This window comes from Acinetobacter sp. NIPH 542, assembly GCF_000369825.1.
Taxonomy (GTDB): Bacteria; Pseudomonadota; Gammaproteobacteria; order Pseudomonadales; family Moraxellaceae; genus Acinetobacter; species Acinetobacter oleivorans.
In genome coordinates, this window is the sequence record NZ_KB850206.1 from 856,260 (window position 1) to 971,602 (window position 115,343).

The 115,343-nt window shown below is 39.4% G+C and carries 114 protein-coding genes and 1 pseudogene (1 of these 115 only partly in view); 59 read left to right on the top strand and 56 right to left on the bottom strand.

The window, feature by feature from the left end:
* Positions 1 to 485 (top strand): annotated as a pseudogene (locus F886_RS19505) (stress-induced protein); the annotation flags it as partial.
* A gap of 58 nt (positions 486 to 543) precedes the next feature.
* Here the strand turns inward: F886_RS19505 and F886_RS09545 are convergent.
* Positions 544 to 777 carry a hypothetical protein gene (locus F886_RS09545; RefSeq protein WP_004793031.1) on the bottom strand — a complete coding sequence of 78 codons (234 nt, stop codon included), beginning with the start codon at positions 775 to 777 and terminating at the stop codon, positions 544 to 546.
* A gap of 288 nt (positions 778 to 1,065) precedes the next feature.
* Between F886_RS09545 and F886_RS09550 the strand changes: the two genes are divergently transcribed.
* A complete protein-coding gene (locus tag F886_RS09550) occupies positions 1,066 to 1,677 on the top strand; it encodes a LexA family protein (protein ID WP_005304277.1) in 612 nt (203 codons plus the stop codon).
* Positions 1,678 to 1,748: 71 nt separating this feature from the next.
* Here the strand turns inward: F886_RS09550 and F886_RS09555 are convergent, their stop codons facing one another.
* Positions 1,749 to 2,360 carry a LysE family translocator gene (locus F886_RS09555; RefSeq protein WP_005304280.1) on the bottom strand — a complete coding sequence of 204 codons (612 nt, stop codon included), beginning with the start codon at positions 2,358 to 2,360 and terminating at the stop codon, positions 1,749 to 1,751.
* Between the two features lie 156 nt (positions 2,361 to 2,516).
* Between F886_RS09555 and F886_RS09560 the strand changes: the two genes are divergently transcribed.
* The gene (locus F886_RS09560; protein ID WP_000376211.1) at positions 2,517 to 2,972 is read left to right on the top strand and encodes an Lrp/AsnC family transcriptional regulator; all 456 of its coding nucleotides are present in this window, start codon (positions 2,517 to 2,519) and stop codon (positions 2,970 to 2,972) included.
* Positions 2,973 to 3,028: 56 nt separating this feature from the next.
* On the opposite strand, the gene F886_RS09565 is transcribed toward F886_RS09560, so the two are convergent.
* Positions 3,029 to 4,645: a purine-cytosine permease family protein gene (locus tag F886_RS09565; protein ID WP_005304282.1), complete on the bottom strand. Its 1,617-nt coding sequence runs from the start codon at positions 4,643 to 4,645 to the stop codon at positions 3,029 to 3,031.
* 195 nt (positions 4,646 to 4,840) lie between these two features.
* Between F886_RS09565 and F886_RS09570 the strand changes: the two genes are divergently transcribed.
* The gene (locus F886_RS09570) at positions 4,841 to 8,305 is read left to right on the top strand and encodes a hybrid sensor histidine kinase/response regulator (protein WP_005304286.1); all 3,465 of its coding nucleotides are present in this window, start codon (positions 4,841 to 4,843) and stop codon (positions 8,303 to 8,305) included.
* Positions 8,302 to 9,261 carry a response regulator transcription factor gene (locus F886_RS09575; protein ID WP_005304288.1) on the top strand — a complete coding sequence of 320 codons (960 nt, stop codon included), beginning with the start codon at positions 8,302 to 8,304 and terminating at the stop codon, positions 9,259 to 9,261. The genes F886_RS09570 and F886_RS09575 overlap by 4 nt, the downstream gene beginning before the upstream one ends.
* Positions 9,262 to 9,308: 47 nt before the next feature.
* Here the strand turns inward: F886_RS09575 and F886_RS09580 are convergent, their stop codons facing one another.
* Positions 9,309 to 10,379 carry an alpha/beta hydrolase gene (locus F886_RS09580; protein WP_005304291.1) on the bottom strand — a complete coding sequence of 357 codons (1,071 nt, stop codon included), beginning with the start codon at positions 10,377 to 10,379 and terminating at the stop codon, positions 9,309 to 9,311.
* A gap of 45 nt (positions 10,380 to 10,424) precedes the next feature.
* Positions 10,425 to 10,901, bottom strand: coding sequence for a cyclophilin-like fold protein (locus F886_RS09585; protein WP_005304294.1), 477 nt, complete (start codon positions 10,899 to 10,901; stop codon positions 10,425 to 10,427).
* A gap of 285 nt (positions 10,902 to 11,186) precedes the next feature.
* Between F886_RS09585 and F886_RS09590 the strand changes: the two genes are divergently transcribed.
* Positions 11,187 to 12,077, top strand: coding sequence for a LysR family transcriptional regulator (locus F886_RS09590; RefSeq protein ID WP_005304296.1), 891 nt, complete (start codon positions 11,187 to 11,189; stop codon positions 12,075 to 12,077).
* Here F886_RS09590 and F886_RS09595 read toward each other — a convergent pair.
* Positions 12,055 to 13,260 carry an MFS transporter gene (locus F886_RS09595; protein WP_005304299.1) on the bottom strand — a complete coding sequence of 402 codons (1,206 nt, stop codon included), beginning with the start codon at positions 13,258 to 13,260 and terminating at the stop codon, positions 12,055 to 12,057. The genes F886_RS09590 and F886_RS09595 overlap by 23 nt on opposite strands.
* Positions 13,261 to 13,521: 261 nt before the next feature.
* On the opposite strand from F886_RS09595, the gene F886_RS09600 reads away from it, so the two are divergent.
* Entirely contained in the window at positions 13,522 to 13,806 is a 285-nt protein-coding gene (locus F886_RS09600) for a GNAT family N-acetyltransferase (protein ID WP_005304302.1), read from the top strand.
* A 106-nt stretch (positions 13,807 to 13,912) separates the two neighbouring features.
* On the opposite strand, the gene F886_RS19815 is transcribed toward F886_RS09600, so the two are convergent.
* A complete protein-coding gene (locus tag F886_RS19815) occupies positions 13,913 to 14,026 on the bottom strand; it encodes a hypothetical protein (RefSeq protein ID WP_080592420.1) in 114 nt (37 codons plus the stop codon).
* Between the two features lie 64 nt (positions 14,027 to 14,090).
* Between F886_RS19815 and F886_RS09605 the strand changes: the two genes are divergently transcribed.
* The 5 genes from F886_RS09605 to F886_RS09625 all read left to right on the top strand — a co-directional run bounded on the left by F886_RS09605 (position 14,091) and on the right by F886_RS09625 (position 17,979).
* Positions 14,091 to 14,750, top strand: coding sequence for an amino acid ABC transporter permease (locus F886_RS09605; RefSeq protein ID WP_002114214.1), 660 nt, complete (start codon positions 14,091 to 14,093; stop codon positions 14,748 to 14,750).
* Positions 14,740 to 15,405, top strand: a complete 666-nt coding sequence (locus tag F886_RS09610) for an amino acid ABC transporter permease (protein WP_000418066.1) — start codon at positions 14,740 to 14,742, stop codon at positions 15,403 to 15,405. Before F886_RS09605 ends, F886_RS09610 begins: the two co-directional genes overlap by 11 nt.
* Positions 15,406 to 15,407: 2 nt before the next feature.
* Entirely contained in the window at positions 15,408 to 16,139 is a 732-nt protein-coding gene (locus tag F886_RS09615; RefSeq protein ID WP_001130360.1) for an amino acid ABC transporter ATP-binding protein, read from the top strand.
* Positions 16,140 to 16,169: 30 nt separating this feature from the next.
* On the top strand, positions 16,170 to 17,030 hold the full coding sequence (locus F886_RS09620; protein WP_005304306.1) for a transporter substrate-binding domain-containing protein: 861 nt from the start codon (positions 16,170 to 16,172) through the stop codon (positions 17,028 to 17,030).
* An 82-nt stretch (positions 17,031 to 17,112) separates the two neighbouring features.
* On the top strand, positions 17,113 to 17,979 hold the full coding sequence (locus F886_RS09625) for a cysteine ABC transporter substrate-binding protein (protein ID WP_000209984.1): 867 nt from the start codon (positions 17,113 to 17,115) through the stop codon (positions 17,977 to 17,979).
* A gap of 30 nt (positions 17,980 to 18,009) precedes the next feature.
* Here F886_RS09625 and F886_RS19820 read toward each other — a convergent pair whose 3' ends face one another.
* On the bottom strand, positions 18,010 to 18,138 hold the full coding sequence (locus F886_RS19820; protein ID WP_081402143.1) for a hypothetical protein: 129 nt from the start codon (positions 18,136 to 18,138) through the stop codon (positions 18,010 to 18,012).
* Between the two features lie 76 nt (positions 18,139 to 18,214).
* Positions 18,215 to 19,150 (bottom strand): LysR family transcriptional regulator, encoded by a 936-nt coding sequence (locus F886_RS09630; RefSeq protein ID WP_005304311.1) that lies wholly within the window; start codon positions 19,148 to 19,150, stop codon positions 18,215 to 18,217.
* 90 nt (positions 19,151 to 19,240) lie between these two features.
* Here F886_RS09630 and F886_RS09635 point away from each other — a divergent pair, with 90 nt between their 5' ends.
* The gene (locus F886_RS09635; RefSeq protein WP_005304313.1) at positions 19,241 to 19,882 is read left to right on the top strand and encodes an alanyl-tRNA editing protein; all 642 of its coding nucleotides are present in this window, start codon (positions 19,241 to 19,243) and stop codon (positions 19,880 to 19,882) included.
* Positions 19,883 to 20,521, top strand: a complete 639-nt coding sequence (locus tag F886_RS09640) for a LysE family translocator (protein WP_005304315.1) — start codon at positions 19,883 to 19,885, stop codon at positions 20,519 to 20,521.
* A 444-nt stretch (positions 20,522 to 20,965) separates the two neighbouring features.
* On the opposite strand, the gene F886_RS09645 is transcribed toward F886_RS09640, so the two are convergent.
* The 5 genes from F886_RS09645 to F886_RS09665 form a co-directional block, all read right to left on the bottom strand.
* Entirely contained in the window at positions 20,966 to 22,927 is a 1,962-nt protein-coding gene (locus F886_RS09645; protein ID WP_005304319.1) for a family 2A encapsulin nanocompartment cargo protein cysteine desulfurase, read from the bottom strand.
* On the bottom strand, positions 22,902 to 23,834 hold the full coding sequence (locus F886_RS09650; protein WP_005304322.1) for a family 2A encapsulin nanocompartment shell protein: 933 nt from the start codon (positions 23,832 to 23,834) through the stop codon (positions 22,902 to 22,904). The genes F886_RS09645 and F886_RS09650 overlap by 26 nt, the downstream gene beginning before the upstream one ends.
* Positions 23,835 to 24,091: 257 nt before the next feature.
* Entirely contained in the window at positions 24,092 to 25,033 is a 942-nt protein-coding gene (gene epsC / locus F886_RS09655; protein WP_075382795.1) for a serine O-acetyltransferase EpsC, read from the bottom strand.
* A gap of 18 nt (positions 25,034 to 25,051) precedes the next feature.
* Positions 25,052 to 25,561, bottom strand: a complete 510-nt coding sequence (locus tag F886_RS09660; protein WP_005304325.1) for a rhodanese-like domain-containing protein — start codon at positions 25,559 to 25,561, stop codon at positions 25,052 to 25,054.
* A gap of 236 nt (positions 25,562 to 25,797) precedes the next feature.
* Positions 25,798 to 26,535 (bottom strand): SDR family oxidoreductase, encoded by a 738-nt coding sequence (locus F886_RS09665; RefSeq protein WP_005304329.1) that lies wholly within the window; start codon positions 26,533 to 26,535, stop codon positions 25,798 to 25,800.
* A gap of 125 nt (positions 26,536 to 26,660) precedes the next feature.
* On the opposite strand from F886_RS09665, the gene F886_RS09670 reads away from it, so the two are divergent.
* Together F886_RS09670 and F886_RS09675 are read left to right on the top strand one after the other, a co-directional pair.
* Positions 26,661 to 27,563, top strand: a complete 903-nt coding sequence (locus tag F886_RS09670; protein WP_005304332.1) for a LysR family transcriptional regulator — start codon at positions 26,661 to 26,663, stop codon at positions 27,561 to 27,563.
* Positions 27,564 to 27,623: 60 nt separating this feature from the next.
* Positions 27,624 to 28,442 carry an AraC family transcriptional regulator gene (locus F886_RS09675; protein ID WP_004793004.1) on the top strand — a complete coding sequence of 273 codons (819 nt, stop codon included), beginning with the start codon at positions 27,624 to 27,626 and terminating at the stop codon, positions 28,440 to 28,442.
* 47 nt (positions 28,443 to 28,489) lie between these two features.
* On the opposite strand, the gene F886_RS09680 is transcribed toward F886_RS09675, so the two are convergent.
* The gene (locus F886_RS09680; protein ID WP_034591051.1) at positions 28,490 to 29,092 is read right to left on the bottom strand and encodes a LysE family translocator; all 603 of its coding nucleotides are present in this window, start codon (positions 29,090 to 29,092) and stop codon (positions 28,490 to 28,492) included.
* Between the two features lie 154 nt (positions 29,093 to 29,246).
* Between F886_RS09680 and F886_RS09685 the strand changes: the two genes are divergently transcribed.
* A complete protein-coding gene (locus tag F886_RS09685; protein ID WP_005304339.1) occupies positions 29,247 to 29,654 on the top strand; it encodes a DUF2000 domain-containing protein in 408 nt (135 codons plus the stop codon).
* Positions 29,655 to 29,721: 67 nt separating this feature from the next.
* Here F886_RS09685 and yghU read toward each other — a convergent pair whose 3' ends face one another.
* The 3 genes from yghU to F886_RS09700 all read right to left on the bottom strand — a co-directional run bounded on the left by yghU (position 29,722) and on the right by F886_RS09700 (position 32,249).
* Positions 29,722 to 30,570, bottom strand: a complete 849-nt coding sequence (gene yghU / locus F886_RS09690; RefSeq protein ID WP_005304341.1) for a glutathione-dependent disulfide-bond oxidoreductase — start codon at positions 30,568 to 30,570, stop codon at positions 29,722 to 29,724.
* 33 nt (positions 30,571 to 30,603) lie between these two features.
* Positions 30,604 to 31,230 carry a glutathione transferase gene (gene yfcF / locus F886_RS09695; protein WP_005304343.1) on the bottom strand — a complete coding sequence of 209 codons (627 nt, stop codon included), beginning with the start codon at positions 31,228 to 31,230 and terminating at the stop codon, positions 30,604 to 30,606.
* Positions 31,231 to 31,343: 113 nt separating this feature from the next.
* Positions 31,344 to 32,249: a LysR family transcriptional regulator gene (locus F886_RS09700; protein ID WP_005304346.1), complete on the bottom strand. Its 906-nt coding sequence runs from the start codon at positions 32,247 to 32,249 to the stop codon at positions 31,344 to 31,346.
* Between the two features lie 110 nt (positions 32,250 to 32,359).
* Between F886_RS09700 and F886_RS09705 the strand changes: the two genes are divergently transcribed.
* Entirely contained in the window at positions 32,360 to 32,791 is a 432-nt protein-coding gene (locus F886_RS09705) for a CidA/LrgA family protein (RefSeq protein ID WP_005304349.1), read from the top strand.
* Between the two features lie 12 nt (positions 32,792 to 32,803).
* Positions 32,804 to 33,493, top strand: a complete 690-nt coding sequence (locus F886_RS09710) for an LrgB family protein (RefSeq protein WP_005304352.1) — start codon at positions 32,804 to 32,806, stop codon at positions 33,491 to 33,493.
* Positions 33,494 to 33,500: 7 nt separating this feature from the next.
* On the opposite strand, the gene F886_RS09715 is transcribed toward F886_RS09710, so the two are convergent.
* Complete coding sequence (locus F886_RS09715; protein WP_005304354.1) at positions 33,501 to 34,991, bottom strand: MocR-like pyridoxine biosynthesis transcription factor PdxR; 1,491 nt, start codon at positions 34,989 to 34,991, stop codon at positions 33,501 to 33,503.
* Between the two features lie 115 nt (positions 34,992 to 35,106).
* Between F886_RS09715 and F886_RS09720 the strand changes: the two genes are divergently transcribed.
* Both F886_RS09720 and F886_RS09725 read left to right on the top strand, forming a co-directional pair.
* Positions 35,107 to 35,742 (top strand): FMN-binding negative transcriptional regulator, encoded by a 636-nt coding sequence (locus F886_RS09720; RefSeq protein ID WP_005304357.1) that lies wholly within the window; start codon positions 35,107 to 35,109, stop codon positions 35,740 to 35,742.
* A 42-nt stretch (positions 35,743 to 35,784) separates the two neighbouring features.
* Positions 35,785 to 36,378, top strand: a complete 594-nt coding sequence (locus tag F886_RS09725) for a GNAT family N-acetyltransferase (protein WP_005304360.1) — start codon at positions 35,785 to 35,787, stop codon at positions 36,376 to 36,378.
* 7 nt (positions 36,379 to 36,385) lie between these two features.
* Here F886_RS09725 and F886_RS09730 read toward each other — a convergent pair whose 3' ends face one another.
* A complete protein-coding gene (locus F886_RS09730; RefSeq protein WP_005304361.1) occupies positions 36,386 to 37,573 on the bottom strand; it encodes an MFS transporter in 1,188 nt (395 codons plus the stop codon).
* Positions 37,574 to 37,981: 408 nt separating this feature from the next.
* Between F886_RS09730 and mdcA the strand changes: the two genes are divergently transcribed.
* Genes mdcA through madM form a run of 9 tightly spaced genes read left to right on the top strand, consistent with a single transcriptional unit; the run spans position 37,982 to position 45,287 of the window.
* Positions 37,982 to 39,661: a malonate decarboxylase subunit alpha gene (gene mdcA, locus F886_RS09735; RefSeq protein WP_005304364.1), complete on the top strand. Its 1,680-nt coding sequence runs from the start codon at positions 37,982 to 37,984 to the stop codon at positions 39,659 to 39,661.
* On the top strand, positions 39,661 to 40,545 hold the full coding sequence (locus F886_RS09740; RefSeq protein WP_005304368.1) for a triphosphoribosyl-dephospho-CoA synthase: 885 nt from the start codon (positions 39,661 to 39,663) through the stop codon (positions 40,543 to 40,545). The genes mdcA and F886_RS09740 overlap by 1 nt, the downstream gene beginning before the upstream one ends.
* A 2-nt stretch (positions 40,546 to 40,547) precedes the next feature.
* Positions 40,548 to 40,847, top strand: a complete 300-nt coding sequence (locus tag F886_RS09745; protein WP_005304371.1) for a malonate decarboxylase subunit delta — start codon at positions 40,548 to 40,550, stop codon at positions 40,845 to 40,847.
* A complete protein-coding gene (locus tag F886_RS09750) occupies positions 40,840 to 41,691 on the top strand; it encodes a biotin-independent malonate decarboxylase subunit beta (protein WP_005304374.1) in 852 nt (283 codons plus the stop codon). The genes F886_RS09745 and F886_RS09750 overlap by 8 nt, the downstream gene beginning before the upstream one ends.
* Positions 41,688 to 42,515: a biotin-independent malonate decarboxylase subunit gamma gene (gene mdcE / locus F886_RS09755; protein ID WP_005304377.1), complete on the top strand. Its 828-nt coding sequence runs from the start codon at positions 41,688 to 41,690 to the stop codon at positions 42,513 to 42,515. The genes F886_RS09750 and mdcE overlap by 4 nt, the downstream gene beginning before the upstream one ends.
* Positions 42,506 to 43,114: a malonate decarboxylase holo-ACP synthase gene (locus F886_RS09760; RefSeq protein ID WP_081402144.1), complete on the top strand. Its 609-nt coding sequence runs from the start codon at positions 42,506 to 42,508 to the stop codon at positions 43,112 to 43,114. The genes mdcE and F886_RS09760 overlap by 10 nt, the downstream gene beginning before the upstream one ends.
* Before the next feature lie 12 nt (positions 43,115 to 43,126).
* On the top strand, positions 43,127 to 44,065 hold the full coding sequence (gene mdcH, locus F886_RS09765) for a malonate decarboxylase subunit epsilon (protein WP_005304382.1): 939 nt from the start codon (positions 43,127 to 43,129) through the stop codon (positions 44,063 to 44,065).
* Between the two features lie 48 nt (positions 44,066 to 44,113).
* The gene (gene madL / locus F886_RS09770; protein ID WP_005304385.1) at positions 44,114 to 44,530 is read left to right on the top strand and encodes a malonate transporter subunit MadL; all 417 of its coding nucleotides are present in this window, start codon (positions 44,114 to 44,116) and stop codon (positions 44,528 to 44,530) included.
* The gene (gene madM / locus F886_RS09775) at positions 44,523 to 45,287 is read left to right on the top strand and encodes a malonate transporter subunit MadM (protein ID WP_005132241.1); all 765 of its coding nucleotides are present in this window, start codon (positions 44,523 to 44,525) and stop codon (positions 45,285 to 45,287) included. Before madL ends, madM begins: the two co-directional genes overlap by 8 nt.
* Before the next feature lie 36 nt (positions 45,288 to 45,323).
* Here the strand turns inward: madM and F886_RS09780 are convergent, their stop codons facing one another.
* The 5 genes from F886_RS09780 to F886_RS09795 form a co-directional block, all read right to left on the bottom strand.
* Positions 45,324 to 46,256 (bottom strand): LysR family transcriptional regulator, encoded by a 933-nt coding sequence (locus F886_RS09780; protein WP_005132240.1) that lies wholly within the window; start codon positions 46,254 to 46,256, stop codon positions 45,324 to 45,326.
* A gap of 100 nt (positions 46,257 to 46,356) precedes the next feature.
* Entirely contained in the window at positions 46,357 to 47,775 is a 1,419-nt protein-coding gene (locus F886_RS09785) for an aminotransferase-like domain-containing protein (protein WP_005304388.1), read from the bottom strand.
* A gap of 93 nt (positions 47,776 to 47,868) precedes the next feature.
* Positions 47,869 to 48,003 (bottom strand): hypothetical protein, encoded by a 135-nt coding sequence (locus F886_RS19825; protein WP_005304392.1) that lies wholly within the window; start codon positions 48,001 to 48,003, stop codon positions 47,869 to 47,871.
* Between the two features lie 14 nt (positions 48,004 to 48,017).
* Positions 48,018 to 49,025 (bottom strand): cytochrome d ubiquinol oxidase subunit II, encoded by a 1,008-nt coding sequence (cydB, locus tag F886_RS09790; RefSeq protein ID WP_004702253.1) that lies wholly within the window; start codon positions 49,023 to 49,025, stop codon positions 48,018 to 48,020.
* Positions 49,018 to 50,463 carry a cytochrome ubiquinol oxidase subunit I gene (locus F886_RS09795; RefSeq protein WP_005304395.1) on the bottom strand — a complete coding sequence of 482 codons (1,446 nt, stop codon included), beginning with the start codon at positions 50,461 to 50,463 and terminating at the stop codon, positions 49,018 to 49,020. Before F886_RS09795 ends, cydB begins: the two co-directional genes overlap by 8 nt.
* A gap of 643 nt (positions 50,464 to 51,106) precedes the next feature.
* Between F886_RS09795 and F886_RS09800 the strand changes: the two genes are divergently transcribed.
* The 4 genes from F886_RS09800 to F886_RS09815 all read left to right on the top strand — a co-directional run bounded on the left by F886_RS09800 (position 51,107) and on the right by F886_RS09815 (position 56,585).
* Positions 51,107 to 51,925: a hypothetical protein gene (locus F886_RS09800; RefSeq protein ID WP_005304398.1), complete on the top strand. Its 819-nt coding sequence runs from the start codon at positions 51,107 to 51,109 to the stop codon at positions 51,923 to 51,925.
* A gap of 134 nt (positions 51,926 to 52,059) precedes the next feature.
* Positions 52,060 to 53,355: an acyl-CoA dehydrogenase family protein gene (locus F886_RS09805; protein WP_005304401.1), complete on the top strand. Its 1,296-nt coding sequence runs from the start codon at positions 52,060 to 52,062 to the stop codon at positions 53,353 to 53,355.
* Positions 53,356 to 53,532: 177 nt separating this feature from the next.
* Positions 53,533 to 54,924 carry an LLM class flavin-dependent oxidoreductase gene (locus F886_RS09810; RefSeq protein ID WP_005304403.1) on the top strand — a complete coding sequence of 464 codons (1,392 nt, stop codon included), beginning with the start codon at positions 53,533 to 53,535 and terminating at the stop codon, positions 54,922 to 54,924.
* A gap of 194 nt (positions 54,925 to 55,118) precedes the next feature.
* Entirely contained in the window at positions 55,119 to 56,585 is a 1,467-nt protein-coding gene (locus F886_RS09815; protein WP_005304407.1) for an MFS transporter, read from the top strand.
* Between the two features lie 61 nt (positions 56,586 to 56,646).
* Here the strand turns inward: F886_RS09815 and F886_RS09820 are convergent, their stop codons facing one another.
* Positions 56,647 to 57,831, bottom strand: a complete 1,185-nt coding sequence (locus F886_RS09820) for a hypothetical protein (protein ID WP_005304411.1) — start codon at positions 57,829 to 57,831, stop codon at positions 56,647 to 56,649.
* Positions 57,832 to 58,272: 441 nt separating this feature from the next.
* Between F886_RS09820 and tauA the strand changes: the two genes are divergently transcribed.
* The 4 genes from tauA to tauD are packed head-to-tail and all read left to right on the top strand — an operon-like array spanning position 58,273 to position 61,873.
* The gene (tauA, locus tag F886_RS09825; protein ID WP_005304413.1) at positions 58,273 to 59,313 is read left to right on the top strand and encodes a taurine ABC transporter substrate-binding protein; all 1,041 of its coding nucleotides are present in this window, start codon (positions 58,273 to 58,275) and stop codon (positions 59,311 to 59,313) included.
* 9 nt (positions 59,314 to 59,322) lie between these two features.
* Positions 59,323 to 60,117, top strand: coding sequence for a taurine ABC transporter ATP-binding protein (locus tag F886_RS09830; protein WP_005304415.1), 795 nt, complete (start codon positions 59,323 to 59,325; stop codon positions 60,115 to 60,117).
* Complete coding sequence (gene tauC, locus F886_RS09835; RefSeq protein ID WP_005304418.1) at positions 60,114 to 60,983, top strand: taurine ABC transporter permease TauC; 870 nt, start codon at positions 60,114 to 60,116, stop codon at positions 60,981 to 60,983. Before F886_RS09830 ends, tauC begins: the two co-directional genes overlap by 4 nt.
* 8 nt (positions 60,984 to 60,991) lie before the next feature.
* Positions 60,992 to 61,873: a taurine dioxygenase gene (gene tauD, locus F886_RS09840; protein WP_005304421.1), complete on the top strand. Its 882-nt coding sequence runs from the start codon at positions 60,992 to 60,994 to the stop codon at positions 61,871 to 61,873.
* Positions 61,874 to 61,942: 69 nt separating this feature from the next.
* Here tauD and F886_RS09845 read toward each other — a convergent pair whose 3' ends face one another.
* Both F886_RS09845 and F886_RS09850 read right to left on the bottom strand, forming a co-directional pair.
* A complete protein-coding gene (locus F886_RS09845; protein WP_005304424.1) occupies positions 61,943 to 62,677 on the bottom strand; it encodes an aspartate/glutamate racemase family protein in 735 nt (244 codons plus the stop codon).
* Complete coding sequence (locus tag F886_RS09850) at positions 62,674 to 64,143, bottom strand: NCS1 family nucleobase:cation symporter-1 (protein WP_005304428.1); 1,470 nt, start codon at positions 64,141 to 64,143, stop codon at positions 62,674 to 62,676. The genes F886_RS09845 and F886_RS09850 overlap by 4 nt, the downstream gene beginning before the upstream one ends.
* Before the next feature lie 398 nt (positions 64,144 to 64,541).
* On the opposite strand from F886_RS09850, the gene F886_RS09855 reads away from it, so the two are divergent.
* Positions 64,542 to 65,291: a GntR family transcriptional regulator gene (locus F886_RS09855; RefSeq protein ID WP_034591058.1), complete on the top strand. Its 750-nt coding sequence runs from the start codon at positions 64,542 to 64,544 to the stop codon at positions 65,289 to 65,291.
* A gap of 40 nt (positions 65,292 to 65,331) precedes the next feature.
* On the opposite strand, the gene F886_RS09860 is transcribed toward F886_RS09855, so the two are convergent.
* Positions 65,332 to 66,222, bottom strand: a complete 891-nt coding sequence (locus F886_RS09860; RefSeq protein WP_005304435.1) for a LysR family transcriptional regulator — start codon at positions 66,220 to 66,222, stop codon at positions 65,332 to 65,334.
* Positions 66,223 to 66,419: 197 nt separating this feature from the next.
* Here F886_RS09860 and F886_RS09865 point away from each other — a divergent pair, with 197 nt between their 5' ends.
* The 3 genes from F886_RS09865 to F886_RS19835 all read left to right on the top strand — a co-directional run bounded on the left by F886_RS09865 (position 66,420) and on the right by F886_RS19835 (position 69,309).
* Positions 66,420 to 67,106: a hydrolase gene (locus F886_RS09865; RefSeq protein WP_003651277.1), complete on the top strand. Its 687-nt coding sequence runs from the start codon at positions 66,420 to 66,422 to the stop codon at positions 67,104 to 67,106.
* 109 nt (positions 67,107 to 67,215) lie between these two features.
* Positions 67,216 to 69,090, top strand: coding sequence for an amidohydrolase (locus F886_RS09870; protein WP_005304439.1), 1,875 nt, complete (start codon positions 67,216 to 67,218; stop codon positions 69,088 to 69,090).
* A 57-nt stretch (positions 69,091 to 69,147) separates the two neighbouring features.
* Positions 69,148 to 69,309 carry a DUF1427 family protein gene (locus F886_RS19835; RefSeq protein WP_005304442.1) on the top strand — a complete coding sequence of 54 codons (162 nt, stop codon included), beginning with the start codon at positions 69,148 to 69,150 and terminating at the stop codon, positions 69,307 to 69,309.
* Between the two features lie 68 nt (positions 69,310 to 69,377).
* Here the strand turns inward: F886_RS19835 and arsC are convergent, their stop codons facing one another.
* Complete coding sequence (gene arsC, locus F886_RS09875) at positions 69,378 to 69,806, bottom strand: arsenate reductase (glutaredoxin) (RefSeq protein WP_005304445.1); 429 nt, start codon at positions 69,804 to 69,806, stop codon at positions 69,378 to 69,380.
* 84 nt (positions 69,807 to 69,890) lie between these two features.
* Between arsC and F886_RS09880 the strand changes: the two genes are divergently transcribed.
* The 3 genes from F886_RS09880 to arsH all read left to right on the top strand — a co-directional run bounded on the left by F886_RS09880 (position 69,891) and on the right by arsH (position 72,069).
* Complete coding sequence (locus F886_RS09880) at positions 69,891 to 70,220, top strand: ArsR/SmtB family transcription factor (RefSeq protein ID WP_005304448.1); 330 nt, start codon at positions 69,891 to 69,893, stop codon at positions 70,218 to 70,220.
* Positions 70,221 to 70,322: 102 nt separating this feature from the next.
* Positions 70,323 to 71,369 (top strand): ACR3 family arsenite efflux transporter, encoded by a 1,047-nt coding sequence (gene arsB / locus F886_RS09885; RefSeq protein WP_005304450.1) that lies wholly within the window; start codon positions 70,323 to 70,325, stop codon positions 71,367 to 71,369.
* Positions 71,356 to 72,069 (top strand): arsenical resistance protein ArsH, encoded by a 714-nt coding sequence (gene arsH, locus F886_RS09890; protein WP_005304453.1) that lies wholly within the window; start codon positions 71,356 to 71,358, stop codon positions 72,067 to 72,069. The genes arsB and arsH overlap by 14 nt, the downstream gene beginning before the upstream one ends.
* Before the next feature lie 61 nt (positions 72,070 to 72,130).
* Here arsH and F886_RS09895 read toward each other — a convergent pair whose 3' ends face one another.
* The gene (locus F886_RS09895; RefSeq protein WP_005304457.1) at positions 72,131 to 73,033 is read right to left on the bottom strand and encodes a LysR family transcriptional regulator; all 903 of its coding nucleotides are present in this window, start codon (positions 73,031 to 73,033) and stop codon (positions 72,131 to 72,133) included.
* Positions 73,034 to 73,134: 101 nt separating this feature from the next.
* On the opposite strand from F886_RS09895, the gene F886_RS09900 reads away from it, so the two are divergent.
* The 3 genes from F886_RS09900 (at position 73,135) to ahpF (ending at position 75,960) form a co-directional block, all read left to right on the top strand.
* Positions 73,135 to 73,695, top strand: coding sequence for a chromate transporter (locus F886_RS09900; RefSeq protein WP_005304460.1), 561 nt, complete (start codon positions 73,135 to 73,137; stop codon positions 73,693 to 73,695).
* Entirely contained in the window at positions 73,695 to 74,216 is a 522-nt protein-coding gene (locus F886_RS09905) for a chromate transporter (RefSeq protein ID WP_000501459.1), read from the top strand. The genes F886_RS09900 and F886_RS09905 overlap by 1 nt, the downstream gene beginning before the upstream one ends.
* A gap of 178 nt (positions 74,217 to 74,394) precedes the next feature.
* Positions 74,395 to 75,960, top strand: a complete 1,566-nt coding sequence (ahpF, locus tag F886_RS09910) for an alkyl hydroperoxide reductase subunit F (protein ID WP_005303584.1) — start codon at positions 74,395 to 74,397, stop codon at positions 75,958 to 75,960.
* A 52-nt stretch (positions 75,961 to 76,012) separates the two neighbouring features.
* Here ahpF and F886_RS09915 read toward each other — a convergent pair whose 3' ends face one another.
* The 8 genes from F886_RS09915 to F886_RS09950 form a co-directional block, all read right to left on the bottom strand.
* Positions 76,013 to 78,019: an esterase/lipase family protein gene (locus tag F886_RS09915; RefSeq protein WP_034591062.1), complete on the bottom strand. Its 2,007-nt coding sequence runs from the start codon at positions 78,017 to 78,019 to the stop codon at positions 76,013 to 76,015.
* A 116-nt stretch (positions 78,020 to 78,135) separates the two neighbouring features.
* A complete protein-coding gene (locus F886_RS09920) occupies positions 78,136 to 79,080 on the bottom strand; it encodes an ABUW_2363 family tetratricopeptide repeat lipoprotein (RefSeq protein WP_005304468.1) in 945 nt (314 codons plus the stop codon).
* Positions 79,081 to 79,185: 105 nt separating this feature from the next.
* Positions 79,186 to 80,001 (bottom strand): serine O-acetyltransferase, encoded by an 816-nt coding sequence (gene cysE / locus F886_RS09925; RefSeq protein ID WP_005304471.1) that lies wholly within the window; start codon positions 79,999 to 80,001, stop codon positions 79,186 to 79,188.
* Positions 79,994 to 80,833 (bottom strand): RNA methyltransferase, encoded by an 840-nt coding sequence (locus F886_RS09930; protein WP_005304474.1) that lies wholly within the window; start codon positions 80,831 to 80,833, stop codon positions 79,994 to 79,996. Before F886_RS09930 ends, cysE begins: the two co-directional genes overlap by 8 nt.
* A gap of 14 nt (positions 80,834 to 80,847) precedes the next feature.
* Entirely contained in the window at positions 80,848 to 84,411 is a 3,564-nt protein-coding gene (gene dnaE / locus F886_RS09935; RefSeq protein ID WP_005304477.1) for a DNA polymerase III subunit alpha, read from the bottom strand.
* A 199-nt stretch (positions 84,412 to 84,610) separates the two neighbouring features.
* A complete protein-coding gene (locus F886_RS09940) occupies positions 84,611 to 85,678 on the bottom strand; it encodes a type II asparaginase (RefSeq protein ID WP_005304480.1) in 1,068 nt (355 codons plus the stop codon).
* 684 nt (positions 85,679 to 86,362) lie between these two features.
* Entirely contained in the window at positions 86,363 to 87,670 is a 1,308-nt protein-coding gene (locus F886_RS09945; RefSeq protein WP_005304483.1) for a dicarboxylate/amino acid:cation symporter, read from the bottom strand.
* 475 nt (positions 87,671 to 88,145) lie between these two features.
* Positions 88,146 to 89,576, bottom strand: a complete 1,431-nt coding sequence (locus F886_RS09950; protein ID WP_004792890.1) for a pyridoxal phosphate-dependent aminotransferase — start codon at positions 89,574 to 89,576, stop codon at positions 88,146 to 88,148.
* A gap of 237 nt (positions 89,577 to 89,813) precedes the next feature.
* Between F886_RS09950 and msrB the strand changes: the two genes are divergently transcribed.
* The 4 genes from msrB (at position 89,814) to F886_RS09970 (ending at position 92,257) form a co-directional block, all read left to right on the top strand.
* Entirely contained in the window at positions 89,814 to 90,233 is a 420-nt protein-coding gene (msrB, locus tag F886_RS09955; RefSeq protein WP_004792889.1) for a peptide-methionine (R)-S-oxide reductase MsrB, read from the top strand.
* Positions 90,230 to 90,715, top strand: coding sequence for a glutathione peroxidase (locus tag F886_RS09960; RefSeq protein ID WP_005304488.1), 486 nt, complete (start codon positions 90,230 to 90,232; stop codon positions 90,713 to 90,715). The genes msrB and F886_RS09960 overlap by 4 nt, the downstream gene beginning before the upstream one ends.
* The gene (locus F886_RS09965; RefSeq protein WP_005304491.1) at positions 90,715 to 91,560 is read left to right on the top strand and encodes an AraC family transcriptional regulator; all 846 of its coding nucleotides are present in this window, start codon (positions 90,715 to 90,717) and stop codon (positions 91,558 to 91,560) included. Before F886_RS09960 ends, F886_RS09965 begins: the two co-directional genes overlap by 1 nt.
* Positions 91,561 to 91,624: 64 nt before the next feature.
* Positions 91,625 to 92,257: a LysE family translocator gene (locus tag F886_RS09970; protein ID WP_005304494.1), complete on the top strand. Its 633-nt coding sequence runs from the start codon at positions 91,625 to 91,627 to the stop codon at positions 92,255 to 92,257.
* Positions 92,258 to 92,315: 58 nt separating this feature from the next.
* Here the strand turns inward: F886_RS09970 and dapC are convergent, their stop codons facing one another.
* From dapC to F886_RS10000, 6 genes are all read right to left on the bottom strand, one after another.
* On the bottom strand, positions 92,316 to 93,485 hold the full coding sequence (gene dapC, locus F886_RS09975; protein WP_034591306.1) for a succinyldiaminopimelate transaminase: 1,170 nt from the start codon (positions 93,483 to 93,485) through the stop codon (positions 92,316 to 92,318).
* Between the two features lie 25 nt (positions 93,486 to 93,510).
* Positions 93,511 to 96,174: a [protein-PII] uridylyltransferase gene (glnD, locus tag F886_RS09980; RefSeq protein WP_005304499.1), complete on the bottom strand. Its 2,664-nt coding sequence runs from the start codon at positions 96,172 to 96,174 to the stop codon at positions 93,511 to 93,513.
* Positions 96,175 to 96,201: 27 nt separating this feature from the next.
* Positions 96,202 to 97,419, bottom strand: coding sequence for a formate-dependent phosphoribosylglycinamide formyltransferase (gene purT / locus F886_RS09985; RefSeq protein ID WP_081402145.1), 1,218 nt, complete (start codon positions 97,417 to 97,419; stop codon positions 96,202 to 96,204).
* 102 nt (positions 97,420 to 97,521) lie between these two features.
* Complete coding sequence (locus tag F886_RS09990; protein WP_005304505.1) at positions 97,522 to 97,911, bottom strand: tautomerase family protein; 390 nt, start codon at positions 97,909 to 97,911, stop codon at positions 97,522 to 97,524.
* A gap of 130 nt (positions 97,912 to 98,041) precedes the next feature.
* Positions 98,042 to 98,383 (bottom strand): L-valine transporter subunit YgaH, encoded by a 342-nt coding sequence (gene ygaH, locus F886_RS09995; protein WP_005304506.1) that lies wholly within the window; start codon positions 98,381 to 98,383, stop codon positions 98,042 to 98,044.
* Position 98,384: 1 nt separating this feature from the next.
* Positions 98,385 to 99,107, bottom strand: a complete 723-nt coding sequence (locus F886_RS10000; protein ID WP_081402146.1) for an AzlC family ABC transporter permease — start codon at positions 99,105 to 99,107, stop codon at positions 98,385 to 98,387.
* 121 nt (positions 99,108 to 99,228) lie between these two features.
* On the opposite strand from F886_RS10000, the gene F886_RS10005 reads away from it, so the two are divergent.
* On the top strand, positions 99,229 to 99,699 hold the full coding sequence (locus F886_RS10005; RefSeq protein WP_174764953.1) for a hypothetical protein: 471 nt from the start codon (positions 99,229 to 99,231) through the stop codon (positions 99,697 to 99,699).
* 76 nt (positions 99,700 to 99,775) lie between these two features.
* Here the strand turns inward: F886_RS10005 and F886_RS10010 are convergent, their stop codons facing one another.
* Together F886_RS10010 and F886_RS10015 are read right to left on the bottom strand one after the other, a co-directional pair.
* Positions 99,776 to 100,102, bottom strand: coding sequence for a hypothetical protein (locus tag F886_RS10010; protein ID WP_004792870.1), 327 nt, complete (start codon positions 100,100 to 100,102; stop codon positions 99,776 to 99,778).
* A gap of 171 nt (positions 100,103 to 100,273) precedes the next feature.
* Complete coding sequence (locus tag F886_RS10015; RefSeq protein ID WP_005304513.1) at positions 100,274 to 100,978, bottom strand: Crp/Fnr family transcriptional regulator; 705 nt, start codon at positions 100,976 to 100,978, stop codon at positions 100,274 to 100,276.
* Between the two features lie 96 nt (positions 100,979 to 101,074).
* Between F886_RS10015 and F886_RS10020 the strand changes: the two genes are divergently transcribed.
* Positions 101,075 to 101,596, top strand: coding sequence for an Mpo1 family 2-hydroxy fatty acid dioxygenase (locus F886_RS10020; protein WP_005304516.1), 522 nt, complete (start codon positions 101,075 to 101,077; stop codon positions 101,594 to 101,596).
* Between the two features lie 44 nt (positions 101,597 to 101,640).
* Here F886_RS10020 and ychF read toward each other — a convergent pair whose 3' ends face one another.
* The 8 genes from ychF to F886_RS10060 form a co-directional block, all read right to left on the bottom strand.
* Complete coding sequence (gene ychF / locus F886_RS10025) at positions 101,641 to 102,732, bottom strand: redox-regulated ATPase YchF (RefSeq protein WP_004642544.1); 1,092 nt, start codon at positions 102,730 to 102,732, stop codon at positions 101,641 to 101,643.
* Between the two features lie 93 nt (positions 102,733 to 102,825).
* On the bottom strand, positions 102,826 to 103,485 hold the full coding sequence (locus F886_RS10030) for a methionine ABC transporter permease (protein ID WP_005304519.1): 660 nt from the start codon (positions 103,483 to 103,485) through the stop codon (positions 102,826 to 102,828).
* On the bottom strand, positions 103,466 to 104,542 hold the full coding sequence (locus tag F886_RS10035; RefSeq protein ID WP_081402147.1) for a methionine ABC transporter ATP-binding protein: 1,077 nt from the start codon (positions 104,540 to 104,542) through the stop codon (positions 103,466 to 103,468). Before F886_RS10035 ends, F886_RS10030 begins: the two co-directional genes overlap by 20 nt.
* Before the next feature lie 5 nt (positions 104,543 to 104,547).
* The gene (locus F886_RS10040) at positions 104,548 to 105,381 is read right to left on the bottom strand and encodes a MetQ/NlpA family ABC transporter substrate-binding protein (protein ID WP_005304524.1); all 834 of its coding nucleotides are present in this window, start codon (positions 105,379 to 105,381) and stop codon (positions 104,548 to 104,550) included.
* Between the two features lie 13 nt (positions 105,382 to 105,394).
* Positions 105,395 to 106,225 (bottom strand): MetQ/NlpA family ABC transporter substrate-binding protein, encoded by an 831-nt coding sequence (locus F886_RS10045; protein ID WP_005304526.1) that lies wholly within the window; start codon positions 106,223 to 106,225, stop codon positions 105,395 to 105,397.
* Positions 106,226 to 106,239: 14 nt separating this feature from the next.
* Positions 106,240 to 107,652 (bottom strand): LLM class flavin-dependent oxidoreductase, encoded by a 1,413-nt coding sequence (locus F886_RS10050; protein WP_005304530.1) that lies wholly within the window; start codon positions 107,650 to 107,652, stop codon positions 106,240 to 106,242.
* Entirely contained in the window at positions 107,652 to 108,875 is a 1,224-nt protein-coding gene (locus F886_RS10055; protein WP_005304533.1) for an SfnB family sulfur acquisition oxidoreductase, read from the bottom strand. Before F886_RS10055 ends, F886_RS10050 begins: the two co-directional genes overlap by 1 nt.
* Before the next feature lie 12 nt (positions 108,876 to 108,887).
* Positions 108,888 to 110,099, bottom strand: a complete 1,212-nt coding sequence (locus tag F886_RS10060; protein WP_005304535.1) for an SfnB family sulfur acquisition oxidoreductase — start codon at positions 110,097 to 110,099, stop codon at positions 108,888 to 108,890.
* A gap of 415 nt (positions 110,100 to 110,514) precedes the next feature.
* Between F886_RS10060 and F886_RS10065 the strand changes: the two genes are divergently transcribed.
* The 5 genes from F886_RS10065 (at position 110,515) to F886_RS10085 (ending at position 115,083) form a co-directional block, all read left to right on the top strand.
* The gene (locus F886_RS10065; protein WP_005304538.1) at positions 110,515 to 111,279 is read left to right on the top strand and encodes a glutathione S-transferase family protein; all 765 of its coding nucleotides are present in this window, start codon (positions 110,515 to 110,517) and stop codon (positions 111,277 to 111,279) included.
* Positions 111,280 to 111,817: 538 nt separating this feature from the next.
* Positions 111,818 to 112,711, top strand: coding sequence for an amino acid ABC transporter substrate-binding protein (locus tag F886_RS10070; protein ID WP_005304540.1), 894 nt, complete (start codon positions 111,818 to 111,820; stop codon positions 112,709 to 112,711).
* Between the two features lie 92 nt (positions 112,712 to 112,803).
* On the top strand, positions 112,804 to 113,646 hold the full coding sequence (locus F886_RS10075) for an amino acid ABC transporter permease (RefSeq protein ID WP_005304542.1): 843 nt from the start codon (positions 112,804 to 112,806) through the stop codon (positions 113,644 to 113,646).
* Between the two features lie 2 nt (positions 113,647 to 113,648).
* Positions 113,649 to 114,326, top strand: a complete 678-nt coding sequence (locus F886_RS10080; RefSeq protein ID WP_005304545.1) for an amino acid ABC transporter permease — start codon at positions 113,649 to 113,651, stop codon at positions 114,324 to 114,326.
* A gap of 13 nt (positions 114,327 to 114,339) precedes the next feature.
* The gene (locus tag F886_RS10085; RefSeq protein WP_004792844.1) at positions 114,340 to 115,083 is read left to right on the top strand and encodes an amino acid ABC transporter ATP-binding protein; all 744 of its coding nucleotides are present in this window, start codon (positions 114,340 to 114,342) and stop codon (positions 115,081 to 115,083) included.
* A gap of 53 nt (positions 115,084 to 115,136) precedes the next feature.
* On the opposite strand, the gene F886_RS10090 is transcribed toward F886_RS10085, so the two are convergent.
* Positions 115,137 to 115,343, bottom strand: partial view of a DcaP family trimeric outer membrane transporter gene (locus F886_RS10090; protein ID WP_005304547.1) — the final stretch only. Its footprint extends 1,107 nt past the window's final position; only the last 207 of its 1,314 coding nucleotides appear in the window; its start codon lies off the right edge, out of view — the gene reads right to left on this strand; it ends in the stop codon at positions 115,137 to 115,139.

The following is a 115,343-nucleotide window of genomic DNA, read 5'->3' on the forward strand; positions in this document are numbered from 1 at the left end:
GTGGCCGTTCAGGTGGTCGAGGACGCGGTCGCAGCCGTGATGACGATGATGATGACGATCGTGGCCGTTCAGGTGGTCGAGGCCGTGGCCGCAGTCGTGATGACGACGATGACGATCGTGGCCGTTCAGGTGGCCGAGGACGTGGCCGCAGCCGTGATGACGACGATGATGATGACGATCGCGGTAGCCGCTCAGGTGGCCGAGGCCGTGGCCGCAGTCGTGATGACGACGATGATGACGATCGTGGCCGTTCAGGTGGCCGAGGACGCGGTCGCAGCCGTGACGACGATGATGATGACGATCGCGGTAGCCGCTCAGGTGGCCGAGGCCGAGGTCGTAGCCGTGATGACGATGATGATGACGATCGCGGTAGCCGCTCAGGTGGACGAGGTCGAGGTCGCAGTCGTGACGACGACGATTATGACGGTCGTGGACAAAACTCTCGTAATCAAAAACGTGATGCCTCTGGACGTTTTACGTCTTGAGCATAATGTTTTAAAAACGAAGGAGGCTTTTGCCTCCTTCGTTTTTAATTTATCTACTTTACTGTGGGAGCAGTTGTAGTCCTTTTACAATATCAATGTATTCAGAACCGTTTAACCAAAAAGATTTTTTTAAAAATAGCGTCGTCATAATACTTTCGGCTGCTTCGCTATCCGGATTTTCACAGAATAACCCGTAGCTTTCACCTAAAACCGCATCATTTTCAATTAGGCGGATATAGTAAGCATGTTGCTCATTTGCATAACCTAAAACCGCATCACGTTGATTTTTCATTTCGCATGTCTCCATACCAAAAAACTGAATTTAACCAGAATGTTAAGTGTTCAGAATCTCATTTGATAAAAATCAAAAAACAGTCAGCAATAACGACTATTTCGAAATAGGTTTTGATTTTCTTCAAATTGCCATTTTGATTAAAACATCCCTGTTAAAAGCAAAATGGATTAAAATCTGATCATGAGATTTATTGTTATGCAAAAAAAATATTTCGTCAACTTGAAAATGTAACTTTTTCAAGTTACATTGTTTGTGTAGGATTTGAACAGTGAAAAGGGAGGCAATATGCCAAAGAAAAAAGAGTTCGAGCATGGCGGTGTACGAGAAAATGCCGGACGTAAAGCACAGTTCAATGAACCCACCAAAGTCATTCGTGTTCCCGAGTCTCAAGTTAACTTTATCAAAAATTGGTTACTGAATAATGTCAAAACCAATAATTTAACCGACTTTAACTCAAAACTTAATGTTCAACAGGTTCACCCGAATAACGATAAAATTTACCACATTCCTTTAGCAACAGAACGTGTTGCTGCAGGTTTTCCTTCACCTGCACAAGATGATATTGAGCAAGCACTCGATTTAAATGAATATTTAATTAGAAATGAAAATGCCACGTTTATTGTCAAAGCCAATTCTTTATCCATGCTAGACGCTGGAATTGATATTAATGATCCGCTTATTGTGGACCGTAGTATTCCCGCTAAATCGGGTGATATTGTGATTGCACTCATCGACAATGATTTCACTGTTAAGCGCTTAATGATTGATAGTCAATTTCAGCCACCTAAAGTTTGGCTAAAAGCTGAAAACCCTGATTATCAAAATATTTACATTGAAGAAGGACAAGAACTGGTTATTTGGGGAGTGGTGACTTATAACCTCAAACGAATGAGATAAATTTTCTTATATTTTACTATTCAAGTTACTGACCCGAAATGATGGCCAGTAACTTTTTGTTGAATAACTTTTTAAATTTGCCCAATCAATAAACATGTTGCGATAACAACCATCAAACCACCTGAAAAACGACCGACTAATTGTGCTGCTTGTGGTCTGGTTTTCAAAATAGCTTCTGAACCATAACCCACCATTAAGTAAATAATCGCGCAGCTAATCATGTGAACAACACCAAAGGCAAGAATTTGTGTTGTCACAGACCACGAAGCAGTAGTGTCAATAAATTGAGGAAGCAGCGCTAAAAAGAGTAAAAAAACTTTCGGGTTTAATCCACTCACATAAACGCCTTTGGTTGCCCAGCTCAACCATGACTGAGCTTTTTCAGAACCAGACGGATTTGGAGTAGGAGGGGTAAGTAATAAGTTTATTCCCATCCATAACAAATAAGCAGAACCTGCAATTGTTAGGATCATGAGTGCAGTTGGATTATTTGCTACCAGTAGACCAACACCAGCTGCTACCAATAAAATCGTAATAAAGTGTCCAAATAGCATACCTGCGACAGCGGGTACGACGACTTTGCCTTTAATCCCTGCCGAAATGGCATAGGCCCAGTCTGCCCCTGGCGTAATAATAAAAAGAATGGAGACACTCCAAAATGCAATAAAAATGTTAAAAGCCATATGCTTATCTCGGCAAACTATTTTCCAAAGGTTTCGCTCGTGGTTTAGAAAAAATTCCTATTTATTCGAGCTTGTTGAAAATAATATGCTCATGTATTTAGAATGTGCTTTTAAATGTTTGCTCATATCACACTCATTTGGGGTAAATTTTTCTAAATGGATCGCACAGACAAAAAGATTCTTGCTGAATTGCAATTAAATGGCCGATTATCTATCACTGAGTTGGCAGAAAAAGTAGGCTTAAGCATTTCACCTTGTCATAGACGAGTGAAGGCTTTAGAAGAGTCGGGAGCCATCAAAGGCTATCGGGCAGAACTCGACCCAAACTTAGTGGGATTTGAATTTTCAGCGATTGTTTTTATTACGCTTAAAGAAGGTGATAAACAGGCCGTTGAGAAGTTTGAAAATGCCGTAATTGATATCCCGCAAATTATTCAGGCGCAGCGTTTGTTTGGTGAGCCAGATTACTTGTTGCATGTGGTGGCTAAAGATTTACCGGCTTTTCAGCGTTTGTATGATGAAAAATTATCTGCTATTCCAAGTGTGCAACGACTCATCTCAACCATTGTGATGAAAGATGTAGTGCCTGAACGTTTATTTCCGATTGGCTAAAAACATCAGGCGTAAAAAAAGAAGCTTTAAAGCTTCTTTTTTGGTTTCGAGAGTATTTAAGCGTCGAGTGTTTTACACAAAGAACAGATCGTGCCGTTATGTTTGTGAGAGAACATAATATCTGGACGCTCATAACCTTGCTCACATACGCGGCAGTGATAAACCGTTGCAACTGGTGTGCCTTCAGCATCGTAACGTGGTTCTTTAATGCCGTCATCGTGTGACTTGATGTAGTATTTTCCTTTGGTTAATAAGCCCATGACTGGAGTTAATACGAAGGCAAGCACAAGTGCGATAAGCGGTGAGTAAGGCGCCAAGAAACTACCAAGTAAACCGAAGAATGCTGCAATTGATAAGCCTGCTGATACAAGGAATGCAACCATACCGACAGGGTTCACGTTGTATAGCATGTCACGGCGATATTCTGGTTCTTTCGGTGAAAGTTTTAAAACATATTTGTTGATTGAAATGTCTGTTGCAACGACTACAACCCAAGCAATCGCAAAGTTTGAATAGAACCCTAAGATTTTACCCAATACCGCAAACATGTTGCCTTCCATTAAAGCAAGCGCAATTGCCAAGTTCACTATCACAAAGACAATACGACCCGGATAATGTTTGCTAATACGTGTGTAGGCACTTGTCCATGCAAGGGAACCAGAGTAAGCATTGGTCACATTAATTTTAATTTGAGAAATAACCACCAAAATCACTGCCAGTGTTAAAGCTGCCCAGCCAGGAAGCATATCATGAAACGCTGCATTAAACTGTTGAACAGGTTCAGTGCTGTTTACGCCCGGTATTTTAGTGAGTAAATAGAACCCTAAAAATGCCCCAATAATTTGTTTAATTGCCCCTAAAATCACCCAACCCGGACCTGCTGAAATAACCGCTGCCCACCATGCTTTGCTATTTTCTTTTGTTTTTGCAGGCATGAAGCGTAAGTAATCAATTTGCTCACCAATTTGCATGATTAACGATAAACAAATACCAGCACCTAACATGATCGCGGCCATGTCTACGGTTGCAAAACCTTCTTTACCTGTAAAAGTAGCAAATTGACTGACTAAAGTAGGTTCTTGATAAATCAGGTAGGCCACAGGACCAATCATCAGAATGAGCCAAAGTGGGGTAGTCCAAACTTGTAATTTACTTAAAGCTTTCATGCCGTAAATTACCAGCGGAATGACCATAATGGTTGAGATGAGGTAACCTGCCCAAAGCGGAATGCCTAAACCGAGCAATAACCCTTGCGCCATGATTGAACCTTCAAGGGCAAAGAAAATAAATGTGAAACTGGCGAAAATGATACTGGTAAGAACCGAGCCAATATAACCGAAACCTGCGCCGCGGGTAATCAAGTCAAGGTCGATGTTATAGCGCGCTGCGTAGTAAGCTAAAGGAATGCCGGTTAAGAAGATAATAATCGCTGCAAATAAAATGGAGAAAACAGCATTGGTTGTTCCGTAAGACATACCAATACTGGCGCCAATAGAAAAGTCAGCAAGATAGGCAATACCACCAAGAGCAGTAATAGCGACAACTTTGGGACTCCAGCGCCGAAAGCTGTGTGGAGCATAACGTAAAGTATAATCTTCTAAGGTTTCATTCACTGCTTTTTGTGAATCTGTACCTTGCACAGTGTCCAGATTTGGATGTTCAGATACACTCATAACATCAATCTCCCAATCATTTTCGGTCAATCAACATAAATATTGATCATTGTTTTTTGATGGTTTTGAGTGTGTGATTTTTGGGAAAAATTGAAAATACGTTATTTTGCGTATATGTGCGTATTCGATAAAATCGCCATGATAAATGACTTTTGGCATAAGGATTGCTGGGTTTAATGCAGCCTTATCCAAAACATGAGTGTTATGCCAGATTCTTCACGCCCCCAACAAGCGCCACAACGTGTGATCAAAACACGCCGTGAATATAATATTTGGGTGGCAGATGAAAGTATCGAAGACTATGCGCTCCGCTATGCACCTACCTCAGTACGTAAATGGTCACCTTGGACTGTTACCAATACCGCAATCTCGACAGTCAGCTTTTTGGCTATGGAAGCCATTGGGGCGACTATGCTTTGGCAGTATGGCTTTAGCAATGCAGTCTGGGCAGCAATTGTCGTATGTACCATCATATTTTTAACCAGTTGGCCGATTAGTTACTACGCCGCAAAATATAATGTAGACGTCGATTTGCTTACTCGTGGTGCAGGTTTTGGCTATATTGGCTCGACCATTACTTCTCTAATTTATGCCAGCTTTACCTTTATTTTGCTTGCGTTTGAAGCCGCAATTATGGCGATGGCACTTGAACTGGCTTTGGGTATTCCGCAAGTTATTGGTTACTTAATTTCTGCCTTAGTGATTTTGCCTTTAGTGGTCAAAGGTATTGGTTTTATTAATAAAGTTCAGGCAATCACACAGCCAATCTGGCTCTTATTGCTGTTATTACCGTGGTTTTTTGTACTTTGGAAACAGCCACAAATTTTAAGTAGTAGCCTGCATTTTGTTGGTGCGGTTTCAAACTCGACCGATTTCAATCTGTATTACTTTGGTGCGGCGTGCACTCTTATTTTTTCATTTGTGATCCAAATTGGTGAGCAGGCCGACTATTTACGTTTTTTACCCCAACAAGAAAAGAACAGAACTGCATGGCGTTTTGCCGTTTTTTTAGGTGGTCCATCTTGGATTATTTTTGGTTTTCTAAAAGTTTTGATGGGCATGCTGCTGATGGTATTGGCTTTTCAGCTGTTTATTCCTGTCTCTGAACTAGACAATCCGACTTATCTATATTGGGTTGCCTATCAACAGTTTATTCCAAACCCTCAGCTTGCTTTAATCTTGACTCTAGCACTGGTTTGCTTGGCACAAATTAAAATTAATATGACCAATGCCTACGCTGGCTCATTGGCATGGTCCAACTTTTTTGCACGCTTAACTCATAGCCATCCGGGGCGAATTGTCTGGCTTCTTTTTAACGTTTTTATTGCCATTGTTTTGATGGAAATGGGCATTAGCCATGCGGTTGAACGCATTTTGGGGCTATATAGCAATATCGCTTTGGCATGGATTGGCGCGGTTGTTGCCGATTTAATTATCTGTAAACCTTTAGGTTTAAGCCCGAAAGGAATTGAATTTCGCCGTGCTTATTTATATGACATTAACCCTGTAGGTGTGGGTGCTTTACTGATTGCCTCAGTGTTATCGATGCTGAGTTATTTGGGCTTTTTTGGACTCATGGCAAAAGGATTGGCGAGTTTCATTGCTCTAGGAAGTGCGGTGTTATGTGTTCCTATTATTGCTTACTTAACCAAAGGCAAATATTACATCGCACGCCAGCCTGAAAAAATTCAGGCGACTTCGGTTGCTAACTGTGTGGTATGTGAAAGGGACTATGAACTTGCCGATATGGCGGGCTGTCCAGCCTATAACGGTACGATTTGCTCTCTATGCTGTTCACTTGAAGCACGCTGCCACGATTTATGTAAACCCGATGCACGCTGGTCAGTTCAACTTAAAAAAGCCATCTGGCACTATTTACCAGAGCGTTGGGCTAGCCGTTTAAATAGTCGAGTCAGTTTATATTTATTACTGACTCTAGGATTGTCTATTGTTTTGGCAGTGAGTTTGAGTCTGGTTTATATCCAAGAAAAAACCTACTTAGAAACCATTAATGCCGCAGCTGTTCCTCAACTATTTACGCTGTTTGTCAAAATTTATACCATCTTATTTTTATTGATGAGTGTTGCTGCATGGTGGTTAGTGTTAAACGATGAAAGCCGTCGTAATGCCGAAATCGAAACACATCAACAAACAGCATTATTGATTGATGAAATTGCTGCCCATGAAGTCACTTCAAAAGATCTGCAAGATGCCAGAATTTCAGCAGAGCGAGCAAATGATGCAAAAAGCCGTTATGTCATTGGCATTAGTCACGAACTAAGAACACCTCTAAATAGTATTTTGGGCTATAGCCAATTGCTTCAAAAACAAGAGCAGCTTTCAGAACAAGGCAAAATGGCGCTCGGGGTGATTAGCCGTAGTGGACAGCATCTGACTTCACTCATTGATGGTTTACTAGATTTAGCACGAATTGAAACGGGTAAAATTTCTTTAAATGTAGTAGATGTTCATTTCCCTAATTTTATAGAACAGATTATTCAAATGTTTCAGCCACAGTTTGAACAGAAGAATTTGCAGTTTGTTTATGAAATTGGAGATAACCTACCGCACTATGTTCGTACCGACAAAAAACGCCTAGAGCAAGTGCTCATCAATTTACTGGGCAATGCTTTAAAGTTTACGACGAGCGGCACAATTACTTTAAAAATCGAGTACCGTTTTCAGACAGCTTATTTTGAAATTAGAGATACGGGCTGTGGTATTGCTGAGGCTGATTTAGAACGAATTTTTAACCCGTTTGAACGGGGCAGCAATGTCGTGCAAGGCGGATTTACCGGAACAGGACTCGGACTACCAATTGTAAAATTATTAGTCGATTTACTCGGTGGACAGCTATCTGTGACTAGTCAACTCAATCAGGGTTCTCAGTTTAAGATTAAGTTTTACTTACCTTCAAAAGAAGTAGTTCATCCAATTTCTAATGTTTACTCCAACCAAATTACGGGTTATCAGGGCGAGCGTAAACGAATTTTGGTTGTCGATAATGAAGCGGTGGACCGAGGCCTAGTCGCTAATTTTCTAAAACCTTTAGGATTTATGATTGAAGAAGCCGAGTCGGGCATTGACTGTTTAAGACGAGTACCTATTTTTCAACCTAACCTGATTCTGATGGATTTAAATATGCCTTTGATGGGCGGCTGGGAAACTGCGCGATTATTACGTCAGAATAATATTACCAATGTGCCGATCTTAATTATTTCAGCGAATGCAGGCGAGCGCGAAGTCAATCCACAAGATGCAGTCTTAAGCGAAGACTTTATGCTAAAACCAATTGATCTTAATTTGTTGCTGAGTAAAATTGGAGACAAATTGGGTTTGGTGTGGATTGATTCTAAATCAGAGACATCCATAGAAAATAATGAAGTTCAAACACTTGATCTAAAGATATATAAACAAGAGCAAACCACTGTTCATACGCCAATTAAACAGCCAGAAGATAATGAGCTGCTCGATTTACCGCAAAGCTTGCAGCAATTAAATGATTTGATTGGACAAGGTTATATCCGTGGAATTCAACAGACTTTAACGCAATGCCGTCAAAATTTTCCGGAGCATAACGAGTTATGGGAACAGCTTGAACAGGCTATTCGAAAGTTTGATTTAAAACACGCGCAACGATTAATTCAGGATAAGCAATGAGTACGCAACATGTTTCTTTTCAGCAAGCTTCGCCAAATGAGCAGGCTGTTATTCTGATTGTGGATGATGTGCCGGAAAATTTAGGCTTGCTACATGAAAGTCTGGATCAGGCCGGTTATCGCGTGCTTGTTACAACTGATGGGTTGAGTGCAATTGAAATTGCCCACCGATGCTTACCAGATATGATTTTACTCGATGGCAATATGCCACATATGGACGGTTTTGAAAGTTGTATACAACTTAAAGCAAGTCCAATTACGCAGTTTATTCCCGTCATTTTTATGACAGGTTTGTCGGAAACAGAGCATATTGTACGGGGTTTTCAGGTCGGTGGGGTGGACTATGTAACCAAGCCTCTGAATATTGAAGAAGTATTAGCAAGGGTAAAAACACATTTGGCACATGCCAAACTATTGCAGCAACAAAAACAGGTGATTGATGCAACGGAAACAGCCATTCTTGCGCTAGATGTTCACGGTAAAATTGTTTGGAAAACCCAAAAAGCCAGTGATTTACTGAATCAATATTTACCTGAGTTAGAGGGCTTTGAAGCAGGCTTAAAAGCTTGGTTTTCAGACTTAGAGCATGAAAAAGACCCTAAAAAATTAACAAGCTGTTCTTATTCAACGCCATCTCAGCAATTACAGCTTTTATTGCTTACGCCGTGGCAAACTGAACCAAGTGTGGCAAAAAATTATCTGATACAGATTAAGGCTTCTACGCCGGCTTTGGAAATGGCTGATATTTTAAAATATTGCCCACAGTTGACTCAACGTGAGGCCGAAGTCATGCACTGGTTGTTGTTAGGCAAAACCAATAAAGATATTGCAGAAATTTTGGAGCTGAGCCCACGGACGGTGAACAAGCATTTAGAGCATGTTTTTGAAAAACTTTGTGTTGAAAATCGAACTGCTGCTGTGGCGCACATTAATAGTCTGGTACAAGAGTTTCATTAAAGTTAATTAAAAAGCTAGAGGCCCGTGTTGAGCCTCTATCATCTGTATTACTTCAAGTTTTGTTTAAAGAAACTGGTTAATTTATTAAATGGAATGAGATCGACCCGATCATATAAATCAACATGTCCAGCGCCTTTAACGTAGTAAAGTTCTTTTGGTTGGCCTGCGAGTTTGTAAGCCTCTTCACTAAACTCTTTTGAGTGAGCCTGATCACCCGTAATAAATAGCATTGGACGTGGTGAAATCGTCTCAATGTCATTAAAAGGATAGAAGTTTAAAAATTTGACATTACTGGTGAGTGTTGGGTGGGTTGTAAGCTCTCTCGATGAGCCTTTAGGCGTATATTCTCCGCGTGGAGTACGATAAAAGTCGTAAAATTCACGTTGAATAAGGTGTGTATCTGCTGTTAGCTCATGCGTAGTTCCGCTGGTATATTTGGTTTCACCACCTTTAAACTCAACATAACGCTGTGCAGCGGCTTCTGCAATAATTTGCTTTCTCTGCTCTAGGGTTTGTGAGTGACGTAAGCCATTGCGGTTTGCTGCGCCCATATCATACATGCTGACAGTTGCTATCGCTTTCATACGCGGATCAATTTTTGCTGCGCTAATGACAAAACTCGCACTTCCACAAATACCTAATACACCAATGTTGTTACGGTCAATGAAGGATTGTGTTCCCAAATAATCTACAGCGGCACTAAACGCTTCTGCATAAATGTCTGGTGCTACAACATTTCTTGGTTGGCCCGCGCTTTCACCCCAAAATGATTGATCAATTGCTAAGGTCACAAAACCTTCTTCAGCCAGTTTTTGTGCATAAAGCATAGAGCTTTGCTCTTTTACAGCACCCATAGGGTGACCAATTACAATTGCAGAGGCTTTAGTCTTTTTATTCAGATTTTTGGGAATAACCAGATTGCCGACAATATCCATGTTGTATTGATTTTTAAAAGTCACTTTTTGAATAGTCACTTGCTGACTTTGATAAAAGTTATTCGCACCATTAGACATATCGGCCGCCATAGCTGAAGTTGAAGAAAATAGACCAATAGTTGCTGCACAAATTGCAGCCGCCGTATGGGTTTTAAGCTTTTTAAATAAGGGAGATGTACTCATAAATACCTCAATTTAAACAATGTGAATGGGTGAGTAGGTGCATGCTTATTTGATTTGTGAAATTGAAATTTTGATGGGTTGTTTTTGCTTGAATGCTTGGGGAATAGCATCTAGTTTTCCAAGAAAAATGAGGCCATTGGCATAACCAACATGAGAATCTTTATAGAAAAAAGCTAGATTACCCCAAGGAGCATAATAGGTAAGATCACCTGCTTTTCCGGCATATCCATGAGGCGCGTTTTGTGTAGTTAGCTTGGTGGGTAGATCAGCTATTTTTTCAGTAGAGTCATAATCTTTAAGGATTAATGTCAAAGGAAGCTGTTTGGCAAAATCTTCAACAGTAGGTGACATGGCTAATGTGGCAAATAGCGGTTGCTGTGTTCCATCAATATCAATACGGATTTTCATCATCGATCCCCTTTGTTGATTTTTACCTTGAGGCTTTATTGCATAAGAAGCGGAGGTCACTGAGAACAAAACACATAGGCTGACTAAGCCTTTAAAAAACTTATAACTAGCCATATCAATTCACCTCGCTTCTTTAAGAAAAAGCACATAAAAGCAATGAAGCTATTTATTCTTTAACGTAAAGATATGAGTGGAATTTATTAATTTTTTACAATAATAAAATGACTCATAATAATCGCCTCAGTTTAATTAAATCTTCATATTTACTGCTTGATAGGGATTTTAACGAATCTTCTTTTTAATAATTAGTCTAAAAAACAAACATGGACTTATGAGTAATATTCATGAATAGTTTTATCCTTTATAATGAGGTTGACTCCCCAATAAGAGATAAAGCAGATGATAAATAAAGAAAACTATAATGATCTTTATGCTTTTTTAATGGTGGCAAGAGAGGGTAGTTTTACTAAAGCCGCAGGGAAAATGGGAATTTCACAATCTGCGCTAAGCCATACGATTCGGGGTTTAGAAGAACGTTTGGGAATGTTGCTCCTGACCAGAACTACACGTAGTGTTTCACCTACAGCAGCAGGCGAAAGGTTGAAACAAACGATTAGTGCTAGTTTTGACCAAATCGATAATGAATTATCCCTTTTAACTTCATTTAGAGACCAACCCGCTGGTACGGTTCGGATTAATGCTAGCAGCCATGCGATACGGGAAGTGCTGATTCCAAAACTTAAAAAGATTGCTGGTGATTACCCAGATGTGCAAGTTGAACTAACTGCCAATAGTGGGATGGTCGATATTGTGGCAGAGCGCTTTGATGCAGGCGTTCGTTTCGGAAGCCGCGTAGCTGATGGCATGATTGCAGTACGTATTAGTCCAGATGTCAAAATGGCGGTAATAGCAACACCAGCATATTTTGAACAATATGGAATTCCTAATACTCCTAAAGATTTGGTAAATTATCAATGTATTGGCTATCGTTTAACCACCCAAGGCAGCGTGTATGCGTGGGAATTTGTGAAAGATGGTCAAGAGACAAAAATCAAAATTCAGGGGCAATGGATATTTAATGAAAGCTACGATATCGTCGAGGCGGTTAGAGCTGGATTTGGACTTGCTTATATTCCCGAAGATTTGATTCGAGAAGATTTAAAAGAGGGGAAGCTGATTCAAGTTTTGGAAGAGTACAGTATCCAGTTTCCTGGATACCATTTGTACTATCCACATCGAAGACAACTTTCACCTGCGTTACGGTTGGTTATTGATGTGCTACGTGAATAGCATTTCGCCATGTGAGAAATGCAGTAATTGCGCCTAATAGCAAAATAGTTGCGCTCATATAGAACGTGGCGCTATAGCCATGTGAGTCATATAATAATCCACCTATAGTTGCACCTAGAGTAATTGCAAATTGAATAATCGCAACCATCAAACCACCACCAATTTCGGCATCTTGATGTAGTGTTTGGGCAAGCCATGTATTCCATGCAACAGGTGCCGACGTTCCAATAAAGCCCCATAAACCCATCAATATGGCAACAAACCATAAATGCTCACCACCTAGCACAAAAGCTCCAGCAATCAATGTCATGATGAATGGAATAAGAATCAGATAACGATAAACATGTTGGTGGAGGATTAAACTAATTACAAATGTACCCACTAAACCTGCTAAACCCAATATTAATAATAAAATGGATAGCATTGTCGCATCGACATGAGTAACGGTTTCTAGAAATGGGCGTAGATAGGTAAATAGCGCAAATTGGCCCATAAAGAGTAATAAAATTCCGGTCATCCCATAAAGTACAATTGGGCGTTTTAGTAAACCAAATGGATTTTTAGATTTCTCAACTGACAATATTGCAGGAAGAGAAGGCATACTTTTAAATTGCCAAATAAGTGCAACAATCGCGATGGGGACAATACAGAAAAAAGCACCACGCCAGCCAATAATTGAACCCAAAAAACTTCCTAATGGTGCTGCAATTGTGGTGGCTAGAGCATTTCCGCCATTTAATAAACCGAGTGCTTTAGGTACTGAAAGCGGAGGAACGAGTCGCATGACAATTGATGTCGACATTGCCCAAAAACCACCAATAACTACGCCTAAGATTGCACGACCCAACATAAACAAGGCCGTAGAATGGGCAAATGTAATGACTATGCCAGAGACAATCATCAGTAGGGTGAGTAATAAAATGATATGACGTCGGTCCCATGCCTTAAATACACGGCTAATCGATAAGCTGGTCATCACAGCAAAAATACCAGAAATTGCGATTGCTTGGCCCACTTGGCCTTCACTCATATTTAAATCTATAGAGATGGGGGTGAGTAAACTTACGGGCATGAACTCAGATGCAATTAATACTGCGCAGCAGAGTGACATTACAAAGACGGCACCCCATGCTGGTGTGCTATTCTCATGTGTATCTTGCTCAATTTGATGGAAAGAAGACATAAAAGTTCCGACTTTAAAACCATTAAATGTTCATAAAAGAAATGAACAAATCTGATTGCAGAGCTTATCAGTAAGGGTTTGAAAGGATTAGACGTAGAATTACGAATAGAATTATGAGTTTTATGCATGAATTGTCTTTAAAAAGCATACAGACTCGCTGCTAAAAACAGGCTATTTTTTTACACTTAGATTTGTTCTTATAGTTCAAGATATACAAAGTCATTTTTAAATAAATATGAGTCGTAAGAAGAGGAATTTATTGTGAATATTCAACAAAAAGATGATGCAAAACACGGTAGCTTTAGTTTACTTGATGGTGAATCCGTTGCTGGTGAAATGACTTATACATGGGCAGGCGAAGGCATGCTGATTATTGATGCCACAGATGTGAATGAAAATTATCGGGGACAAGGCGTAGGTCGCCAATTACTTGATGCTTTAGTTGCTTTTGTTCGCGAAAAAGAAGTGAAAGTGATTCCGCTTTGCCCTTATGCAAAATCGGTATTTGATAAAGATCCAAGCATTGGCGATGTCCTTAGAAAATAAGCAATACACTGAAATTTTTTTCATGAAAATCGGGCGTTGGTGTCCGATTTTTTTGTTGGTTTTTATTATATATGGACTGTGATGAACATGTTTTAAGCGGTTGTATTTAACTGATTTGAATGCTTTCTATTGCCAAATCGAATTTATCAAACTTATAGAAAAGCTTATCTAATAAAAATGGTTTTAGACCAATTGGGAAAAAAATAAACTCGTTGCACAAATATTTAATAGCTGACGAAAGCTAAATATTTATAACGTTTTAATATTATTTTTTGGAATTTTCCTTGAACTGGCAGTATATCCATAGTGTGTTGCCGCAATTTTTCTCTGCAACTTTGACCACGCTGAAAATTTCAATTATCAGCATTATTTTGGCAATTATTGTTGGGCTGATTTGCAGCATTTTAATCACATATCGCGTGCGGGTGCTAAATAGAATTGCCCAGTTCTATATTGAGTTATCTCGAAATACCCCTTTATTAATTCAACTGTTCTTTTTGTATTACGGTTTGCCAAAACTCGGTATAAAAATCGATGGTTTCGCTTGTGGTGTGATCGGACTGACCTTTTTAGGCGGAAGCTATATGGCCGAAGCTTTCCGAGCAGGCTTGCAGTCTGTTGCAAAAGGGCAGATTGACTCTGCAAAAAGTATTGGTCTACAACCAATTCAAATTTTTAGATATGTCATTTTTCCTCAAGCACTGGCTATTTCAATTCCGGCAATAGGGGCAAACTGCCTATTTCTGATTAAAGAAAGTTCTGTGGTTAGTGCCATTGCTGTCGTTGAACTGCTTTTTGTCACTAAAGACTTAATTGGCATGGACTATAAAACCACCGAAGCTTTGTTCTTACTCATCATGGCTTATCTGATTATTTTATTGCCCGTGTCTATTTTAACCAGCTATCTGGAACACAGAAGTCGGAAGGTGAGCCATGGAACTTGATTATTTATTTCAAGCGAGTCACCTCGAACGTTTAATGTGGGGACTTTGGGCAACTGCAAAAATTGCATTTATTTCAGTGTTTTTCTCTGCAATTTTCGGCACAGTTTTCGGCGTCATTATGACTTCTAAAAATATAGTCGTTAAAGCATTGTGCCGCCTGTATTTAGAAGCCATTCGAATCATTCCAATTTTAGTTTTGCTGTTCGTGTTTTATTTCGGCTTTGCGACATGGTTTAACTGGCAGTTTTCCGCAATGTGGGTGTGCGTTGTTGTGTTTGTTTTATGGGGTACGGCTGAAATGGGCGATTTGGTCCGTGCAGCCATTACCTCAATTGATCAGCATCAACGCGATTCAGCCTATGCGCTCGGACTTACCCATGTTCAAGCTTTGATCTACGTCATTTTTCCGCAAAGTCTAAAACGAGTAACACCAGGCGCGATTAACTTATTTACCCGAATGGTGAAAACCAGCTCTTTGGCAGTCCTGATTGGTGTGGTTGAGGTTATTAAAGTTGGCCAGCAAATTATTGAAAATTCGCTGTTGACCGTGCCAAGCGCTTCTCTTTGGATTTATGGCTTTATTTTTATTTTGTATTTTCTGATTTGCTATCCCTTATCGCGTTTGGCGGCACATTTAGAAAAGGTCTGGGAGTAATTATGCCTTTGTTATCGATACAACAATTACAGAAATCATTTGCACAAAGTCATATTTTACAGGGCATTGATCTGGATGTAGAACAAGGAGAGGTGGTTGTTATTTTAGGCCCATCGGGTTGCGGTAAAAGTACCTTATTGCGCTGTATTAACGGCTTAGAACCGATTCAGGGTGGCGAAATTCGTTTAACTGGCTCAGGTGTACTCGGTAAAGATGTGGACTGGACTAATGCTCGTCAAAAAATTGGTATGGTTTTTCAGAACTATGAGTTATTTGGGCATATGAACGTCATTGACAATATTTTGCTTGGGCCACTTAAAGTACAAAAACGCCACCGTGATGAAGCAGAACAAGTAGCAGATGAATTGCTAAAGCGAGTGGGACTGTTTGAGCGAAAACTTGATTATCCACGACAACTTTCTGGTGGACAAAAACAACGTATCGCTATTGTTCGTTCACTGGTCATGCAACCTAAAGTCATTTTACTTGATGAAATTACCGCTGCGCTTGATCCGGAAATGGTCAGAGAAGTGCTTGATGTCGTACTCAAATTGGCGAATGAAGGAATGACCATGCTGATTGTGACACATGAGATGTCCTTTGCCCGTAAGGTTGCTGACCGCATTATTTTTATGGATAAGGGCAAGATTATTGAACAGGCTTCACCAGAAGAATTTTTTGAACAGCCGAAAACAGAACGAGCGAAAGCCTTTCTAAATATTTTGTCGTATTAAATTTTTATTATTTGAATCATGAGGAAGTGAATGTTTAAACGTAATTCAATAAAAATATTAAGCAGTCTTGCTGTTGCTGGGGTGTTGTTAACTGCATGTAGTAAAACGCCATCAACTGAACAGGCAAGTAATGCTCAAGAAGACCACTCTTTAGAACAAGTCAAAAAAAATGGGGTTCTACGAGTTGCCGTTTTTGCTGATGATCCGCCATTTGGTTATGTAGATAGTGCAGGTAATAATCAGGGCTTTGATGTGGCTTTAGCAAAACGGGTGACTAAAGATTTGCTCGGTGATGAAAAGAAAGTTGAGTTTATTGTGACTGAAGCTTCAAATCGGGTGGAGTTTTTAAAATCAAATCGAGCTGATGTTGTATTCGCGACATTTACGGTAACTCCTGAACGTAAAGAGGTTGTCGATTTTGCTGAGCCTTATTTAAAAGGTGCTTTTGGTATTGTCTCGCCTAAAGCCAAGCCGATTACTGACATTGCTCAATTAGAAGGTAAGACCTTAATTGTCAATAAAGGCACAAGTTCAGATACCTACTTTACCAAGCATTATCCAAAAGTAAATTTACTTAAGTTCGAAAGAAACTCAGATGCCTTTAAAGCCTTAACTGATGGTCGTGGTGACGCGATTTCACAAGATAGCACTTATGCTTTGGCGTGGGCCGCGAAGAACCCAAGTTATGTGGCGGGTATTCAATCTATTGGTGATCAAGAGTTTATTGCACCAGCAGTTAAAAAGGGCAATACCCAATTATTGAATTGGCTTAATACTGAAATTAAGCAGCTAAGAACAAGTGGTGAAATTAATAAAATTTATGATGAAACCTTGAAACCAATTTACGGCGACTCGGTCAATCCGAATGTGTTTTTAGATGTAGGCCAATAATTTTCGATATCGCTGAGGCAGTGTCTAGAAATAGGCGCTGCTGTTTTAAATAAGACTTTTACAAGAACGATAGGGTGAAATAATGACAACATTAACATTTCAAAACGTGAAGCATATTTTAGCTGCGTCTTTACTGAGTTTAGGTTTAGTTGCATGTGACAAAGGAACTCAGTCTACTGAAAAAACGGCAGATACCACACAAACTGTGTCGAGTATTGAACAGATCAAAAAGAATGGTGTGGTACGAATTGGTGTATTTAGTGATAAACCGCCGTTTGGATATTTAGATGCTCAAGGTAAAAATCAGGGTTTTGATGTAGAGATTGCTAAGCATGTTGCGAAAGATTTGCTGGGTGATGAAAACAAAGTTGAGTTTGTTTTAACTGAAGCGGCTAACCGTGTCGAATACTTAAAAGCCAATAAAGTGGATATTATTTTTGCCAACTTTACCGTTACACCAGAACGTAAAGAAGTTGTCGATTTTGCTAAACCTTATTTAAAAGTGGCACTAGGTGTGGTTTCTCCAAAAAGTCATCCGATTACCGATGTTGCTCAACTTAAAGATAAAACTTTGTTGGTAAACAAAGGTACAACGGCTGATTCATTCTTCACCAAGACTCATCCTGAAATTAAACTACAAAAGTATGAGCAAAATACTGAAACTTTTGATGCTTTAAAAGATGGTCGTGGTGCTGCGCTTGCACATGATAACTTGCTGGTTTTAGCTTGGGCTAAAGAAAATCCAAATTACACCGTTGGCATTACCAATTTAGGTGAGCAGGACTTAATTGCACCAGCAGTGAAAAAAGGCGATAAAGAGTTGCTGGACTGGTTGAACCAAGATTTAGAGAAACTGGCTAAAGACGGCGTGATTCATCAGGCTTATGAAAAAACGTTAAAACCAGTCTATGGCGATACGATTAATCCAAAAGATTTATTGGTTGAGTAGTTGTGCTCATAGCCTCTAATGATTAGAACTCTAGAATAGTATTTGCTTGAGATAGGATTCATCTACAGCCTGCCCATAATTTATAAAGATAATATTTTTATAAATGGAAACAGTGGTCAGGTTCTGTAGATGAGAAAGTTTTTTGGTTACTTTTTTCAAAAAAAGTAACAGAATTAGCTGCTTACTTTAGAGATTTAAAAGTAGGATTCCATCGTGCTAATTCCTTGACTTTGTATTACTTTAACTTAAATAAAGTCGGCTCTGCTGCTAATTTATCTGCCAAATATTGAATCAAGACACTCAATTTAGGCGGGACATGCCGTGTCGGTGGGTAGAGTAACCACAGCCCACCGCTATAATAGGTCTTAAAATACCAGTCGGGTAAAACCTGAACTAAGGTACCTTGTTGTAGAGCATGGCGTGCAACGAAGTATGGCAAGCTCGCAATACCTAAATGCTGTAATGCGGCACTCAAACGCACACCCGTATGGTTTGCTGCATAACGACCACGCACAGCAACACTTATCGATTTATTTCCTTGTTGAAATTTCCATTTTGAGTCACTGGCTTGTTCGCCCAAGTAAATACATTCATGCTGCTTTAAATCATGAGGGTGGTTCGGAGTATCATACTTTGCCAAATATTCAGGTGTAGCACAAACCAAGTGATCAATATCAATCAGCTTTCGACCCATAAGGCCACCCGGTGGTTGCTCTGTAATTCGAAGTGCTAAATCGACTCCATCATCAATCAGGTCGACATAACGATCTTCTAAAAGCATTTGAATATCAATTTTCGGGTAGCGTTCTAAAAATTCGGGTAAATGTGGATGGATCATAAAATGTCCCACAGCTTTCGGAACACTCATACGAATAATACCTTCTGGCTCGACATGAAATTGGCCCGAACTTTCCATGACCGCTTGCGCAGCATTCACCATATCTAAACAACGTTGATAGACCTGTTGTCCACTTTCACTTAAACGAAGTTTCCGTGTAGTCCGATAGAGTAAGCGGGTACCTAAAGCACGTTCTAAACGGGCAATTGCGCGGCTCACAGCAGAAGGTGTTGTACCAAGCTGGCGTGCAGTTTCAGAAAAGCTTTCCGACTCGACAACCTTAACGAAAGTCGCCATTTCATTTAATAGAACCAGACTTTGATTTGTGCTCATGAGGCAAAAGTTATTTGGATTTTGATTGGATTATCGCGTCTAAAAAATCGCAATACAATCTTTTTCATCTCAAGGTATGTGTAGAAAAGTATGACGCAAGCATTGTATTTAACAGGTGTTCTTGCCGCTGAAGTTGAAGTTTTAGAATGTACCTCATGTGAAGATGGGCGTTTTACCATACGTTTATCGGCAACACCATTTCACCCTCAAGGTGGTGGTCAACCTAGCGATAAGGGAAAAATTGCAGAAGTTGAAGTAGTGCATGTGGCAATTGAACAAGGGGAAATTATTCATTACAGCTCTCAACCTGTTGTGTTGGGAGCGGCATTAGCAAAGGTGGATTTAAATACGCGCAATTATCATAGCCGATTACATTCGGCTGGACATCTCATTGCAAATGTAATGCATCTATTTGGCTGGCAAGCTATAAAAGCTCAGCACTGGCCTAGCGATGCTCGTGTTCAGTTTATTCCTTTAGATACAGCCCAACAGTTAGATGGTGAAACTCTTCAGCAGCAATGTTCTCACTATATTCAAGCTAATTTACCAATCCATCTTCATCAACATGCTGATGGCTTTCGTGAAATTAGTTTTGGTGAGTTTCCTGCATTTCCTTGTGGCGGAACGCATGTCACGGCATTAGGAGATATTGGTTCTATAGAAATTCAGTCTTATCAGTTTAAGAAGGGAAAGCTCAGTATTAACTATAACGTTGCCGAGGAGGTTGCATAAATGTGGCAGTTGTATGGACATGAGTTTTTAACGCTAGCTCTTATTCACTTTATGGCGGTGATTTTACCGGGACCAGATTTTGTGATTACGGTAAGACAAAGTGTACGTTATGGCTACTTAATTGGATGTCTAACCGCAATTGGTATTGGAGTCGGGATTTCAGTGCATGTGTTTTATACACTGGTTGGTATTGGCTTTTTGATTCAACAAAGTGAATGGCTGATGTCACTTATCAGAACAGCAGGGGCAGCTTACTTAGTGTATTTAGGATGGCAGTGTTTACGTAGCCAGCCGAATACCAATATTGAGATTAATGGCCAAGCAGACAGTGACACGCCGAGTTTATTTAAAGCGTTTACCATGGGTTTTCTTACCAATGCGTTAAACCCAAAAGCCACTATCTTTTTTCTGGCAATTTTTACGACGATTGTAAGTACGACCACACCGATGAAAGTTCAGGTTTTTTATGGGGTATGGATGTGTATGGTCAATGCCATCTGGTTTATGGTAGTGAGTGTGCTGTTTGCTCAGCCTATTGTACGTAAAAGGTTTTTGGAGTTCGGGGTTTATTTTGAGCGGGTGATGGGAGTTTTATTAATTGGGATTGCATTGAGATTGATTTGGGGATTGTTTGTTTAAGTTGCTTTTATTTATAAGTGGATGGGATAGCACGGCGGAGTTCATACCTGTATTCGCTCGTGCTAAATTTCATCCACAGCCTGCCCATAATTTATAAAGATAATGTATTTGCATTATTTTTTGAAAAATGAAAGCAGAGAACAGGTTCTTTGGATGAGAAAGTTTTTGGTTACTTTTAAAAAAAGTAACAGAATTAGCTACTTTCTTTGGAGGCAAAACGGTAAGACTCCGCCATGATAATTACTTTAAATTGTCTAGAGTATTAATAACTCTTAGCTCGAGCCGAAGGCTAATCTAGGAATCGAAATTAAAATAATAAGACTCCGCCGTGATAACCGCTTTGACTTGTTACTTCTATATATAACTTTTGGGCTAAAGTAGCTTCAATAAATAATCCATAAAAAAGACCGCTCAAAAGCAGTCTCTTCTAGTCTAGAAATAGATTTAATTGCTACGCCTATTACGCGTCAGTTGATGTAACACTGACACCAATAAATCAATTTCTTCAGTCGTATTATAAAAAGCCAAAGACGGACGCACGGTTTGTTCTACACCAAAACGACGTAAAATTGGCTGTGCACAGTGGTGCCCAGAACGTACCGCAATGCCATGTTGATTTAAAGCTTTACCGACTTGTTCAGTTGAATAGCCTTGTAAGGTAAAGGACATAACACTGGCTTTGTGATGTGCTGTTCCGATCAAACGTAAACCGGACACACTGCTCAGCGCATTTTGACCATATTCGAGTAGATCATGTTCATAGCGAGCAATGTTATGAATGCCTAGACTCTCGATATATTCAAGCGCAGCGCCTAATCCCACAGCATCGGCAATGTTTCCAGTTCCAGCTTCAAACTTGTTTGGTGCAGGTTGGTAAACTACTTGTTCGAAGGTAACATCCTGAATCATGTTACCACCGCCTTCCCAAACAGGCATGCTTTCTAGCAACTCTGGTTTTGCATAGACTGCGCCAATACCCGTCGGCCCAAACACTTTATGTCCAGAAAACACAAAAAAGTCTGCATCGAGAGCTTGTACATCGGTAGGGATGTGCGAAACGGATTGAGCACCATCAACTAAAACACGTACCCCTTTTGCATGCGCAATTTTAATGACTTCAGCAACAGGTGTGACTGTACCCAAAGCATTCGAAACTTGAGTAATTGACAGCAGTTTAGTGCGTTCATTAATCAGTTTTGGCAACTCTTCTAAAATAATCTGGCCCGTGTCATCCACAGGAATGACTCTTAATTTCGCTCCAGTTTTTTTAGTGAGTTGATACCAAGGCACAATATTGGCATGGTGTTCTAAGTGAGAAACGATAATTTCATCACCTTCACCAATATTTTGCTCACCCCATGTTTTTGCAATCAAGTTAATGCCTTCGGTTGTTCCTCGAACAAAGATAATTTCTTTAGAAGAGGGTGCACCAATAAATCGGGCAACTACATTTCTTGCATGCTCATAGGCATCGGTTGCACGAGCCGCTAACTCATGTGCAGCACGGTGAATATTTGAGTTTTCATGCTGATAAAAATAAGCAATCCGGTCAATCACGCGCTGCGGTTTTTGTGTGGTCGCAGCATTATCCAACCAGACCAGAGGACGACCATTTACGCGTTCCTGTAAAATTGGGAAATCGCGACGTATGGCATGCACATCGAGTGGTTGAGCACTACTTGCTACAAAAGTGGGTTGCGATGGTTGATAGTGACTATAACTTTGTCCACTTTGAGGCAAGTCTAAAAAATAAAATGCAGAGCTTGCCGAACTTTGGGGCGGTGTGTTCGTTGCAAAACGATCTTCAGTTAGCAATGATTTCAGCTGGTCACCATGTGGCAATTGAAAAGACTGTGCAACCGAATAATTATCTTCAACACCTTTAACAGACGGTTCTGCTGTATTGGGAGCAGAAAAATCATTTAAAAAATAATAAGGTGATTCACCTGCACCAGTGGGTAAGTTTGGTTCAATGCGCGGCACATTGGGTTCACTATGAGTAGCTTGTGGCAAATGTGGTTCAAATGGTGGGCGTGGCAAATTAGCTCCACCAACCACAGGCGCAGACGCTACAATTCGGCGTTCAGGGTAGTCTGGCAAATTTGGAATATGTTCAGGATATTCCGGATTGAGACTTTTCTGAAAGGCGATATTGGGCGCACGACCACTCAGTGCAGAAAATGGTTCACCTGGTTGTGGAGGGTGCGGTGGCGCTCCGACAGGTAAGTCCAAGTTAAGGCCCGATGGAGAAGCTGAACTGCTTGAGCTTGGTAATGCTGAAAAAAACTCATTAGCAAGTTGAGCAATGGTGGACTCATCAGGGAAGTTGGCTGGTGGATTAACACCAGTCACTTCAGGCCCCGTTGGACTACCTTGCAGATTACTTGTAGTTAACTGGGTAGTCATGATATTTGTCCACCTCCACATCATCTAATACTGCCAACGCATCATCAGTGAGTACTGCAAGTGAGCAATATAACGAGATTAGATACGACGCAATCGCGTTACGGTTAATTCCCATAAAGCGTACTGAAAGCCCTGGTGACTGTTCACCAGCAAGACCTGGTTGGAACAAACCAACAATCCCTTGACGCTTTTCACCAACACGAAGCAGCAAGATTTTAGTTTTGCCATCTTCTACAGGAATTTTATTTGATGGAATGAGTGGAATACCGCGCCATGTAATGAATTGCGAACCAAATAAGCTAACCGTTGGAGGTGGCACACCACGGCGTGTACATTCACGGCCAAATGCTGCAATCGCATCAGGGTGTGCTAGGAAAAATCCCGGTTCTTTCCAAACTTTACGTAGCAAATCATCAAGATCATCTGGAGTAGGTGGGCCATTTAAAGTCGAAATACGTTGGTCATCTGTCACACTTGCCAGTAAACCGTATTCAGGGTTATTGATAAGCTCACTTTCTTGACGTTCTTTAATGGTTTCAATGGTTAAACGGAGCTGTTCTTTAATTTGGTCGTGTGGGCTGCTGTAAAGGTCAGCAACACGTGTATGTACATCTAAAACAGTAGATACACCATTTAAAAAGTATTCGCGTGGCTCTGGGTCATAATCAACAAAAGTTTGAGGTAAAGTTGCTTCATCGCGTTGTGTGCAAGCGACTTGAATATCATCGGTATTACTTACACGGTTTAAGCGGTAGATACCTGCTTCAACAGGAAGCCATTGAAGTAAGTGAGTCAGCCATCTGGGAGTAATTGTAGAAAGTTGGGGAGCAGTTTTGGTTGCATTGGCCAGTTGACGGGCTGCGTGGTCCCCCAGCGCAAGTTGGGCTTTGTCAGTATTTTTCGCCATGAATCATTTTTCCTTATTACAGTGGCTTGGTTATAAAATGTTAAATTTTTAAATTATCGTGTTAACAGATTAGAATTAAATATTCGATTTTCAAAATATGAATAAGGTATAAATAAATGAACACAGTTCACTTATTATGAATAAGCATATGTTTATGAAAATTTAATATAAATAAGTAATAAACTGATTTATATATACCAAATTCATATTTTTAATATATTGGTTAAAACTCTTATATATAAAATTGTGAATACGATTTATTTAAATTCTGGATTTTTTTGATAAGCCTCCAGTGGTGACTGTAAAATCTGGCTTCCTGCAGGAATACTATGTGTAAGCCAGACATTTCCCCCAATAATGGACCCTCGACCAATCGTAATACGACCTAAAATAGTGGCACCTGCATAGATCACCACGTCATCTTCAACAATTGGATGGCGTGTATAGTCTTTTTTCAAACCACCATCATCATTGGTTTCAAATCGTTTTGCTCCAAGGGTCACTGCCTGATAAATACGAACACGTTCCCCAATAACGCTAGTTTCACCAATCACTACACCTGTACCATGATCGATGAAGAATCCTTTACCGATTTTTGCACCCGGATGAATATCAATACCAGTTGCAGAATGCGCCAACTCGGAAATAATGCGAGACAATAAAGGCACTTGGGCATACAGTTGATGCGCTATTCGATGATGAATAATCGCAAATATGCCCGGATAGCAAAGTAATACCTCATCCACACTATGCGCCGCCGGATCGCCTTCATAAGCAGCACGCACATCGCCGTCTAAAAGACGTCGTATAGAGGGCAAGGTGTTGGCAAAATCCTGCACAATATTTTGAGCAAGTTCGTCTGGTTGTTGGACTGTGTTCGAATGACTCAAATGACGTTTTGCTTCATAGTTTAAAGCCAGTTGTACTTGAGCATGTAAGGCTGTGAGTACCCGATTTAAAGTATAGGCAATATAAGAATCTTCAGTTTCTTGACGTAAGTCAGCAGGGCCTAAACGCATTGGAAATAAAATTCCGCACAGGTCATCTAAAATGGCTTTTAACGCTTCTTTAGATGGAAGTTCACGGCCCCCAAATTCTTTGGTTCTGTGTTGCTGCTGACGCCAGTCATGCCTTGCTTGTTGTAAACCTTGTACAACAGCATTAATGTTCCATTGAGTCACAAGCTTTCCTTGATTCACTGAAAATTGATTAAAATATTAGTCTTGTTGCCAAGGAAGTTGATGGATGCGCCAGCCATTTTTTTGATTACGCTGTTGCTGATCATTTAGATCGCCTTCGAAGCCTTCAAGAACGTTATAAATATGCTCAAAACCAGCATTAAATGCGGCCTCGGCAGCTTGTGCTGAACGGTTGCCACTACGGCATAACAAAAGAATGGTTTTGTCTTTGCCAACTTTTGATTCGAGTTCTTTTAAAAAGCGTGGATTACGGTTAAACGATGTGCCTGTTGCCCAAGCGACATGAACACTTTCAGGAACATAACCTACAAATTTACGTTCTTCATTGGTACGCACATCAACTAAAACAGCTTCGCCTTGCTGTACGAGCTGCCATGCATCAGTAGGTGATAAACTGCCACTAAAATTAAGTTCATGGTCTTGTGCGTATTGCTGTGCTTTACTAAGAATAGTGTCTTTTGACAAAGATGTATTAGAACTCGAAGAGATAAAACCAGATGGGTTTTCTGTATTTAATTTGGCATTCATTTAAATAATTCCTTATCTTCGATTCAGATTGTTATTGTTCAATTTACGCGTTTTTAAATATAAGCAAAAATAAGTAATATCTATTTATATATATTTTTTTAATAAATAAGCAAGCTAAATATTTTATATAAAACAGTATTAATTAATCTTATAAAGTTCTTCTAATAATATGTTTAATGGATTTTAACATTTGGTAAAAACCATATGGATTATAATAATCCATATGGTTTTAAAAATTAAGCAAATCCACCATTTACTCGAATGACTTGTGAATTTACCCACCGTCCATCTGGGCCAGCTAGCATTGCAACTACACTGGCAATTTCTTCAGGTGTTCCGATTCTTTCCAAGGGAGCGAGTTTTGCAATTGCTGCCACTTGCTCATCACTTTTTCCATTATAAAAAAGGTCTGTTCCTGTCGGGCCAGGCGCAACAGCATTTACAGTAATATTTCGGCCGCGTAACTCATTTGCTAATACATGTACTAAGCCTTCTACACCCGCTTTCGAGGCAATATAGGGACCATATAAAGGAAAAGATTTGGCAATTACACTCGTTGAAAGCGTAATAATTCGGCCACCATCTGGAACTGTTTCGGCCGCATGCGCCAAAATTAAAAACGCGCCACGTAAATTGGTATGAATTACTTTATCGAAGTCTGGCAGACCTTCAGGTGTAATTTTTGCCATAGGCATAATGCCTGCGCTATGAACCACAACTTCTAATTGACCGTTAATGGCTTTTGCTTCTTGAAACAAACGACTCACCTCATGTTCATTTGCAACGTCTGCTTGAATAGCAGAGGCTTGACCACCTTGCTCAATAATATGATCTACAGTTGCTTGGGCATGCACCTTATTGCCCGCATAGTTAACAATGACATAAAAACCATCTTGAGCTAAGCGTTCAGCAATAGCACGACCAATACCGCGTGATGCACCAGTAACAAGAGCTGTCTTTTTTGAAATATTCATTTTTAGATTGCCTGTTTGAGTAGGTATGGCTTATTTTAATAATATAGAAATATGGGATAAATCTTCATAATTGGATAAGATAATTCCATATTTATTAATAATAGATAGGGTTAAAAGCGAGCACCATGGATAAATTTGATACCTTGCAACTTTTTACCCGCATAGTAGAGCTGGGTAGTTTTAGTCAGGCAGCCGATCAGCTAAATATCCCACGCGCTACAGCAAGTAATGCCATTAAAGAGTTAGAGAATAATTTACATTGTCGTTTGCTAGAGCGGACGACTCGGCATGTAAGGCCATCACTAGATGGACAGGCATTTTATGAACGCTGCACACAAATATTATCGGAACTTGATGATGCCGAATCGTCTTTACGTAATGTAATTGCACAGCCCCGTGGGTTACTACGTGTTGATTTATCAGGCGCACATGCAACTAAAATTGTTTTACCCAATATCGACCAATTTCACGAGTTATATCCCGACATTGAACTTGTAATTAGTACGGGTGATCGTTTGGTTGATCTGATTCGGGAAGGGATAGACTGTGTGGTGAGAGCAGGACGTTTGGATGATTCCACTTTAATTGCTAGGCATTTGGTCGATATGCCACAAGTCATTTGTGCAAGTCCTGACTATTTAAATAAACATGGAACACCACAGCAACCAGAGGATTTGTTATCACATTCTTGTGTCAATTTTTTCTCGACATCAGGCGGGCGAAATTATCCATTTGAATTAATGGTGAATGGCAAGAAACAAGATTATTTTTTGAAAAGCTGGATCGCGGTAAATGATGCTGAAAACTATGTATTATCTGCTTTACGTGGGGCAGGTTTAATTCAGGTTCCTCTCTACCATGTGGCGAATGAGTTAAAAGACGGGCAGTTGGTTGAGGTTTTATCTGCGTGGCAAATCCCGAAGATGTCAGTTTCTGCTTTATATCCGCAGCATCGGCAGCTCTCGCCACGCGTACGAGTTTTTGTCGCTTGGCTGAGTGAGTTATATACAGGCTATTTTTCAAAATAACGATAGCGTATAACGTATAGGTGGAATGCTCTCTAGCATATATAAAATTTTGGTGAATATGTGATTGAATTACCCAATGCAAATGATTGGATTGTTAGAAATTCTGACCCTAATAGTCTCGAACGAATTGAAGCCTTTTTTACCGATCATGCTTATGAGTCACATCGCCACGATACTTTTGCCATTGGTCGAACATTAACAGGTGTTCAAAGCTTTCATTACCGTGGAGAGATGAAACATAGCCAGCCGGGTATGACGATGGTTTTACATCCTGATGAAAAACATGATGGAGAGTCAGGTAGTCGAGATGGTTTTAGATATCGGATGGTGTACGTAGAACCTGCAACCCTACAGGAAATTATGAAAGGTAAACCTTTACCATTTTTTGAAAATGGCTTGAGTCAGGATCCCCGTTTATTTAAAGCAACTGATGTTTTATTACAGGGAATGGATCAACATATTGATCCTTTAGAAAAACAAGATGCTTTATATGATCTGGCAACCACACTGTACGAAATTTCTGGTAATAATCAACGCACCTCACATTCTTATGACTATGTCGCAGCAGAGCGCGCTAGAGAATTTATACATGCCTCTTTATATGAAAATATCTCTTTAGATGATATTGAAAAAAATGTGGGACGAGACCGCTGGAGTCTTTCACGCGATTTTCGCCTGCTATTTGGTACAAGTCCACATCGATATATGACTATGCGTAGGTTGGAAGTTGTGAAGTCCTGTTTGATGTATGGAGAGTCCTTAACTCAAGCTTCATTGATTGCAGGATTTTTTGATCAAAGCCATATGACACGTCATTTTTTAAAAGCATTTGGATTGACTCCAGCCCGATGGCGAATGATTAATAAGCTCTCTTCTTAAACAAGTGATTTAAAAGCCAGCCTGTTTAGGCTGACATAGACTTTATCTTAAATTAGGCTCATGCCTTTCAAAAAATCATAAAGCATAAATATGCCAGAGATAATCAGCATCATTCCCATGACTTTGTTTATACGATTAAACCAGATTTTATTTTTAATTTTTTTACCTAACACTGCACCTGCCCAAGAATAAAGACAGGGCGCGCCAGCTGCACCCAGTGAAATGAGCAATGATACCAAGAATATTTGAACGCCAATGATATGTGCTGTCGGGTACATAATGGTTGTAACAGGCAGAATCACTAAAATTCCTTTTGGGTTTAAAGCTTGTATCCAGAAACCATTCCAGAATGAAAGTGCCTGAACTTCAGTGGCTTCATCACTAATATCAATATCTGACTTGAGCATTTGATATGAAAGGTAAAACGTATAAAGCGCACCGAACAACGCAATATAGTGCAAGGCATTTTGTGGAATGATTGCGGCACCGATATATCCAAAAATCATGAATAGCATCAGCATTGCACAGCCGACACCCATAAAAAAATAAATCGTTTTTTTGAATTGGCCGGTTAGCCCAGCGTTTAGTCCCATAAAATTTACTGGACCGGGGCTATACATCATACTCAAGGTATAAAAAAAGATTTCCATAACGTATCTGCTGAAACAAAAACAACCCAGCATAGTGCCTCGTAATTTTATGGTCTTGTACGTTTGTGATGGCTCCTGCACAAATGTACAAGACCAGAAAAATTTGAATGAGTCATGATGAGCGAGTTAAAGTTATGATTCAGGAAAGAGGTTTATGTTTGACACAAAAATTGCGCTGATTGTCCGTAATGATCTTGCGACGTGGCAGAGATTAAATGTGGTGGCTTTTTTGGCAACGGGGATTGCCTCTGCTGTACCTGAAATGTTGGGAAAACCTTATATCGATGCGAATGGCTATGAGTATGGCAACATGTTAGGGCAGCCGATGTTGGTATTTGAGGGGGAGTTATCTGGTCTACAAAAAGCACATCGCAAAGCAATTGAGCAAGATTTAACGATAATTCCCTATGTACATGCCATGTTTTCTACAGGCAATGATGAAGATAATCGGGCGGTTTTTTTGGCTGACGATGCGAATCAATTAAATTTGGTCGGAGTGGCGTTAAGAGGACCTAAAAAAGCAGTTGATAAAGCAATAAAGGGTCTTTCTTTGCATCAATAAGATTTTTATTGGAAGAAAGATAAAACCCACTTTTTGAGCAAAAGTGGGTTTTGTTTAAAAATGATGATTAAACTTTATCTTGAGTCTTGGTCTCAAAATCACTCGCATCATGGCGTTCATGCAACTGTGTAGCTAAATCACCAAAAGTACGGTTGACCATACGACCACGTTGAACCGCAGGGCGCGCTAAAATCGCATCTGCCCAACGTTGAACATTTTTATATTGGTCAACCCCTAAAAACTCCGCGCCGTTATACACCCAGTTTTTAACAAGACCACCATACCAAGGGAACGCCGCAATATCAGCGATGCTATATTCAGAACCAGCCAAATATTCATGCTTTGCTAAATGCTGATCTAATACATCAAGTAAGCGTTTTGTTTCCAAGGCAAAGCGGTTAATTGCATATTCAACTTTAACGGGTGCATAAGCATAAAAATGTCCAAAACCGCCACCTAAGTAAGGCGCGCTGCCCATTTGCCAGAATAACCAATTAAGGCATTCAGTACGTGCAGCAATATCAGTTGGAATGAAAGCTTTAAACTTTTCAGCCAAGTAAAGCAAAATTGAGCCAGATTCAAATACTCTTAATGGCGGGTTTTGGCTATGGTCAACCAATGCTGGAATTTTAGAGTTTGGATTAATTTCTACAAAGCCACTGCCAAATTGCTGTCCTTCTCCGATTTTAATCAGCCATGCATCATATTCAGCATCTTGATGACCTAGTGCTAAAAGCTCTTCTAACAAAATAGTGACTTTTTGGCCATTAGGTGTTGCTAAAGAATAGAGCTGGAGCGGATGTTTCCCTACTGGGAGTATGTGCTCGTAACGCGCACCTGAGGTAGGTTGGTTTAAATCGGTTTTCTCTCCAGTCCATTGCCAAACTTGTGGAGGAATATAGTTTGAATCACTCATTTTTTATCTCGTGTTTGGTGTAAATATAAGGATTTATTTATGTCGCAAGGCAAGCCATTTTTGTACGCTCGGGCGTTGCCATTGCTGTAATGCATAGTTTTTTAAACGTTCTGGTACAGCATCACCATTTTGAATAAGGCGTTGCAACATCAGGGCAAGTTCAGCATCTACAATGCTCCAGGAACCAAAAAGAAATTCGGCATCAGACGCAAGAAGTTTTTCTGCAACAAAGAAAAGTTTCTCGGCTGCTTTTTTGCCTTCTTCTGAAAGTGGAGTGGAGGTGGGCTGAATAAAAATAACATCGGTTGGACGCTCAGTTCTTAGTGCCACTAAGTCTGATCGGAGCCATGCCTGAATTTGTCTTGCTCTTGCGCGTGCTTGAATATCTTTTGGATAAATAGATGTGTTTGGATAAAGCTCTTCAAGATATTCCAAAATGGCAGAAGATTCTGATAAGGTAAAACCATTATGCTCAAGTACAGGCACTTTGGCAGTTAGTGACTTTGCTACATAAGATTTTTCAAACTGGCCTTGCTGGTTTAAGTTGATGGTCGCTATTTCAAATGGAATTTGTTTTTCATGTAGCCCTACAAAAACTGTAAACGCATAGGGGCTTAGAAATTTTGAATCTGTGTACAGCTTAAAATGTTCATTATTCATTGTTATTGTCCATGTCATAAAACAATCGGATCTAGTCTAAGTGAGCTGATCCAAGATTGGGTAGCTTTTTTGTGGAAAAGCTTTATCGGTTTTTGAATTAAGCCATTTCAACGTTAGGGCTTAATGTGCTGAAAATGCTGACGAACAATGCTAAGCCACGCCTGTACTGCTGGTGAGACAGGAAGATTCTTTTTCCAAGCCATGACTAAGTGCCACTGAATATTTGGTTTTTCAAGCGGTACCGCTGCAAATAAACTAGGATCAAGCATGTCGGTATAATATTGTGGCAAGAGAGCAATTCCCATGCGTTGTAACACCATATCTGCCAAAAGGTGCCATTGGCTGGTACGGCAAGCAATGGTTGGGTAAAAACCATGCTGCTTACAGGCATCGAGAATAATACTGTTTAAAGAGAAATTTTCTGGAAACATTAAAAATGATTGGTGTTGTAGCTCTTCTAGATTTATTTTTTTACGGGTTGCCCAAGTGGCATTACGACGTAAAAGTACCATTAAAGGGTAGTTACATAGCTCAATGCTATTGAAAATTTGCTCATCAAAAGGCTGTAATAAAACGCCAACGTCTAGTTCATTGTTAAGCAAAGCTTGCTCAATACCGCGTGAACCAACCTCCATAAAAGCCAATTCAATATCTGGTAATTGTTGATGATAATCAAATAGGGCAGTCGTTAAGAGCTGCGAGCCTAAAGGCGGAACGCCAAGTTTTAAAGTTCCTGTTTTTAATTGTTGATAGTTTTCAATTTCAAGAAAGATGTTCTGTTCTGCTTGAAGAAGCTCAATCGCATGTTGATAAATCCGCTCTCCAATTTCAGTTAATTCAATTTGTCTTTTACGGCCATGATCAGGTTTAACCAAAAGCTGTACCTGAAGTTGCTCTTCAAGCTGCTGTAATATTTTACTAATAGTCGGTTGAGTCAGATACAACTCTTCAGCAGTACGGGTAAAACTTTTAGTTTTTACCAATGTAACGAAGCACTGTAATGATTTTAGAGAAAGCATAATAAAGAATAGATTATTCCATTTTAGAATAATATTAACATGAATAATTCATATTTAGCAGCTTTAACCAAGCTAGCATAATGGTGTAGTTAACCATTTAATCTCGAAAAATGAGTACTGAATCTGCTTCTGGAACACCCACACAACCATCATTGTTCGTGTTAGTTAAACAAATTTTGATTTTGGCTGGTTTTTGGTGGGTCGGATATCTCTTACATCAAAAACTCGGTGTGCCTGTATCGGCAGGCATTTTAGGTATGTTTTTATTGCTTCTATGCCTGTTCTTTAAAATTATCAAAATGGATCAGGTGGCAATGGGAGCAACCGTTGTTTTAGGTGAACTGTTACTATTTTTCGTGCCCGTTGTAGTCGCCGTAGTTCAGTATAAAACTTTATTTATGACCGAAGGCTGGCAAATTGTCTTGAGCATTGCGGTTGGGACCATTTCGGTCATGCTCAGTACATGTCTGACGATTCATTATTACAATCGTTTGAAAGCTTATTTGCATGCTCGAAAACGTCTTCAACATAAGCATATCTAAAGAGCAAATGACATGAATATTTGGTCAATTCTTTGCCTGATCTGGACTTTGGTCGCCTATGTTGTGGCAAAGAAAATCTATCAGAAAAATCCAAAACTTTGGTTATCGCCTGCGATTAGCGTGCCTGTACTCACCATTATTTTGATGACGATTTTTGGAATTTCATATCAAACATATGCTGAAGATACGCAGTGGATTGTTAATTTATTAGGACCAGCAACGGTTGCTTTCGCTGTACCGATTTATCGTTATCGGGAAACGATTCGTAAAAACCTGGGGGTCCTTTCGATTGCGATTATTGTGGGGATGAGTGTAGGTGTGATGTCTGCCTATGAAATGGCACAGTGGTTCCACTTTAGCCCAGAAGTGACCAACAGTTTAATGGCACGTTCTATTTCAACACCATTTGCCATGATTTTAGCGGAAGATATTCACGGTTCGGCAGCATTGGTTTCACTATTTACCGTTATTACTGGTTTGGTTGGTATGATTTGCGGCGATGCAATTTTAGCGATTACTAAAATCCGTTCTAATGTAGCAAATGGGGCAGCTTTCGGAAATGCAGCCCACGGTTTTGGTACAGTTAGAGCACAGCAGCGCAATAGTGAAGAAGGTGTAATTGCCAGTTTGACCATGGTTATTGCTGGTATTTTAATGGTATTGATTGGGCCATTTGCCATTCATCTATGGTTGCTGTTGTAGGCTATATCTAAGTCGGCTTGTCATGTTGTTGAATAATCTTTGATAGTTTTTTGATGGCTTGTCTCATCAGTTCAGGTTCAAAGTCGCCTAAGCCAACAATTAACCCCGGACGTTGTTGTTCTTTTGAAAATGTCGGTGAAATTGCTTTAATCGCAATGCCTGCACCGACTGCCGAGCTTGCAACGACAATGTCATTAATATGATGAGCAAGCCATAACACCATATGCATGCCTTGATCGCCCGGCTGTAACCAAGCCAGTTCTTGAGGTATGTATTTTTCAATCAAGCCAATAATGTATTCTCGAACTTCTGCATAGACATTCCGAGTCCGTCGAATATGCCGCTCTAAATAACCTTCTTGAATAAAAGCAGCTAAAACATGCTGGTCGGCAGCAGGTGGGTGTCGATCAATTAATACTCTTAGCCCACAAAAAGGTGCCACCAATTCTTTAGGCAACACGGCATAGCCAAGTCTAAGTGATGGAAATAGGACTTTACTGAAAGTCCCAAGATAAATGACTTGGTCGGGTGCCATACCTTGTAACGATGGGAAGGGCTGACCGTTATAACGGAGTTCACTGTCATAGTCATCTTCAATGATCCATACATTTTGCTGTTTTGCCCAAGCCAATAAAGCCGTACGCCTTGCTAGACTCATCGGCATGCCAAGTGGATATTGGTGAGATGGTGTCACAAAAGCAGCACGCGCATGTTTAGAAAGCTTAATCCCAGTTTCAACCTGAATGCCTTCTTCATCGACAGGAACACGTACCATCCGAATGTTTTGTACAGCATGTTCAAAAATGGCTGTGGTGCCACGATAAGCTGGATCTTCAATCCAAACTTCATCCTTTACTTCAAATAAAATCTGGCTGCAAATATAAAGTGATTGCTGAATACCGGGAGTAATTACAATTTGTTCAGGTTCGCAGTGGACAGAGCGTGATCGGCGTACATAGTCTGCTATAGCAACTCTGAGTGATAGAACGCCTTGAGGCTCGCCATAACCCGAAGGAGCACCAGCACCTCGAGATCTAAATTTATTACCAAACTTACGCCAAATATCACTCGGTTGGGTACGGGCAATCGGGACAGATACTGCAAAAGGGGCATGAGGAAGTGGTTTAAACTCTTTAAGCACTTGGGCATAAGAACGTGCCGATTTCGTCAAAGGGATTGAGTTAGGTGTGGTCTCTTTTTGAGAATGTTGCGGCGTAGTTTTTTTAGTTAAAGCATGAGACACATAGGTGCCCGTTCGTGCTTGAGAGTCAAACACACCTTCGGCTAAAAGCTGATCGTAAGCTTCGATAATCGTTCCGCGAGCGACCCCAAGTGTTAGAGCCAATTCACGTGAAGAAGGCAACGGATCGCCGGGCTGTAAATCACCACTTTGTACAGCTTCACGCAAAGCTTGGGTCAGTTGAGCACTTATCTTTCCTTGGCTTTTATTAATCTTTGCAATCGACGGAAGTTCAACAACTTTTGCCATTCTTGCCATAATTCTGGTCTACTTAAAAAAATACAAAGTGGTTCTTTTTAATAAACCACATAAACCAGAAAATTTACAACACAAAATATAAATAATCCTGATATTTACAGCGAGGTTTTGAGCCATGTATATCCCCGATGATTATGCAGAAAACCGTTTGAACGTATTGCATTCTCTTATTACCGAATATCCATTTGGTGTGCTTTTTACTCATGGAGGTAATGGCTTAGATGCAAATCATCTTCCATTTGAATTACAGGCAAGCGAAGGGGAATTGGGTGTACTACGTGCGCATGTGTCTAGAGTTAATCCAGTCTGGCAGGACATTAAAAATGGAGATGAGGTGTTGGTCGTGTTTCAAGCGGGCGATGCTTATATTTCACCAAACTGGTACCCATCCAAACATGAACAGCACAGACAAGTACCGACATGGAACTATAGGGTTGTGCATGCTTATGGCAAAGTAACCATTCGAGATGATGAACGTTACGTCCGTGGTGTTGTGGCTCGTTTAACTCGTACCCATGAAACATCTCAACCTGAACCATGGAAAATGTCCGATGCACCAAAGGACTATCTTGAACCGATGTTAAAAGCCATTGTAGGTATTGAGATTGAAATTACCAGGCTGCAAGGCAAATCAAAACTTGGGCAAAACAAAGAACGTCGAGACATTTTGGGCGCGGCAGATGGCCTATCGAAATCTGGTCATCAAACCATAGCAGACGCTATGTATAGTGTGGCTGAGTTAAATAAATAATTTTGAAAATATAAAACTTTAATATCAATTGAGGAGACAAAGATGTCTTTTACTACACCTGTTGAGTTGGTAGGTGAGCACGTTATTTTAAAGCCCTTAGACTTAACTCAAGCTGAATTACTGGCGGAGGCTGTTTGTGATGGGGAACTCTATAATCTTTGGTATACCCGTGTGCCAAGACCTGAACATATGACTGCTGAAATTGAAAGACGTCTCGGTTTGCAAAATTCTGGTTCTATGTTGCCTTTTTATATTGAAGACCGAAAAACAGGTCGGGCGTTAGGTATGACAACTTTAATGCATATTGAAGAAGCCCATCGCCGTGTAGAAATTGGGTCGACGTGGTACCGTAAGTCTGCACAGCGTTCGCCTGTAAATACCGAGTGTAAAAAGCTATTGTTGGCTCATGCATTTGAGACTTTAAACTGTATTGCGGTTGAGTTACGCACATCTTCTTTAAATGTTCAAAGTCAAACTGCAATTCTGCGTTTGGGAGCAAAGCTTGATGGTGTGCTGAGAAGCCATCAAATTGTGAAAGATGATATTTTGCGAGACACCCATGTTTATAGCATTTTAAAACATGAATGGCCTGCGGTTCACCAAAATCTGGAATGGATGTTGAATAAACCGCGTTAGGAATGATTTAAATAAGCTGCTTTTCTCTTTTTTGGCTTAACCAAAAAAGAGAAACCCCTGCAATAACCAACCACGGTACTAAAGCAATATTCATTGCTTCCCAGCCAAATAAATCGAGTAAAGCACCTGCGCTAAAAGAACAAATTAAACCGACAACAAAAACAGTCATGTCGTTAATGGCTTGAGCCTTGGCTTTTTCAGCCGCTGTATACGTTCCGGTAAGCAAAGACGTGCTACCAATAAATAAAAAGTTCCAACCCACACCTAATAAAATGAGTGAGATTGCAAAAGATGCGAACTGAATACCCGAGAGGGAAAAACCAATATAGCAAGCAAATAATATAAGACCGGCAAACATGATTTTAAGCACACCAAATCGGGCGATTAAATGTCCAGTAAAGAATGAAGGTAGGAACATACCAAGCACATGAAGCTGAATGACGGTTGTAATCGTGCCTAGTTCATGATGTGAATGTCGCATGGCTATGGGTGTTGCGGTCATACCTAAAATCATGATGCCGTAGCCTGTTACGGCACCAAACAAAGCAACTAAATAGGTAGGCTGAAAAATAATCTTTTGCCATGGGCGACCAGCAGTAAAATCAGATTTTTGCTCAACTGTATTGGCAATATGTAGGCTAGATAAAATGCCCATTGCCACAAGTGAAATGATACTAATAATTAAAAATGAACCGATATATTCTAAATGTTGAAATAATGGGCCACCAAAGCGCGCCAAAGTCGGACCAATCAGTGCGGCAACAATTCCACCTGCCATAACCCAAGAGATAGCACGTGAACGGAATGCATCATCTGCTACTTCACTGGCAGCAAAACGATAAAACTGGGCAAAGGATTGATATGCGCCAATACATAACGTGCCTAAGGCTAAGAGAATAAGTGAACTATAAAAGATACCAATGGCGGCAATAATACCGCCAATTACACCTAAAAAAGCGCCGAAAAGAAAACCCTTACGCCGTCCCACATGTGCCATCAACATTGATGCAGGGAACATCATTAAGGCTGTACCCAAAAACATAGATGCGATGGGTAAAGTTGCAAGTATCGGTGTATTAGAAATATTTGCCCCAGCCAAACCACCAATCGTCATGACCATGATCGATACGGTTTGGTAAAGTGACTGAGAACTCGCCAAAATAAGAACTTGGCGATGCATCGTATTTTGAAGCATGAGAGCCTTTAATTATATGTGTTAATCGATGAGTTTGGGTGCTGAGTTTTTATATAAGAAGAAAGTATCAACAGCTCAGCTTGAAAATGTTGAGGTGTTCTTGGTGGTAGTTATAACAATATTTCTTTGGCATAAACTATTTTTTATCAAGTAATTGCAGCTGAATAATCAGACTTAATATTCTATCATCTGATAGTTTGATACAAAACAATTGAAGCCCCAATTTTTCTAAATAAGTCTATTTATTTAAGACATTTAATATGTCTATTCTCTCAAATTCTTTTTCAGCCACCTTAAAATAAATCATTAACCTGAAGTTAATAACTGCTCATGTAGGTTGATTGATCGAAACTCCATAAAGCGTTTTTATAGATACAGAACAAAACTGCGATCTATATAGGTAAGCACATGGAAGGATCAGTTCAGAATAAAGAACGGTTATGGACAAAGCGGCGTCATGCCAAACAATTAAAACTAGAGATGGCAAACCAATATACCGACGGTGTGGTGATTCCAACTCAAGACATTATTAAAGTTTTAGAAACCTTAATTACACCGGGTGACAGAGTTGTACTCGAAGGGAATAACCAAAAGCAGGCAGATTTCCTTTCGCGTTCTTTAGCACAAACCAATCCAGATGTTTTGCATGATTTACATATGATCATGCCAAGTGTTGGGCGTTCGGAACATCTTGATCTGTTTGAAAAAGGCATTGCGCGTAAGCTCGATTTTTCTTTTGCTGGCCCACAAAGTTTACGCATTAGCCAGTTAATTGAAGATGGACTGCTAGAGATTGGTGCCATACACACTTATATCGAATTGTATTCACGTTTGGTGGTTGACCTTATTCCAAATGTGGTGCTCTCGGCGGGCTTTATGGCAGACCGTCAAGGCAATATCTATACAGGTCCAAGTACCGAAGATTCTCCAGCACTTATTGAACCTGCGGCTTTTAGTGACGGTATTGTGATTGTTCAGGTGAATGAACTGGTGGATGACGTCTCAGAGTTACCACGTGTCGATATTCCTGCCTCTTGGGTGGATTATGTAGTGGTTGCAGACCAGCCATTTTATATCGAACCCTTGTTTACCCGTGACCCGAAACATATCAAGCCTGTGCATGTACTCATGGCAATGATGGCAATTCGCGGAATTTATGAGAAGCATAATGTGCAATCGTTAAACCATGGCATTGGTTTTAACACTGCGGCAATTGAACTGATTTTACCGACCTATGGTGAATCTTTAGGTTTAAAAGGAAAAATTTGCCAAAACTGGACACTGAATCCGCATCCAACCTTAATTCCAGCGATTGAAACAGGTTGGGTTGAAAGCGTGCATTGTTTTGGTACCGAACTCGGTATGGAAAAATATGTTGCAGCTCGTCCTGATGTGTTCTTTACAGGTCGTGATGGTGCTTTACGTTCTAACCGTATGATGTGTCAGCTTGCAGGTCAATACGCCGTTGACCTATTTATCGGTGCAACTTTGCAAGTTGATGGCATGGGCCATTCTTCGACTGTTACCAAAGGTCGTTTAGCTGGTTTCGGTGGTGCACCAAACATGGGGCATGATCCGCGTGGCCGTCGTCACGATACGCCAGCATGGTTAGATATGCGTTTGCAAGGTGCCAATGAAACTGAAACCTATTTGGCACGTGGTAAAAAACTCGTTGTACAAATGGTGGAAACCTTCCAAGAGGGTGGCAAGCCAACTTTTGTGGATCGTCTCGATGCCATTGATGTTGCTAAAACAGCAGGCCTACCTTTAGCACCAATCATGATTTATGGTGATGATGTCACCCATCTACTGACTGAAGAAGGCATTGCTTATCTATATAAAGCAAGCAGCCAAGAAGAGCGCCAAGCCATGATCGCTGCGGTGGCAGGCGTGACCAGTATTGGTTTAACTCAGGACCCTAAAACAACAGCACGTTTAAGAAGCGAAGGCTTGGTGGTATTCCCTGAAGATTTAGGTATTCGCCGCACCGATGCAACACGTGAGCTTTTAGCTGCAAAAAATATTGCTGACTTGGTGACATGGTCTGATGGTTTATATCAACCACCTGCAAAATTCAGGAGTTGGTAATGATGACACAAGTTCAATATCAAACACTTAGCGATAGTCAGCTTTTAGCAGATATGGCGGTCGAGGCTTTAATTGATGAAGTTAATCTAACACCTAAACCAGCATTGGTAGATCGCCGTGGCAGTGGTGCACATGATGACCTGACTTTGGAGTTAATGGAGCGCTCTGCAAAAAGTTTAGGACCCATGTTTGATGCGATGGCGCAAGCTGCAAAGCATCACGGAAAAGTCTGTTTAGCTTTACGTGAAGACATTGGCGAAATTGGTCGCCAAGGTGAAAAGACCATGATGTTGGCAACAGATGGTGTTAACACACACCGCGGTGCAATTTGGGCCTTGGGTTTAATGGTTACGGCAGCAGCATTGGCGCGCACCAATCAAAAATATTTATCAGCTGTTGAACTATGCCAGTTAGCAGGCCAGATTGCTCAGCTTGAAGATTGTTTTATTCCAAAGCAGGCTTTAAGTCATGGTCAACAAGTACAAAAGAAATTAGGCATCTTAGGTGCTAAAGAACAGGCTCAACAAGGTTTTCCAACTATTGTGAATTTTGGCTTAAAACAGCTTTACCAAACTCGTAGTAAACCAATGAAAGAAGAGTTCGCTCGTTTAGATGCCTTACTTGCCATGATGACTGATTTGACCGATACCTGTGTGCTTTATCGCTCGGGAACATCGGGCTTAAAGCATATGCAACAAGGTGCTCAGCAAGTACTTGATTTGGGCGGCAGCTCAAGCTTGGAAGGTCGACGTGCTTTGCATCTTTTAGAGATTGACCTGCTTCGGATGAAGGCTTCTGCTGGTGGTGCAGCAGATTTGTTGGCAGCAACATTGTTTATAGATCGTGTTGAGCAGTCATCTGTGAAAAATAAAAAGGGATTTTGATTATGGAAACACTTCATTTTGAATTTGTGGCCACAGAGCCACCTGTAAAAAAAGCGTTGGTAGGATGTGTCGGCTCGGGTGATTTAGAAATTTTGATGGAACCCGGTGAAAAAGGAAAAACCTCTATTCAGGTAGTGACTTCGGTAGATGGCAGTGCAGCACGTTGGCACAATCTTTTTGAACGGATTTTTACTGCGCAAATACCGCCAGCGGTCAATATTGATATTCATGACTTTGGTGCAACTCCCGGTGTCGTTCGCTTACGTCTGGAACAAGCATTGGAGGAGATAACTCATGACTGATATTCAGAGTTTGTTAAATAAAAAAGATTTTATTGAACTCAGCGCAAGAGAGCGTGCCAAAGCGCTATTAGATGAAGGGACTTTTCGAGAGTTGCTCGACCCATTTGCACGTGTTATGTCGCCTTGGCTCGTTAAGCAAAATATCGTGCCACAAGCCGATGATGGTGTGGTGATTGCAAAAGGATCTATTCAAAAATGCCCAGTGGTTTTAATTTCAATTGAAGGTTTATTTCAAGGTGGAAGTTTAGGCGAGGTGGGTGGTGCCAAAATTGCAGGTGCCTTAGAACTTGCAGTTGAAGACAATATGAAAGGGATTCCAACAGCGGCAATTTTACTACTAGAAACGGGCGGTGTTCGCTTACAAGAAGCAAATCTGGGTTTGGCAGCCATTGCTGAAATTCAGGCTGCAATTGTGAACTTACGGCAGTATCAACCCGTGATTGCTGTGGTCGCAGGCAGTGTAGGGTGCTTTGGTGGCATGTCAATTGCGGCTGGTCTATGTAGCTATATTGTAATGACACAAGAAGGACGTTTAGGCTTAAATGGCCCGCAAGTAATTGAACAGGAAGCTGGGGTACAAGAATACAACGCCAAAGATCGTCCATTTATATGGAGTATTACGGGTGGTAATCAGCGTTTCGCTAGTGGTTTGGCAGATGCTTATGTTGACGATGATCGCCAGAAAATTCGTGAGCAAGTCATCGATTATTTAACTCAAGGTGTGCCTCAGCAGCATCGTAGTTCAAACTACTCATTCTATTTAGCGAAGTTACAACAAGTCGATACTGCTGAGCAGATTACCCCAGCACAGGTTCAAGCTTTGTATCAAGGAGAGCAAGCATGAATATCGCCGTTGATACATTAAAAGCATCTACTCGTGGTGCACATTGGTTTAAAGCATTTACACAGGACTTTAAGACAGTTGAAGGTTTTCCAGCTTCTGTTTGGGTGGCTGATGGTCTGATCGATCAGCAAGCAGTACGTGTGATTACAGTTGTCCAAGACAGCAATAATCTGTTCCCACGCGCGAGACAAGGTGAAGTTGGACTGCTGGAAGGCTGGAATTTAGCAAAAGCAGTTGATGACGTGATTCAAGCCGATGCTCAGACTGAAACTAAACGGGGTATTTTATGTCTGGTTGATGTCCCGAGTCAGGCCTATGGGCGCCGTGAAGAATTATTAGGTATTCATCAAGCTTTAGCAGGTGCAGTAGATAGCTATGCTAGAGCCAGATTGGCAGGCCATCCTATTGTGAGTTTATTGGTAGGTAAGTCGATGTCGGGAGCTTTCTTGGCGCATGGATACCAAGCCAATCGTATTATTGCCTTAAAAGATTCAGGTGTTATGGTGCATGCGATGGGTAAGGAATCTGCTGCACGCGTTACCTTGCGATCGGTTGATGAGTTAGAGCAATTGGCATCAAGCATTCCTCCAATGGCTTATGACATTGAAAGTTATGCAACTCTAGGTTTGTTATGTGAACTGTTATCTGTTGAAAACCCTGAACAACCGACAACCGATGATCTTTTGTTAGCGAAACAGGTGATCGCTCAAGCATTTAAAGAAATTAATGCTGATCAATTGAGAGGATTGGAACAAAGGCTTCACGGCAAAAACCGTCAAATGTCTAAAAAGGTCCGTGAATTATTGCGCGAGCAATGGTCATGAAACTTAAGCTCGAAGCCCATGATTTACTGTGGGGTATGACGGTCGATTGCTTGGCCGATGATGCTCCGCATTGGGTAAAAGAGGTACTACTACGAGGTGATCCAGTTGTAGTTCGACGGGCAATTACTCCTGTAGATCAGGTGGCTGTGGGGGTAAGAGGGCAATTTCGTCATCAACGATATGCAGCTCAAATGCCACGATCAGCAATCAGCAAACAGCTTAAGCCAGAAGCACTGACTCGCGTAGATACGCAACAGTTTGAGCACTTGGCAGAACGTTTACAAACCATTTCCAGCATTATGAAAAACTTTTCAGGATGTTGGGGATATACAGGAAGTTTCGGGTTTGAGTTAGCAACGGGCATTGAAACAGTAACTGAGCAAAGTGACATTGATTTGTTGATTCGAGCTGAACAACCTTTTGCCAAAAAGGAGGCAGTTGAGCTACTCGAAAATTTTCAGCAAGCAGGGCTGAATGTGGATATACAGCTACAACTTTCACAAGGTGGGTTGGCGTTAAAAGAATTGGTTGGGAACAGTGGAAAAGTTCTATTGAAACGTCCTGACGGTGCTGTTTTAGTAGAAAACCCATGGAATTAGGGAATAGATATCATGGCTTCAATTTGGGTATATCCGGGACAAGGTGTGCAACGAAGCAATATGTTGCACGACTTACCTCAAACCGCTCTGGTTAAAGAACACCTTGAGCGTGCATCGAATGCGCTCAAAGAAGATGTCTTGATGTTGGATAGTTCGGCTGCATTGCAATCGACACGTGCAGTACAGCTTTGTTTACTTATTTCAGGTGTGGTGAGTTCTGCACTATTAACTGCGGAAAACTTAACGCCTGATTATGTTGCGGGTCTATCGATTGGTGCATGGTCGGCTGCGGTTGTAGCAGGGGTTTTAGCCTTTGAGGATGCCGTTCGCTTGGTTGCCTATCGAGGTGAACTCATGCAAAACGCCTATCCAACTGGTTATGGTATGACTGCCCTGATTGGTACAGACCGTGCAGCTGTTGAAACATGGGTCAAACAGATTTATGAAATAACGCCAGAGGTGTTTGTCGCAAATATTAATGCACATAACCAGATCGTTATTTCAGGAAGTTTTGAAGCCATGAACCAAGTTGCTGTTTTGGCAAAGCAACAAGGCGTGGTGACAAAAAAATTAGATGTATCGGTGCCATCGCACTGTGAGTTATTAAGTCAGCAAGCAAAGCAACTTGCAGCGTCTATGGAGGGAGTGACTTTAAAGCAGCCTAAAATACGTTATTTAAGTGGTACAACGGCTCGTACGCTTAGCAGGCCAGAACAGATTAGTGATGACTTGGCTTTTAATATGAGTCGAACTGTAGATTGGGAAAGTACCATCCAAGCTGCATGGGAGCGAGGTGTGAGGTTACAGATCGAAGCTTTGCCGGGAACGGTGCTTACTACACTTGCACGCCGAACATTTAAAGAAGGAACCGTGTTGTCATTTCAAGGGACACGCATAGACACTATTCAGATGGCAATGCAAAAAGAACAGGCAAATAGTTTTTCTTTTTGAGTCAGATTTTACAAAAGCATAAATGATCCAAGGATATGAGGGATTGTCATGATTATATATGGAGTTGGTTTACTCGCACTTTGCACCTTGGTGGGTGTTGTTATCGGCGATTTGTTGGGCGTTTTATTGGGTGTAAAGTCCAACGTTGGTGGCGTGGGTATCGCCATGATTTTACTCATTTGCATACGGTTATGGATGGAAAAACGTGGTGTTATGACAGTTGAAACCGAAAAAGGCGTTTCATTCTGGGGCACTATGTATATTCCTGTTGTTGTTGCCATGGCAGCACAACAAAATGTGGTTACAGCATTATCTAGTGGACATATGGCACTGTTTGCGGCGGTAGTTTCAGTTATTGTTTGTACACTTACTATTGCGGGCTTAAGCCGCTATAACAAGGCAAGCCCTTTACCGAAGGAAGAAGACACCACATTAAACCGCATTGGAGGCAAAGTTCATGGTTGAATTATTATTAAAGGACTTAACCCATTTAGGTTTAATTACAGCTTTTGCCTTAATTGCTTTAATTATGTGGTTGTCGACCAAGCTATCTAAATATTTAACCAAGGGACGAGTGCATGCTTCAGCAATTGCCATTGTGATTGGTTTAATCTTGGCATGGTTTGGCGGAAAAATGACAGGCGGTGAAAAAGGGATTACCGATCTTGCACTCTTTACCGGTGTCGGACTCATGGGCGGTGCAATGCTTCGTGACTTTACCATTGTCGCAACTGCATTTGAGGTACAAGCGACTGAAGCGAAAAAAGCCGGATTTATTGGTGCCTTTTCTTTATTTCTCGGAACCATTTTGCCATTTATTGTTGGTTGTATGTTTGCGTGGATTTTTGGCTATCGTGATGCGGTAAGTATTACCACAATTGGTGCGGGTGCAGTGACTTACATTGTGGGACCCGTGACAGGCGCTGCCATTGGTGCGAGTTCTGAGGTCATGGCGCTTTCAATTGCAACAGGGCTGGTGAAAGCAATTTGTGTAATGGTTTCAACACCGCTTACCGCAAAATTTATGGGATTAGACAATCCACGCTCTGCCATGATTTTTGGTGGCTTAGCTGGAACTGTAAGTGGTGTGTCGGCTGGTTTAGCAGCTACAGACCGTCGTTTAGTGCCTTACGGTGCGCTTACTGCAACGTTTCATACAGGGCTTGGCTGCTTAATGGGGCCGACTGTTTTGTTCTTCGCGGTTAAAGCTTTAGTCGGTTAATAAATATTTAATACTCAGTCAAAAAGGCCGTTGCTATTAACAACGGTCTTTTTTATTTTTGAAATTAGAGGCAAACATTCGACATTCAGCAATCAGAGCAAGTAAGTTTGGATCGCGCTCTTTACTTTTTAAAAAGACGAGACCGATTTCTTGTTGCATGTGATATTGCTGTTTTAGTGGAATAAGTTTTACTGAACTTTCATAAACTGCAGAAATACGGCCGGGTAATAGAGCAAAACCGACACCTGAGCTGACCATACTAATTAAGGTAAAGATATCATTGACCTGTAAAGCAACTTTTGGTGAAAAACCTGCTTTTTTAAAAATAATGTCGCTGTCGTTATGAGTTGCAAAACCCTTAGTTAAAGTTAAAAAAGTTTCTTCTTTTAAAAGGCTTAAATCAATATCTTTAAAATCGGCATATTTTGAATCTTTATTAACTGCCAGAAAGATATCGTCTGAAAACATCGGCAAAATTTCAAAGTCATCATCTTGAGTGGTTTCATTTAAAGCCACGATAATGGCATCAAGCTCAGTTGCTTTAAGCTTTTTCACCAAGTCCTGATTTGAACTCAGCAACAGTTGAATATCAAGCTCACTACGTCTGAGCTTAAGACCGCTAATCACATTTGGAATCGTATTTACCGTCAAAGAATAAAGAGATCCTAAATGTAAAACCTTAGCTGCAAAGCCAGCGGCTTCTCTAGTTTTATTTACGGTAATAAAAATGTCTTGTACGATTTTCTGTGCCCGTTCTTCAAAGACATAAGCACTTTTTAAAGGAATGAGGTTACGGCCTTCATTTTTAAAAAGAGGGCAACGTAAAGCACTTTCTAAAGAATGTAAGGCTTTATGAACACTGACATTGCTCAACTGCATTTCTGTGGCTGTTTTAGACAAATTTCCGCAGCGCATGAAAGCTAAAAAAATCTGTATTTTTTTAAGGGTGAGTTCTTCATCAATTTCCATATTAATCCTTTGAACCTGCTTCCCTAAAAACTATAGATTTGAGCTATAAAGTTACCACAAAATAAAGTCTATAAAATTGTGCTTAGGTCGAAGCATTTCTTTAGAGACTTGCTTCAACTCTTTGTTGAATGGTTTTGATAACCTGATCTAATGCGCTTTGAATTTTAGTGTTCCATTCAAAAGAACAGTTAATTCTCAAATAATGTTGTTGTGCGGGTAAAACACTAAACAGAGGGCTTGGTGCAACGCCAATATCTTGCTGAATCAATTCTTCATAAACTTGCATACTATCTAGCGTACTAGGAAGTTTGACCCATAGAAAATAGCCACTTGGGTAGTAATACACTTCGCAAGAGCTAGGTAAATGCTGCTTTAAGTAGTGATAAAACTGCTTTTTATAACGCTCAAGTGAAAGTCTAAGTGTACGCAAGTGCTTTTCATAATGATGATGAGATAAAAACTCAACCAATGCATTTTGAATGAGTGCATTTACTGAAATGGTACTCATGAGTTGCAAGTGTTGAATATGGTCTGAAAATTTACCCGCATAAACCCAACCAACCCGAAAACCTGCACCTAATGTTTTAGAAAAAGATGAGCAGTGAAGCACCAGATTTTGTTGGTCAAAATACTTCATTGAAAGTGGTTTTTGGCCACCATAGAAAAGCTCTTCATAGACATCATCTTCAATCAAATAAATTTGGTGTTCATGAAGCAACTTGGCAATTTTATATTTAATGTCATCACTCACTGTAAAACCAATCGGGTTATGGGCATTCAGCATGAGCCAACACACCTTGATAGGATATGTTTGAATGACTTGTTCAAAAGCTTCTAGGTCAAAACCATGTTGAGGATGTTCAGGAATGGTAATCACTTTAAGTCCTAAACGCTCTGCAGCTTGCCAAGCGCCATAAAACACGGTTTGCTGTAATAAAATATAATCGCCAGGTTGAGCAACAGCTTGCAGCGAAAGGTTTAATGCGTCCAAACCTCCAGATGTAATGACAATGTCATCTGGATCAGTCTGTATGCCTTGCATACAGTAGCGCTGAGCAATCAGTTTTCTTAAGGCTAAATTGCCTGGAGGTAGGCTTGTGGTCTGGTCATAACTTTGTCTTTGCCGCGCAAGTTGCCCCATAATTTGAATGAGTTTGGGAGCTGTTAAAAGCTGACTATCGGGAAAAGCTGAACCAAAAGGTACGACAGATTCATGTTGAATTGACTTAAGATATTTAAAAACTAAGGAATTAATTTCAATTTTAGAGTTCAGTGAAACAACTGAATATTGTTCGAGTGGCTTTAGTGCAATTTGCTCGGCAACAAAGTACCCAGATTTTTCTTTTGAATAGATCAGACCTTGTGATTCAAGCTCCTGATAAGCATTCATTACGGTCATTAAACTAAAGCCAGAGCGTTGTACCTGATCTCTTAATGAAGGTAATTTTTCATGCGCACTTAAAGTGCCACTTTCAATGAGTTGGCGAATGCTATGAGCGAGTTGTTCTGATTTATACATGTATGAGCTGCACGAAATAAAAAAAGATGCACTGAATCAATAATAAATGCCGTTTGCAGAATCTACAAACGGCATTTGTTTAGAAAATTGGAATTACTTTAAGTAAGGGGCTGCATAAATCAAGATAACTTTAAACAATCCTGCAATCACAGCTAAGGCTAAGAAACCACCGAGCCATAGCAGAATAAACCATTGGGTTTGATTGAGTTTAACTGATAACTTTTTCATAAAACCCTCCATACTTAATGATAGCCTTCATCACCTACACGGACTTTGTCTCTAAATACCCAGTAAGACACAATGGTGTAAGCAATAATGATTGGAATCAAAATAAGTGCACCGACCAAAGCAAACATTTGGCTTGAATGTGGTGCTGCGGCCTGCCAAATTGTGACTGATGGCGGAATAATATAAGGCCATAAACTAATCACGAATCCAGTAAATGCAAGGAAAACAAGGGCCAATGTATATGCAAATGGTTTGAGGTCATGATCCTGTTTTTTACACGCTGATAAAATCAGACCAACAAACAATAAGACCAAAATAGGTACAGGGCTAAAATAGAACAGATTTGGTAAAGAGAACCAGCGATCTGCAATTTCAGGATGAGTCAGAGGTGTATATAAACTTACGCCACCAAAAATAATGAGCAATGCAATAATCAGCTTTGGCATAAGCTCATACATACGTTGCTGTAAGCCTTTTTCAGTTTTTAAAATCAGCCAGCCACAACCCAAAGTTGCATACATCGCAACTACGCCAATACCTGTAAAGATCGTAAATGGAGATAACCAGTCAAATGGACCACCAGCATAAATACCATTTTCGGTTTTAATCCCTTGGATATAGGCACCTAAAATAATCCCTTGCAGGAAGCTGGTTAAAATTGAACCCCAAATAAAAGCCAAGTCCCAAAGGTGTTTGGTGCGATGAGCTTTAAAGCGGAATTCAAACGCCACGCCACGGAAAATCAGGGCAATCACCATGAAAATGATCGGTAAATATAGCGCTGATAAAACTGTTGAATAGACCAGTGGGAATGCAGCATATAGACCAGCGCCACCGAGCACCATCCACGTTTCATTACCATCCCAGACAGGGGCCACGGTATTCATCATCACGTCACGTTCTTGGCTGTTCTTAATGAAGGGGAACATAATCCCGATTCCTAAGTCGAAGCCATCCATGACCACATAAATCATGACACCTAAACCGATAATACCGACCCATATTAAAGAAAGATCAATCATGACGGTTCTCCCCAGAGTTTTGTTTGCTGTCAATATTTTCATCGACTGCACTAAGTGGACGCATTGGTGTTTTAAAGTGTCCGACACCACCAGTTTCAACATTTGGTGAATCAATGAATGATGGACCTTTATTAATTAGTTTTAAGGTGTAGTAAATACCGCTACCAAAAACGATGGTATAAACCACCACAAAAATAAACAGGCTCAGTCCGACTTGTTCTGCAGAAACCGTATGTGAAAGTCCATCTTTAGTTCGCATAATGCCGTACACCACCCATGGCTGACGGCCAACCTCAGTGGTTACCCAACCTGCAAGCATAGCGACATAACCAGATGGTCCCATCACTAAAGCAAATTTATGGAACCAAGAAGTTTCATAGAGTTTTCCACGCTTACGTAACCAAAGTGCAATGAGTGACAAAGTGACCATGAGTACACCAAGACCCACCATCACACGGAAGCTCCAGAAAACAATCGTTGAATTTGGACGATCTTCAGGTGCGAAATCTTTTAAGCCTGTCACTTGGCCATCTAAGCTATGCGTTAAAATTAAGCTACCCAAATAAGGAACACCCACTTCGAAGTGATTACGTTCTTCTTTCATATCTGGAATTGCAAATAGCAATAACGGCATAGGTTCATTGTGATTGGTTTCCCAGTGACCTTCCATTGCTGCAAGTTTAGCTGGTTGATGTTCACGGGTGTTTAAACCATGGTTATCACCAATTACCACTTGTAAACATGAAGTCACCAGCACCATCCAGAGACCCATCGAGAACGATTTTTTCACCAATTCATCACGACGGCCTTTTACTAAATGCCATGCAGATGTTCCGACGACCAATAATGATGAAACTAAGAAGGCGGCTGCACCCATGTGGGCAAAGCGGTAAGGGAAGGATGGGTTAAAGACAATTGCAAACCAGTCTTTTGGCACAATAATGCCATTTTCGATGGCAAAGCCTTGAGGTGTCTGCATCCAACTATTAGAAGATAGAATCCAGAACATGGAAATACATGTTCCGATGGCCACCATAAGTGTTGCGAAGAAATGGGCTCGAGGACCGACACGTCCCCAACCAAATAACATAATGCCTAAGAAACCTGCTTCTAAGAAGAAGGCACTCAAGACTTCATAGGTAAGTAAAGGACCAGTAATACTTCCGGCGACGCGTGAAAATTCACTCCAGTTAGTACCAAACTGGTAACTCATGACCACGCCCGAGACCACACCCATACCAAAGGCAACGGCAAAGATCTTAATCCAGTATTTAAATAGATCTTTATAAATCGGGTTTTGAGTTCTTAACCATTTCCACTCTAACACTGCTAAAAAGCAGGCAAGACCGATGGAAGTGGCCGGAAAAATAATATGGAAGGATACTGTAAAAGCAAATTGTATTCGCGCTAATTCTAGAGCGGTTAGACCGAGGCTCATAAACTTTCCCCCTGTGAACTAGCTGATGATGGTTAAATGAGTTAAATACTTATTTTCAGGCAACAAAGTATTCTGACGATTAAACTTGCTTCTGTGATAAATGTTCTTAGCAAGTAAAATGCCAACAGGGTTAAGCAATATAATTGCTTGATATTTCAAGAGAATAGACTGATTGATTGTTCTCAGTCTGTTAACAAAGTTTATGCTTGATGTTGCATTTGTAAAAATGCATGTTGCATTGAAACATTGATGAAATATCTGGCGATATGCAATAGATCGTCTCATGAAAACTACCTACCTTAAGAAGTTTCCTTAATCATGCACTTACTATTTTTGTATATGTAGATACAGAAATTTTTTATAAAACTATAACAGTCTGAAGCACTCATGCGGTGTGCTATAGTTTTTTTTCAAATATCTGTAGCTATGTATCCATTCTTCAAAAGTCCAAAATAAATGAACAAGATTTACGAATGGCCAAAATCACTTTCCAAAACAGAGTAAATGCGACTTTGGGTAATAAGCGCAGAATAGTTTCTTCTCTTTTATTCCTTTGTTGTTTTGCGTGAGGTCTGGTTGTTACGTAGGTTATTAAAGACCTGATTTAAGTGTAGCTCTTCTAAAATAGCTTGGATGTTAAAAAATGTTTATTACTTCTCAACTCAATGTCCTGCATAAAATTATTAAAAATCAGCCTATTCCTCTATCTATATTGGCTCAGTTAGAGCAAACCTACGTTAATTTTGAAGCTACTCTATTAAGAGCGAAAGTACTCAGAGACTTTTCTAAATCTGAAACTGTATATTTAATTCAATCTCATATTGAGGCACAGCAAAGTAATGTTGCCTATCTATTTTCACCATTTATTTTTGCTAACTTAAACAAGGCCGCTATTTATACAACGCCTGCAACTGCGCCTGTGCTTTCTATTCTTAATAAATATTACCAAGCTGAAAAGAAAGTACTCTTTAAAGTAGATGACGTTTTAGAAAGTCTAAAAATTTATATAGATTTGGAACTTGCAGAGCTTAATGAAGTTGAGTTTATTTATTTAAGCTTAATCAAGGCACTGTGCCGAAGTGATCTCTCAACAGTTTTTTTAATTACGAGTTTAGACGTAGATGTCGAGCATTTAAAAGCACTGGAGCAATTTTTAAAGGTCAAAATTTATTGGATTAAAACCACAAAAGATGATGACTTAAAAAACCTAAATGGCTTAGAAATGCGGAAATTATTATTCAAAAATAAAGATGAAACTTATGTCAAATTATGCGCGAAATTCGCTCAAATGAACGCAGCGTTGGTTGGTTTATGCGACACCTTTACTGCTGGTCAAATGACACATTTAATTGATGATATGTTCTATTCAGAACATATTTTCGAAAAATTATCTGTCTATTCAGAATATATACAAACACTTCTACAAAGCCAGCAGAGCATTAGACAAAAAGAGTTATCTTAGGGCTTGGGAGATGAGCTTTTTATGTTTGTGTTTGGGTTCTTATATAAAGAATGAATACAGTTATAAAAAAATAATCGTTTTCATGTGAAATAAATATTTTATGGTAAAAGCAAAGCAATATTGGTTTTACTTACATGACAAATTTAAATTTTGAGCATCATCTCGGTTCACTAACGCATGCAGCACTCAGTCAGGCTTCAATCATTTCTCGCGTGTGGGGTGAAGGGCCAACTGAGCGTTATGATGAATTGGCAAAAAATTTCAGACCAACTTTTGCCCGTATTAAAGAAGGGGCTTTAATCCGTGAGCAGCAGCATATTTTGCCCTATGAACAACTTCAGTGGCTCAAAGATGTTGGTTTTACGCGCTTAAGACTTCCCAAAGCTCATGGTGGCTTTGATGCAACCATTCCTGAATTATTTGCATTGCTCATTGAACTTGCAGAAGCAGACTCAAACTTACCGCAAGCTTTGCGTGTGCACTTTGGTTTCACTGAAGATGTGTTGGTAAGTAAAGACAAAGCGTTTCAACAGCGTTGGCTTAGCCGAATTGCAAATGGGGAAACAGTAGGCAGTGCCTGGTCTGAAGGCGGGAAAGAATCAATTGATCAGTTTGAAACACATTTGTATCGAGACAGTGAAGGAAAAATTCGCGTTAAAGGTAAAAAATATTACACCACAGGAAGTTTATATGCAGACTGGGTGGATGTTGGTGTAACAGATTTAAAGGGTGAATCTGGCTCGGTCGTTGTTCGCCGTGAAGATGAAGGCGTCGAAATTGTTGATGACTGGAATGGCTTTGGTCAGCAACTCACCGCAAGCGGTACAGCATATTTCCATGATGTATTGGTCGATGAAACTGAAATTTTACCTGACGATGACCGTTTTAAATATTCAGCGGCTTACTATCAACTGGTCCAACTGGCAATCATTACAGGTCTAGGACGTGCTGCAACCTATGATGTTTCTCAAGCTGTTGCTAAACGTACCCGAAACTACACGCATGCAAATGCTCAATTTGTAAAACAGGATCCGCAAATTTTACAAATCGTAGGCCAAATCCGTGGTGCAGCTTACAGTGCAGGAGCGATTGTTGAAAAAGTTGCACAAAGCTTGCAACGTGCTTATTTGGCTGCATTCCAAAATAATGAGCAGCTTGAAGAAGAGCAAAATGCACTTGCCGAGCTTGAAAGTGCACAGTCTCAAACGGTCATTACTGATCTAATTTTAAATGCTTCTACGATTTTATTTGACGCTTTAGGTGCTTCCGCAACAGATAAAGATTTAGGCTTAGATCGATACTGGCGTAATGTACGAACTTTATCTTCACATAACCCGAGAGTATTTAAAAATCGAATTGTCGGTGATTTTAGTGTAAATGGCACATTACCTCCGTATCAATGGCGAATAGGGAATGTTGCTAAACAATAAATTATAGTTTTAGATATTAAGCTGCTATTTTTAGTGGCTTAATATTATTTATGTTTTTTAGAAATAAATTATAAAAACCTATTAGAATAAAATCATATTTTGTTTGGGGTTTATATTATAAAGAAAACATAAAAATTGCTTTAGTATAAAAATAAATAAAATGCTGGCGAATATTTTATGACTAAGAAAATTAGTTTTAATGCTTTTGAAATGAATTGTATTGCCCACCAATCTCCTGGATTATGGCGACATCCTCAAGACCGATCTGTTGAATATAAAGATTTAGAATATTGGACAGATTTAGCACAAATTCTTGAGCGTGGTTTTTTTGACGGTATTTTTATTGCAGATGTGCTTGGTATTTATGACGTTTATCATCAAAGTGCTGAACATGCCTTAACAGGTGCGGTACAAGTTCCGGTCAATGATCCACTACAGATCGTGCCAGCGATGGCAGCAGTCACAAAGCATTTGGGCTTTGGTGTCACAACTTCTATTTCCTTTGAACATCCTTATCCTTTTGCTAGACGTATTAGCACACTAGACCATTTAACCAAAGGGCGAGTTGGTTGGAATATCGTGACGTCTTATTTGGAAAGTGGTTCGAAAAACTTGGGCCTAAAAACTCAGGTTAATCATGACAATCGTTATGATATTGCTGATGAATACTTAGAGGTCCTTTACAAACTTTGGGAAGGTTCTTGGGAAGAAGGTTCGGTACTTCGTGACCGTGAAAGCGGTATCTTTGCTGACCATAAAAAAGTGCATCCAATTCAGCACGAGGGTAAATACTTTACTGTACCGGGTATCCATATTTGTGAGCCATCACCGCAGCGAACACCAGTACTTTACCAAGCAGGTGCATCTTCACGTGGACAGAAGTTTGCTAGTCAAAATGCCGAGTGTGTATTCATAGCAGCGCCATCTAAAATCGCCACTAAAAAAGTGGTACAGGGTATTCGCCAGAAATTGGCTCAAGAAGGCCGCGACCCGTACTCTGTTAAAATTTATGCACTTTTGTCGATTGTCACTGATGAAACCGATGCAAAAGCTCAGGCTAAGTTTAAAGAATATCAAAGCTATGGAAGCTACGATGGCGCTTTAACCTTGCTGTCTGGCTGGTCTGGTGTCGATTTTTCACAATATCAACCGAACGACAAAGTTGAATATATTCAAACCAATGCGATTCAATCTTTATTAGATTCTTATGTGAATGCAGACCCAGAACGTGTTTGGACCATTGAAGAAATTGCAAACTGGAACAGCTTAGGCGGTAATGGGCCAGTATTGGTGGGTTCGGCAGAAACAGTTTCAGATGCTCTACAGCAATGGGTTGAAGATACCGATGTCGATGGTTTCAACCTGGCCTATATTTTGGCTCATCAAACCTTTGCCGATGTGGTCGAATTTATTGTTCCAGAGTTGCAAAAACGTGGGGTATATCAAACCTCTTATGCACAAGGAACATTAAGAGAAAAATTATTTGGTGCTGGGCCATATTTGCCTGAAAATCACCGCGGTGCAAAATATCGTAATCTAAAGGAATTAAGACTTGCTGAGGCGAGTTAATATTTTAGAAAACCTTTAAATAAATAGCTGGTTAAATACCAGCTTTTATTTTGTCTTTTTATATCGATTTTACTGCTGAGTTAATAATGAAAAAATAATTCTATAATTTAGATTAAAACATCAGATTAATTTGTTTTTGTATTATGTGAATAATCATTATTTTGTTCCTGTTATTAAAGTTCAGGAATTATTAAGTGAGCACACAAGAACTCGATCATAACCATCGTTATGAAATTAAATCTCCCGATGATGTTTCACAATTAATTTCAAAATTTGCAGGGAAGGGTAAATCGAATAAAGTTATTTGGTTGGCACTAATAGGGGTGTTTATTGATGCCTATGATTTAACAACGCTGTCCTTTGGTATTGAGCAAGTCATCTCAGAGTTTTCTTTAAGCCCTGTGATGACTGGTGTGGTGGCTTCAGCAATTGTCTGTGGAACCATTGTTGGTAACCTGATTGGTGGTTGGCTGACAGATAAAATTGGCCGTTATCGGGTCTTCATGGCGGACATGGTGCTCTTCGTTATTGCTGCAATTGTCGCTGGTTTTGCACCGAATGTATGGGTTTTGATTTTAGCCCGATTTATTATGGGAATTAGTGTTGGTATTGATCTGCCTGTGGCAATGTCATACTTATCTGAGTTTTCCAAGTTTAATGGAAGTAGCAACAAGGCCGCGCGTTTAGCGGCATGGTGCCCAATGTGGTATGCCGCTTCTTCGGTCTGTTTTGGTCTAGTTCTGGCGCTTTATTTTCTTTTACCCCCTGAGCATAGTAATTGGTTATGGCGAGCATCTTTAATTTTTGGAGCAGTGCCAGCGTTACTCATCATTTTTATTCGCGGTAAATATTTAACTGAATCACCCATTTGGCTTGCAAACCAAGGCGATTTAAAAGGTGCAGCTAAAGTTCTACAAGAGTCCTATGCAATTAATGCAGTCGCTACAGTTGAAAAAGTAGAAAGAACTGCTGAAAAGAAAAAGCGCGAGGGTTTTGCAGTTTTATTTAATAAAACCTATTTACCAAGAACGATTGTGGCCATTGTGATTCATATTTCGGTGGCATTTCAGTACACCACCATTGCCTTCTTTTTACCTTCTATTTTAACGCGTTTCTTCCATACAGATGTTTTGACGACCATTACCACCACACTGGGACTTAATTTACTGTTTGCATTTACGGGCGGACTGTTAGGCGTATTTGTTGCGAGTAGATTTAAATCTCGTCATGTGTTGCTTACAGGCTTTTTACTCCAATTTATAGCCCTTATTGCCTTAGCATTCATTGGTGAACCCGGTAATAGCTTTTTACTCTACACCGCAATTGGCATGCTAGGTTTATGGCTTTTTGCCGAAGGCTTTGGGCCTGGGGCACAAATGATGGTTTATCCAACCATGGCTTATCCAGCTTCGATTCGTGGCGTTGGAGTTGGCTTTAACCGTGCAGTAACGGGTGTTGCTCAAGCAATTGCTTTGTTTGTTTTACCGATCTGGATGGCGGGATATAAAACCGATGTTTACCTCATTATTTCTATCTTTGCGTTTATTCCTTTAATTGTGATTGGACTACTGATTAAGTTTGAGCCTACTGCCCAAGACGTCGATGTGATTGATGAAGATAAAACAGAACTTCCTCTCAATAATTCACCAGTAATCGATTAGAGTAAAAATAAATATCTAGATAAAAACAAAGGCCAACATCTGTTGGCCTTTGTTTTTGGAGTTAGAAGTAATAAGCAAAAATTACAAACGCTTTTTTATTCCATTTATCATTGCTTCCACCAGCCGCAAGTCCTTCACTGTCTCCTAGATATGGATCGTGTTTACCCACCAGCAACTCGGCTTGTACTGTCAATTTTTGATAGTTAAAGGCAATGCCGGGAATAAAACGAGTGGAGTCTTTAAAGCCATCTTGCTCTTTTCGATAAGAACTATAGTTTAGGTAAGGGCGAACAGAGGTAATTGGGCCAAACTGCTGAGGAAATAAATAGCTCAGTTCGGCTGAATAAATCTGACCTTTGGTTGCAGAGTTAAATGAATAATCGAAACCGCCCAAAGTCAGGTGGTCTTTATATTGAGCGTCGGCATTATCAATGTCTTGATAACCAGCCAAAAGCTGTAAATTCCATTGATTGTAATTGGTATTGCTAAAAACTGAATAGACTTGGCGATCGCCATCTTGCCCTGAACGTTTATTTTCAATGGTGGAATACCATGCAGAGGCGCCCAGTTGGGTAGAGAAATTTTCTTGGCCTAAGACATTCTTAAAGGTATGAGCACCGCGAACAACAATGGAGTTCTTTTCTTTAGTATTGGTGCCTTGTGGTACTGAGTCATCCGCATTGACAGGGTTGATACTAAATCGACTCGAGTCTTTGCTTTTACCTCTATAGGTGCCACCATCGGTAGGATAAAAGGCGAGTTGTGCTTCATTGATTCCATCATTGAAATCATATTTCACCCCAAGATTATGTACATCTTCCCAACCTGCACTATTGGCAATGCCTAAATAATAAGTATTTCCCCAAAAGCGACCCAAGCCAAAAGGAACTGGGTTTAAGCCAGCAATAATTTTACTGTTGTCATTAATTTTATAACCCAACCACGCATCGGTAAGCCAATTGGCATCGCCTAAACGCCCGTAATATTCATAAACCCGATAATCTAGACGGCCAATCCATTTAGGGGAGTTGTAGTCCAGCCATAATACTGCGTCATTAAAGGAAAATTTACTAGTAGTGGGATCAGAGTCAAAGTCATAAACATATTTAGCTCGAACAGTACCACTCACTTTAAGTTGACCTTCTTCAGCATTACCAAAGGTGAGAGCCGCATGACTTGAAAGGCTAAATGTAATTAAAGATGCTGTAATTAATGTTGTTTTCAAAAATTGAGAATGTTTAAACAAAAGAATTTTTCTCCTCTTAAAAATAAAAATTAAATTTGCGTCATGTATAAACCAGAAAAAGATTTGTCCAAATCTTAATATTTGCAGAAGTTTTAAGATAAAAAGATAATAAAATCTGAACTTTATATAAAAGAATGAAAATTAATTAGATGCAAAACTCTGGATGCGATAAGCAAAAAATAAAAATGACGAAATGAGTAGGATAAAATAATTAGAGTAGGTATGTCAGGTTTTTCTCATCATGTATTTTTTGAATATCCTTTTTAATTATTGATATATAAGTATTTTAATTTTATGGCTAATCTGTAAGTTTGGTTGATATTTGCTTTTTACCAAAAGATAAAAACTTATAAGGAAAAGTTATTTATAAAAATTAGATAAGCAACTCATATTTTTTTATTTTTCATTATAAAGCCAGCTGCATACCATGAGCTTATATTATTGAAAGATCATGAAATTATGAGCACAAAGACCAAACCGTTGATTATCACGGCAATTGTGGTTGTAGCAATTGTTGCATTTATCGTATGGCAAAATAAAAAAGACAATAATACAAGTGCTTCAGTTCGCGACAGCAAACCTGTCGTAATTGCCTACCAAACAGGGGTTGACCCAAGCAAAGTTGCGCAGGCCAATGGGGAATATGAAAAACATAGCCAACGTAACATTCAATGGAAAAAATTTGATGCGGGTTCAGACGTTGTAAACGCACTTGCTTCAGGTGATGTCGTACTTGGCAATATTGGCTCAAGTCCACTTGCTGCTGCGGCAAGCCGTGATTTACCAATTGAAGTATTCTTAATTACATCAAAACTTGGTGAATCTGAAGCATTAGTGGTAAGTAATAAATCAGGCATTAAAACTCCTCAAGATTTAATTGGTAAAACCATTGCTGTACCGTTTGTTTCAACCACGCATTACAGCCTTTTGTCTGCACTTAAACATTGGAACATTCCAGAAGACAAAGTAAAAATTATTAACTTGCGTCCACCTGAAATTTCAGCTGCTTGGGAACGTGGTGATATTGATGCTGCCTATGTGTGGGAACCTGCTTTAAGTAAAGCCAAAGCATCTGGTACGGTTTTAACTGATTCAAAACAAGTCGGTGAATGGGGTGCTCCAACTTATGACCTATGGGTTGTGCGTAAAGATTTTGCAGAGAAAAATCCTGATTTCTTAAAAGCTTTTGTTAAAACTACGCTTGAGCAGCTTGAAAAATATAATCAAGATCCAGCCGCTTACGTTAAAGATGCCGATAACGTGCAAAAAATTGCGCAGCTAACAGGTTCTGATCCAAAAGATATCCCGCTTTTATTAAGTGGAAATATTTACCTTGACCACGCTCAGCAAAAACAAACGTTAGATGGTGAATTTGCGCAAAATATTTTTGATACAGCGAAGTTCTTAAAAGGTCAGGGCAAGGTCGATCAACTAAAAGCCGATTATAAAGGCAACGTGAATTCTTCATTTTTGCAGCCTTAAGGAGTTGTCATGAGTGTACTAGAAGCGAAACATATTCATCTGACTTTTCCTAAGCAGCAAAAGCCAGTTTTACAAGACATTAACCTAACCATTGAAGAAGGTTCTTTAACCGTGATTTTGGGCGAGTCTGGTTGTGGCAAAACGACTTTGCTTAATATCTTGGCAGGCTTTCAAAAGCCGAGTTCAGGTGATGTGCTTGTAAATCATGAAGTAGTAAATGGTCCAGATGTAACCCGCGCTGTCGTGTTTCAGGATCATGCACTCCTTCCTTGGTTGAATGTTGCAGATAATGTTGGCTTCGCTTTGCAGTTAAAAGGTTTAAAACGCGTAGATATCGAAGCACAAGTGAACGCAATTTTAAAAATTGTAGGTTTAAGTCACGTTGAAAAAGCCAATATTTGGGAACTTTCCGGTGGTATGAAACAACGTGTTGGTATTGCTAGAGCTTTGATCAGTCACGCGCCGTTTATTTTATTAGATGAACCTTTTGCGGCATTAGATGCTTTTACGCGTGAAAACATGCAGCAGTTAGTGCTCGATTTATGGATTCAACAAAATAAAAGCTTCTTTTTAATTACTCATGACATTGAAGAAGCATTATTGCTCAGTAATCAGTTAGTTCTAATGACAGCGCATCCAGGCAAAATTGTAGAAACTCTACATCTCGATTTTGCTAATCGATATCGTCAGGGCGAGTCTATTCGCTCAATTAAATCGGACCCTCAATTTATTCAGCTCAGAGAGCAGCTGTTTGAAAGTTTAAGGGCACAAAAACAAAGCGGTAAGGAGGCGTTAACCACATGAGTACTAAAGATAACGTCTATGAATATGACAAAGCAGGGCTAAAACTTAAGCCAGATGTGCCAACAGAAAATGCTTCATTTCTATGGTCATTTTTTGAGAAGCATCGCACTTTGGCAGTTAGCATAATTAGTGTGGGAAGTGTGGTTGCACTCTGGTTCCTCATTACTGCTTTGCATGTCGTACCTGAACTGTTTTTACCGAGCCCACAGGCGGTCTGGCAAAAATTTATATCGGTCAGCCAAGAAGGCTTTATGAAGGCTACTTTGTGGCAACACTTGGCCGCTAGTATCTCTCGTGTATTTTTAGCTTTGATTGCTGCCGTGGTGATTGGTGTACCACTGGGCTTATGGATGGGCCTGAACAAATGGGTTCGCGCTGTTCTAGATCCTTTAGTTGAATTATTACGTCCAATTCCGCCGTTAGCGTATTTGCCGTTACTTGTAATTTGGTTCGGTATTGGCGAAACCACAAAAGTACTTTTGATTTTCTTCTCGATTTTGGCGCCTGTCATCATTAGTAGTGCGCATGGTGTGTTAAGCCATCAGCTTAATCGTGAACGTGCGGCATTGTCGCTAGGAGCAAGTCAGTCACAAGTATTTTGGCATGTCATTTTACCAACAGCTTTACCTCATATTATTACCGGTATTCGTATTGGTCTTGGGGTGGGTTGGTCAACATTAGTTGCAGCAGAGTTGGTTGCAGCGGATCGCGGTATTGGTTTTATGGTGCAATCGGCAGCACAGTTCTTAATTACCGATACGGTGATTCTAGGCATTATTGTAATTGCGATTGTCGCAGTTAGTTTTGAGCTGTTTTTACGTTGGTTACAAAAACAGTTTTCTCCTTGGTATGGTCAGCAGTTGTAGTAAAGAAGATGAATACAGTAGTAGCAAACTTAAATATTGAAGTGATCAAGCCTACCATTGGCGCAATTATTCACGATATTGATTTGAATGCGTTAAATGAACAGACAACGCAACAAATCCAGCAGGCTTTGCTTGATCATCAGGTCATTTTTTTTCGAAAGCAACAATTAGCGCCGCAAGCACAAGCAGACTTGGCACGTAGTTTTGGCAGCTTACATGTGCACCCGATTTATCCTTCAATTGAAGATGTACCTGAAGTGATGGTGCTCGATAGCTGGAAACAAGATTTGCGTGACAATGAACTTTGGCACACAGATGTGACTTTTAGTAAAAATCCACCTTTAGGTTGTGTGTTGCAAGCCATTAAAATTCCACCTGTAGGCGGTGACACGTTATGGTCGAGTAATACAGCAGCTTTTAAAGGGCTGCCGCTTGAGTTACAGCAAAAATTACGTGGCTTAACTGCAACCCACGATATTCGTAAGTCTTTTCCGCTTGAGCGTTTTGCTCATAACGAAGAAGAACGTGAAAAGCTTTTGCAAACATTTAAGCGTAACCCACCAGTGGTTCACCCAGTGGTGCGTACCCATCCGGTTACAGGTGAGCCTTTGTTGTTTGTAAGTGAGGGCTTTACCACTCGCATTAATGAGTTACCTGAACAAGAAAGTGAGCAATTACTTGATTTCTTGTTTGAACATGCGACCCAAGAGCAATTTCATTTGCGTTGGAAGTGGCAAGATGGTGATATCGCGATTTGGGATAACCGTTGCACACAACATAAAGCATTATTTGATTATGGCGATGCTCATCGCATCATGCACCGTGCAACCATTAACGGTGATGTGCCATTTTATAAAAATGAACAACAGCCAGAGTTAGCCGAAGTTTAATTCTTTGGTTTTCAGCCGTTTCAATTCCAACGCAGCGTTTTGAGTTGGAATTGAAACAGTAATTTATTTCTAATGTGCTCCAAATCCTGACAATATACCTGTGTAACTCTTTACGGGAGGTGAAGCCCAATCACCAACTTTGCTGGTTTTTAAATTTAACTGAACTAACATTTCAGCTTGTTTAACTGCTGCTGCAACGCCGTCAATAACAATCACTCCCAACTCGTTTTGTAGTTTTAGGCATAAATCACTCATACCTGCACAGCCCAAAACAATCGCATCACTTTTATCTTCTACTAGTGCTTTTTTGCACTCATCTCGTATGGTTCGATAAGCATCTGAGTCAGGAAGCTCCAATTCTTCAACTGCAATGTCACAAGCTCGAACATTTTTGCAAAATGGCGTAACCCCATAGCGATGAGCCAGATGCCAGCTCATATTCACTGTGCGTTGTAAGGTTGTGACCACACTAAAACCAGTACTTACATAACTTGCAGTTCTCATAGCTGCTTCGGCAATCCCGATCACAGGTGCCGAAGTCATTTCACGGGCAGCGTAAAGCGCAGGATCCCCAAAACAGGCAATAATATAGGCATCTACACCTAGAAGTTCACCTTGGCGAATTTCCTCCAGCACACCTACTGCACTTAATGCTTCATCATAATAACTTTCAATCGTAGCAGGGCCCATTTGAGGGCTCACTGCAATAATTTGAGTATCAGAACCTGCGACTATCTTTGCTGATGCAGCAATTTTGTCTGTCATACTTTGGGTGGTATTGGGATTAATAATTTTAATTTTCATTGTACTTTTACCTTAGTCATTGCCGATTTAGTATGGCCAAGCGGTTGGTTAAGAAACCGATAAATGACAAAACCAAATCCCATCCCAATAAACCATGTGAAATTAGCCAGCCCAGACAGTTGTGGTAAAAGTACGCAGAGAATAGGAATTAATGAAGCTGGAATTAAGGCATAAAAGGCAGAGTGGTTATAACCATTTTTGTACCAATATGAACCTTTGATATCTAAGGTATATAAATCATCTACCACTATTTTCTGTTTTTTAACAAGGTAAAAATCGGCGAGCAATACACCAAAAAGTGGTCCGATAAATGCACCTAAAATATCAATGGTGTAATGGATTACTTGAGGGTTATTAAATAAATTCCATGGCGTAATAAAAATTGAACCCACTGCTGCAATCATTCCACCCATGCGCCAGCTAATTTTACTAGGTGAGACATTAGAAAAATCAAACGCTGGAGAAACAAAGTTAGCGACAATATTAATCCCGATGGTGGCAATCATTAAGGTTAAACTGCCTAAAATCACCACAAAGGTGTTATCCAGTTTTCCAACCATCTCGACAGGGTCTGTAATGAGCTTGCCGTAAACTGGAAGCGTTGCCGCAATACACACCACAGTAAGTAAAGAAAAGCCTAAGAAATTAATCGGTAGCCCAAGAAAGTTACCCATTTTAATCGCGTTAAAGCTTTTGCCATAACGAGAGAAATCACCAAAATTCAGCATAGGCCCTGAAAAATATGAGACAACAAGCGCAATAGCACCAATCATGACTGGTACAACCGCAAAACCGTCGTATTGAACACCGCTCAAGTTTAAATCAATATTCTGCCATCCAGCTTTCCAAATGAGCCATACTGCCATCGCAAACATCACAACGTAGACAGCCGGACCCGCCCAGTCAATAAACTTACGAATGCTGTCCATGCCAGACCAAAAAACAATCGCTTGAAGTAGCCAAAGCAGCATAAAGCCAACCCAACCTAGATAGGAAAGCCCAAGAAAGCCATAAGTTGAAACATCGGCATAGACCGACCATTCTGGAAAGAACTTTAAAATGACCAATAAGAAAGCACTTGATGCCAAATAGGTTTGAATGCCATACCATGCGACAGCAATAAGCCCACGGATAACAGCAGGAATATTTGCACCAAGCACACCGAAGGTTGCGCGGCAAATAACAGGATAGGGCGTACCAGTTTGTTGGCTAGACTTGGCAATCAGGTTTGTAAAAAACTGAACTATGGCAATGCCGATGAGTAAAGATAAAAGTACCTGCCAGCTATTGAGCCCAAGTGCAAAAAGGCTCCCAGCCATGACATAACCGCCGACACTATGAACATCAGACATCCAGAAAGCAAAAATATTATAAGCGCCCCATGTTTGCTTTTTTAAAGGAGCCAAGTCTTGATTTGTCAGTTTTGCATCATAAGAAGGTTTAATTATTGCTTCGGTATTATTCATCTTGAACACTCACTTCCTTAAGATGGAGGCACTTTCAGCAGCATTGTTTTTCTGTCTAAAAGAATGAAATTAAAATTGTGTACAATATGATATTTAAATTGTGCACAATCTTAATTGAGCAAAAGTTATGCCAAATTTAAGAAGTAGCGCTTATGAGTCATTTAAACTGGTATGGATTTTGGATATGCAGAGACAAATGTATAAAATGAGAAGTGCTTAATTTTTTATAAAAAACTAAGTAAATTTAGGTGTATAAGTGGATATTTAGAGGTCTAATATTGAATTGTTTAGCTCAACATAAGTGTTTGGAGGAATGAGAGTAATATTCCAAAACGCTTAAGTTAAACTTACACTACTGTCATTAGATAAAGTTTTAAAAAGAGGAGGCATTAATAAAAATGGAGAAATCAATGCCATCGAATGCACCAAAAAAAGCCGTAGAAATGAGCAATGATGAAATTGATGACCATATATATAACGCTATTGTAGATGCTATTTTAAATCGACAACTTCCCCCTGGCGCACGTTTAGTTGAAGCGCCTTTGTGTGAAGCATTCGGTGTAACGCGAGGAGTGTTAAGACGTGTTTTCGTCAAACTTGCACATGATAAGGTCATCGAAATTCAGCCCAATCGTGGAGCACTCATCGCAAAACATAGTGCTCATGAAACAAAACAGGTCTTTGAAGCACGTAGCATGCTTGAAATCGCGACTGTAAAAAAGCTAGCTCAAAAGTCACATAACCTAGATTTTAGTGAGCTTCGAGGTTTAGTAGATCAAGAGTCTCATGAGCGTTTAGCTGGCAATTGGGCCGAGTGGATTAAGTTATCAGGGCAATTTCATTTAAAGCTGATTGAAGCAAATCAAAATACGATTATGACCAGTTATTTGCAGACGCTTATTGCAAGGACTTCGTTATTAATTGGGTTATATGAAATTCCCAAACATAATAATTGTTCGGCAGATGAACATCGTGCAATTTTAAATGCCATTGAGCAAGGCGATGAAAAACGAGCAACTCAATTGATGGAAGAGCATTTAGAACACTACGCGACGACATTTGTTGAAGAAGACAGTACAGCAACAGCAGAGCAAAATTTATTAAATTTATTTAAAAATAAGAAAATTGAAACCATTTATACTAACTAAAAAATAATGGGCCAATTCTTCTGGAAAAGGCCCAGATTGGTTATTTGATAGGAATGATTTGATGAGTTAAAAAATCAATAAATAATTTTACTTTCTTCGATAAAATCTTACGATTTGGCCATGTCACATATAAGTGAAGTGGCTGACTAGTATAGTCCTCCAAACATTTCTGTAATTTACCTTCTTTGTAGTAAGGCTCTGCAATAAATTCTGGAAGAAAGACGATACCGTGATCTTTTAAACACATATCTAATAATAATTCACCATTATTACAGGTCATGACTGGGAAGCAATTAAAGGACACTTCTTTTTGATCTTTTTGGAAAATCAATTTCTTATGTCGACTGTCTTGATAATAAATCAGAAACTTATGTTCTTTAAGTTCTTCTAATGAGTCTGGTAATCCATGCTGATTGAAATACTCAGGTGTCGCATATAGATAGCGCTGATAGGTATTTAAAATTTTACTATTTGCTAAGTTTGGAGGAGAGCCATCTACACGAATGGTTAAATCAAATTTATTATTATTCATATCTAGTAGTTGATCAGTCATGAATAGATCAATTTTGATGCTGGGATATTTCTCAATAAAGTCTGAAATGATATTTTGAAGAAAAATATTGCTAAAAGACATTGGCGTATTGAGCTTGAGTTCGCCTTCTGGGTACTGTTGGTTATAGCTAATTTCGTAGGCAGCCCATTCAAACTCACTTAAAATGACTTTACTATGCTGATAAAACTTTTCTCCACAAGAGGTGAGGTTCATCTGTCTTGTGGTTCGGGTTAACAGTGTGGTTTTTAGGTCATTTTCGAGGTAGCAAACACGTTTGGCCACTAAATCACGTGAGATGTCGAGTGCTCTGGCTGCACTACTAAAATTCCCATGTTCTACGACACTTACAAAAGTGGAAATACAGTCTAATCGATCCATGGTTAAGCAAAAGTTAAAAAAATATATATCAATGATTAAACTATAAAAATTAAAAAGCAATCATTGATTTTATTGTATTCGTACAGCATACAGATTCGTGCTGATTTGCTGTCTATGCTTTTACATTTTTATCTGTTTTGATAATGACCAGTAGGCAATTCTAATGCATTACTCATAAGGAATAATGGAGTTTACCCATGAATAAGTCACTTTTAGAACAACTTTCACCAACAAATTGTCAGGTTATTTTTATTGATCATCAGCCACAAATGGCTTTTGGGGTACAGTCAATAGATCGCCAAGTATTAAAGAATAATACGGTAGGATTAGCAAAAGCAGCTAAAACATTCAATATTCCTGTCACTATTACTACGGTTGAAACTGAAAGCTTCTCTGGTCATACCTATCCAGAACTTTTAGATGTATTTCCAGATGCTCCATTACTAGAACGTACTTCAATGAATTCATGGGATGACCAAAAAGTACGTGATTCGCTTGCAAAAAATAATCGTAAGAAAGTGATTGTTTCAGGTTTGTGGACTGAAGTGTGCAATAACACCTTTGCTTTTGGTGCCATGCTTGAAGGCGATTATGAAATTTATATGGTTGCCGATGCTTCTGGTGGTACATCGAAAGAGGCACATGACTATTCTATGCAACGTATGATTCAAGCAGGTGTTGTTCCGGTAACTTGGCAACAAGTATTACTTGAATGGCAACGTGATTGGGCACACCGTGATACGTATGATGCAGTTATGGCTATTGTACGCGAGCATTCTGGTGCTTACGGTATGGGTGTGGACTATGCCTATACGATGGTACATAAGGCGCCTGAACGTACAACATCAAAACACGAAGTACTTGCACCAGTTCCTGCAAAATAAAACAGTACTGATTTAGGTAAAGGCATGTCTAGTATTCAATATTTAAGTGATATTAATACAGATATGCCTTTATTTTTTAGAACGATAATTCACAAGAATGGAGTTCAGAATGACCGAAATAAACCTCATACTCATAAACGGTAAAATCACAACACTAGATCCTCAGAATCCCGAAGTACAAGCAATTGCGATTGCAGACGGTAAAGTCGTACGTACGGGTACAAATGATGAGGTTATGAAGCTCGCAACACCTACAAGCAAAGTCGTAGACTTAAATGGTCGTCGCGTTATACCGGGTCTAAATGACAGTCATCTGCATATTATTCGTGGTGGCCTAAATTACAATATGGAACTGCGCTGGGAAGGTGTGCCATCCGTTGCAGATGCATTACGCTTACTTAAAGAGCAAGCAGATAATACGCCAGCTCCGCAATGGGTTCGCGTAGTAGGTGGTTGGACCGAGTTCCAGTTTGCTGAAAAGCGTTTACCGACTTTAGAAGAAATTAATAAAGCTGCACCAGATACTCCTGTATTCGTTTTACATTTATACGCCAGTGCCTTGTTGAACCGAGCTGCGCTTGATGTATTAGGCTTTAACAAAGACACACCAGACCCACCGGGTGGCAAGATTGTAAGAGATGAAAAGGGTGAGCCAACTGGTCTATTGCTCGCAACTCCATCCGCTATGATTTTATATTCGACCTTAGGTAAAGCGCCGAAATTGCCAGTTGAAGATCAAGTCAATTCAACTCGTCATTTCATGCGTGAGTTGAACCGATTAGGCATTACTTCAGCAATTGATGCGGGTGGTGGTGGTCAAAACTATCCTGAAGATTATGATGTGATTAAGCAATTGCACGATCAAAATCAGATGACAGTGCGAATCGCTTACAACTTATTTGCTCAGAAGGCAGGCCAAGAGCTTGATGATTATCGCCGTTGGACAGAAATGACATTTCCGGGTGATGGTGATGAGTTATTTAGAATGAATGGAGCAGGTGAGAACCTGACTTGGTCAGCGGGTGACTTCGAAGATTTCTATGAGCCACGTCCAGATTTACCGGAAAAAATGGAAGGTGAACTCGAAGCCATTGTAGAGCACTTGGCTGAAAAGAAATGGCCATTCCGTATTCATGCAACCTATGATGAAAGTATTAATCGTCTGCTCAATGTATTTGAGCGCGTCAATTCAAAACAGCCATTTGCAACTCGATTTATTATTGACCATGCCGAAACTGTATCTGAGCGTAATATCGAACGTATTGGTGCATTGGGTGGTGGTATCGCCATTCAACACCGTATGGCATATCAAGGTGAGATTTTCGTGAAACGCTATGGTGCCGAAGCTGCTCAGGCAACGCCACCAGTTAAGAAAATGTTAGAACTTGGTGTTCCTGTGGGGGCTGGGACAGATGCGACTCGTGTTGCCTCTTATAACCCTTGGGTGTGTTTGTATTGGCTAAGTACTGGTAAAACAGTCGGTGGTTTACCACTCTATGATGAAAAAAATCTGTTAGACCGTCAGACGGCACTTAAACTCTGGACTAAAGGTTCGGCTTGGTTCTCAGGTGAAAAAGATGTCAAAGGTTCACTCACAGCAGGTGAGCTTGCTGATCTGGTCGTATTGTCCGATGACTACTTCAAGGTTGAAGCAGAAGATATCCAGTGGATTGAGTCGGTACTTACTGTCTTAGGCGGAAAAGTGGTATATGCAGGTGCAGAGTTTAAGCAAGACGATCCACCGTTACCGCCAGCATCTCCAACATGGTCGCCAGTAAAACGCTTTGGCGGTCAGTGGCGTTTATCTGAAAATCGTAATGCTCCTTCGAATCAATCATTACAGTCACAAAGTGCATTGTGTGAATGTGCTAGCAGTTGTGGCATGCATGGGCATAGTCACTCTTGGATGCTTGATGTTCCTGTAAATGATAAAGATAAAAAGTCTTTCTGGGGTGCACTCGGGTGTTCTTGTTTTGCATTTTAAATAAAACAGTTTGGGAACCTGCCTCGTTAAATGGCTTGCTTCCCTAAGGTATGTACGATGAAAATCTACTTGTTATCTTTGGCTGTAGGGTTGCTCGTTGGTGTCTTATATTACGTTTTAAATGTTAAGTCACCAGCTCCACCTCTTGTTGCATTAGTCGGTTTATTAGGCATGGTAATAGGAGAGCAACTCCTTCCTTTTATCAAATCCTATTTTTAATCCGTTTCATTCAAAAAAGCTAAATGGTGTCGTGCCATTTAGCTTTTTATATTAATAAGTATCTTCAATTACTTTATACGACGACCTTGCTCATCAATGATTACTTCACCATCTTCTTTTGCAAAATAGCCTAAGTTTTTTGAATCTAAAATGTCGAGCACCACTTCAGAAGGGCGGCAAAGTCGTGTGCCTTTTGGTGTAACCACGAATGGGCGATTAATTAAAATTGGGTACTGAACCATAAAATCAATTAACTGTTCATCATTCCAATGGGCTTGTTCTAACTCTAAATCTTTATATGGATCAACATTTTTACGAATGGCTTCTCGTACAGTTAAGTTTGAATCCTTAATGAGTTCGATTAGCTCATCTTTACTTGGTGGTGTTTTTAAATATTCAATAACGAGAGGTTCAAGCCCGGCATGACGAATGAGTGCCAAAGTATTGCGTGACGTGCCACATGCCGGGTTATGGTAGATCTTCACTAATTCAGTCATGGTAAATTTATTGTCAAATTAAGATATTGCATTTATATATGGATATTCGTATATTTGCAATAACGAATATATTCTGTTGAAGATATGATCAACCAAGTCGATTTCTTTAAATGTTTATCTGACCAAACTCGGTTAAATATTCTTAAATTAGTTCTAAACAAACAAAATATTTGTGTTTGTGAGCTAACAGAACAGCTTGAGTTGAGCCAACCCAAAATCTCCAGACACCTGGCCTTATTAAGAACTCATGGCGTATTACTGGATGAAAGAAAAGGACAGTGGGTCTATTACAGCTTAAATCCTGATTTGCCTCTATGGGCTTTAGATATTTTAAAGGTTATAGAAAATGACGCGAGTGAGACAAGAGTAAAGCAACAAGATAAGCCTTTCATCACTACAACGTGCTGTGATTAATCTTCCAAGATTTCTGTCTTAAAAATTCGGATTTTCTTAGCATAAGTACATTAGTCATTTGTGTATTGAGCAAAATTAATCAATTCTTTCTTCGAGTAGAACATGACCAAACAAGGGCTTTCCTTTTTAGATCGAAATCTGACGCTATGGATTTTTATTGCGATGGCTTTAGGCTTAGCGATTGGAGTTTTCTTTCCTCAAGCATCTGTGTCTTTAAATGAATTAAGCGTAGATAACGTTAATATTCCAATTGCGATTGGTTTAATTTTGATGATGTATCCACCTTTAGCAAAGGTTGATTACGCTGCGTTACCAGAAGTATTTAAAGATAAGAAAACCTTAACTTTATCGCTGGTACAGAACTGGATTATTGCTCCAGTATTAATGTTTATCCTTGCGATTATTTTCTTACATAGCTATCCAGAGTATATGACAGGCCTTATTTTGATTGGCTTGGCACGTTGTATTGCAATGGTATTGGTCTGGAATGGCTTGGCTTGTGGCGATAACCAATATGTCGCAGCGTTGGTTGCTTTTAACAGCATTTTCCAAATTCTGTTCTTTAGCACTTATGCATGGTTATTCTTAACCTTTTTGCCACCGTATTTTGGTGTGGCAGGGCAAGTCATTGATGTGAATTTTTGGACTATTACACATGCGGTTTTGGTGTACTTAGGTATTCCATTTTTAATGGGATTTTTAACTCGTTTGGTTTTAGTTAAATCAAAAGGGTTAGATTGGTATCAAACTAAATTTTTACCAAAAATCAGCCCGATTAGTTTAATTGCTTTACTTTTTACCATTGTGGCTATGTTTAGTCTAAAAGGTAGTGATGTGGTGAGCTTACCTTTAGATGTATTACGTATTGCGATTCCACTTACGATTTACTTTGTGGTGATGTTCTTCATTAGCTTCTTTATGAGTAAACGTATGGGGAATAACTACTCACGTACCACTGCCATTTCCTTTACCGCTGCGGGTAACAACTTTGAGCTCGCGTTAGCCGTTGCCATTGCAACATTTGGTTTAGCGTCACCTGTAGCATTTACCACAGTGATAGGACCATTGGTTGAAGTTCCGATTTTAATTTCACTCGTTTCAGTTTCTCTTTGGCTCAAGAAAAAGTATTTCTCACATGAACAGTCTTAACAATGATTTATCCAATGTGGCATTAAATCTTTTAGATAAGCCTATCTTTGAACAAGTGCAAGCACAGCAACTTGAACATCCACCACGCATTCTATTGCTATATGGTTCTAATCGTGAGCGTTCTTATAGCCGTTTTGCTGTGTTGACGGCTGGACGAATTCTTGAATATTTAGGTGCGGAGGTCAAAATTTTTCATCCTAAAGGTTTACCTTTACCAGAGGATGCAGAAACAGATCATCCGAAAGTGCAAGAGTTGCATGAGCTTTTGGCTTGGGCAGAAGGTATGGTGTGGTGTTCACCAGAACGTCATGGTGCAATGAGTTCGATTTTAAAAGCTCAGATTGATTGGATTCCCCTAGCTGGTGGAGCAATTCGTGCAACACAAGGTAAAACATTAGCTGTTATGCAGGTTAGTGGAGGTTCTCAATCTTTCAATGCTGTGAATCAAATGCGCATTTTAGGGCGCTGGATGCGTATGATTACGATCCCGAATCAGTCTTCGGTTGCTAAAGCTTTTTTAGAGTTTGAAGAAGATGGCAGTATGAAACCATCTTCTTACTATGACCGAATTGTCGATGTAATGGAGGAACTCTATAAGTTCACTTTATTAACACGTGGACAAAAACAATATCTGACAGATCGCTATTCGGAACGTAAAGAATCTGCAGAAGAATTATCTAAACGAATCAATCAAAAATAGTAGATTGATGATAATAAAAAGTGCTCACATTAGAGCACTTTTTATTGCCTAGATTTTGCACTCAGGCCATTGTGGGCAAAAGTTTTTGCAATAGTTCAATAAAGTTTGAAACTTTCGCTGAATTTTCATTTTCACGTGTAATCAAGTAAATAGGCGCATTCATTTTTATAGAGTCATCAAACTCGCGATATACAATTTCATGTTCCCAAAAGTTATGCATTGAGGCTGGCACAATCGTTATACCAATTCCAGCAGCGACTAAATTTAATGTTGCAGTAGGGCGAGGTGCTTCCTGAATAATGCGTGGACTAAAGCCTGCTTGATAACAGCTATATAAAATATTGTCATATAAACCTTGTCCTGAAGAACGACGGTATAAAACAAAATTTTCATCTGATAAGTCATTTGAGCTAATTTTTTCTTTTTGTGTAAGTGGGTGGCCCATAGGCAATGCCACTACCATTGGCTCATCTAATATATGAAGATGCTTTAGCCCAATATCACGGCTGATTGGCGCTCTTAAAAAAGCGATATCAAGTTTCTCTGAGATTAATCGATCTAATTGTTTTTGGCTGCCTGCTTCTTCAAGTTTGGTTAGTACCTTTGGATATATTTCTCGATATGACCGCAATACGAGTGAAATGAGCGGATGCAAACCTGCGGAACTTGTAAAACCAATATTGAGTTGTCCAGTTTTACCTTGGCTAACATCTTGGACTAATTTTGGAATATGTTTGGCATGTTCTAATAAAAGTTGTGCTTCTTTAAATAAGGCTAAACCCGCTTCAGTCGGTTCAATGCCACGAGGCTGGCGAATAAGTAACTGTGTACCGAGTTCTTCTTCAAGCTTTTTGAGTAAACGCGTCAAAGGCGGCTGTTGAATAAATAATCGGTTTGCTGCATGCGTGATATTTTTTTCTTCTACCACCACCACAAAGGCATGAAGCTTATGTAAATCTAGCATAGGAATACCTTTAGGGTATGGTTAGTGAAAATAAAAGCATTTGTAGATATATCATAAAAGTAGCATTCTATCTTGGTCAGATAAAGTGAAAAGTAACGAAAATGAACCATGTTGAGATTGCTGTGCAGAAGGAGACCGTACCGACTTGCACAGAACTGTTTTTAGGTTTTTTAACATTAGGTTTAATCGGATTTGGTGGCGTATTGCCTTTAGCTCGTAAAGTCGTTGTAGAGCAGAGGCAGTGGCTAAGTCCTGAAAAATTCACTGAGTTACTGGGTCTGTGTCAATTTTTACCGGGCGGCAATATCATTAATTTATCTGTTGCGATTGGCATGGAGTTTCGCGGTGTCCGTGGCGCGGTGAGTTCACTGATTGGCTTGATCCTTGCGCCTACGATAATTGTTGTACTTTTACATTATGTCTATGAGCAGTTCCAAGACAACCTTATGGTTAAGCATCTTTTTGAAGGGCTGGGAGCAGCAGCAGCTGGGCTTCTAGTGGCAACAGGTTTGAAAATGTTGAAACCATTATTACGTAACCCAATAGCGATGTGTGTTGTCGTGGCAGCAATAATTAGCATTGCTTTTCTAAAAATCTCCTTGCTTTTGACTATGCTGATTTTGTTGGCACTTTATTCAGCCATAATTTGGAGACGTGTGTAATGGGTGCAGTTCTACTTACTTTAGCGATCATTTTTACTCAATTGTCTCTTATTGCATTTGGTGGAGGGAATACAATTTTGCCCGAAATGCAACGTCAAGTCGTTGATATTCATCACTGGATGACGGCACAAGAATTCAGTGCATTATTCGCCATGGCTCAAGCTGCACCCGGTCCAAATATGATGATTGTACCGTTGGTGGGATGGCATGTAGCAGGGTTGTCAGGTCTACTGGTAACGTCTACCGCTAAATTTTTACCTTCATCTCTTATTACTGTATTTGTGATGAGAGGCTGGTCAAAATTTAAAGATAAAAAATGGAGACGTGTTTTACAGCTTGCTTTACAACCTGTCACTGTGGGAACTGTACTTGCCAGTGCGTGGATTATTTCTGAGGCAGCAGCAGTAAATACTTTACTCATTATTATGGTAGTTATTGCAACTTTATTATCTTTAATTAAAAAGGTTCATCCTTTACATGTCTTGATTGCTGGAGCGGTATTTGGCGTGGTCTTACTCTAGTTTAACCAGTTTGCCGACCTGCGCTGGATGAGTTCAGGTTGGCTTTTTTTGATGAAGTAAATAACAATTAAATCTAAAAAACCGATTAAATCTATAAAAACATACTGTTTCACCTATTTTGTGTTTTAACGTACTATGCATCTATTGAAAGAATTTGGATGCATTGGAGTAAAAACAGATGTTAGATCAAAACATTAAAACTCAATTAAAAGCTTATTTAGAACGTTTAGAAAGTCCAATCGAATTAGTTGCTGCTTTAGATGAATCAGATAAAGCAGCTCAAATTAAAGAACTAGTGACAGAAATCGCTGAGCTTTCTGACAAAGTGACTGCCCGTTTTGATGGTAACAATACACGTCGTCCAAGCTTTGGTGTCGCTAAAGCAGGTGAACAACCTCGTGTGTTCTTTGCTGGCTTACCGATGGGCCATGAGTTTACGTCTTTGATCTTGGCACTGTTACAGGTGTCTGGTTATGCACCGAAGGTTTCTGATGAAGTGCTGAACCAGATTAAAGGTTTAAACCTCCAAGCTAACTTTGATGTGTTTGTATCGTTAAGCTGTCATAACTGTCCAGATGTGGTACAGGCGCTGAACCTGATTGCCATTTATAACCCGAACACCACAGCAACCATGATTGATGGTTCATTCTTCCAAGACGAAGTGGAACAACGCAAAATCATGGCTGTACCAATGGTGTTCCAAGACAATGAACACATTGGTCAAGGTCGTATGACCCTTGAAGAGATTGTGGCGAAACTCGACACCAACTCAGCTGAAAAAGATGCAGCAGCACTCAATGCCAAAGATGCGTTTGATGTATTGGTAATTGGTGGTGGACCTGCGGGCGCAACAGCAGCCATCTATGCGGCACGTAAAGGTATTAACACTGGTATCGTGGCTGAACGCTTCGGTGGTCAGGTGATGGATACCATGGACATTGAAAACTTCACGTCTGTGCAAAAGACTCAAGGTCCTAAGTTTGCTGCCGAAATGGAAGCGCATGTTCGTGAATACGATGTCGATATCATGAACCTGCAACGTGTTAGTAAAATCACAGGTGCAAACCAAACGATCAATGGTCTAGTTGAAGTTGAACTTGAAAACGGTGCAAAACTTGAATCGAAAACTGTGATCCTTTCAACAGGTGCACGTTGGAGAGAAATGAATGTACCGGGTGAGCAAGAATACCGTACCCGTGGTGTCGCGTACTGCCCACACTGTGATGGCCCATTGTTCAAAGGTAAACGTGTTGCGGTGATTGGTGGTGGTAACTCAGGTGTTGAAGCTGCAATTGACCTTGCAGGGATTGTTGAGCATGTGACTTTGGTTGAGTTCGATACAAAACTTCGTGCTGACCAAGTTTTGCAAAACAAACTACATAGCTTGCCAAACACAACTGTGATTATGAATGCGTTAAGCACAGAAGTGTTAGGTGATGGCTCACAAGTGACTGGTCTTAAATATAAAGACCGTGCCACTGATGAAGAGCATGTAGTTGAACTTGCAGGGATCTTTGTACAGATTGGTTTACTCCCAAATACTGACTTCTTAAAAGACAGTGAAGTTGAGTTAACCAATCGTGGTGAGATCATTGTGAATGACCGCAATGAAACCAATGTCAAAGGTGTATTTGCTGCGGGTGACTGTACAACCGTGCCTTACAAGCAAATTATTATTGCCACAGGTGAAGGTGCTAAAGCATCACTCTCTGCGTTTGATTACATCATCCGTTCTGGACAATAAAATTTAATTTCAAAACAAAAGAGCCAAAGGACTACCTTTGGCTCTTTTTATTTTATGGTTTATATAAACCGTGTTCAACTAAATGCTCTCGTAGAATACGACGTAGCTCTAGTACAGCTTGAGGTGTTAACTGAATAGAGTGTCCACCCGGAAGAACTTTCTCAGATTTTGCACCTTCTAAGTGAGCGCTCTTATAAGGAACGATACCATCGGTAATCACATTTGGATCATCACTTTTGGTAATGTTGCCCATAATAGAGTGGAAGACTAATCCTTGGTGCGGATTAATATTTTCTGTAAGTTCCATAAATTTAGATTGATGACTCAAGTCACTTGGACCATTTTGAATCAAACCATTATCAATATTACTCAAGAAATCTTTAACATCTAAATTTTCAGTGGTGAGTGAAGTGGCTACAGCCGACAAAAATGCACCCGGTAAACGAATAATTTTACGTGCGGCTAAAGTAAACCAACGATCTGCATAATCTGTACCTCGATGAGGAGAAGCCAAGAAAATTGCACGATCAAAATTATTGATTGAATGCATTTGCAACCGTTCAGTCACCATTGGATGTTTCTTGAAACGGTTTTGCTGGCGAATTGTCATCAAATCTAAAGCAGGCTTGGTAATATCACCATCACTGACCAGTAAACGGCTAATAATACCTCCCATACTATGGCCCACAAGGACAGCATCATGTGCAGCAGGGTCACTAGGGTTCAACGAACCAAAAGCTTGCTTAAGAAGGGCATAAGTTTGGAAACGGCTTTCCAAAATCGGCATATTGGTTGAATAAAAAACTTGCCAAACTTGATAGTTATCTCTTAAAACCGTGTCACCCATAACATCATTGGTCAAAGCAATCCATGCCTCAGGGCTACTTGCTAGCCCATGAACCAACACAATAATTTTTTTGTTTGGGTTGTATGGTTCAAGCATGTAGAGATGTGGCATGGTCAAGTGCTGATCACGATCAATCAGGCTTAAATAAGCTGCCACACCTAAGTTATTTTCGGCCAGCCATAGACCATAAGGTGCAGAAAAGTTGGCTGCTAGAGGATATTGCTTACCAGCGACATTAATATTATCGGTGCGATAAGGGTCGTAAACACGAATCACGAATTCAGAATTATTAATAATTTCTTCAATAGTGGTCGCATGTTTTGGTTCAGCGACAATCGTTGCAGCCAAATAACGTGCATGATGAATATTGGGGTTAACGCCATTTTTATAATTGTATTTAAGCGGGTCTAAAATATATTCATTAATATCTTCTTTTCCTGAGCTAGGAAAAACTGCTACAAATTCAGAGCCAAAACCATCGCGGCGGTTAATGGTTCTTAACCCTGAAAAATTTAAATTATAACTAGAAATTAACTTTTCTAATTTTTGTCCAGCAAGTTGCTGGTGAAATTCAAAATCAATCGAATAAACACTTTTACCAATATGTATTTGAGGTTCTACGACATCTTTTTTTGGATAGCGTAAATCATAAACACTCACCATTTTTGCTATGGCTTGATTGTAAAAGTCCCGAATCTGAACTTGTCTATTGTCAAAAATACGGTCGGTAGGCTTACGTTTTGTTGAAAATAGATAGGCGTAGCTATAACGAATACTTTTATCTAGTAAATTTAATTGTTGGTCTAAGCAATCATCATATTTATTCTGAATATTGGTTTGTTCTTCTTCGGACTTGTGTTTAGTAAATCTACTAATTTTACAATCCGAGGAATCTGACAAGGCCATTGCTTTTGCCAGATACATTTCACTTGCAGCTGATAAAAACTGTTCATCTAAAATTTGAGGAAGTTTTTTGAGTTGATTTACACAGTTATCAGGGGTGTCGGTGCAGACTTTAGCTTCCTGACCAGACATTGATAAAACATTCAGACTTGCTTCGCTGAGTTTATCTTGCGTAAGAATACTATTACGTTCATTTGCAATAGTCACATTCAAAGCTTGCTGTTTAACATTAACGACCTGACAACCACTCAGAATTGAACCGAGTAGCATGACCGTCAATACTGTTTTGCTTCTTTTTATTGAAAACATTATGGTCAAAATTTAGTGGCTCAATGGTAGGTAGATCATACAAATTTTAAAATATTTTTCAAATGATCAAATAAAAAAAAGGGCTGTCAAAACAGCCCTTTTTTATCTATTTAAGCTTATTTTTTAGGGGTTGCACTTGGTGTTGTAGTTGCAGACATTGCAGGGTTAGTCAAAACTTGCCATACATTCCAGCGGCCTTGTTTTTCAATTTCTTGAATTAAACGATCAGCAATTTCCGATTCATCTGGATATTTCACTTTATAATTTTTAAGTGTCTGAATCGCGTTTTTCTTTTGCTCCATTGCAATATAGTTATTTGCAGCAGCTAGATACGCTTCTTGAACATTACCTTTAATGGCTTTATCTAAGTAAGGAATAGCTTCACGTTGACCACCACCTTCAGATAAACCGAAACCAAACCAGAAGTTCGTTTCTGCATCATCTGGGCTAATTTTTAAAAGTCTTTGAGCATATTCTAAAGATCTAGTGGTATGAACGGTACCTAAATCAAGATTACGTGCAAGAACGCTTGCTTTGAAAGCGCGAAGCAAAATATCAAATGATGCATTTGGGTTTGCAGCAAGTGTATCAAGTTGTTGTGTTACTTCTTTAAGTTTACTTTCAAAGCCTTTACGTTCTTGGCGATCAGTAAAGCGAGGTGGGTAGTGACGAGCTTTGCCTTCTACTAACTGTAAAAAGTCATCAATACTTGTAACATCAATTTCATTTTCACCAGCTAAAACTGCGTATTTCATTGAACGCTGTGAATTATTTACAGTCGGAACAATCAGTTTGTTGACGTCGAGAGTAAGCTGTTTAGTTGGGTCATCTTGACGATTAACGACCATTTTGGTTACTGGCTGTGCAGCAGCGTCTTTTAAGGCAACTTCAAATGCTGGCGGTTGATCGTAGTTAAAAGGATTTAACGCATAAAAAGGAGGAGTAAGCTCTGGTTCCTTGAAAACAAAAGGCTCAATTTTTTGTTGTTTTACAGGTGCCATTGTACAAGCTGTTAAACTTGAGGTCGCAAGGATGATATATGCCAAAGGCTTAAAATTCATAGGATCTTCCGTTCATTTTAGTAAAGTCAGATTTGGTAGTGACAAGTCTAGAAAAAGCTAAACCGACATGCAAGGGTAAGCGTGTTACATTATGAATCAAGAATATTACGTTTTTGATATCTTGTTTTGTGCACCACATTCACGACGCACTTCTTCAAGAATTTTTAGCTCTTCATCACTAAAAGGTTGTTCATCTTGACTTTCTTTTTCGAAGCTAGGATCTAGCTCTGATAGACGCTGACATAAATTATTCATACGCGTTTCATTGTGCTGAATACGATCAAGTAAAACACGCATGCCTTCTAAAATAGGGTCTGACTGATCAGCAGTTGTCGCATATGGAGCAAAACCAATACTTTGCGCATAATCGCGGCGACGTTCTTCATCTTTATCTTTAGTTCTGTCGGCATCTTTATAGATATAGCGAGCAGGGTTTCCTACAGCAGTCACTCCAGCAGGAACAGCTTTGGTCACTACAGCATTCGAACCGACTTTGGCACCTTTACCCACAGTAAATGGACCCAAGATTTTCGCACCAGCACCAACAACAACACCGTCTTCTAAAGTTGGATGGCGTTTACCAGTTTTCCATGTGGTACCACCTAAGGTAACCCCATGATAAAGCGTAACATCATCACCAATTTCAGCAGTTTCACCAATCACAACACCCATGCCATGATCAATAAAAAAACGCTTACCGATTTTAGCGCCAGGATGAATTTCAATTCCAGTTGCAAAACGGCTAAATGAAGAAAGTAGGCGAGCTGCACCTTTACAGTCTTTTTGCCATAATTCATGCGCAACACGATGCATCATAATTGCATGAATACCAGGATAAGTTGTGAGAACTTCTAGTGTATTGCGGGCAGCAGGATCTCGCGCAAATACAGCTTTTATATCTTCTTTAAGCTGCTTAAGCATTGGGTTGATCCTCCTTGTCAGATAATGCTTTTTTCCATTTACCACTTGTTAAAGCTTGTACGCGACTAAAAATACCGCGAAGTAAATGATATTCCATACGATCTAATTGTATACGACCAAATAAACGACGCAAGCGTAAAGGTAATAAACGTGGATTTTCTGGATCTAAAAATTCAATTTCAGTCAGCATTTTTTCTAGATGAGGATAAAACTCTTCCATTTGTTGCTGAGTCACCAAAGGTTCATCCCATTGCATGCTTTGGCCTTGAACTAATGGCATTTCATCTACATTCTGATCGACTTGCTCTTGCTCGAGAGCAGACATGCGAAGTTCGTAACATACAACTTGAATGGCTTGCGCTACATTCAACACGCCATAGTCCGGATTAACAGGAATGGTTAAATGATAATTTGCGAGTGCTAATTCTTCATTTGTTAAGCCACGGTCTTCACGGCCAAAAACAATAGCAATTTGTTGTCCTTGAGATGTTGCCTTAATAGCTTCTTTAGCCGCGGGTCTCACATCAAGTAAAGGCCAAGGAATGGTGCGGCTACGTGCACTTGTTCCAAATACTAAATGACAATCTTTAATCGCATCTTCTAAGGTGTCCACAATCTCAAGATATTCAAATAAATCTTGGGCACCAGCGGCAAGTGCTTGTATATCTGGATGAGGATATGTTTTTGGTGCTACGAGAACTAATTTAATTAGTCCCATTGTTTTCATGGCACGTAAAGCACTACCAATATTGGCAGGCAAAGTCGTATTTACCATGACAATACGCACTTGTGCTAATTGTTTTGACACGGTGGTGTGGTCAAACGAACTCATAAGATTTCCAGAAATTACGAATATTGAGAAACTTCGCTTTGGTATAAATCCAATGCATCGTCCATAGACATACCCGCAGGAGGAGGGGCAACAGCATGTGGACGAACAGGGTCTGCTGCTTTAGCTGCTTTCGACTTTACTTGATATTCAATATAAATATTATCTTTACCAAAATAATCTCTGAGTTTAGCAAGTAATTCATCTAGAGGAGCGACTTTCCATTGCGGACCAAACTGAAGTTCGGCTTGAGCATAGGGTTGATCAATCTGTAACTGTAGAGTGATATGTTGATGCATATCTACATTGCAAAATGGCAAGATCATGTTTTGCAGATCTTTTGCCAATGTTGGCTGCATGAACTCTTCTGTTAATTTGATTTGAATACTGTTAGCACGTTTTTGTCTTATTTCATTTAATGTGAAAGCCTTGGTTAAACGTCCCATTGGACGATCAAAGCCTTCTCGCTCATAAATTTCGCCTTCGAAAATTACAACACGTTCAACTTGAACGATATCTTTAAAACGTTGGAAACGCTCATGGTTGCAGCTGACTTCAATACGTGCCGTACCATCATCAAGTACAATAACCACACGGTTCGGGAAGTTTGCGACATCAATGACCAAACCTGCATAAACTGTCGTAACACCACGACGCGTCGCAGTAATTTCGTTTAGTTTTACAGGAATAAAAGCTTTGAGTTCCTGTCGGTAAACATCAATTGGATGACCAGTTAAATATAAACCAAGCGTATCTTTTTCGCCTTTGAGACGAACTTCGTCACTCCATGGTTTTACTGGTTTAGCTGGCTTGCGTTGAACTTCTTCAACCTCACCAAATAAATCCATAATTCCGCTTTCACGGTTACTTCGAGCTTGTTCAGCGGCTTGAACAGCTTCAGGCAATTGTGCCATTAAGCTTGCACGTTCAATTCCTAAGCAATCGAGTGCACCCGCGCGAATTAAAGCTTCAAGAGTACGCTTATTGATTTTCTTCAAATCAATGCGATGGCAAAAATCGAATAGATCTGTATAAGGACCAAATTGTCGACGAGAGTCAATAACTGACTGCATTGCTTGTTCGCCGACACCCTTAATTGCACCTAAACCATAAACAATCGTTTTATCGTTACTTGCATGGAAATGATAAGTCGACATGTTGACTGATGGTGGTAAGACTTCAAGATTATTGTTTCGACAGTCATCAATCAAAAATACAACACTGTCCGTGTTTTGCATTTCCGATGTCATTACGGCTGCCATAAACTCAGCAGGATAATGGGCTTTTAACCATGCAGTATGGTAGGCAACTAGGGCATAAGCAGCCGCGTGAGATTTGTTAAAACCATAGCCTGCAAACTTTTCCATATAGTCAAAGATATGGTTTGCTGTGCTTTCGTCAATCCCTTTTTCAGCAGCACCTTCTAAGAAGATTTGGCGCTGTTTGACCATTTCCTCAGGTTTCTTTTTACCCATTGCACGGCGTAGTAAGTCTGCGCCACCTAACGTATAACCTGCACAGATCTGCGCAGTCTGCATTACCTGTTCCTGATAAACCATAATCCCGTAAGTTGGTTCTAATACACCTTCTAAAAGAGGATGAAGATATTCAAAATCTCCACCATGCATACGGTGAATAAAGTCAGGAATCAGGTCCATTGGACCCGGACGATACAAGGATACGAATGCAATAATTTCTTCAAATTTGCTTGGACGTGCTTCTTTAAGCATCCGTTTCATGCCGACGGATTCAAACTGGAATACCGCTGTTGTATTTGCATCGGCAAAGACAGAATAGGCTTTAGCGTCGTCTAGAGGCACATGCAAGATATTGAGTTGATCATTACTGTCGCGGTTTTTATTAATATTTTGAATCGCGTCTTCAATAACGGTTAAGTTACGCAAACCCAAGAAGTCGAACTTGACCAGACCCGCTGCTTCTACATCGTCTTTATCATATTGAGCAACACGGTTTGTTCCATCTGCATCACAAAGTACAGCCGAGAAATCGGTAATTTTACCTGGCGCAATGACTACACCTCCGGCATGTTTACCGGTATTTCGGGTTACACCTTCTAATTTTAATGCCATTTCCCAGATTTCGCTTGCATCGTCGTTATCTGGGTTAGATGGGTTGGTCACAATATCTTTAAGCTGTGGTTCCATATCAATAGCGGTAGCTAAATCCACACCAAGCGGTTTGGTAGGTACCATTTTTGAAATACGGTCAGCTAAACCGTAAGATTTACCCAATACGCGCGCAACGTCACGGATTGCACCTTTTGCTGCCATGGTTCCGAAAGTTGCAATTTGTGAAACGGCTTCGCGACCATAAGTACGCGATACGTAATCAATAACGCGGTCACGTCCAGCAATACAGAAATCGACGTCAAAGTCAGGCATCGATACACGTTCTGGGTTTAAGAAACGTTCGAAGAGTAGATCGTAACGAAGTGGATCAAGATCTGTAATTTTTAAGCTGTATGCGACTAATGAACCTGCACCTGAACCACGACCTGGCCCAACTGGCACACCATTATTTTTTGCCCATTGAATGAAGTCCATGACGATGAGGAAGTAGCCGGGGAAACCCATCTTCAGGATAATACCGACTTCATAATCAATTCGTTCATCGTAAGGCTTACGAATCTCTGGCCAATCCTCACCACGTTTTTCAACAGGGTAAAGATAATTTAAGCGCTCTTCCAAACCTACTTTAGATAAATGTTCAAAATAAGTGTCGATGGTAAAACCATCTGGAATTGGATAGTCAGGTAAAAAGTAAGTACCGAGTTGCAGTTTAACGTTGCAGCGTTTAGCAATATGATAGGTGTTCTCGATAGCGCTAGGAATATCGGAAAACAATTCGATCATTTCATCTGAGGTTTTAAAGTGCTGCTCAGGACTATATATGCGTGGACGGCGATTATCTGCTAGTACATAACCATCAGCGATACAAACACGTGCTTCGTGTGCTTCGAAATCTTCTTTTTCTACAAAGTGCACATCATTATGTGCAACTACACCAACATTATATTGTGCAGCAAGTTTAGCTGCTTCTTGAATAAAGTCTTCTTCACCAGGACGGTCGGTACGTGTTAAAGCAAGATAAACACGATTACCAAACTTTTCGAGCCATGCTTCTAAAAGGGGTGCTGCTTTTTGCGGGTTAGATGAACAAAGCATCTGACCAACATCACTATGCTGGCCAAGTAAAACGATAATATCTTGATGCTGTTCAAGTACCCATTCTTTTTTTACACATGGAATACTGAGCTGTTGTCCTTCAATAAAACCGCGTGAAACGATTTCGGTAAGACTTTTCCACCCAACATCACTCATTGCAAGTAAAGTTGCACGGTGTTGAGCATCATCAAGGCGAATCGTACTACCTAAAAGAGGTTTAATGCCTTTTTTTAAACAAGCATTATAAAATTTTACCGCCGCATGGAGGTTAGAGAGGTCAGTTAATGCCAACGCAGGCATTTGGTCTTTAACCGCAGCATTGACCAAGTCAGGTATGCGAACTATCGACTCTGTAATCGAAAATTCTGTATAAATACCTAGATGAACAAACTGCATAAACCAATCCTTAATGCGACCGAAGCATAGTTTAACACGCAAAGTTAAAAGGAAATGGTTAATATTTTGGCAAACTGTTAAGGATTTTATTATTTAAGAAGAATGAGTTGAACATCTATTGTACAGTTTTAATATAAAAGACATTATTTTTATAAAATATGACCAGCTCAAACACCAAGGTTTGAGCTGGTTGAGAAACTTAGTACTGCCAGAACATACGTTGAATTTCTTTAGCGTCATTAGTCTTAGTAAGAGCTAATGCAGCAAGAAGACGTGCTTTTTGTGGGTTTAAGTCATGAGCAGCTACCCAACCATATTTATCATCAGGTTGTTCAGCATTACGTAATACGAAACCTTGTGGTACACGTGATGAACGGATAATTTGAATACCGTTCTTGTCGTGAAGATTTTGTAAAGTTGGAACGATATAGTTCGCAACAGAACCGTTACCTGTACCTGCATGGATAATCGCTTTAGCACCAGCTTTTGCATATGCTTCATAAGCATCTGGAAGCATAGAGTCTGAACCGTAAACGATTTGTACCAGTGGAAGTGCATCACCTTTAATATTTTCGATATTAAATTCTGAAGCATTTGTAAAACGTTTTACAGATTGTCTGAACCAGTATGGCTTGCCTTCAACTAATGTACCTAAAGCGCCCCATTGGCTAACAAAAGCATTTGTATGAATGTTAATGCCTTTAGTGACATCACGCGCTGCAAAAATAGAGTCGTTCATAAGAACCATAACGCCTTTATTTTTTGCATCATCAGAAGCTGCTAAAGCAACTGCGCTATAAAGGTTAAGTGGTCCATCTGCTGAAAGAGCAGTTGAAGGACGCATTGAACCAACAATAACAATCGGTTTATCAGTGTGAACAACAAGATTTAAGAAAAATGCTGTTTCTTCTAAAGTGTCTGTACCGTGAGTAATCACGACACCATTAACAGATGGTTTTTTTACCAGCTCATTTACTTGACGAGCAATTTGTAATAATTCCTTGTCAGTAATACTTTCAGAAGCGACCTGTAATGCTTGAATACCAGTGACATTCGCCAAATCTTTGATTTGTGGAACAGCATTAATTAAGGCATCAACTGGAACTTTTGCAGCAGTGTAGGTTGCACTGTTTGCTGAGCTTGCGCCAGCACCCGCGATAGTACCGCCAGTGGCTACAACAACTACATTATTTTTTGCGTAAAGTGGGAGAGAGCAGGCCAATAAGCCCATCGCTAAACCTAAAGATTTAACAGTTTTAGTCAACATCGAAAATATCCTTATGAAGTGACGAAGTAGAAGTTTGCCGAATACGCCTGCTTTTCCTAAGCAAAATACATACCATGTAAAACATATTCGTAACTTGTTTGAATAAGAAGCATCCCTGAATAGCATTTTGTTTTATCAACAATTGCTTAGTCATTGCCTTTATTTAGCGTTAATAAATATCATGAATAAAATAAAAAATCTATTAAGTTTTTCTAATTTATCTCAATTTTTTTGTTTTTAATATAAATGATACAAATGATTTTCCCATTATTATAGAATTTAAAAATAATGGGTGTGATATGCTTTTTCTTTACCATTTGGTATTTATATATAATTGATTGTATATAATATTATTTGTAAATAAAATTATATAAATTTTTTAATAGATAAACTAAATAATAATTTCAATAGTTTAATATAATTAATTTTTACTAAAAGGAATTAAAAAATAATCAATTGATGTTTGTTTCTAAGAATATAAATTCTGTTTGGGTGAATTTTATTCTCTTTTTAAGGTTTGTTTTAAGAAAATTTAATAGGAGTGAAAATACATTATTTGGTTCATTATTTAATATGGAAATACACATAAATTTTTATTGTTTAATTTTAGAATAAAAAGAAGAGCAATTTTATAAGGTCATATAAAATTGCTCTTAAGTTGGGAGAGTGGGAGAAAAGAGAAACTTAAGCGGGCGTTTGTTCTTGAGTTGATTTAATTAATACTTGCTCTGGTAGCTCTTCAGTATCTGCTACTTTTTCGCCTTCAAGCTTAGCAACAACTGCGGTAGCAATACTGTTACCTACTACGTTTGTTGCAGTACGACCCATATCGAGGAACTGATCGATACCAAGCAGTAAGAGAATGCCAGCTTCAGGTAAATGGAACATGGTGAGTGTTGCTGAAATAACCACAATTGAAGCTCGTGATACACCTGCAATACCTTTACTTGTCACCATCAGAGTTAACAGAATTAAGATTTGTTGAGTGAAGCTAAGATCGATGTTGTAAGCTTGAGCAATAAACAGTACTGCAAACGTGGTGTACATCATTGAACCATCTAGGTTAAATGAATAACCCAACGGTAATACAAAGCTGGTTACTTTTTTAGGCACACCAAATTTATTGAGTGCATCCATTACTTTAGGGTAGGCAGACTCACTTGAAGCTGTAGCGAAAGCAAGAGTTACAGGTTCACGAATTAATTTACCTAAGCGGAAGATATCTTTTTTAAGTACGATTGCACCAACAGAGAACAAAATGATCCAAAGTAATAGAAGACCGAAATAGAACTCAGCGATTAAAATACCGTAGTCAACAATTAAGCCTAAACCTTGTACTGTAATTGCTGAAGCAATTGCAGCAAATACTGCAAATGGTGCAAACATCATGACGTAATCGGTAATGCGGAACATGATCTTGCTAAGTTCTTCAGTCAAACGAACAATAACTGAATCTTTTTCGTTGCCTTGATTTACAAAAGCGAGTGCTGAACCAAAGAAAATAGCGAAAACAAGTACTTGTAAAATATCGTTATTTGCCATTGCTTCTGCAATGCTGCGTGGGAACACATGGCTTAAGAATGATTGCAGTGTAAAGCCAGTAGTCTCTGGGAGAGAAGCGCCACTAAGTTGTTGAGCTGTTGGTAGTGCTAAATCTAGAGCTGCGCCTGGTTGGAAAAAGTTTGCTAAACCCATGCCGATGGCAAGCGATACAAACGAAGCAGTAATAAACCAAGTCATTGACTTGAGTGTGATACTACCAATCGATGTAGATTTCCCCATTGATACAATGCCTGAAACAATTGTGGCAAATACCAATGGAGCAATAATCATTTTGATAAGGCGTAAAAAGATGTCTGTGCCGATGCTAAAATAAGAAGCGATTTGTTTGAGTTGGTCACCTTCATTAAAAAAGTGGTGACAAATCCAGCCTGTCAGTATGCCAAGTAAAATAGCAATAACAATATACTTGAGCAATTTCTTTTGCTTCATATGAACCTCTATCCATTTGATTCAATCATTCTTTGATGGGATTTGAATGATTGAAAGCTTTCCTTGTTAGTTCAGTCCGGTCGTTCTACCGATTTTATCTTCCTAGATATCTGAATCTGTTTTAACCGAATCGAATATGGTGATGTTGTTATGGGAAGGGATTGTTGCTCGATTTTGAAGCAGTGTGAAATGCAAAAAAATATTGATCCATGCATTTTTTGCATAATGAAGATTGCGGGAAATGTGAAATTACGCACAAATTTAAACGTATGGTAAAAAATATAGAAATGAATTGTTAAACAGATTTTAAAGATTAAATAAATTAAATTTTTAATTAAAATTACTTAAATTCAAATAGTTATTTAAATTTAAGTGGAAGTTCGGAAGAGTTTGTAATTATTCTTTTTTAAATTAATTAAATAAAATTATCAAAAAAGGCATCTAATTTAAGATGCCTTTTTTGATATGCATTTTTTTAACGACGATTGGCTAAGAAACGACCTAAACGAGTGATTGCCTCTCGTAATTCATTTTCAGCTGGTAAGAAAACCACACGGAAATGATCTGGAGTTGGCCAATTAAAACCCGTACCTTGGACCAATAACACTTTTTCTGCACGTAACAAATCAAGCATTAACTTTTCATCGTCTTCAATTGGATAGATGTTTGGATCGAGGCGAGGGAAGCAGTACATTGCTCCATCTGGTTTTACGCAGCTTACGCCAGGAATTTCATTTAGCATTTCCCAAGCAATATTACGCTGTTCGTACAAACGGCCACCCGGACGAATCAGGTCATTAATTGATTGATAACCGCCTAAAGCAGTTTGAATCGCATATTGAGCTTGAACGTTTGCACATAGGCGCATTGATGCCAACATATCTAAACCTTCGATATAGTCAGCAGCGCGGCTTTTATCTCCGGTAATTGCCATCCAGCCTGAACGGAAACCTGCAATACGATAAGCTTTTGATAAACCATTAAAAGATACGCAAAGCTGGTCGCCAGCTAATGATGCTACTGAAACATGTTCAATACCGTCATAAATAATTTTGTCGTAAATTTCATCAGCAAATAAAATTAGATCATATTTTTTTGCAAGCACTACAATCTGTTCAAGAATATGACGTGGATAAACTGAACCAGTAGGGTTGTTCGGGTTAATGATGACAATACCGCGAGTATTTGATGTAATCTTGCTTTCAATGTCAGCAATATCTGGATACCAGCTATTTTCTTCATCACATTTATAGTGAATTGCTGTACCACCTGAAAGATTAACAGCTGCTGTCCAAAGCGGATAATCCGGCATTGGAATCAACATTTCGTCGCCATCATCAAGCAAACCTTGCATCGCCATAACAATAAGTTCGGATACGCCATTACCGATATACACGTCATTCACGTGCATATTTAGGATGCCTTTTTGTTGGTAATATTGGCAGATAGCTTTACGTGCTGGAAAGATACCTTTTGAGTCAACATAACCAATCGCATTTGGTAGGTTTAAAGCAACGTCATTAATAATTTCTTGTGGGGCTTCAAAACCAAATGGAGCAGGGTTGCCGATATTGAGCTTGATGATTTTATGTCCTTGCTCTTCCATTTCATTGGCGGCTCGTAATACTGGTCCGCGAATGTCATAACAAACATGCTCAAGCTTCGATGATTTCTTTATTTCTCGAGAAGTTGGCATGGATTGGAGGATAGCAGTATTTTTAGACATAGCTGGATTCACTTTTGCATATCGGTATAAATAACTTTTAAATGTTTTAACTGTTACCAAATTCAGATCGTGTTGATCTTTTAGTAATTCAACAATTTTTTCATGGGTAAAGCCCGATTGCTGATACTGTTTGATAACTGGTAATAGTTGCTGGAAAAGCACACTTTTTTTCTGAGACATGTTTTGTCCTATACAACCGTGCCGAACAAGAATAGCACCATCTTTGCTTCCTTGGAAGAAAATAAAACATAAATTTGCTTACTTTTAATTTTGAATTTTGCTTACTTTTTGCTTTCTATTGCTTAGGTGATTAAATTCCAACAAATTTTACGTTCAGAGACTAGTGTTTTTGCGAGGAATGGCGTAAATATAAAACTCAATCATCAGAAATGTTTCATCAGAATAAAGGTGCATGTCATGGGAAAAGTCAATAAAACAGACCGGGAATGGCAAAGAGAGTTATCACCAGAAGAGTATCGGATCACACGACAAAAGGGCACTGAACCTGCATTTACGGGGCAATACTGGAATACTAAGCAACATGGCACCTATGTCTGCCGTTGCTGTGGTGCAGAATTGTTCTCATCAGATACTAAATATGACAGTGGTTGTGGTTGGCCTAGCTTTTTTAAACCGATTGAGCCCACTGCAATTGAAGAACATGACGATTTATCGCATGGTATGGTCAGAACAGAAATAGTTTGTCATGATTGCGAAGCCCATTTAGGGCATGTTTTTGAAGATGGACCACAGCCGACTGGTTTGCGCTATTGTGTAAACTCGGCATCATTACAACTTAAATCACAAGAAAAAAATGATGAGGAAACCTATCCATGAGTAATATTTATCAGTTTGAAGCTGAACTGTTAGAGGGTGAAGTTAAGCAATTAGCTGATTACAAAGGTAAAGTTTTACTAATTGTAAATACTGCAAGTAAATGTGGTTTTACACCACAATTTGCTGGCCTTGAAAAGCTTTATGAGAAATATAAAGATCAAGGCTTGGAAGTTTTAGGGTTTCCCTGCAACCAGTTTGGTGGGCAAGATCCGGGTAGCAATAAAGAAATCGGTACGTTCTGCCAGCGCAACTATGGGGTTAAATTCCCGATGTTTGCGAAAGTAGATGTAAAAGGACCAGAAGCCCACGTGATTTTTAGATATTTGACACGTGAAGCTAAAGGCATTTTAGGAAGCAGCACGATTAAATGGAACTTTACTAAATTTTTGGTAGGGAAAGATGGCGCAGTGCTTAATCGCTATGCACCTACGACTAAACCAGAAGCATTAGAAGCTGATATTGAAAAAGCATTAGCAAGTTAATGAATTCAATGAACGCTATTCCTCAAGCATTTGAGTTTTGGCAAGATGGGCGAATGCCTTATGTTGAAGCCAGAAGATCTTGTTTTAGTCGAACATGTTATAAGTCTCATAGTCATCCAACATTTTCTATTGGAGCTATAGATGAAGGGAATAGCGTTTTTCAAAGTTCATTTGGTACAGCACAAAAGATTTCTGCTGGTACGTTAGTCATTGTACCTGCCCACATAGAACATTCTTGTAATCCATTACCTGATCAGGCTTGGAGTTACCAGATGTTGCATCTGGATATATCTTGGCTTAATCAATGGTACGCTGAGTTTCAAAAAGAGGGCTTTGATTTAAATTTACCCCAGCATAAACCTCTCATTATTAAAGATGAGTCTTTATATCAGGCTTTTTCTGGTATGAATAAAACTTTATTTGATTCTGAAAAATTGATTCTTGAAAAAGAACAGTCGCTTATCTATTGCCTTACTGAGTTGTTACTACCTCATTTTATATTAGAAGAAATACAGAAAACTCAATATTTGTATGAGGACTTCTTGGCCTTAATTCATATTATTAAATCATCCGAACGATTTATTTCTTTAGAAGAGCTTGCACAGCAGGTAGGTCTTAGTCGATATGCAATTATTCGTCTATTTAAAGCTAATGTTGGTTTAACACCCCATGCATTTCAAATTAATTTAAAGATTAATCAAGCCAGAACTCAATTAAAACAAGGGATTTCGCTTGTGGAGTTGGCAGTAAATTTGGGCTTTAGTGATCAGAGCCATTTTCATAAAGCTTTCAAAGCGCATACAGGAATCACTCCTCGTCAGTTTCAACTCGCAGCCGCGCAATAATTTACAATAAATTATTTTTCTCTATTTTTAAGCTATTCCATATTGTTTTACAGATGAAATCTTTATGGAAGTTTTTTTAGTTATCGCCTTTACTCACTTTTTAGCTTTGTTATCTCCGGGACCTGATTTTTTTCTTATTCTCACCAGTCTTTTGCAAAAGGGTTCGCGTTACACCTACGGCGTCATTGCAGGAATTACGTTTGGTAATGCCTTAATTTTGATGGCGTGTATGTTCGGATTTATGTTACTTGGAAATTTGAGTACGACCATTCTTTTAGTACTCAAGTGGCTTGGGGCTGGGTATTTGGTTTATTTGAGTTATCTTTGTTTTAAGGCTGCTCGGTCTGGCAACTTAACTTTTGCTAATGAAAAAAATGATTTGATTGATCAAGAGTATCAACAGCAGGATAAAGTTAAGAGCTTAATGTTGGGAATACAATCTAGTCTGCTTAATCCCAAAAATATTATGTTTTATAGTAGTTTGATGCTGCTTATTCAGCATCAATTTAGTTTAGTTCAAAAATTACTGATGAGTACGTGGATGACTGGAGTCGTACTTGGTTGGAACTTACTGTTGGTTCGGCTATTGCTTCAAAATCGAGTTCTAGAACAGATTAAACGTTCAGCGATAGGCTTGTATTATTGTTCTAGTCTGGCTTTTATATGTTTTGCAATCTTACTCATTGCTTATAGTTAATGTCGGTTGTATAGCCTTCATGCTAAATAATTATGAAGGCTATACAACTTATCTATGCTTAAAGAATTGCTTTCAAACGCTTAACTACTTCTTCGCATTGCGCTAAATCGGCAACTAAAGCCATACGTACATGATTTTCCCCAGGGTTACCTTGATCTGTGTCACGAGATAAATAACGACCTGGTAAAACTTTAATATGGGCTTTTTCCATCAACATCTTGGCAAAAGTTTCATCGTTATCGACTTTTAACCAATAATAAAAACCCGCATCTGGCTTTTGTAGAGGTAATAAGTGACCTAGTTCATTTTGGAATAAATCAAACTTTGCACGATATTGCTTACGGTTTTCTTCAACATGGTTTTCATCATTCCATGCTGCAATTGATGCAAGTTGATGTTGAACAGGCATTGCTGCACCATGATAGGTACGGTACTGCAAATATGGTTTTAATAATTTTGCATCACCCGCTACAAAACCTGAGCGTAGACCCGGTAAGTTTGAACGTTTAGACAGCGAATGAAATACAACACAGTTTTTATAGTCATCACGACCAAGTTCTGCACATACTTCTAATAAACCTGTAGGTGCTTGATCAAACCAAAGTTCTGAATAGCATTCGTCAGAAGCAATAACAAAATTATATTGATCAGATAAGGCAATTAACTTTTTGAATTGTTCTTTAGAAAGCACAGTGCCAGTTGGGTTACCCGGCGTACATACAAAAAGAAGGGCAGTTTTTTCCCAGACTTCTGCGGGTACAGCATCAAAATCACCTAAGTAACCATTTTCTTCGGTGCAATTGATGAAATAAGGTTTTGCGCCCGCAAGTAGAGCTGCGCCTTCGTAAATTTGATAAAACGGATTCGGCATTACCACATACGGTGCGTCTTCACGGTTAATGAGCGCCTGAACAAATGAGAAAATCCCTTCACGCGTACCAGACACTGGCAAAATGTGGTTTTCAGCACTAATGCTATTAAGTTTAAAGCGCTTAGTGAGCCAGTCTGCAATACTTTGGCGAAGCTCAGGTAAGCCTTTGCTGTTTGGATAAGTTGAGAGGTGATTGAAGTTGTCAATAATTGCCTGTTTAACAAACTCTGGTGCTGGGTGCTTTGGTTCACCAATTGATAGAGGAATCAAGGGAAGGTTAGCAGGAGTAGTATCCTTAAAAAGCTGGTTTAACTTTTCAAATGGATATGGGTGCAATAACGACAAGCTAGAGTTCATTAAACAGTTACCAAGTAGTTGAGTTTCAGTGCTGACAAATTTGATTAGATGCTTCATCTAATGCAGCTTTAAGCTTTTCCGAGAAGAGTTTAACCTCTTCGTTATTTAACGGTTTTCCATCTTTTTTCGTGACAAAGAAAATATCTTCTGCACGTTCACCTAAAGTTGCAATTCTAGCTGAATGGATGTCTAAACCTTGCATCATAAATAAGCCACCTACACGTGCAAGTAGGCCGGGGTGATCGAGTGTTGAAATTTCAACCATGTTTTGCTGTAACGCTTCATTCAATGTTACGTCAACTGTATTTTCAATATCGAAATGACGTAGCTGACGTGGAATACGACGTTGCATAAGTCCTGGGTATTGGTCTGGCTGACTAAGCGCCTTAACTAATGCAGTTTTAACTGTTTCTTCGCGTTCAGGATCGGTTAGCAATGTACCAAAGCGATCGAGCACAACATAGGTGTCTAAGCTAAATGCGGTACTTGCTGTGATAATTTTTGCATCCTGAACGTCTAAGTTCATACGGTCCAAAACTGCCACAGTCGTTGCAAAAAGGTTCGGTTGGTCACGCGTATATATAAAGATTTGCACGGCATCTTGAGCAGCTTTACGATGAGCACGTAACAGAACTAATGGTTCTGGATTATCGCCGTGTTTCAAAATTGCTTGAGTGTGCCATGCAATTTCATCTGCCGATTCTTTAATGAAGTATTCATCGCCCAGTTCTTGCCATACTTTTTCAACGTCTGCCAACGAGAAATTATTTACCAGTAATTCACTTGCTGCAAATTTGGTGTCTTCAATCAGCATTTGATAGTCAACAGGACGGCTTAAACCTGTACGAATGACATCACGAGCATGCGTATAAAGTTGACGCATAAGCGAGGCACGCCATGTGTTCCACAGTTTTGGATTTGTCGCATTAATATCTGCAACTGTTAAAGTATATAGATAATCAAGATGTTCCATATCGCCAAGTTTTTCAGCGAAATCTTTAACAACATCTGGATCGGAAATATCCTTTTTCTGAGCAGTTAGCGACATAAGCAAATGGTTGTGAATGAGCCATGCAATTAATTTACATTCACGCTCTGTAAAGCCGTGTGCACGTCCAAACTCGATCGCATCTTCTGCACCAAGTTCACTATGGTCTCCACCGCGGCCTTTGGCAATGTCATGAAATAACGCAGCAATAAATACAATATCTTGACGTGCAAGACGCTGGAAAACAGAGCTTACAACAGGGAACTCTTTAGCAAATTCTGGTTCTTTAAAACGGTTTAAATTGCGCAGTAATAATAATGTGTGTGCATCGACTGTATAGATATGGAATAGGTCATATTGCATAAGACCCATAATCTGACCAAAGGCAGGAATATAGTTTCCTAAAACACCATATCGTTTCATCGCGACCAAAGTGTCGTATAGACGATATGGTGAGCGAATAATCGACATAAATAGGGCTTGATGCTCAGGATTATCTCGAAAATTTTGGTTAATACGTTTTGCAGCAAGAATAAGTAAGCGTAAAGTACGAGCGCGAATACCTTCAATATCTGGTCGATTAGCCAAAATATAGAATAGTTCTAAAATAGCACTTGGATGTTCTGCGAAGATCTTGTGGTGCTGTACGGCAAGTTTATTGTCGACAATCTTAAAGTGGTCATTAACGACTTCAATTTTACGTTCGTAATTTGGTAAACGCGGAGTAATAACTGATTCGCTAAAATAGGCTAACAACATTTCATTGAGTGTTGAAACCTGTTGAGCAGTACGATAGTAGCGTTTCATGAACTGCTCGACACCGTAGTTTACAGGCTGACCTTCTTGACGGGCGTAACCAAATTGAGCCGCAATTTCTCTTTGATGATCGAACAGAAGACGGTTTTCATCACGCTTCGCTAAGCGATGTAAATGGTGACGAATTTCCCAAAGAAAACTCTCAGCTTCTTCTAAAACGTTTAATTCGAATTCTGAAATAAAGCCTAAATGAACTAAGTCATAGATGCGGTTTACGCGAAAATGACGCTTAGCAATCCAACCAATCTGGTTAATATCACGAATGCCGCCAGGCGCATTTTTAATGTCGGGTTCTAAGTTGCTTTCAGTATTGTTGTGTTGGTGGTAACGCTTAGCTTGTTCAGCCATTTTTGCATCAAAAAATGTTTTGTCTGTCCACGTTTGCGAAACAATACGACGTGGCCATTTTGCAAGTTGACTATTACCGGTAATTAAACGAGCTTCGATGAGTGTAGTTGCAACAGTTAAATCGGTAGCAGCTTGTTCAACACAACTTTGAATGGTGCGAACGCTAATACCGGGTTTAAAATTGCCAACATCCCACAAAGAGGAAATAAATGTAGAAATGCGTTTTTCATTTTCTTCGTTAATTTCATGTTCCGATAAAATCATGATATCAACGTCGGAATAGGGCAACATTTCACGGCGCCCATAACCACCCACAGCAAAAAGACCTAGTCCTGTTTGGTCAAGTTCAGCATGTTTCCATAAAAAGATCAGTGCTTCGTCAACGAGGTCTGAGCGTGCTTTAATGACTTCCCGAATAGATTGCCCATTTTCATATGAATCCTGCAATTGCTTTTCTACATCCGTTCGCCATTGATTAATGGCTTTAATATCATGATGGCTTGTAACGTAGTTCAGCAATGGCGATGTATTGATCATGAAAATGGGTCTACCAAAAAGTAAATATTAAGAGTTGGTTTTTACGCTTACTTGATCAGCGGTTTCTTTCGCTAAAGTACGAGCAAGATCAGTATTTTCTGCACGAGCAGTTGCTACACCCATACGACGTCGTTTGAAACCTTCTGGTTTACCAAACAGGCGTAAGTCGGTATTTGGGTTAGCTAATGCTGTATTTAAGCCGCTGTAGCTTAAATTGTTTGCATCGACCCCAGCATAAATAACTGCACTAGCAGCAACACTATGGCGAGCTGTATTTACTGGCAATCCTAAAATTGCACGAGCATGCAGTTCAAATTCGCTTTGAAATTGTGATGCTAGAGTAACTAGACCAGTATCATGTGGGCGAGGCGAAACTTCACTAAACCAGACCTTGTCGCCTTTAATAAAAAGTTCTACACCAAAAATACCACAACCACCCAGTGCTGTTGTCACTTTATTTGCAATACGTTTTGCTTCTTCAAGTGCAGCCACAGTCATTGGTTGAGGCTGCCAGCTTTCTACATAATCACCAGCATCTTGACGGTGACCAATTGGATCGCAGTAGTGAGTTTCAATTTCACCAGTTTCAGGGTTTTTAGCACGAACGGTAAGTAATGTAATTTCAAAATCAAAGTCAATTTGAGATTCAATAATGACTGTACCTTGATTAACACGACCACCTTGCATCGCATATTCCCAGGCAGCATCGACTTCATCGAAACTTTTTACACGAGACTGACCTTTACCTGAAGATGACATTACTGGTTTTACAAAATTTGGATAACCAATATCATCAGAAGCAGCGCGGAAGCTTTCTAGTGAGTCAGCAAAGCGATAAGCAGAGGTCGGTAAACCAAGTTCTTCAGCCGCAAGACGACGAATGCCTTCACGGTTCATGGTCAGGTTTACAGCTTTAGCGGAAGGAATAACAGTTGCAGTTTGACTCGCTTCAATTTCAAGCAAAACTTCTGTAGCGATGGCTTCAATTTCTGGAACAATTAAATTCGGTTTAATTTTCTCAATGAGCTGTTTTAACTCAGTTGGATTAGCCATATTTAACACATAAGAAAAATGTGCAACTTGCATGGCTGGCGCATGATCATAACGGTCGGCTGCATGTACTTCAACACCAAGGCGTTGTAAAGAAATTACAACTTCTTTGCCAAGCTCTCCTGAACCTAACAATAAAACTTTAAATGCAGAAGATTGAAGGGGGGTACCGAGTGTCACGCTCATGCGAATCATCCTGACAAAATTATTTTTTTAAGCATAGCAGAACTTATGAGGGAGTTAAGCTTTATCACACATAAAAAAATTAATTTTGTCGGACAATTAAGATGTGACTTTTTAGATATTAACTTGATAGTTTAAAAGTAACTCATCTGCATTTTTGCCGCGAATACCCCAATTTTCTTTAGGGGTTTCAAAAATCGTAATTTCAATATCTTGCGGAGCTATTTTGCATTGTTGTTCAATATTGCGAAATAAAGTTTGAATGAGTTGTTTCTTAGTAGCCGCGCTACGTCCTGCAAACATTGAGAGTTCGATAATAATGTAGTGTTGGCTGCGGTCGGAAGGATAGATAAAATTTCCAGGCTTAAGACTGATAAAACGCTGAAATCTTTTCTCGATAGGATATTTCAATTCTTCAATGAGCGCTTGATGTATTGCATGAGAAAGTAATTCTCGATACTGCATAATCGTTTGTTCATTTGCGTAAATTTTAACTTGTGACATTTTTATCTCTATTTAGTAGGTAAGATTATCTTTTTAATCAATTCAAAAATTAGATTTTTACGCCAGAAGTTTCAATCTTAAAGGCTTCTGGCTAGGTTTTATTTTATATAAGGAAGGTCAGTTTATCTATTTATAAAGGTAAATAAGTATAGATCAGACCATAAACAATTGCGGCAGTTAACGTTGCCGGAACAATTTTCTTAAATTTAAAATAAAGACCTGCTAGCACTAAAAAGCCGATAAGCATGGCTAAGCTTTTATCTGGATTCTCAAGAAGTGGCGGAAGAGTGGCCACAACAAGCATGGCGCTAATTGCAGATATACCAATGCTTCCCAACGCAATTTTTAGCCAGACTGAACCACGTCTTTGCTGTGTACCTTGTAGCTTTTGTATAACAAAGAATGGTCCAAAACGTGAGGCAAAATTGGCAATACCAACAATGATACCAACCAGAATAATCTCTAGATTCATTTTAAACTTCGACCTCTTCTTGTTGTTTCAGCACATAATGTTTAAACAAGCCGGCTAAAATACCTGAAAGAATACCAATAAAAATGGCCGCAGATAGGTTAATCCAATAGCAGGACAACGCTGAAACAACCAAAGATACAGCAACTACAAGGCTATGCTTTCGCTCAAATGCTGCTAATAAAAAACTTAAGAATAAAGCAGGCAATAAGAAGTCTAAGGCTGCTTGTAGAAACTTTGGCAGATGAGACACTTGATCTGCAAATAATCCGCCTAACAATGAGCCAGTTGCCCAAGCCATCCAACTAAATAGACTCAAGCCTAACATCCAAGACTCGGACCATTGTTGTCTACGCTGTGAAAGTTGGATCATTCCACTTGCAAAAACTTCATCGGTTAAGCCCCAAGCCCATACCGCCGTTTTTTTAAGATTTAATTTATTTGGAATCAGGTTATATAAAGCTGGTCCATAAAGTACATGGCGAATATCAAGTGCAATGACTGTTAATGCAGTTAACCAGATAGAAGAACCACTGGCTAAAAGTGCGACAACTAAGAACTGGCTGGCTCCGGCATACATTGAACAAGATAGAAAAAAAGCTTCCCATGGTGTAAAGCCAAACTGAGATGCAGAAACGCCAAAGGCAAAAGAAACAGGTAAATAGGTGAGTACGATAGCTTGGCTATCTTTGGCACCTTGCCAAAAAGTTGCTGTTTGGGCAGGCATCAATTGTTGTTCGGACACAATACACCTTGGCAATAAACCAAATGATAAAAATACTTGAAAGATTGAGTATTGTAGCCGAATTTAATAGCATAGTGCCGAAATGTTTAATCGGCAGTTTGCTATGTTCAATGCAAAGATTCGTTTAGTTTATATCGCCATGTTGAGTGCAGGTATTTTTACATTGCAGGGCTGTGACAATGGTAATCATGAGGCAGAAAAAAAAGTAGAAATTAAGCCAGCACCTAAACTGACCAATGACGCAACTGTTTATGCTCAAAAAGCATGGACATTGATTAATACGGTTGAGCATTTGGTTTATGAAAAGCAGTTGAGCCAAATCGATGACAACGTTCGTAAACCTTTACGTCAATTGAGTACGGACTGGCGCATTAATGTGAAAATGACTGATTCGGTGACAGAAGGGAAATATGCCCTTTGTCGTAAAGCCCTGACAAGTTTAGATGTGTGGGCTCGTGAAACGCTTGAAAATAATGATTCAGTTGCTAAGAAACAAGCAGATTATGAGCGAGATAAAGCGCAATGTAAGGATGCGATCGATACGCCAAATCTTGGAAATACTTCGCCAAAATAAAAAACTTATTAATATAAAAAAGCGAGATGATCAATCTCGCTTTTTTGCTTTTAAAACGATAATGAGTGAATGTTAATTACGGCTTTGTCGCAGCTTTAGCTGTGTTTGCTGTTTTCACTGCATCTTGTTTCATTTGATGAGTCATTTGCTGTGATTCATGTTGAGCATGCGTAGATTTCATCATTGCTTCATGCTTTTGTTCAGTCATATCTTTTTTAACATCTTGTTTTGCTTTTACTGCTTCTTTTTTAGCAGTTGCTTTGCCGTGTGCAGCAACACATTTTCCGCCTTTATGATTTGGCCCTGTACCACCTTGTAATTGAGTTCCTTTTGGACATGCAAATGCCGAAACACTTAACATAGCCAATACGCCAGCTGTAAGAATTGTTGATAATTTTTTCATGTTAATCAGCGCCTTGTTGAGTATTATTGCTCAGCTTGAGTGTAAAATGAAAATATCTGCTTTAAAACATTTATTTTGTGAAATAGAGTTTGAACAATGTGTTGTTTTGCAGCGTTATCTATTTTTTTAATTTGTTTTTAAGTTTTTGTCATATAGCTGGTTGTGCAAAGACTAGGAATGGACTTGAGCAACTACTTTCAATTTCTCAATATCTAGAATCTCAATTTTTCTAAAAGCAATTTTAATGATTTTCTGTTTTTCGAGCAGACTCAGCTCATGGTTGATCGTCTGTCTGGATGTGGTCAGCATATTTGCCAATTGTTCCTGAGAAATATGGATGTGATGATCTTGAATAAGAATATGATTACCATAACCCTCTAAAATAAATAGAAGACGCTGAGCAAGCCTTTGAGAAATACTGCGTGTTTGTATCGCAATCTGCTCTAAGAAAACATACCTAAGTTTTTGACTGGTTAAACGAGCAAAATAGTACCAGTAATAGGGATTTTCTTTGAGTAGCTCATTTAAAGGCTTCGCAGGAATATGTAGAACCGTACTTTTTTTCAAAGCAATCGCATCGTGCGAGCGCGGTTCATGGTCAATGAGGGATATTTCACCAAACCACATAATTGGTTCAGCAATTGCAGAAATTGCTTCATTACCATTTACGTCGACATAACCTAAGCTAATTGAGCCTTCAAGCACGGTATAAATGCCATCAAACACATCTTGGGCACGGAAAACATAACTATTTTTTTCAAAAGTTCTTTGCTTACCATGTTCTAGAATAAAGTTTTGGAATGCTTCTGGAAGCACACTAAACCATGTATTTTCTTTTAGTCGGTTAATATAAATAAGGTCCAATATTAGGGCCATCCATGAAAAAAATCATTACTTTGTCAAATAGCTGACAACTTTAAGTTTTCCTTATTTGTACAGTATGACTATATGTAGATGAATAGGGAACAACTCATGTCGAATCTGGAGCAACAGCTTAGCAAATATGCGGCTTACCACTTAAATCATAAAAATATTTTGACGCATTTTATTGGTATTCCACTCATCGTGTTTTCAATTTTATGTTTAACTGCGAGAGCTGGAGTCGATATTGGCAGTTTTAAACTTACTTTAGCCATGGTGTTGATTGCAGCTAGTACGATTTATTATTTTATTTTAGATAAAGTATTTGGTTTACTCATGCTGATTCTTTTAGTCGCTGTCTATCCACTGGCGAGCCAAATTGCCCAATTATCTTGGGGAGAATGGTTAGCAGCAAGTATTGGCTTCTTTGTGGTGGGGTGGGTCTTTCAGTTTGTTGGGCATTATTTCGAAAAGAAAAAACCAGCTTTTGTTGATGACGTGATTGGACTTGCGATAGGGCCGTTATTTGTATTGGCAGAATTTATATTTATGCTGGGTTTTAGAAAACCATTGCATGAGCGAATTTTGAAAGAGGCGCGCAGTAAACGAGAGACGATGGATCTTAGTCATTAATAATAAAAAAGCCCCAATATGTTGGGGCTTTTTTTAGCTTTAACTTAAACGTTAAAACGGAAGTGCATTACATCGCCATCTTGAACAACGTAAGTTTTACCTTCTAAACGCCATTTACCAGCTTCTTTAGCGCCGTTTTCACCGTTGTATTGTACGAAGTCATCATATGCAACAACTTCAGCACGGATAAAGCCTTTTTCGAAGTCAGTGTGAATAACACCAGCTGCTTGAGGAGCGGTTGCACCAACTTTTACTGTCCATGCACGTACTTCTTGTACACCAGCAGTGAAATAAGTCTGTAAACCTAAAAGTGCATAACCTGCACGAATAACCACATTTAAGCCTGGTTCTTCCATGCCCATTGCTTCTAGGAACTCAGCACGATCTTCATCTTCTAATAATGAAATTTCAGCTTCGATTTGGTTGCAAAGAGGAACAACAATTGCGTTTTCTTCAGCAGCAAGTTTTTTAACTGCATCTAAATGCGGGTTATTTTCAAAACCGTCTTCAGCAACGTTGGCAATATACATCGTTGGTTTTAAAGTCATTAAACCAAAACCACGAACTAATTTACGTTCGTCATCAGACAAATCAGCAGCGCGTGCTGGTTTACCTTCGTCTAGTAATGGTTGGATTTTTTCTAAAACTGCTTTAGTTGCAACAGCTTCTTTGTCACCACCTTTAGCAACTTTAGTTAAGCGTAAAATTGCTTTAGCAACAGTTTCAAGGTCTGCAAGTGCAAGTTCAGTATTGATGGTTGCGATGTCATCTAACGGATCAATTTTACCATTTACGTGAATCACGTTTTCATCTTCGAAACAACGTACCACGTGAGCAATTGCATCAGTTTCACGAATGTTAGCAAGGAATTGGTTACCTAAGCCTTCACCTTTTGATGCACCAGCAACAAGACCTGCAATATCTACAAATTCCATTGTAGTTGGCAAAATACGTTGCGGTTTAACAATCGCAGCAAGTTTGTCTAGACGTGGATCTGGTACAGGAACAATACCTGTGTTTGGTTCAATGGTACAGAAAGGGAAGTTTTCCGCTGCAATTGCTGCTTTCGTTAATGCATTGAAAAGGGTAGATTTCCCTACGTTTGGCAGACCAACAATACCGCAATTAAAACCCATGAAAACCACTCACAAATGTGTAAATTAAAAATTGTCGCTGATTTTACATGAAAGCCATGACAAAGTCATGGCTAGAGCGGGGTTGTATTGCTTTTAAACTTTACGTTTATCAAGTTGCTGGGCTAATGCATCGCCAGTTGCTTGTACTAACATGACTAAAACAATCAGCACAAAAATGACAGCCAACATAATTTGCATATCAAAACGTTGATAACCATATCTATATGCGATGTCTCCTAGACCACCTGCACCAATAGCACCAGCAATCGCAGAGGAGTTAATCATAGTCACAATAGTCACGGTAAAGCCTGCCACAATACCCGGCAAAGCCTCTGGTAAAAGCACATGCCAAATAATTTGTTTACGGTTACAACCCATGGCTTGTGCAGCTTCAATTAAACCTTGATCGACTTCGCGTAAGCTGACTTCTGCAATACGAGCAAAGAAGGGAATGGCAGCAATCGTTAAGGGAACAACAGCTGCCCAAACGCCATAACTTGTACCCACAATCCAGCGAGTAAGCGGAATAAGCGCAACCATTAAAATTAGAAAGGGTACAGAACGAGTAATGTTGATAACCCAACCTAAAGCCTGATTAATTTTTTGTGACGGATGAATGCCGTGCTCAGAAGTGCTGACTAAAACAACAGCAATCGGTAAGCCAATTAAAAAAGCAATAAATGCAGATGCACCTACCATGAGTAAGGTATCTACGGTTCCAGAAATTAATAAATCAATGAGCTGGTCGTGCATAGCCAAGTACCTCAAATTGTGCAATTGCAGTTGATGCGTCTTGTCGTATAGATGAAAGATCAATTTCTACGTTGGGAATACCGACTAAAAGAGAACCAATAATGTGCCCTTGAATGGTATCGACCTGACTTTGATATAAATTGACGGGTGCTTTAAATCTAGCAAGTAGCTCTTGTATATCCGGAACCTGATGCGCTTCAGCCTCATATTTCAGTTTTACAATAATATGAGTCGAATCTTCATCGGGGAGTGGAGTAATTTTAAAAGGCAGAGTGATCTGCTCAAGGTTCAACAGTTCCTGAGTAATTTGTTGCTCTGGTCGTGAAAATACGGACCAAACTTGCCCAGCCTCTACAATTTCACCTTGGTCAATCACAACGACCTGATCACAAATTTCTCTAATGACCTGCATTTCGTGAGTAATTAATACAATAGTAAGACCCAGCTCCTGATTAATCTTTTTAAGTAAAGCCAAAATAGTGGCGGTACTTTCTGGGTCAAGTGCTGAGGTTGCTTCATCACACAGTAAAATTTCTGGGTGGTGAACAAGTGCACGTGCAATACCGACACGTTGCTTTTGTCCGCCTGAAAGTTGTGATGGATAATGACCAGACTTATCTGCAAGGCCTACTAGTGCTAGAACTTCATTTACACGTTGATCGATATCTGCTTTGTTGTAATTGGAAACTTTTAAGGGCAATGCCACATTTTCCCAGACCGTTTTTGCAGACATCAAATTGAAATGTTGAAAAATCATTCCAATGCGTTGGCGAGTTTGAATAAGCTCGGCATGACTCAATTCAGCAATGTTTTGTTGATGAATATGAATACTACCTGTATTTACTTGTTCTAAGCCATTTAACGTGCGGAGTAGGGAAGATTTTCCTGCACCACTTTTACCAATAATGCCTAAAATCTTACCTTGAGGAATATCAAGGTTAATCTCTTTTAAAGCATGCAGTTTTTGACCCTGCGATTGGTAAAACTTATTTAAACCACGAATTTTGATATGGGGTAGAGAAAAATCAACTTGTGATCCAAAACTCACCATCGTCATTCTCCTTATTTCCAGCCTTGAAACCACATACCTTGGCCAAAGTCTTTATCCAGAATATCTTGTGCTTGTTTTGAGTTCTGGAATGCTTTAACAAAGGTTGCAAGTTTTTGGTTTTTATCTTGGTAATCGCGTCGAGTCACAAACAAAATTGCATATTTTTTATCGATTGGATCTAAAAATAATGCGCTATGTGGGTCGGTTACCTTTGCCATTTTTAAGTAGTGAGGGAAGCCGAAAATTAAATCGACATCGTTATATGCATGTGCGGTTTGAGGACCTTCAACTTCAATAAAGCTCAGCTGTTTAGGATTAGTAATAATGTCTTGAGTGGTTGAAAGTTCATTATTAATGTCTTTAAGCTGAATTAAACCTGCACGGTGCAATAAAATTAAAGCGCGAGCTAAATTGACGGGATCGTTTGGAATAGCAACACGTGCATTTGAAGGTAAGTCTTTAAGTGATTTATATTTTTTTGAATATAAACCCACATGACTTCCTGAGCCCACGGCAAATGCATGTAAGTCATAACCCGTTTCTTTTACAGCATTACGTAGAAATACGCTTTGCTGGAAAAAGTTTGCATCAATATCACCGTTTTGTACGGCAACATTTGGTGCTCGCCAGTCAGAAAATTCAACGAGTTTGACATGAACGCCTTGTTTTTCTACTTCATTGGCAACACTTTGTAATAACTCAGCATACGGTGGACTAATGCCAATCGTTAAAACATCATCGGCTTGTTTATTTTTAATATAACGGTAACCGACGAGGCCCAGAACTACGATAATTATCGTAATTCCGAGTAACCAAGGCTTATGCTGTTTGAACTGAATCGCCATAATCTTTCCGTTATTACTTCCAGCCAGGGAACCAAAGTTTTGGCCCAATCTCAGCATCTAACACAGCTTTAACTTTTGGCGAGTTTTGATAGATCTCAACAAATTTCTTCAATTTGTCGCCCTTGTCCTGATAGTCGTCACGTACTACAAACAAAATTGCATAACGTTTATTGGTATTGTCATCAAGTAAAAGAGCACTATCAGGGTCAGCTGTTTTTGCTAAGCGCAAGTAGTGTGGATAGCCAAAAGCCAAGTCAACATCATCAATTGCACGAGCAGTTTGGGGGCCTTCAACTTCGATGAATTGCAAATTTTTAGGGTTTGAAACAACATCTTTAAGTGCAGATAAATGGTTGTTTGAGTCTTTAAGCGTAATTAATTTAGCTTGCTGTAAAAGTAGTAGGGCACGACCTTGATTCACTGGATCATTTGGAATGACTACACGTGCGTTTTGTGGCAATTCATCAAGGCTTTTATATTTCTTTGAATAAAGTCCCACATGTGATGCTGCACCTACTGCAAATGCCTTTAATTTAAAGCCAGTTTCTTTAATTGCATTGTCTAAGAACGGTTGGTGCTGGAAAAAGTTCGCATCAATATCCCCATGATTTAAGGTAATGTTTGGTGTGTTCCAGTCAGAAAACTCAACCAGTTTCACATTTAAACCTTGTTGCTTTGCTTCATCGGCAGCAGCTTGTAAAGTTTTTGCAAATGGTGGACTAATACCAATCACAAGTTCATTTGAGCCACTTTGACGGTGTTTATTCCAAAAGAATAAAGCAACAAAAAGGACTACAACGACTAAGCCTACGCCTAGCCATTTTTTAGAGGCTGTTTGAGCCATGTCTATCTCCAAATTTAAGCGGTTATTTCTTCAATTGTTGTTAGGTTTTTGCTGTTGTTATAGGGACTACATCGGAACGCTTGAACAGGGTGTTGTTTTGGTAATTGATCACCCCGATTAAAGATTTTGTTCCGTAGTGAACCCGTTTTATATGCAGTTTTATAGCGACCACGTTGTTGTAGCTCAGGAATAACCAAGCGAATAAAGTCGTGGTGAGACTCAGGTGCAACTGTACGTGTCAAATTAAAGCCATCAATATCTGTTTCATCTAAAAGATGAATTAAGTATTCAGCAACTTCTTCGCCACTACCCACGATGAGGGGATAACGACCACCTAAAACATGCTGAGCTTTTAAGTCATTTTTCGTGATTTGTTGCTCTTTGAATTTTTCGGTAATCGAAACAATACTGTTACTTTTTTGGTAAGGAATCGCTTCATCGTCGGCAAATTTACTTAAGTCGATACCAGTTGAACTCGCATAATGCGCGAGGCCAGCTTCAGGACTTGCATACTGACGATATTCATTAAGTTTCTGTACAGCCAGATCATGTGTTTCGGCAACAACAACGGTTATACCGACAAAGACTTTAACGTCATCCGCTGAACGGCCTTGCTGTTCGGCAAGAGCACGAATCTTTTTTACTTGTTCGTGTATTTTTTCGGGTTTGTCGCCGCCAATAAATACACACTCAGCATGACGAGTAGCAAACTGCATACCTTTGGGTGAAGCACCTGCTTGAAACAGTGTCGGGGTGCGTTGCACAGAAGGAGACACCTGAAACACACCTTCACTTTGGTAATATTTCCCGTGGTGGTGAATGGTGTGAACTTTAGATGGATCTGTAAAAACACGCTGTACTTTATCTTTTTTAACGGCGTCGTTTTCCCATGAACCTTCCCAATATTTATAGCAGAGCTCTAAAAATTCTTCGGCTTGTTCATAGCGAGCATCGTGGTCTTTTAAACCTTTTTGACCAATCAACCGTTCCGCACTATCTAGATAACCTGTCACGATATTCCAGCCAATACGACCTTGAGTTAAATGGTCGAGACTCGCAAAGCGGCGTGCAAATTGATACGGATGCTCATAGCTTAAGTTCACAGTGACCCCAAAACTTAAGTTTTGAGTGACTGCTGCCATAGCAGAAATGAGTGTAGATGGATCATGGCTCGGGAGTTGAATGGACTCTTTTAAAGTCAGATCAATACCGTTTTGATAGACGTCATACACACCTGTAATATCTGCAATAAACAAACCATCAAATAAACCACTTTCTAGAGTTTTGGCTTGTTCTGTCCAATAGCTCAGTTCATTAAAGCGGTATGATTCATCACGTGGATGTGTCCATAAACCATGATTAATATGCCCAACACAGTTCATATCAAAAGCATTTAATAAAATTTCTTTCGCCTTAAAGTCTGTCATTACAATGTCCCCCGACGAGGTGGTAGAACACCGTTAAGAACATAGTTCCCAATAAAGTAATATTTCCATCGTGCAGCATCATGTAAGGTATGTACGCGTGCATTTCGCCAAAAACGATCTAGTCCATCTTGCGACTGACTACCACGGCTTCCTGCAAGTTCAATCAGCTTAGAAGATGCTTTGAGTGCGATATCGCTACTATGAGCACGCACTTTGGCCACATCAATTGAAGCTTTGGCAATGCTTTCAGGTGTGGTTTCAATTTTTGCGGCATCAATTGATTGAGCAGCTTGTTTTAATAACACTTCACTTGCTCGTACATCGACAGCAATGCGTCCTAGCTCATAAATCGTTAAAGGATCTTGGTTTGCAGTTTCTACATTTGAATCAATCCATGGACGGGCTTGATGCACTCTTTGCAAGCTTTCTTCAAAGGCTCCACGTGCAATGCCTACCTCAATTGATGCATGCATAATTTGGGCAAAAGGGCCCACTAAGGTTGGTTGTAAAAATGCAGTATCAAAAGGAATAACATCATCTGCATCGACAAAAACCTGATCGAATTTAACCGTTCCGCTGCCTGTGGTTTTCTGCCCAAAGCCAGACCAGTCATCAACAAGTTTTAATCCTTGTGAACCACTTTTTACAAAGGCTAAATACTCTCGACCTGCATCATCTAAAACTAAGGTTGGAATACGGTGAGCAAATAAACTTCCTGTGCAGTAAAATTTTTCACCTTGAATGAGATATCCATTTTCGTGAGGACGGATATTGGTTTGTTTATGAGTTGAAGTTTTGGTTTTAAACTCGGCAAGGGCATTACCAAATCGAGTACCATTTAACACTTCGCTATATAAACGTTGCTTTTGGGCTTCTGTGCCCGTATTGCGCAATACTTCTAAAGCGTAAAAATGGTTTTGTGGAATTTGTCCGATTGAACCATCTGCACCGCTTAAAAGCGCAATCACTTTAGCAACTGTATGGCTTGAAACTTCGGCACCGCCATATTGCTTAGGTACTGTAATTGCCCAAAGACCAGATTGGCTCAAAGCATCAATTTCGGTATACGGTAAAATTCGCTTAGAGTCTCGCTCAACTGCGGTTTTTTTAAATTGCTCAGCAAATTGTTTGGCAATTTCTAATGCTTCAGCATCATTTTGAATAATGTGCGCTTGGCCAGATGCCGAGGTTTGTTTTGTTTGAACCGATTGATATGAAGTCATGACAATTTCTCCTTAAATCCAGGCATGGCGGGCAGGGAAATGACCATTAAGGTAATAATTGCCAATGGCATGTAATTTCCAACGAACAGGGTCGTGTAAGGTATGTACACGGGCATTTCGCCAATGTTGATCTAAATTGTGTTGGCTTAAGCTTGAACGGCTGCCGCCTAGTTCCAGCAATTTTTCAGAGATTTGTAGAGCAGCATCATTGGCATAGACTTTTGCTTCTGCGACCAAAATTGAAGCTTTAGCTACTTGTTCATCAGTCACAGTTTGAAGTTGGTCAAGTTCATCTAAATATTCAGCAGCTTCATCAAGCAGTAAAATTGCAGCATCGAGCAAAATATTTAACTTACCTACTTCTTGCAGGGTGTAATGTTCAAAGCTGGCTTTTTCAACATTTGCATCAATAATTGGACGTGCTTTATGAATAGTCGATAAAGTATCGTCAAAAGCGGCTTCTGCAATCCCCACATCAATGGCAACTTGTAATAACTGAGAATAAGCACCACGATAAGTAGGGGCTTTAGTTAATAGGCGTTCATCAAAAATGAGTTCTGGATTAACTTCAACGTGATTTAATTTAACTGTACCACTCGCTGTAGTACGCTGACCAAATCCATTCCAGTCATTAATGACTTCAATACCTTGAGCTTCTCGATTCACAATGACTAAAACTACATGACCTTCAGGATGAACCGCTTTAATTGCGAGCCAATGCGCAAAACTTGTACCTGTGGAATAAAACTTTTCGCCGTTTAAAATATATTTGCCGTTTTCAATGGTAAGTGTAGTTTTTAAAGTTTTTGAGTCATGTGTATTACGTTCTGGTCCACCGTTAGCAAGACGTTTGCCTGCCAATATTTCTGAAAAGATAAATTGTTTTTGTTGTTCTGTGCCCATAATTTCGATCAGGTTTAAAAGGCTAATCTGATTTTGTGGAATCTGACCAACGTTCGCATCACCTTTACTTAAAATACGGAAAACTTGAGCTAGTGTTTTATTGGAAACAAAAGCTCCGCCATATTTTTTCGAAATTCGAATTCCGCCTAAGCCTTTTTGGCTAAAGCTTTCGATTTGCTCATGCGGTAATAAGCGTTGTTGATCACGTGTATTACGACCCTCTAAAGCATAATCAGCCACTTGATAAGCAGCATTAATGGCTTGTTGATCATTTTGAATGATTTGGACGTATGCCGTCGTTTTAGATAGAGAATTAGACATAATGACACCTTTATTGCTGTCATTACCTTACAAAAGAAATATTTTTCCACTAAACGAGGACTTATGCTCAGCTTATGAAATAAAGTGCAAAGCATTTTTTTTGATTTTTAATGGAGAAATACAGATATTAAAAGTATTTATAAATCAATAAATTATCTTTTTTATGCGAAAAATTGATAATAGAAATAGTTTTAATATGAAAAAGAGCAATAAGTACGGTAAAAAAAGATATAAAAAAAGATATAAAAAAAGATATAAAAAAAGATATAAAAAAAGATATAAAAAAATAGACCTAACTGTCAGAAAAAAATGAGCACAATATCCATTGTTTTAAATAAAAATAGCTTCTAAAGTATCTACTTACCATCGACCATTTTTGTACAAATAGTCAAATAAAAATAAACGTGGAGATTTTATGCGGGTTTTGTATCAGTTTCCTTTGTCCCATTATTGTGAAAAAGCTCGCTGGTTGTTAGACCATAAAGAACTTGATTATGTGGCTCATAACTTAATTCCAGGGTTTCATCGTGCTTTTGCACAACTCAAAACAGGCCAAAATTTATTGCCAATTTTGAAAGATGACCATCAATGGATTGCTGAATCAACCAAGATTGCACTTTATCTGGATGATACCTACCCAGAACACGCGCTTTTGCGTCGTGATGAGCAACTTAGACAACAAACTCTTAAAATTGATAGTTTAGCTGATGAGCTTGGTATACATGTACGCCGTTGGGCTCTAGCTCATACGTTGGCGCAAGGAGACCATGCTTTAGAAATTATGATGGGTGAACAAGGCTATTTACGTCAGTTTGAAAAAATATCGAAACCTTTTCTCAAAACACTCGTAAAGAAGAACTATAAACTTGAAGAGGAGTTGGTGGGTCAGTCCAAAGAGCAAATGGACAAACTCATAAATGAATTAAACCTCTATCTCATAGAAAATCAAGCGCGCTACATGGTGGGTGATCGCTTAAGTCTTGCTGATATTTCTGTGTGTTCAATGCTTGCACCATTGTTAGAGGTGAAGGGTACGCCATGGGAGCGTGAAGAAGCAGAAGAAGTTTCTGAGGAATGGAGCAACTATCAAAAATATTTGCTTGATTTACCTCTAGGCCAATATGTTTTAAGAATATATCAAACCGAAAGAAACGCACGCGTAGATTGGCGAGGAATTTAAACTTTATAAAAAGCCCTGATTTTTCTCAGGGCTTTTTTGTAATATTTCTAAGTTCAGTCATTAACTTAAATATTACTATCAATTTTCTAAATGATTTTTATTAAACCATTTGCATATATTATTTTACTCCTGCAACTTCTTTATTTAGCTCATTATTCAAACTTATTCTAAATACTTAATAATTTTAATTTTTATAATTTTTTGCAAAATCCAATTTTTCTAAAAACAGTTTTTAGCTGAAGTTAAGCCACTTTATTGTGCATGTGTTTACATTGTAATCAATAATTGCCACATTTAAGTGTAAATAGATGAGCTTAATAATAGACAGAAGATTAAAACATAGATTAAAGTAGAAACATGTTAGCAGTTTTAAAGGTATTAACTCTGCAAAACAGACTGAATAAAATAAGTGAAGCAAATGGATGTGTCCTACTTGGAAAAGTTGGCGCGATAATTGCAATTTAATAATAAATCACTCTATTGCTCTATATGAATGATTCTATAGATAAATAGAGAGAATGATCATCAAGGAGTTCTTATGAAACGTTCTGCAACCTCTCTCATTATTTCAACATTTATGCTTTGTACGGTTGGTGCTACTTCTCAAATTCAGGCAGCAGATACATTAGCTAAAATTAAAAGCAGCGGAAAAATCGTTATTGGCCACCGAGAATCTTCTGACCCAATTTCATATGTTGTTGCAGGTAAACCAGTAGGTTATGCAGTCGATATCTGTAACCAGTTTGCAAATGACATTAAAAAAGAATTGAAAATGCCTGGGCTAAAAGTTGAATACAAGGCAGTAACTTCATCAACACGTATTCCTGAACTTTTAGCAGGCAATATCGATATGGAATGTGGTACGACCACAAACTCTAAGCAACGGCAAGAACAAGTGGGTTTCTCAACTAACTATTATGCAACAGAAGTACGTATGGCAGTTAAAGCCAACTCTGGCATTAAGAGTTTGGCAGATTTAAACGGCAAGGCGGTTGTAACAACTCAAGGCACAACATCTGATAAATACATTAAGATGAATGAAAAGGGTCAGTCAATTAATGTCCAAAATATTTATGGTAAAGATCATGCAGACTCTTTTGCCATGATGGCATCTGGCCGTGCTGCCGCATTTGTAATGGATGATAATATTTTAGCTGGTTTGGTTGCCAAGTCTTCTACACCTAAGGCATTTGCAATTGTAGGGCCAGTACTTTCATCTGAACCTTACGGTATTATGCTTGCTAAAGATGATCCAAAATTTAAAGCGATTGCAGACCGTACTGTAAATAATTTATGGAAAACTGGTCAAATGGACGCTTTATATAAGAAGTGGTTCTTATCGCCAATTCCACCAAAAAATACAAATTTGAACATGCCACAAAGTTCATCTTATAAAAAACTAAAAGCTCACCCAACAGATGCAGGGATCTAACAAGATCTTTTTGTCCTAAATTTACTTAAGCAAGTGAGACTCACTTGCTTAAGCGGTCTATTTTCCTAAAGATATTCATTTAAGGGGCAAACATGTCAGTCGGCTCGCTAAACTGGACTATATTCTGTGCGGAGTCTAATGAATATGGTGTCGATAAAGCCGCATGGGCAGAATCAGTCTGTAGAGCAATTGGTAGTACAAGCTACAATGCTCATGCTGAAGCGCCCACATGGTTACAAATGTTAGGTTCAGGCGTCTTTACTATGGTTTGGACAGCTGTTATAGCCTTTCTTATCGCATTTTTATTAGGTTCTCTCCTAGGGGTAATTCGTACATTACCTAACAAACCTCTCGCATTTATTGGCAATTGTTACGTTGAAATCTTCCGTAATATTCCACTTATTGTACAGCTATTCTTCTGGGCATTTGTTTTTCCGGAGTTTTTACCGGACAGCTTAAGTGCAGGTAGTGGGGACGTTGTTGCAGGTGGATGGTGGAAAAATATTTTAAATCAGCAACCTGCAGTTATTGGTGTTTTTGCATTAGGTCTTTACACTGCTGCACGTGTATCTGAACACATACGTGCCGGTATTAATACTGTTTCTCGTGGACAAAAGTTTGCAGCTTCTGCAATGGGTTTTACCACTGCACAAAGCTATCGTTATGTTATTTTACCTGTTGCATATCGTACAGTGTGGCCAACGATTACTTCTGAAGCAATGAACGTTTTCAAGAACTCGGCAGTTCTATATGCTTTGAGTGTTTTGAACTTCTTCGCTTATACAAAAACCATGCGGGAAGAAACTTCTCAGGACATCATTATTCTTATTCTCTCTACACCTGTTTATTTAATTATTACTTATAGTATTAAATTTATCATGGCATGGATTGAGAAACGAATGGCTGTGCCTGGCTTAGGCTCAGGAGGGAAGTAATTATGGATTTTTCTTTATTACATAACCCTGACGTGATCGCGGCACTCAAAGAAGGTTTCATTTTTACCCTGACCGTGACTGTATTGGCAATGATGGGCGGTATCCTAATCGGAACCCCATTGGCAATGATGCGTTTATCAAACAATGCCATCGCAAGTAATTTCGCAAAATTTTATGTCGATCTGTTTCGTGGTATTCCACTGATTCAGGTGATCTTTATTTTCTATTTTTTGTTGCCGAAAATATTTGAGTTTCAATCTGATACGTATTGGGGACCATTGTTTTCAAGTGTTGTGACTTTTGCTATTTTTGAAGCTGCATTTTTCTCGGAAATTGTACGTTCCGGAATTCAGTCTATTTCAAGAGGTCAGGTCAATGCAGGCTATGCGCTAGGTTTTACCTATGGTCAATCAATGCGCTACGTGGTTTTACCTCAAGCCTTTCGTAACATGCTCCCAGTATTGTTAACTCAAACAATTATTTTATTTCAGGATATCTCATTAGTTTATGTGATTAGTGCACCAGACTTTTTAGGTCGTGCAGATACATTGGCTAATACATATGGTCCTGAAACCAAAGCAACATTCTATTTAATCGTCGCTGTAGTTTACTTCTGTAGTTCGTTTGTGCTGTCGCAATTAGTCAAACGCTTACAGCAAAAAATTGCCATCATTCGCTAATTGGAGATTTTAAATGCCAATGATAGACATCCAACATATCTCTAAATGGTATGGTGATTTTCAGGTTTTAACAGATTGCACGACGAGTATTGAAAAAGGTGATGTCGTTGTTGTTTGCGGACCGTCTGGTTCAGGAAAATCAACACTCATTAAAACAGTAAATGCGTTAGAACCATTTCAACAAGGCGATATTATTGTTGATGGAGTTTCTCTGAAAGATCCAAAAACGGATCTTGCTAAATTCCGTTCACGAGTGGGAATGGTGTTCCAGCATTTTGAACTTTTCCCGCACATGACTGTTTTAGAAAATCTAACCATTGCTCAAGTTAAAGTGTTAAAGCGTTCAGTTGCCGATGCTCGTGAAAAAGGGCTGAAATATTTAGAGCGTGTAGGTTTACTTGCGCACAAAGATAAGTTTCCGGGCCAATTGTCTGGTGGTCAGCAGCAACGTGTAGCGATTGCTCGTGGCTTGTCCATGGACCCAATCTGTATGTTGTTTGATGAACCAACTTCTGCACTTGACCCAGAAATGGTCGGGGAAGTACTTGAAGTGATGGTGCAACTTGCACATGAAGGCATGACCATGATGTGCGTTACACATGAAATGGGTTTTGCTAAAAGAGTATCTAACCGTCTAATTTTTATGGATGAAGGTAAGATTTTAGAAGACTGTCCAACGCATGAATTCTTTGATAATTTAGATGCTCGCCACGAGCGCGCGAAGCTTTTCTTAGAAAAAATTCAAGCCATGCATTAATACCATTAATAAAAAAAGAGCCTTTTAAAAGGCTCTTTTTTTACGTCCAATTTTTAAAAACTATATTTTGCTAATAAATTGACACGAGAGTAATCACCCTTATCGCCTGCGAATGTTTCTCTTTGGCCATATGTATATTCTGCACCTAAATCAATATTTTTAACCGGATTCCAGATTAAATTGACCAAGGCATTATAAATTTCTTTGTTATAGCTGGTGCTGGTTAAATTGCTATTTGCATAGGTGTTATCATCTTTGTA

Excerpts from the sequence above, each read along its gene's own strand:
- F886_RS09990 (WP_005304505.1), bottom strand. The coding sequence starts at position 97,911 with ATGTCACAAGTTAAAATTTACGCAAATGAACAAACGATTATGCAGTAT.
- F886_RS10070 (WP_005304540.1), top strand. The coding sequence starts at position 111,818 with ATGAAACGTTCTGCAACCTCTCTCATTATTTCAACATTTATGCTTTGT.
- F886_RS09760 (WP_081402144.1), top strand. The coding sequence starts at position 42,506 with ATGGTCATGAAACTTAAGCTCGAAGCCCATGATTTACTGTGGGGTATG.
- F886_RS10020 (WP_005304516.1), top strand. The coding sequence starts at position 101,075 with ATGTCGAATCTGGAGCAACAGCTTAGCAAATATGCGGCTTACCACTTA.
- F886_RS09575 (WP_005304288.1), top strand. The coding sequence starts at position 8,302 with ATGAGTACGCAACATGTTTCTTTTCAGCAAGCTTCGCCAAATGAGCAG.
- mdcE (WP_005304377.1), top strand. The coding sequence starts at position 41,688 with ATGAATATCGCCGTTGATACATTAAAAGCATCTACTCGTGGTGCACAT.
- F886_RS09970 (WP_005304494.1), top strand. The coding sequence starts at position 91,625 with ATGGAAGTTTTTTTAGTTATCGCCTTTACTCACTTTTTAGCTTTGTTA.
- F886_RS09895 (WP_005304457.1), bottom strand. The coding sequence starts at position 73,033 with ATGCTAGATTTACATAAGCTTCATGCCTTTGTGGTGGTGGTAGAAGAA.
- mdcH (WP_005304382.1), top strand. The coding sequence starts at position 43,127 with ATGGCTTCAATTTGGGTATATCCGGGACAAGGTGTGCAACGAAGCAAT.
- F886_RS09645 (WP_005304319.1), bottom strand. The coding sequence starts at position 22,927 with ATGACTACCCAGTTAACTACAAGTAATCTGCAAGGTAGTCCAACGGGG.
- F886_RS09960 (WP_005304488.1), top strand. The coding sequence starts at position 90,230 with ATGAGTAATATTTATCAGTTTGAAGCTGAACTGTTAGAGGGTGAAGTT.
- F886_RS09705 (WP_005304349.1), top strand. The coding sequence starts at position 32,360 with ATGAGTACTGAATCTGCTTCTGGAACACCCACACAACCATCATTGTTC.
- F886_RS09615 (WP_001130360.1), top strand. The coding sequence starts at position 15,408 with ATGCCTTTGTTATCGATACAACAATTACAGAAATCATTTGCACAAAGT.
- madM (WP_005132241.1), top strand. The coding sequence starts at position 44,523 with ATGGTTGAATTATTATTAAAGGACTTAACCCATTTAGGTTTAATTACA.
- F886_RS09915 (WP_034591062.1), bottom strand. The coding sequence starts at position 78,019 with ATGTTTTCAATAAAAAGAAGCAAAACAGTATTGACGGTCATGCTACTC.
- F886_RS09900 (WP_005304460.1), top strand. The coding sequence starts at position 73,135 with ATGAACCATGTTGAGATTGCTGTGCAGAAGGAGACCGTACCGACTTGC.
- F886_RS09580 (WP_005304291.1), bottom strand. The coding sequence starts at position 10,379 with ATGAGTACATCTCCCTTATTTAAAAAGCTTAAAACCCATACGGCGGCT.
- F886_RS09845 (WP_005304424.1), bottom strand. The coding sequence starts at position 62,677 with ATGAAAATTAAAATTATTAATCCCAATACCACCCAAAGTATGACAGAC.
- F886_RS09780 (WP_005132240.1), bottom strand. The coding sequence starts at position 46,256 with ATGGAAATTGATGAAGAACTCACCCTTAAAAAAATACAGATTTTTTTA.
- tauD (WP_005304421.1), top strand. The coding sequence starts at position 60,992 with ATGAATACAGTAGTAGCAAACTTAAATATTGAAGTGATCAAGCCTACC.
- F886_RS09565 (WP_005304282.1), bottom strand. The coding sequence starts at position 4,645 with ATGAGTGTATCTGAACATCCAAATCTGGACACTGTGCAAGGTACAGAT.
- F886_RS09545 (WP_004793031.1), bottom strand. The coding sequence starts at position 777 with ATGAAAAATCAACGTGATGCGGTTTTAGGTTATGCAAATGAGCAACAT.
- cydB (WP_004702253.1), bottom strand. The coding sequence starts at position 49,025 with ATGATTGATCTTTCTTTAATATGGGTCGGTATTATCGGTTTAGGTGTC.
- F886_RS10055 (WP_005304533.1), bottom strand. The coding sequence starts at position 108,875 with ATGACTTCATATCAATCGGTTCAAACAAAACAAACCTCGGCATCTGGC.
- arsB (WP_005304450.1), top strand. The coding sequence starts at position 70,323 with ATGACCAAACAAGGGCTTTCCTTTTTAGATCGAAATCTGACGCTATGG.
- F886_RS10080 (WP_005304545.1), top strand. The coding sequence starts at position 113,649 with ATGGATTTTTCTTTATTACATAACCCTGACGTGATCGCGGCACTCAAA.
- F886_RS09590 (WP_005304296.1), top strand. The coding sequence starts at position 11,187 with ATGATAAATAAAGAAAACTATAATGATCTTTATGCTTTTTTAATGGTG.
- F886_RS10060 (WP_005304535.1), bottom strand. The coding sequence starts at position 110,099 with ATGTCTAATTCTCTATCTAAAACGACGGCATACGTCCAAATCATTCAA.
- F886_RS10000 (WP_081402146.1), bottom strand. The coding sequence starts at position 99,107 with ATGCCTGCCCAAACAGCAACTTTTTGGCAAGGTGCCAAAGATAGCCAA.
- F886_RS09570 (WP_005304286.1), top strand. The coding sequence starts at position 4,841 with ATGAGTGTTATGCCAGATTCTTCACGCCCCCAACAAGCGCCACAACGT.
- mdcA (WP_005304364.1), top strand. The coding sequence starts at position 37,982 with ATGGAAGGATCAGTTCAGAATAAAGAACGGTTATGGACAAAGCGGCGT.
- F886_RS09940 (WP_005304480.1), bottom strand. The coding sequence starts at position 85,678 with ATGTTGACTAAAACTGTTAAATCTTTAGGTTTAGCGATGGGCTTATTG.
- F886_RS09730 (WP_005304361.1), bottom strand. The coding sequence starts at position 37,573 with ATGCTTCAAAATACGATGCATCGCCAAGTTCTTATTTTGGCGAGTTCT.
- F886_RS09870 (WP_005304439.1), top strand. The coding sequence starts at position 67,216 with ATGACCGAAATAAACCTCATACTCATAAACGGTAAAATCACAACACTA.
- F886_RS09945 (WP_005304483.1), bottom strand. The coding sequence starts at position 87,670 with ATGAAGCAAAAGAAATTGCTCAAGTATATTGTTATTGCTATTTTACTT.
- F886_RS19835 (WP_005304442.1), top strand. The coding sequence starts at position 69,148 with ATGAAAATCTACTTGTTATCTTTGGCTGTAGGGTTGCTCGTTGGTGTC.
- F886_RS09555 (WP_005304280.1), bottom strand. The coding sequence starts at position 2,360 with ATGGCTTTTAACATTTTTATTGCATTTTGGAGTGTCTCCATTCTTTTT.
- F886_RS09620 (WP_005304306.1), top strand. The coding sequence starts at position 16,170 with ATGTTTAAACGTAATTCAATAAAAATATTAAGCAGTCTTGCTGTTGCT.
- F886_RS09585 (WP_005304294.1), bottom strand. The coding sequence starts at position 10,901 with ATGGCTAGTTATAAGTTTTTTAAAGGCTTAGTCAGCCTATGTGTTTTG.
- yfcF (WP_005304343.1), bottom strand. The coding sequence starts at position 31,230 with ATGAATAATGAACATTTTAAGCTGTACACAGATTCAAAATTTCTAAGC.
- F886_RS09710 (WP_005304352.1), top strand. The coding sequence starts at position 32,804 with ATGAATATTTGGTCAATTCTTTGCCTGATCTGGACTTTGGTCGCCTAT.
- F886_RS09610 (WP_000418066.1), top strand. The coding sequence starts at position 14,740 with ATGGAACTTGATTATTTATTTCAAGCGAGTCACCTCGAACGTTTAATG.
- msrB (WP_004792889.1), top strand. The coding sequence starts at position 89,814 with ATGGGAAAAGTCAATAAAACAGACCGGGAATGGCAAAGAGAGTTATCA.
- dapC (WP_034591306.1), bottom strand. The coding sequence starts at position 93,485 with ATGAACTCTAGCTTGTCGTTATTGCACCCATATCCATTTGAAAAGTTA.
- arsC (WP_005304445.1), bottom strand. The coding sequence starts at position 69,806 with ATGACTGAATTAGTGAAGATCTACCATAACCCGGCATGTGGCACGTCA.
- F886_RS09700 (WP_005304346.1), bottom strand. The coding sequence starts at position 32,249 with ATGCTTTCTCTAAAATCATTACAGTGCTTCGTTACATTGGTAAAAACT.
- cysE (WP_005304471.1), bottom strand. The coding sequence starts at position 80,001 with ATGCTTAAGCAGCTTAAAGAAGATATAAAAGCTGTATTTGCGCGAGAT.
- F886_RS09660 (WP_005304325.1), bottom strand. The coding sequence starts at position 25,561 with ATGAATGCCAAATTAAATACAGAAAACCCATCTGGTTTTATCTCTTCG.
- F886_RS09830 (WP_005304415.1), top strand. The coding sequence starts at position 59,323 with ATGAGTGTACTAGAAGCGAAACATATTCATCTGACTTTTCCTAAGCAG.
- F886_RS09905 (WP_000501459.1), top strand. The coding sequence starts at position 73,695 with ATGGGTGCAGTTCTACTTACTTTAGCGATCATTTTTACTCAATTGTCT.
- F886_RS09850 (WP_005304428.1), bottom strand. The coding sequence starts at position 64,143 with ATGAATAATACCGAAGCAATAATTAAACCTTCTTATGATGCAAAACTG.
- F886_RS09785 (WP_005304388.1), bottom strand. The coding sequence starts at position 47,775 with ATGTATAAATCAGAACAACTCGCTCATAGCATTCGCCAACTCATTGAA.
- F886_RS10045 (WP_005304526.1), bottom strand. The coding sequence starts at position 106,225 with ATGGCTCAAACAGCCTCTAAAAAATGGCTAGGCGTAGGCTTAGTCGTT.
- F886_RS09635 (WP_005304313.1), top strand. The coding sequence starts at position 19,241 with ATGACGCAAGCATTGTATTTAACAGGTGTTCTTGCCGCTGAAGTTGAA.
- F886_RS10015 (WP_005304513.1), bottom strand. The coding sequence starts at position 100,978 with ATGGCCCTAATATTGGACCTTATTTATATTAACCGACTAAAAGAAAAT.
- F886_RS09855 (WP_034591058.1), top strand. The coding sequence starts at position 64,542 with ATGGAGAAATCAATGCCATCGAATGCACCAAAAAAAGCCGTAGAAATG.
- F886_RS09745 (WP_005304371.1), top strand. The coding sequence starts at position 40,548 with ATGGAAACACTTCATTTTGAATTTGTGGCCACAGAGCCACCTGTAAAA.
- F886_RS09625 (WP_000209984.1), top strand. The coding sequence starts at position 17,113 with ATGACAACATTAACATTTCAAAACGTGAAGCATATTTTAGCTGCGTCT.
- F886_RS10030 (WP_005304519.1), bottom strand. The coding sequence starts at position 103,485 with ATGCACGACCAGCTCATTGATTTATTAATTTCTGGAACCGTAGATACC.
- arsH (WP_005304453.1), top strand. The coding sequence starts at position 71,356 with ATGAACAGTCTTAACAATGATTTATCCAATGTGGCATTAAATCTTTTA.
- F886_RS09680 (WP_034591051.1), bottom strand. The coding sequence starts at position 29,092 with ATGGAAATCTTTTTTTATACCTTGAGTATGATGTATAGCCCCGGTCCA.
- F886_RS09715 (WP_005304354.1), bottom strand. The coding sequence starts at position 34,991 with ATGGCAAGAATGGCAAAAGTTGTTGAACTTCCGTCGATTGCAAAGATT.
- F886_RS10005 (WP_174764953.1), top strand. The coding sequence starts at position 99,229 with ATGTTCAATGCAAAGATTCGTTTAGTTTATATCGCCATGTTGAGTGCA.
- ygaH (WP_005304506.1), bottom strand. The coding sequence starts at position 98,383 with ATGAATCTAGAGATTATTCTGGTTGGTATCATTGTTGGTATTGCCAAT.
- purT (WP_081402145.1), bottom strand. The coding sequence starts at position 97,419 with ATGATTCGCATGAGCGTGACACTCGGTACCCCCCTTCAATCTTCTGCA.
- F886_RS10075 (WP_005304542.1), top strand. The coding sequence starts at position 112,804 with ATGTCAGTCGGCTCGCTAAACTGGACTATATTCTGTGCGGAGTCTAAT.
- F886_RS09965 (WP_005304491.1), top strand. The coding sequence starts at position 90,715 with ATGAATTCAATGAACGCTATTCCTCAAGCATTTGAGTTTTGGCAAGAT.
- F886_RS09670 (WP_005304332.1), top strand. The coding sequence starts at position 26,661 with ATGGATAAATTTGATACCTTGCAACTTTTTACCCGCATAGTAGAGCTG.
- F886_RS09930 (WP_005304474.1), bottom strand. The coding sequence starts at position 80,833 with ATGAGTTCGTTTGACCACACCACCGTGTCAAAACAATTAGCACAAGTG.
- madL (WP_005304385.1), top strand. The coding sequence starts at position 44,114 with ATGATTATATATGGAGTTGGTTTACTCGCACTTTGCACCTTGGTGGGT.
- F886_RS09865 (WP_003651277.1), top strand. The coding sequence starts at position 66,420 with ATGAATAAGTCACTTTTAGAACAACTTTCACCAACAAATTGTCAGGTT.
- F886_RS09805 (WP_005304401.1), top strand. The coding sequence starts at position 52,060 with ATGACAAATTTAAATTTTGAGCATCATCTCGGTTCACTAACGCATGCA.
- F886_RS09640 (WP_005304315.1), top strand. The coding sequence starts at position 19,883 with ATGTGGCAGTTGTATGGACATGAGTTTTTAACGCTAGCTCTTATTCAC.
- ahpF (WP_005303584.1), top strand. The coding sequence starts at position 74,395 with ATGTTAGATCAAAACATTAAAACTCAATTAAAAGCTTATTTAGAACGT.
- F886_RS09920 (WP_005304468.1), bottom strand. The coding sequence starts at position 79,080 with ATGAATTTTAAGCCTTTGGCATATATCATCCTTGCGACCTCAAGTTTA.
- F886_RS09795 (WP_005304395.1), bottom strand. The coding sequence starts at position 50,463 with ATGAGCCTCGGTCTAACCGCTCTAGAATTAGCGCGAATACAATTTGCT.
- F886_RS10085 (WP_004792844.1), top strand. The coding sequence starts at position 114,340 with ATGCCAATGATAGACATCCAACATATCTCTAAATGGTATGGTGATTTT.
- F886_RS09665 (WP_005304329.1), bottom strand. The coding sequence starts at position 26,535 with ATGAATATTTCAAAAAAGACAGCTCTTGTTACTGGTGCATCACGCGGT.
- F886_RS10050 (WP_005304530.1), bottom strand. The coding sequence starts at position 107,652 with ATGACAGACTTTAAGGCGAAAGAAATTTTATTAAATGCTTTTGATATG.
- F886_RS09725 (WP_005304360.1), top strand. The coding sequence starts at position 35,785 with ATGTCTTTTACTACACCTGTTGAGTTGGTAGGTGAGCACGTTATTTTA.
- F886_RS09560 (WP_000376211.1), top strand. The coding sequence starts at position 2,517 with ATGGATCGCACAGACAAAAAGATTCTTGCTGAATTGCAATTAAATGGC.
- F886_RS09880 (WP_005304448.1), top strand. The coding sequence starts at position 69,891 with ATGATCAACCAAGTCGATTTCTTTAAATGTTTATCTGACCAAACTCGG.
- F886_RS09720 (WP_005304357.1), top strand. The coding sequence starts at position 35,107 with ATGTATATCCCCGATGATTATGCAGAAAACCGTTTGAACGTATTGCAT.
- F886_RS10040 (WP_005304524.1), bottom strand. The coding sequence starts at position 105,381 with ATGGCGATTCAGTTCAAACAGCATAAGCCTTGGTTACTCGGAATTACG.
- F886_RS09800 (WP_005304398.1), top strand. The coding sequence starts at position 51,107 with ATGTTTATTACTTCTCAACTCAATGTCCTGCATAAAATTATTAAAAAT.
- F886_RS09740 (WP_005304368.1), top strand. The coding sequence starts at position 39,661 with ATGATGACACAAGTTCAATATCAAACACTTAGCGATAGTCAGCTTTTA.
- F886_RS19825 (WP_005304392.1), bottom strand. The coding sequence starts at position 48,003 with ATGAAAAAGTTATCAGTTAAACTCAATCAAACCCAATGGTTTATTCTG.
- F886_RS10065 (WP_005304538.1), top strand. The coding sequence starts at position 110,515 with ATGCGGGTTTTGTATCAGTTTCCTTTGTCCCATTATTGTGAAAAAGCT.
- F886_RS09630 (WP_005304311.1), bottom strand. The coding sequence starts at position 19,150 with ATGAGCACAAATCAAAGTCTGGTTCTATTAAATGAAATGGCGACTTTC.
- tauC (WP_005304418.1), top strand. The coding sequence starts at position 60,114 with ATGAGTACTAAAGATAACGTCTATGAATATGACAAAGCAGGGCTAAAA.
- F886_RS09950 (WP_004792890.1), bottom strand. The coding sequence starts at position 89,576 with ATGTCTCAGAAAAAAAGTGTGCTTTTCCAGCAACTATTACCAGTTATC.
- F886_RS10010 (WP_004792870.1), bottom strand. The coding sequence starts at position 100,102 with ATGAAAAAATTATCAACAATTCTTACAGCTGGCGTATTGGCTATGTTA.
- F886_RS09810 (WP_005304403.1), top strand. The coding sequence starts at position 53,533 with ATGACTAAGAAAATTAGTTTTAATGCTTTTGAAATGAATTGTATTGCC.
- F886_RS10035 (WP_081402147.1), bottom strand. The coding sequence starts at position 104,542 with ATGACGATGGTGAGTTTTGGATCACAAGTTGATTTTTCTCTACCCCAT.
- dnaE (WP_005304477.1), bottom strand. The coding sequence starts at position 84,411 with ATGCAGTTTGTTCATCTAGGTATTTATACAGAATTTTCGATTACAGAG.
- F886_RS09750 (WP_005304374.1), top strand. The coding sequence starts at position 40,840 with ATGACTGATATTCAGAGTTTGTTAAATAAAAAAGATTTTATTGAACTC.
- yghU (WP_005304341.1), bottom strand. The coding sequence starts at position 30,570 with ATGAGTGATTCAAACTATATTCCTCCACAAGTTTGGCAATGGACTGGA.
- F886_RS09595 (WP_005304299.1), bottom strand. The coding sequence starts at position 13,260 with ATGTCTTCTTTCCATCAAATTGAGCAAGATACACATGAGAATAGCACA.
- F886_RS09685 (WP_005304339.1), top strand. The coding sequence starts at position 29,247 with ATGTTTGACACAAAAATTGCGCTGATTGTCCGTAATGATCTTGCGACG.
- F886_RS09860 (WP_005304435.1), bottom strand. The coding sequence starts at position 66,222 with ATGGATCGATTAGACTGTATTTCCACTTTTGTAAGTGTCGTAGAACAT.
- ychF (WP_004642544.1), bottom strand. The coding sequence starts at position 102,732 with ATGGGTTTTAATTGCGGTATTGTTGGTCTGCCAAACGTAGGGAAATCT.
- F886_RS09550 (WP_005304277.1), top strand. The coding sequence starts at position 1,066 with ATGCCAAAGAAAAAAGAGTTCGAGCATGGCGGTGTACGAGAAAATGCC.
- F886_RS09650 (WP_005304322.1), bottom strand. The coding sequence starts at position 23,834 with ATGGCGAAAAATACTGACAAAGCCCAACTTGCGCTGGGGGACCACGCA.
- glnD (WP_005304499.1), bottom strand. The coding sequence starts at position 96,174 with ATGATCAATACATCGCCATTGCTGAACTACGTTACAAGCCATCATGAT.